At 27.2% G+C, this 90,277-nt stretch carries 89 protein-coding genes and 1 tRNA gene; 53 read left to right on the top strand and 37 right to left on the bottom strand.

What is annotated here, in order from left to right:
- Window positions 1-143: 143 nt before the first annotated feature.
- A complete protein-coding gene (locus EPJ79_RS11610; RefSeq protein ID WP_158634374.1) occupies window positions 144-284 on the top strand; it encodes a hypothetical protein in 141 nt (46 codons plus the stop codon).
- On the top strand, window positions 257-1,900 hold the full coding sequence (locus tag EPJ79_RS11375; RefSeq protein ID WP_208745276.1) for a radical SAM family protein: 1,644 nt from the start codon (window positions 257-259) through the stop codon (window positions 1,898-1,900). The genes EPJ79_RS11610 and EPJ79_RS11375 overlap by 28 nt, the downstream gene beginning before the upstream one ends.
- 6 nt (window positions 1,901-1,906) lie before the next feature.
- Here the strand turns inward: EPJ79_RS11375 and EPJ79_RS11370 are convergent, their stop codons facing one another.
- Window positions 1,907-2,449, bottom strand: a complete 543-nt coding sequence (locus EPJ79_RS11370) for a hypothetical protein (RefSeq protein WP_147739574.1) — start codon at window positions 2,447-2,449, stop codon at window positions 1,907-1,909.
- Window positions 2,450-2,662: 213 nt separating this feature from the next.
- Here EPJ79_RS11370 and EPJ79_RS11365 point away from each other — a divergent pair, with 213 nt between their 5' ends.
- Together EPJ79_RS11365 and EPJ79_RS11360 are read left to right on the top strand one after the other, a co-directional pair.
- Entirely contained in the window at window positions 2,663-2,848 is a 186-nt protein-coding gene (locus EPJ79_RS11365; RefSeq protein ID WP_147529528.1) for a hypothetical protein, read from the top strand.
- A gap of 36 nt (window positions 2,849-2,884) precedes the next feature.
- Entirely contained in the window at window positions 2,885-3,670 is a 786-nt protein-coding gene (locus tag EPJ79_RS11360) for a DUF4912 domain-containing protein (RefSeq protein ID WP_147739573.1), read from the top strand.
- A gap of 25 nt (window positions 3,671-3,695) precedes the next feature.
- Here the strand turns inward: EPJ79_RS11360 and ispH are convergent, their stop codons facing one another.
- On the bottom strand, window positions 3,696-5,435 hold the full coding sequence (gene ispH / locus EPJ79_RS11355) for a 4-hydroxy-3-methylbut-2-enyl diphosphate reductase (RefSeq protein ID WP_147739572.1): 1,740 nt from the start codon (window positions 5,433-5,435) through the stop codon (window positions 3,696-3,698).
- Window positions 5,435-5,626, bottom strand: coding sequence for a 50S ribosomal protein L28 (gene rpmB / locus EPJ79_RS11350; RefSeq protein WP_021959037.1), 192 nt, complete (start codon window positions 5,624-5,626; stop codon window positions 5,435-5,437). The genes ispH and rpmB overlap by 1 nt, the downstream gene beginning before the upstream one ends.
- A 135-nt stretch (window positions 5,627-5,761) precedes the next feature.
- Between rpmB and EPJ79_RS11345 the strand changes: the two genes are divergently transcribed.
- Entirely contained in the window at window positions 5,762-9,352 is a 3,591-nt protein-coding gene (locus EPJ79_RS11345) for a type IIG restriction enzyme/methyltransferase (protein WP_147739571.1), read from the top strand.
- A 152-nt stretch (window positions 9,353-9,504) separates the two neighbouring features.
- On the top strand, window positions 9,505-11,646 hold the full coding sequence (locus EPJ79_RS11340; protein WP_147739570.1) for a peptidase U32 family protein: 2,142 nt from the start codon (window positions 9,505-9,507) through the stop codon (window positions 11,644-11,646).
- 312 nt (window positions 11,647-11,958) lie between these two features.
- Here the strand turns inward: EPJ79_RS11340 and EPJ79_RS11335 are convergent, their stop codons facing one another.
- Window positions 11,959-14,364: a DUF5682 family protein gene (locus tag EPJ79_RS11335; protein ID WP_147739569.1), complete on the bottom strand. Its 2,406-nt coding sequence runs from the start codon at window positions 14,362-14,364 to the stop codon at window positions 11,959-11,961.
- A gap of 111 nt (window positions 14,365-14,475) precedes the next feature.
- Window positions 14,476-15,936, bottom strand: coding sequence for an N-acetylglucosamine-specific PTS transporter subunit IIBC (nagE, locus tag EPJ79_RS11330; RefSeq protein ID WP_147739568.1), 1,461 nt, complete (start codon window positions 15,934-15,936; stop codon window positions 14,476-14,478).
- 163 nt (window positions 15,937-16,099) lie between these two features.
- Between nagE and EPJ79_RS11325 the strand changes: the two genes are divergently transcribed.
- The 4 genes from EPJ79_RS11325 (at window position 16,100) to EPJ79_RS11310 (ending at window position 17,957) form a co-directional block, all read left to right on the top strand.
- Entirely contained in the window at window positions 16,100-16,510 is a 411-nt protein-coding gene (locus EPJ79_RS11325) for an acyl-CoA thioesterase (protein ID WP_147739567.1), read from the top strand.
- 9 nt (window positions 16,511-16,519) lie between these two features.
- Window positions 16,520-16,825 (top strand): hypothetical protein, encoded by a 306-nt coding sequence (locus EPJ79_RS11320; RefSeq protein ID WP_147529386.1) that lies wholly within the window; start codon window positions 16,520-16,522, stop codon window positions 16,823-16,825.
- A gap of 15 nt (window positions 16,826-16,840) precedes the next feature.
- Window positions 16,841-17,263, top strand: coding sequence for a F0F1 ATP synthase subunit delta/epsilon (locus tag EPJ79_RS11315; RefSeq protein WP_147739566.1), 423 nt, complete (start codon window positions 16,841-16,843; stop codon window positions 17,261-17,263).
- A gap of 223 nt (window positions 17,264-17,486) precedes the next feature.
- On the top strand, window positions 17,487-17,957 hold the full coding sequence (locus EPJ79_RS11310; RefSeq protein ID WP_147739565.1) for a hypothetical protein: 471 nt from the start codon (window positions 17,487-17,489) through the stop codon (window positions 17,955-17,957).
- A 194-nt stretch (window positions 17,958-18,151) separates the two neighbouring features.
- Here the strand turns inward: EPJ79_RS11310 and EPJ79_RS11305 are convergent, their stop codons facing one another.
- From EPJ79_RS11305 to EPJ79_RS11295, 3 genes are all read right to left on the bottom strand, one after another.
- Window positions 18,152-18,862: a flagellar hook assembly protein FlgD gene (locus EPJ79_RS11305; RefSeq protein WP_147739564.1), complete on the bottom strand. Its 711-nt coding sequence runs from the start codon at window positions 18,860-18,862 to the stop codon at window positions 18,152-18,154.
- A 10-nt stretch (window positions 18,863-18,872) separates the two neighbouring features.
- Entirely contained in the window at window positions 18,873-20,393 is a 1,521-nt protein-coding gene (locus tag EPJ79_RS11300) for a flagellar hook-length control protein FliK (protein ID WP_147739563.1), read from the bottom strand.
- An 87-nt stretch (window positions 20,394-20,480) separates the two neighbouring features.
- Window positions 20,481-21,089, bottom strand: coding sequence for a LemA family protein (locus EPJ79_RS11295; protein WP_147527942.1), 609 nt, complete (start codon window positions 21,087-21,089; stop codon window positions 20,481-20,483).
- Between the two features lie 193 nt (window positions 21,090-21,282).
- On the opposite strand from EPJ79_RS11295, the gene EPJ79_RS11290 reads away from it, so the two are divergent.
- From EPJ79_RS11290 to EPJ79_RS11275, 5 genes are all read left to right on the top strand, one after another.
- Window positions 21,283-21,888 (top strand): response regulator, encoded by a 606-nt coding sequence (locus tag EPJ79_RS11290; RefSeq protein WP_021958103.1) that lies wholly within the window; start codon window positions 21,283-21,285, stop codon window positions 21,886-21,888.
- A gap of 150 nt (window positions 21,889-22,038) precedes the next feature.
- Window positions 22,039-22,233, top strand: coding sequence for a hypothetical protein (locus tag EPJ79_RS11285; RefSeq protein ID WP_147739562.1), 195 nt, complete (start codon window positions 22,039-22,041; stop codon window positions 22,231-22,233).
- A complete protein-coding gene (locus EPJ79_RS11280; RefSeq protein ID WP_147739561.1) occupies window positions 22,230-22,505 on the top strand; it encodes a type II toxin-antitoxin system YafQ family toxin in 276 nt (91 codons plus the stop codon). Before EPJ79_RS11285 ends, EPJ79_RS11280 begins: the two co-directional genes overlap by 4 nt.
- Window positions 22,506-22,656: 151 nt before the next feature.
- Complete coding sequence (locus tag EPJ79_RS11605) at window positions 22,657-22,809, top strand: hypothetical protein (protein WP_158634373.1); 153 nt, start codon at window positions 22,657-22,659, stop codon at window positions 22,807-22,809.
- A 581-nt stretch (window positions 22,810-23,390) separates the two neighbouring features.
- The gene (locus EPJ79_RS11275) at window positions 23,391-24,128 is read left to right on the top strand and encodes a hypothetical protein (protein ID WP_147739560.1); all 738 of its coding nucleotides are present in this window, start codon (window positions 23,391-23,393) and stop codon (window positions 24,126-24,128) included.
- 68 nt (window positions 24,129-24,196) lie between these two features.
- Here the strand turns inward: EPJ79_RS11275 and EPJ79_RS11270 are convergent, their stop codons facing one another.
- The 7 genes from EPJ79_RS11270 to EPJ79_RS11240 form a co-directional block, all read right to left on the bottom strand.
- Window positions 24,197-25,261: a zinc ribbon domain-containing protein gene (locus EPJ79_RS11270; protein ID WP_147739559.1), complete on the bottom strand. Its 1,065-nt coding sequence runs from the start codon at window positions 25,259-25,261 to the stop codon at window positions 24,197-24,199.
- A gap of 69 nt (window positions 25,262-25,330) precedes the next feature.
- Complete coding sequence (locus EPJ79_RS11265) at window positions 25,331-25,774, bottom strand: hypothetical protein (RefSeq protein WP_147739558.1); 444 nt, start codon at window positions 25,772-25,774, stop codon at window positions 25,331-25,333.
- A gap of 370 nt (window positions 25,775-26,144) precedes the next feature.
- Window positions 26,145-28,130 carry a replication restart helicase PriA gene (priA, locus tag EPJ79_RS11260; RefSeq protein ID WP_147739557.1) on the bottom strand — a complete coding sequence of 662 codons (1,986 nt, stop codon included), beginning with the start codon at window positions 28,128-28,130 and terminating at the stop codon, window positions 26,145-26,147.
- The gene (locus EPJ79_RS11255; protein WP_021958715.1) at window positions 28,130-28,495 is read right to left on the bottom strand and encodes a TraR/DksA family transcriptional regulator; all 366 of its coding nucleotides are present in this window, start codon (window positions 28,493-28,495) and stop codon (window positions 28,130-28,132) included. The genes priA and EPJ79_RS11255 overlap by 1 nt, the downstream gene beginning before the upstream one ends.
- A 45-nt stretch (window positions 28,496-28,540) precedes the next feature.
- On the bottom strand, window positions 28,541-28,939 hold the full coding sequence (rpsI, locus tag EPJ79_RS11250; protein ID WP_147526450.1) for a 30S ribosomal protein S9: 399 nt from the start codon (window positions 28,937-28,939) through the stop codon (window positions 28,541-28,543).
- A 19-nt stretch (window positions 28,940-28,958) separates the two neighbouring features.
- A complete protein-coding gene (gene rplM, locus EPJ79_RS11245) occupies window positions 28,959-29,417 on the bottom strand; it encodes a 50S ribosomal protein L13 (RefSeq protein WP_147739556.1) in 459 nt (152 codons plus the stop codon).
- A gap of 404 nt (window positions 29,418-29,821) precedes the next feature.
- A complete protein-coding gene (locus EPJ79_RS11240) occupies window positions 29,822-30,010 on the bottom strand; it encodes a hypothetical protein (protein ID WP_021958353.1) in 189 nt (62 codons plus the stop codon).
- 129 nt (window positions 30,011-30,139) lie between these two features.
- Between EPJ79_RS11240 and EPJ79_RS11235 the strand changes: the two genes are divergently transcribed.
- From EPJ79_RS11235 to EPJ79_RS11155, 17 genes are all read left to right on the top strand, one after another.
- Entirely contained in the window at window positions 30,140-30,775 is a 636-nt protein-coding gene (locus EPJ79_RS11235) for a DUF3793 family protein (protein WP_242003910.1), read from the top strand.
- A 2-nt stretch (window positions 30,776-30,777) separates the two neighbouring features.
- On the top strand, window positions 30,778-31,206 hold the full coding sequence (locus EPJ79_RS11230; protein ID WP_021958355.1) for a flavodoxin: 429 nt from the start codon (window positions 30,778-30,780) through the stop codon (window positions 31,204-31,206).
- Window positions 31,207-31,603: 397 nt separating this feature from the next.
- Complete coding sequence (locus tag EPJ79_RS11225) at window positions 31,604-32,998, top strand: dynamin family protein (RefSeq protein WP_147739555.1); 1,395 nt, start codon at window positions 31,604-31,606, stop codon at window positions 32,996-32,998.
- A gap of 53 nt (window positions 32,999-33,051) precedes the next feature.
- Window positions 33,052-33,912: a hypothetical protein gene (locus EPJ79_RS11220; RefSeq protein ID WP_147739554.1), complete on the top strand. Its 861-nt coding sequence runs from the start codon at window positions 33,052-33,054 to the stop codon at window positions 33,910-33,912.
- An 11-nt stretch (window positions 33,913-33,923) separates the two neighbouring features.
- On the top strand, window positions 33,924-34,802 hold the full coding sequence (locus EPJ79_RS11215; protein WP_147739553.1) for a hypothetical protein: 879 nt from the start codon (window positions 33,924-33,926) through the stop codon (window positions 34,800-34,802).
- A gap of 11 nt (window positions 34,803-34,813) precedes the next feature.
- Window positions 34,814-35,743, top strand: a complete 930-nt coding sequence (locus EPJ79_RS11210) for an FmdB family zinc ribbon protein (RefSeq protein ID WP_147739552.1) — start codon at window positions 34,814-34,816, stop codon at window positions 35,741-35,743.
- Between the two features lie 43 nt (window positions 35,744-35,786).
- Window positions 35,787-36,530 (top strand): hypothetical protein, encoded by a 744-nt coding sequence (locus tag EPJ79_RS11205; RefSeq protein ID WP_147739551.1) that lies wholly within the window; start codon window positions 35,787-35,789, stop codon window positions 36,528-36,530.
- A gap of 194 nt (window positions 36,531-36,724) precedes the next feature.
- A complete protein-coding gene (locus tag EPJ79_RS11200; RefSeq protein ID WP_147739550.1) occupies window positions 36,725-37,318 on the top strand; it encodes a hypothetical protein in 594 nt (197 codons plus the stop codon).
- A 9-nt stretch (window positions 37,319-37,327) separates the two neighbouring features.
- A complete protein-coding gene (locus EPJ79_RS11195; protein ID WP_147739549.1) occupies window positions 37,328-37,528 on the top strand; it encodes an FmdB family zinc ribbon protein in 201 nt (66 codons plus the stop codon).
- 153 nt (window positions 37,529-37,681) lie between these two features.
- Window positions 37,682-38,278, top strand: a complete 597-nt coding sequence (locus EPJ79_RS11190) for a hypothetical protein (protein WP_147739548.1) — start codon at window positions 37,682-37,684, stop codon at window positions 38,276-38,278.
- 89 nt (window positions 38,279-38,367) lie between these two features.
- Window positions 38,368-39,135, top strand: a complete 768-nt coding sequence (locus tag EPJ79_RS11185; protein ID WP_147558547.1) for a hypothetical protein — start codon at window positions 38,368-38,370, stop codon at window positions 39,133-39,135.
- Between the two features lie 78 nt (window positions 39,136-39,213).
- Window positions 39,214-40,788, top strand: coding sequence for an AAA family ATPase (locus tag EPJ79_RS11180; RefSeq protein WP_147739547.1), 1,575 nt, complete (start codon window positions 39,214-39,216; stop codon window positions 40,786-40,788).
- 16 nt (window positions 40,789-40,804) lie between these two features.
- Entirely contained in the window at window positions 40,805-41,704 is a 900-nt protein-coding gene (locus EPJ79_RS11175; protein WP_147739546.1) for a hypothetical protein, read from the top strand.
- Between the two features lie 28 nt (window positions 41,705-41,732).
- Entirely contained in the window at window positions 41,733-41,933 is a 201-nt protein-coding gene (locus EPJ79_RS11170; protein WP_147545609.1) for a DUF2997 domain-containing protein, read from the top strand.
- Window positions 41,934-41,963: 30 nt separating this feature from the next.
- Window positions 41,964-42,374, top strand: coding sequence for a hypothetical protein (locus EPJ79_RS11165; RefSeq protein WP_147545612.1), 411 nt, complete (start codon window positions 41,964-41,966; stop codon window positions 42,372-42,374).
- A gap of 19 nt (window positions 42,375-42,393) precedes the next feature.
- Entirely contained in the window at window positions 42,394-42,960 is a 567-nt protein-coding gene (locus EPJ79_RS11160; protein ID WP_147739545.1) for a 4Fe-4S single cluster domain-containing protein, read from the top strand.
- A 121-nt stretch (window positions 42,961-43,081) separates the two neighbouring features.
- Window positions 43,082-43,972: an Rpn family recombination-promoting nuclease/putative transposase gene (locus tag EPJ79_RS11155; protein ID WP_147739544.1), complete on the top strand. Its 891-nt coding sequence runs from the start codon at window positions 43,082-43,084 to the stop codon at window positions 43,970-43,972.
- Window positions 43,973-43,981: 9 nt separating this feature from the next.
- Here EPJ79_RS11155 and EPJ79_RS11150 read toward each other — a convergent pair whose 3' ends face one another.
- The 4 genes from EPJ79_RS11150 to EPJ79_RS11935 form a co-directional block, all read right to left on the bottom strand.
- Window positions 43,982-44,668, bottom strand: coding sequence for a hypothetical protein (locus tag EPJ79_RS11150; RefSeq protein WP_147527624.1), 687 nt, complete (start codon window positions 44,666-44,668; stop codon window positions 43,982-43,984).
- On the bottom strand, window positions 44,661-45,920 hold the full coding sequence (gene mtaB, locus EPJ79_RS11145) for a tRNA (N(6)-L-threonylcarbamoyladenosine(37)-C(2))-methylthiotransferase MtaB (RefSeq protein WP_147739543.1): 1,260 nt from the start codon (window positions 45,918-45,920) through the stop codon (window positions 44,661-44,663). The genes EPJ79_RS11150 and mtaB overlap by 8 nt, the downstream gene beginning before the upstream one ends.
- An 84-nt stretch (window positions 45,921-46,004) precedes the next feature.
- The gene (locus EPJ79_RS11140; protein ID WP_274596004.1) at window positions 46,005-46,691 is read right to left on the bottom strand and encodes a glycosyltransferase; all 687 of its coding nucleotides are present in this window, start codon (window positions 46,689-46,691) and stop codon (window positions 46,005-46,007) included.
- On the bottom strand, window positions 46,648-46,851 hold the full coding sequence (locus EPJ79_RS11935) for a glycosyltransferase family 2 protein (RefSeq protein WP_274596003.1): 204 nt from the start codon (window positions 46,849-46,851) through the stop codon (window positions 46,648-46,650). The genes EPJ79_RS11140 and EPJ79_RS11935 overlap by 44 nt, the downstream gene beginning before the upstream one ends.
- 273 nt (window positions 46,852-47,124) lie before the next feature.
- Here EPJ79_RS11935 and ftsZ point away from each other — a divergent pair, with 273 nt between their 5' ends.
- From ftsZ to EPJ79_RS11110, 6 genes are all read left to right on the top strand, one after another.
- Entirely contained in the window at window positions 47,125-48,783 is a 1,659-nt protein-coding gene (gene ftsZ / locus EPJ79_RS11135; RefSeq protein ID WP_147739542.1) for a cell division protein FtsZ, read from the top strand.
- 34 nt (window positions 48,784-48,817) lie between these two features.
- Window positions 48,818-50,713, top strand: a complete 1,896-nt coding sequence (locus tag EPJ79_RS11130) for a tetratricopeptide repeat protein (protein ID WP_147739644.1) — start codon at window positions 48,818-48,820, stop codon at window positions 50,711-50,713.
- Window positions 50,714-50,715: 2 nt separating this feature from the next.
- Window positions 50,716-51,348: a dephospho-CoA kinase gene (gene coaE, locus EPJ79_RS11125; protein ID WP_147739541.1), complete on the top strand. Its 633-nt coding sequence runs from the start codon at window positions 50,716-50,718 to the stop codon at window positions 51,346-51,348.
- On the top strand, window positions 51,290-52,129 hold the full coding sequence (locus EPJ79_RS11120) for an SPOR domain-containing protein (RefSeq protein ID WP_147739540.1): 840 nt from the start codon (window positions 51,290-51,292) through the stop codon (window positions 52,127-52,129). The genes coaE and EPJ79_RS11120 overlap by 59 nt, the downstream gene beginning before the upstream one ends.
- 331 nt (window positions 52,130-52,460) lie before the next feature.
- Window positions 52,461-52,916 (top strand): hypothetical protein, encoded by a 456-nt coding sequence (locus tag EPJ79_RS11115; protein WP_147739539.1) that lies wholly within the window; start codon window positions 52,461-52,463, stop codon window positions 52,914-52,916.
- Between the two features lie 475 nt (window positions 52,917-53,391).
- Window positions 53,392-54,420, top strand: coding sequence for a hypothetical protein (locus EPJ79_RS11110; protein WP_147739538.1), 1,029 nt, complete (start codon window positions 53,392-53,394; stop codon window positions 54,418-54,420).
- An 87-nt stretch (window positions 54,421-54,507) separates the two neighbouring features.
- Here the strand turns inward: EPJ79_RS11110 and EPJ79_RS11105 are convergent, their stop codons facing one another.
- The 8 genes from EPJ79_RS11105 to recA form a co-directional block, all read right to left on the bottom strand.
- The gene (locus EPJ79_RS11105; protein ID WP_147739537.1) at window positions 54,508-55,410 is read right to left on the bottom strand and encodes a patatin-like phospholipase family protein; all 903 of its coding nucleotides are present in this window, start codon (window positions 55,408-55,410) and stop codon (window positions 54,508-54,510) included.
- Window positions 55,411-55,422: 12 nt separating this feature from the next.
- On the bottom strand, window positions 55,423-56,910 hold the full coding sequence (locus EPJ79_RS11100) for a hypothetical protein (protein ID WP_147739536.1): 1,488 nt from the start codon (window positions 56,908-56,910) through the stop codon (window positions 55,423-55,425).
- A gap of 98 nt (window positions 56,911-57,008) precedes the next feature.
- A complete protein-coding gene (locus EPJ79_RS11095) occupies window positions 57,009-59,210 on the bottom strand; it encodes a transcript cleavage factor (protein ID WP_147739535.1) in 2,202 nt (733 codons plus the stop codon).
- A gap of 4 nt (window positions 59,211-59,214) precedes the next feature.
- Window positions 59,215-60,198, bottom strand: a complete 984-nt coding sequence (locus tag EPJ79_RS11090) for a tetratricopeptide repeat protein (protein ID WP_147739534.1) — start codon at window positions 60,196-60,198, stop codon at window positions 59,215-59,217.
- Window positions 60,199-60,327: 129 nt separating this feature from the next.
- Entirely contained in the window at window positions 60,328-61,044 is a 717-nt protein-coding gene (locus EPJ79_RS11085; RefSeq protein ID WP_244289107.1) for an energy-coupling factor transporter transmembrane component T family protein, read from the bottom strand.
- Between the two features lie 12 nt (window positions 61,045-61,056).
- Complete coding sequence (locus EPJ79_RS11080) at window positions 61,057-61,491, bottom strand: ATP-binding cassette domain-containing protein (RefSeq protein ID WP_244289106.1); 435 nt, start codon at window positions 61,489-61,491, stop codon at window positions 61,057-61,059.
- A gap of 126 nt (window positions 61,492-61,617) precedes the next feature.
- The gene (locus EPJ79_RS11075) at window positions 61,618-62,403 is read right to left on the bottom strand and encodes a hypothetical protein (RefSeq protein WP_147739533.1); all 786 of its coding nucleotides are present in this window, start codon (window positions 62,401-62,403) and stop codon (window positions 61,618-61,620) included.
- Window positions 62,404-62,515: 112 nt separating this feature from the next.
- Window positions 62,516-63,712 carry a recombinase RecA gene (gene recA, locus EPJ79_RS11070; RefSeq protein ID WP_147739532.1) on the bottom strand — a complete coding sequence of 399 codons (1,197 nt, stop codon included), beginning with the start codon at window positions 63,710-63,712 and terminating at the stop codon, window positions 62,516-62,518.
- 700 nt (window positions 63,713-64,412) lie between these two features.
- Here recA and EPJ79_RS11065 point away from each other — a divergent pair.
- The 10 genes from EPJ79_RS11065 (at window position 64,413) to EPJ79_RS11020 (ending at window position 75,581) form a co-directional block, all read left to right on the top strand.
- Entirely contained in the window at window positions 64,413-64,640 is a 228-nt protein-coding gene (locus EPJ79_RS11065) for a hypothetical protein (protein WP_147739531.1), read from the top strand.
- A gap of 357 nt (window positions 64,641-64,997) precedes the next feature.
- On the top strand, window positions 64,998-66,020 hold the full coding sequence (locus tag EPJ79_RS11060; protein ID WP_147530059.1) for an ABC transporter ATP-binding protein: 1,023 nt from the start codon (window positions 64,998-65,000) through the stop codon (window positions 66,018-66,020).
- Complete coding sequence (locus tag EPJ79_RS11055; RefSeq protein ID WP_208745275.1) at window positions 66,017-67,600, top strand: ABC transporter permease/substrate-binding protein; 1,584 nt, start codon at window positions 66,017-66,019, stop codon at window positions 67,598-67,600. The genes EPJ79_RS11060 and EPJ79_RS11055 overlap by 4 nt, the downstream gene beginning before the upstream one ends.
- Window positions 67,601-67,907: 307 nt before the next feature.
- Complete coding sequence (locus EPJ79_RS11050; RefSeq protein ID WP_147739530.1) at window positions 67,908-68,708, top strand: hypothetical protein; 801 nt, start codon at window positions 67,908-67,910, stop codon at window positions 68,706-68,708.
- A gap of 105 nt (window positions 68,709-68,813) precedes the next feature.
- Window positions 68,814-69,917 carry a sialidase family protein gene (locus EPJ79_RS11045; protein WP_147739529.1) on the top strand — a complete coding sequence of 368 codons (1,104 nt, stop codon included), beginning with the start codon at window positions 68,814-68,816 and terminating at the stop codon, window positions 69,915-69,917.
- A gap of 14 nt (window positions 69,918-69,931) precedes the next feature.
- The gene (locus EPJ79_RS11040; protein WP_147560390.1) at window positions 69,932-70,366 is read left to right on the top strand and encodes a hypothetical protein; all 435 of its coding nucleotides are present in this window, start codon (window positions 69,932-69,934) and stop codon (window positions 70,364-70,366) included.
- A 462-nt stretch (window positions 70,367-70,828) separates the two neighbouring features.
- Window positions 70,829-71,359 (top strand): hypothetical protein, encoded by a 531-nt coding sequence (locus tag EPJ79_RS11035; RefSeq protein ID WP_147739528.1) that lies wholly within the window; start codon window positions 70,829-70,831, stop codon window positions 71,357-71,359.
- Between the two features lie 146 nt (window positions 71,360-71,505).
- On the top strand, window positions 71,506-72,321 hold the full coding sequence (locus EPJ79_RS11030; RefSeq protein WP_147739527.1) for a SanA/YdcF family protein: 816 nt from the start codon (window positions 71,506-71,508) through the stop codon (window positions 72,319-72,321).
- A 10-nt stretch (window positions 72,322-72,331) separates the two neighbouring features.
- The gene (locus EPJ79_RS11025; protein WP_147739526.1) at window positions 72,332-73,741 is read left to right on the top strand and encodes a sodium/glutamate symporter; all 1,410 of its coding nucleotides are present in this window, start codon (window positions 72,332-72,334) and stop codon (window positions 73,739-73,741) included.
- A 49-nt stretch (window positions 73,742-73,790) separates the two neighbouring features.
- On the top strand, window positions 73,791-75,581 hold the full coding sequence (locus tag EPJ79_RS11020; protein WP_147739525.1) for a phosphoenolpyruvate carboxykinase (GTP): 1,791 nt from the start codon (window positions 73,791-73,793) through the stop codon (window positions 75,579-75,581).
- Window positions 75,582-75,776: 195 nt separating this feature from the next.
- On the opposite strand, the gene EPJ79_RS11015 is transcribed toward EPJ79_RS11020, so the two are convergent.
- The 7 genes from EPJ79_RS11015 to fabG form a co-directional block, all read right to left on the bottom strand.
- A complete protein-coding gene (locus tag EPJ79_RS11015; RefSeq protein ID WP_147739524.1) occupies window positions 75,777-77,624 on the bottom strand; it encodes a TraB/GumN family protein in 1,848 nt (615 codons plus the stop codon).
- Window positions 77,625-77,648: 24 nt separating this feature from the next.
- Complete coding sequence (locus EPJ79_RS11010) at window positions 77,649-80,039, bottom strand: penicillin-binding protein 1A (protein ID WP_147739523.1); 2,391 nt, start codon at window positions 80,037-80,039, stop codon at window positions 77,649-77,651.
- A 208-nt stretch (window positions 80,040-80,247) separates the two neighbouring features.
- Window positions 80,248-81,048 (bottom strand): META domain-containing protein, encoded by an 801-nt coding sequence (locus EPJ79_RS11005; protein WP_147739522.1) that lies wholly within the window; start codon window positions 81,046-81,048, stop codon window positions 80,248-80,250.
- Window positions 81,049-81,385: 337 nt separating this feature from the next.
- Window positions 81,386-82,021, bottom strand: coding sequence for a type II toxin-antitoxin system PemK/MazF family toxin (locus EPJ79_RS11000; RefSeq protein ID WP_147739521.1), 636 nt, complete (start codon window positions 82,019-82,021; stop codon window positions 81,386-81,388).
- A gap of 489 nt (window positions 82,022-82,510) precedes the next feature.
- The gene (gene fabF / locus EPJ79_RS10995; RefSeq protein WP_147739520.1) at window positions 82,511-83,764 is read right to left on the bottom strand and encodes a beta-ketoacyl-ACP synthase II; all 1,254 of its coding nucleotides are present in this window, start codon (window positions 83,762-83,764) and stop codon (window positions 82,511-82,513) included.
- 81 nt (window positions 83,765-83,845) lie between these two features.
- A complete protein-coding gene (gene acpP / locus EPJ79_RS10990) occupies window positions 83,846-84,082 on the bottom strand; it encodes an acyl carrier protein (RefSeq protein WP_021958524.1) in 237 nt (78 codons plus the stop codon).
- 78 nt (window positions 84,083-84,160) lie between these two features.
- Entirely contained in the window at window positions 84,161-84,910 is a 750-nt protein-coding gene (fabG, locus tag EPJ79_RS10985; RefSeq protein WP_147739519.1) for a 3-oxoacyl-[acyl-carrier-protein] reductase, read from the bottom strand.
- A 406-nt stretch (window positions 84,911-85,316) separates the two neighbouring features.
- On the opposite strand from fabG, the gene EPJ79_RS10980 reads away from it, so the two are divergent.
- Window positions 85,317-85,389 (top strand) — tRNA-Thr (locus EPJ79_RS10980).
- A gap of 35 nt (window positions 85,390-85,424) precedes the next feature.
- On the top strand, window positions 85,425-86,465 hold the full coding sequence (locus EPJ79_RS10975) for an N-acetylneuraminate synthase family protein (protein WP_147739518.1): 1,041 nt from the start codon (window positions 85,425-85,427) through the stop codon (window positions 86,463-86,465).
- Window positions 86,466-86,526: 61 nt separating this feature from the next.
- On the opposite strand, the gene EPJ79_RS10970 is transcribed toward EPJ79_RS10975, so the two are convergent.
- On the bottom strand, window positions 86,527-87,234 hold the full coding sequence (locus EPJ79_RS10970; RefSeq protein WP_147739517.1) for an outer membrane beta-barrel protein: 708 nt from the start codon (window positions 87,232-87,234) through the stop codon (window positions 86,527-86,529).
- A gap of 292 nt (window positions 87,235-87,526) precedes the next feature.
- Here EPJ79_RS10970 and EPJ79_RS10965 point away from each other — a divergent pair, with 292 nt between their 5' ends.
- The 3 genes from EPJ79_RS10965 to EPJ79_RS10955 are packed head-to-tail and all read left to right on the top strand — an operon-like array spanning window position 87,527 to window position 89,440.
- The gene (locus EPJ79_RS10965) at window positions 87,527-88,000 is read left to right on the top strand and encodes a YbaK/EbsC family protein (protein ID WP_147739516.1); all 474 of its coding nucleotides are present in this window, start codon (window positions 87,527-87,529) and stop codon (window positions 87,998-88,000) included.
- Window positions 88,001-88,003: 3 nt separating this feature from the next.
- Window positions 88,004-88,333 carry a TfoX/Sxy family protein gene (locus tag EPJ79_RS10960; RefSeq protein ID WP_147739515.1) on the top strand — a complete coding sequence of 110 codons (330 nt, stop codon included), beginning with the start codon at window positions 88,004-88,006 and terminating at the stop codon, window positions 88,331-88,333.
- Window positions 88,334-88,336: 3 nt separating this feature from the next.
- On the top strand, window positions 88,337-89,440 hold the full coding sequence (locus EPJ79_RS10955) for an ankyrin repeat domain-containing protein (RefSeq protein WP_147739514.1): 1,104 nt from the start codon (window positions 88,337-88,339) through the stop codon (window positions 89,438-89,440).
- A gap of 188 nt (window positions 89,441-89,628) precedes the next feature.
- Here the strand turns inward: EPJ79_RS10955 and EPJ79_RS10950 are convergent, their stop codons facing one another.
- Both EPJ79_RS10950 and EPJ79_RS10945 read right to left on the bottom strand, forming a co-directional pair.
- Window positions 89,629-90,060: a PepSY-like domain-containing protein gene (locus EPJ79_RS10950; protein ID WP_147739513.1), complete on the bottom strand. Its 432-nt coding sequence runs from the start codon at window positions 90,058-90,060 to the stop codon at window positions 89,629-89,631.
- A 23-nt stretch (window positions 90,061-90,083) separates the two neighbouring features.
- Window positions 90,084-90,277: PepSY-like domain-containing protein (locus EPJ79_RS10945; protein ID WP_147739641.1), on the bottom strand; the 194-nt coding region annotated here is incomplete at its 5' end.

Raw genomic sequence — 90,277 nt, 5'->3', positions numbered from 1 at the left:
AAGAAAAAGACGATATAAATTCTATAAAATTAATTATAGATAAATATTTATCTAAAAATTTTAATAAAAATGAAATTATATTTGATAACAAAATGAGGGAAATTATAAAAAATTTTATTAAAGTTTAATTAAGGAAATTATAAATGAATAAAATAATACATTTTAGTATAGACGATTGCATAGAAATATTTAGAGATATAACGATTAATAATTATAATTCTTTATTTGAAAGCGATTATTTTCTTTTTTCAAAGAATTGCATGATAAATATGATGCGAAAATAAGTTTATATTCGTTTGTGGAATATAAAGAATTTAATATAAAAAACACAACCGATAAATTTAAAAAAGAATTTATAAATAATTCTAATTGGTTAAAAATCGGATTTCATGGTTTTAATGAAAACAGCAGATATAACGACAAAGAAAATATTAAAAAAGATTATAAATTATTTATTAAATATGTTAAAAGATTTGCAGGCAGCTTAAATATTATTGATAATTTTGTTAGGCTTCATTATTTTTCAGGTAATTTAGAAAATATACTTAAGATAAAAAAATTTGGAATAAAAGGACTTTTCACAGCGGATGACGATAGAGATAATTATTATCTAAAAAAGAATGAAAATATTTTTCTTAATAAACATAATATTTACAAAGATATTAAAAACGAAATATTTTTTATTAAAACTAATTTAAGAATCGAGAAAATTGAAAATATAAATGAAACCTTAAAAACAATCGATAGAGATAATAGTTTAATAATGTTTACGCATGAGCAATATTTGAATGATAAAAATATAAGAGATAAAATAATCGATATATACGAATATTCTAAAGAAACTCATAAACCCGATTTTATTAATTTTGTAGAGGATGAATTTAAAGATATAAAACTTGATAAAATAAAAAAGTTTATAGATTGTTATATACCGATTACAACATGCAATTTTAGATGTCCTTATTGTTATATAACTCAAAATAATAGATGGAATGACGCTTTGCCAGAATTTAAATATTCCGCTCAATATGTTAGAAAAGCTTTATCTAAAGAGCGTTTGGGCGGAACTTGTCTACTTAATATGTGTGGCGGTGGAGAGACTTTGCTTCCTCCGTATATTATAGAGCTTTTAAAAGAATTGCTTGAAGAAGGACATTATATATTTGTGGTGACGAACGGAACTATAAACAAAAGATTTGAAGAGATTTCTAAATTTCCAAAGAATTTGCTTTATCGCTTGGCTTTTAAATTTTCTTTTCATTATAAAGAATTAATAAGAATAAATAAAATGGAAGACTATTTTAATAATGTGAGAAAAATGAGAGATGCGGGATGTTCTATTACTGTAGAATTGACTCCTTATGACGATATTATAGAAAATATAGACGACATAAAAAATATAGTCAAAAATAATGTTGGCGATATTCCCCATGTTACTATAGCTAGAGCGGATAATAAAAAAGGAATACCTATATTAACTAAATTATCCAGAGAAGAGTATAAAAAAACTTGGGAAGTATTTAATTCAAATTTATTTAATTTTAAAATAGATATTTTTGGCAAAAAAATGACTAAATATTGTTATGCGGGAAAATGGTCTTTATATGTGAATATAGGCAGCGGCGAAACTAGACAATGTTATACTTCTAACTATTATCAAAATATATTTGAAGATATTAATAAACCTATTAATTACAAAGCTATTGGTAAAAATTGTTTAGAGCCTCATTGTTATAACGCTCACTCTTTCTTAACTCTTGGCGATATTCCATCGTTAGAAACTCCTTATTATTCGTATATGAGAAATAGAGTTTTAGAAGATGGCAGTGAATGGCTTAATCCTTATATTAAAGAGATATTTTCTCATAAGTTAAAAGAGTCTAATCATTTTTGGTCTTAAAAATTATTATTTATAAGAACTAAAATAATTAAGTATTTTCTTATATTTTGCGCTTTTGTTTCCCGATAGAATAACATACTTATTTAAATATTCGTAAACCATTTTTCCGTATTCCACTTCTTTAACGGCGTCTTTCTTTTTAACCGCTATGTCGTATCTGTTTTTATAGATTATTGCAAGCGAATAATTTGAATTAGGTTCTGCTCTTAATTCCAAAGCCTTTTTATATAATTCTATTATTTTATTTTCTTTATATTCTTTTTCAAGATACATAGCTCCATACATATAAATATCTCCAAGTCTTGAATATGAAGGATGTTTTTTTAAGGCTTTCATTCCTTTTGAATCTAAAAGATTAATATACGCTTTTAATTTTGCATAAGAGTTTGCGCTTTTATTAAAAGAGTTTAAAGTTCTTGAAAAACCTACGGCGTTATCTAATTGTTGGTCATCGCTTGGCGCTACAGGAATATTTAAACTTTCTTGAGAATATAATAAATTAAAAAATAAAATCGAATTAAAAAATAAAATAATTAAATTTTTTTTCATTTTGCCTCCGTAAATCATAAACAAAAAAATAATAAATAAAATAATTAAATTCAAATTAATTTATACAAATCAAAACCTTGTGTTTTTATTATCGTAATAAAATTTGAATAAAATTAAAGATAAAAAAATTAAAAAAATTTTAATATTAGTTATTGACAAAAATGTATTTATAATTATAATTATAGAATAAAAATTAAACATATGGAGAAGATTATGTCTACAACAACTACTAAAAAAACTACAACTAAAAAAACTGCAGCCAAGAAACCTGCCGCTAAAAAGACAACAGCTAAAAAACCTGCAGCAAAAAAAACTGCCGCTAAAAAGACAACAGCTAAAAAAACTACGGTAAAAAAGACAACGGCTAAAAAAACAACGACTAAAAAAACCACAAATTAAAAGTAAGCTATAAAAATTAAGTAATGGAGAAGATTTATGTCTACAACAGGTAAAAAAACGGCTCCGAAAAAAGAGACGGTTATTAAAAAAAGTGTCGTAAAAAAAACGGTTTCTGAAAAAGATACCGCCAAAAAAACGACAACTACCAAAATTGTAAAGGCGGTAGCGCCGAAAAAAGCGAGCGTTAAAAAAATTACTCCCGTTAAAAAAACGGCTATTAAAAAAGCCGCCATTAAAAAACCATCTTCTAAAGAGTATGAAGAGATTATAGAGATTCAACACAAATATATTCCCGATGAAGTCGATATAGTTAGAGAATTGCCGAATAGATATAATGAAACGAGATTAACTTTAATGATGCGTGATCCGGAATGGTGTTTCTTTTATTGGGATATTTCGGATTACGACATCTCTTATCATTCTTTGAATAGTCGTAGAATATCCGTTAGAATATTTCATGTATTTGGTTATGATATTACTAACGGCGAAATCCATAGAGAGTTGGATGTTAATGCTATTTATGGAGACAGATATATTAATTTGGCTATGCCCCATGCTTATTTTATAGGCGAATTAGGTTATTATGACGAAAATAACAGATTTATAGTATTAGCCAGAAGCAATATGATATACGCTCCAAGAGATTCTATAAGCAATATATACGATGAAGAGTGGATGGTAAACGAAGAGATAATAAGATTATTGAAATCTCCGAAGGCTTTAAGAGAGTCTCTATCTTCCGCTACAATATTCGAACTTATTGACTTGAAAAGACATCATTTGGCAGGTTCGTCTTCATCTCTATTTAGGAGAAAAGATTAAATTATATTATTTTAGCGGCGTTAAATTAAATTAATGCCGTTAAAAATAATATATATAATGGCGAATCGATTAAAAAAGAAAATAAATGTCTGCTTATCGTTATTGCATTTCTTCTCATTGCTATAAAAGAAACTATGCTTGAATAAACAATCGGAATAAGATATTTTATATTATTTGAAAGCGAAAATTGATGCATGATTATTCCAATAAACATAAATAATATAGGAACAATCGGCAAAATTCCCGTCAAAATGGCTAATTTTTTAGGCTCGATATACGCTGTTAAAGTCACCGCTCCCGCTATTTTATCGCTTTGAGAAAATTTTATTTCTATTAAAGCTTGTCTTATAAACATAAAAATAAAAACTATGCTTGCGGAAAATAAATAGGCAAAAAATTTTTCTTTAATTATATTTCTGTTAAGAATAAATATAGAACCGTTTAAAAGTATCGTAACGGCAACGGATATTACTATCGCTTTAAATGGAATAAGTTTTTTAAATAGTTTAAAGAATAAAGAATTATCGAATTTTGATTTATTTTTAAAACTCATATTATATCCCATTCCGAGCAAACTTGACAATATCGTAAGCATTAAAATTCCAACGCTCATTTTATAAGAAAAATAAAACATACTCGCGCAACTTATAAAAATAATAAACATAAAAAATAATTTATATTTATTGTAAAAAGCAAATCTTTTTTTATCGCTTATACGAATTGCATAATTGCTATAACCGTTGCTTAAACTCGTATATAAATAATAAGAAGCGGTTATAATTCCTATTTGATATTGAAATGTTTGAGATAAAATATCGTAAATCGCATAAGACATTAAAAACGCGCCAATCGAAAAAAATATATATCCGTAATTTAGAAAATCGAATATCTTTGAAAAAAATTTTGATACATTGCTTGCATATTTATCTTTAATAGTTTGAGCGACTTCTTCTATAAGCCAATCGGGAGTCGAAGCGCCTGCCATTATTCCAATGTTTTTATAACTTGATAAATCTAAATTATCTAAATCTTCTTTATATTCTACATAAAAAGAAGGTTTTATTTCCGAAGCGATTTTATATAAATTTTTTGTATTACTGCTTTCAGAACCGCCAATAACCAAAACTACATCGTTTCTTTTAGCGATATCCAATATTTCATTTTGTCTCTGTTCGGTAGCTTCGCAAATAGTATCTTTAATTATAATTTCGGATGTTTTATATTTTTCTTTTATTTTTGAAACGAAGTTATAAAAAATATCTTTTTGTAATGTTGTTTGTGCTACTATTAAAGTTTTTTTTTCGTTATTAGGAATATTATTTAAATCGGCGTCTTTATAAATCACAAAAACATCGTCAGCAAATCCGCATACTCCTATAATTTCAGGATGGTTAGGATTTCCAATAACGATTATTCTATAGCCTAATAAACTATATTTTTTTACCAAACCTTGAGTTTTTGCAACATATTTGCAAGTGAGATTAACTAATTTTTTTGCATGTTTTGAAAGCGCTTCTCTTCTGCTTGGCGATACTCCATGCGCTCTTATTATAACGGTTTTTCCGTCTAATATAGACATATCCTCTTTATCTTCGTAAGTATGAACTCCGTTATTTTCAAGCATATCCAAAGTTTGAGGATTATGTATTAAATGTCCATCGACAAATATTTTATCTTCGCTTTTAGCCGCTTGAGAGAAAGTATTTTCAACCGCATATTTTACGCCATCGCAAAAACCTGCAAATTTGCCTATATCGATATTCATTATTTGGCTTTTACTATTTTATTTCCCTTTATACATTTCGCGCATACTAAAGCTTTTCTTACCGTTCCATTAACTTCTATTCTTATATTTTGCAAATTGGCATTAAAAGAGCGTTTGGTTTTTATATTAGAATGGCTTACGCTATTTCCGTTTTGTTTTCCTTTTCCGCATATTTCGCATACTCTTGCCATAATTTCCTCCGTAATTTATAAAATAATTTTAATAATTTATTAAATATATATTAAAAACTTATAATAGTCAATATTAATAATATTGCATAATATAAGAATTTTTATAAAATGTATATATAAAATTTGGGAGTTAAAATGAAGTATAAAGAAATTTCGCTTAATAAATTTTTATCTAATTTTCAGATTTCAATGCCGAACGAACAAATTATTTTAAATTTTTCAAAAGAATTAAAAAAATTATTAGAAAATACAAATAAAGATAATTCGGAAGAATATCAGAAAAATGAAATCGGCAAATTTCTAAATAAAGTTTTTGAATATGATTGCAATGTTAAAAATAAAATAGATTTGGCAATTTACGAAGATAATCAAGTTAGAGTAATTTTTGAAGCTAAAAGCGTTATTAATAAATCGGAGTTTGTAAAAGAGAATTCCAACAATTTAGAATCCAAAGCTTTTTACGAATCGATTTTATATTTTTTAAGAGAGATAAAAACGGGAAATAATAATATAACTTTTATAATTTTAGCTACTGCGGAAGTTTTTTATATTATAGATTCTAAAACTTATTTGAATAATTTTTCTAAAAATAAAGATATTATTAAAGCGTTTAAGAATTGCGAAGAAAACGGAGGAACGGATAGTAGCACTACAAAATTTTACGAAGAAGTTAAAAATATTCTTCCAAAAATTGAAAATGAAATTTATTATTTATGTATTAATTTTAAAAATATTTTGAATAATGAATTTGACAAATTAGGTTTATTATATAGTTTGCTCTCTCCTCAAGTTTTATTAAAGCGGAATACATATATTGACGCAAATACTCTTAATGTTGAATTTTATAACGAACTTTTATATATTTTGGGACTTAAAGAAAACAAAGAAAACGGAAAAATTGAATATAGCGATATTAAAAATACTTTTTACGATTCTATTTCAAAAACTTTCAAACTTGATAAAGATAATAATTTTGAAGAAATTTTTTCTTTGCTAATAACTTGGAATAATAGAATTTTATTTTTAAGGCTTTTAGAATCAATGCTTTTAAGTTTTGAGCATATTGAAGCCCCGTTTTTAGATTTGGAATATTTGCCCGACTTTAATAATTTAAATATTTTATTTTTTGAAGTTTTGGCAAAGAAAGAAAACGAAAGAGAAAATATATCTAAAAAATTTGAAATAATTCCTTATCTTAATTCGAGTCTTTTTGAGAAAAAGGAATTGGAAAGAGAGGGAAAAGAAATTCAATTTTTGCAATCAAATAATTTAAAAATTTATCAACATTCGATTTTGAAAAGAGATAAAAATTTTAATAATAAATATTTGAAAAATAATAAATCGGAAGAGATTCCGCTTCTTGAATATTTATTTGCATTTTTGCATGCTTATGATTTTACAACGACTTCGCAAGATTTACAAAATAATATTAAAACAAATTACGATAAACTTATTAACTCTGCGGTTTTAGGGCTTGTTTTTGAAAAATTAAACGGTTATAAAGACGGAAGTTTTTATACTCCAAGTTTTATTACTAATTATATGTGCAATCAAAGTTTGGAGAAAATAGTTATTGAAAAATTTAATAATTCTTTAAGTTGGGAATGCAAAACTATAGACGATATTCAAATTTCGCTTGACAGATTTATTACGAATAAAGAGAGTTTTAATAAAGCGATTAAAATTTTTAATGAAATTAGAATATGCGACCCTGCGGTTGGAAGCGGACATTTTTTAGTTTCCGCATTAAACGAATTATTATTAATAAAATATAATTTAGGTTTGCTTATAGACGAAGACGGCAGAAAATTAAAAGATATTAAATTAGAACTTAAAAACGATGAAATAGTTATAAGAGATTCTGAAAATAATATTCATAATTATAAGCGTCCAAAACATGAAAATACGGATTCGCATAAAATACAGCGGACAATATTTTTCGCTAAAAAAGAAATTATAGAAAATAATTTATTCGGAGTCGATATTAATCCTAATTCTTGCGATATTACAAAACTTCGCCTTTGGATAGAATTATTAAAATATAGTTATTACAGAGATATAGAAAATAAATATTTAGAAACTTTGCCTAATATCGATATAAATATTAAATGCGGAAATTCTATAATTTCAAGATTCGATTTGAAAGATTCTTTAAAGAATATTCCAAAGATAGACAAATTAATTAAAGATTATAAATGCCTTGTTGGTAAATATAAAAATGCGGACGGCGAAAATTCAAAACATTCTAAAAGAGAGATTGAAATAAAAATTAACGAAATAAAAGAAAATTTAACTCTTAATTTGAAAGCTCCGAAAACTATAAACAGTCTTGAAAAAGAAATTCAAGCGCATATAGACAAATACGGAATGTATTTAATCGATGATAAAAATTTATTGAGCGGATTAACCTATACAAAAAATTTATTAGAAATCGAAGAATTAAACGAAAACGAAAAAGAGGAAGCTTTTGAATCTTATGGCAGAATACAGATATTAAGAAAAAAATTGGATTCGGTTTTAAGCGGTAAAGAATATAAAAACGCTTTTGAATGGCGACTTGAATTTCCTGAAGTATTAAACGAAAACGGAGATTTTATAGGATTTGATTTGGTTATAGGAAATCCGCCTTATATTGATTATAGAGAGATAGACAAAAATACGATTAATAAAACAAAAAATTATGCGGTAAATGAAAATTCTAATCGTCCCAATATTTTTTGCTATTTTATAGAAAAAGGAATTGAGGTTGCAAATAACAACGGAATATTAACATTTATTAATCCTATAGCGATGTTGCAATCCGATTTTACTTACGGAACAAGAAAATTATTATTAGAAAAAGGATGCATTAATTATATAGTCGATTGTTCTTATATTAAAGTTTTTGCTTCCGCTTCTACATATCCGACTATATACGAATTTAAAAAAAATAAAAAACAAGGTTCTATAAAAATAGTATTATGGAAAAATGATAATTTTAAACATAGTCATAATATAGAAACTTATTCTAAAAACGAACAATTATCAATTAATATATCAAAACATAAAATAAATTTTCAAAAAGTAGGCTGTAGAAAATTAGGAGAAATTGGGCTTTTAAAATGGGGAACTTCTCAAAGCGGTTATGGTAAAAAGAAAATTTTATTAAGCGATTTTAAAAAGTTAAATAAATCAAAGCGTAAAGAATATAATCCTATAATACAAACAGCCGATATAAAAAGATATTGCATTGTTTGGCAAAAAGAGTATATACTGACTGAAATTTATTCTCAAAACATACAAAAAGATTTTAAAAAGCCTAAAATAGTTATTGCAAGAATGACGAAAAATATTCAAGCAAGTTTTGATAAAAATAAATTTTATATGGGCAAATCGACTTTAATTGTAGATTTAAAAGAAAATCCATATTATATTCTTGGAATATTAAATTCAAAGTTAGCCGATTTTTGGTATAAATATTATTTTGGAGCAACTCATTTGGCATGCGGTTATGTAAGATATGATATACCGTATTTAAAACAATTGCCAATTCCTAAAATAAATTCTAAAAATAAAAAAATAGTCGATAGAATTATTAGATTAGTCCATAGGATAATAAAATCGAAAGAAAATAATTTTAATGCGAATACCTCTAAATTAGAAATTGAAATTAATAATTTGGTTTATGAATTATACGGTTTGTCAAAGGCTGAAATTAAAATTATTGAAAAGTCAAATAGAAATTGATAATAAAAAGACTATATTTTTAAATTTGATAAAGAATATATCGAATAAACAAACTGCAATTTCCTATTGTTAATGTTTTAGTATAAGTCAGGCTTTAGATTTGCTTCTTTTTTATATCTTGAACTCGTTTATTTATATGTTATCATTATTAAATGAATAAAATTAAAAAAATAGAATTGCTTTCGCCTGTGGGAAATGAAATAGGATTAAAAGCGGCGGTTAATTCTGGAGCTAATGGAGTTTATTTTGGAGCAAAAAGTTTTAACGCGAGAGAATATGCTGCAGAAAACTTTGACGACAAAGCGATAGAAAATGCAATTAAATTCGCAAAATTAAGAAATGTAAAAGTTTATATTACAGTTAATACTTTGGTTTACAATGACGAAATAGATAAAGCTATTTTGCTTATAAAAAATATTTACAATATGGGAGCGGATGCAATTATCGTTCAAGATTTGGGAATAATAGATATTGTCAGAAATAATTTAAATATTCCAATGCATGCAAGCACTCAAATGTCATGCAATAATACTTATAGCGTTAAACTGCTTGAAAAATTAGGAATCGAGAGAGTTGTTCTCGCAAGAGAAACGAGCATTGAAAATATAAAAGAAATTAGAAAAAATACAAATATAGAATTAGAAACTTTTATTCACGGTGCTTTATGCGTAAGTTTTTCGGGGCAATGCGCCTATTCGTATTTGCATGGAGGAAGAAGCGCAAACAGAGGAGCATGCGCTCAAGCTTGCAGAATGGAATATAGCGGAGGGAAAACCGATTATCCTTTAAGCGCAAAAGATTTAATGACTATAGATATTATTCCAAATTTAATTGAATCGGGAATTAATTCTTTTAAGATAGAAGGAAGAGCTAAAAGAAGCGAGTATGTTGCAATAACTACTTCGATTTATAGAAAGGCTATAGATTTTGCATTACAAAATAAAAATATTGAAACTGAAAAATATAAAGAAAGTTTAATAAAAATTTTTAATCGCGGCGGATTTAGCGAAGGTTATTATTATAATTCAAAAGATATATTTGAAAATTATAAACCTAATCATAACGGAGAGTTTATAGGAAAAATAACGGATTATAAGAAAAATAAAATTTATATTAAAGCCGATAAAGAATTAAATGTATATGACGGACTTTCTTTTGGAGAGAGCGGAAAAATTGGAATGCAAATTTCAGATTTATATAAAGAAAATATTAGAGTTAAAAACGGAAAAGGTAATTTAAGTTTTAGCGCAGTTTTGAAAAATATTAATGTCGGAGATAAAGTTTATAGAACGACAGATAAATCTCAAATGGATGAAGCGAATATTATAATTGAAAGCGATAATTTTAAACATTTGCTCAATTTAAATTGCATCATTGATTACGATAAAAAAATAAAATTTAAAATTAATTCAAATTATAATGAAAAATTAAATTTAGAATATATAAGCGATTATTTAGTCGAAGAAGCAAAAAATTCTGAAACGAAAGAAAGCGATATTATAAAAGCGTTATCAAAAACGGGCGGAACGGTTTTCAAATTTGAAAATATAAATATTATTATAAATTTTGAAAAGCCTTTTATTCCCGTAAAAGTTTTAAATGAAGCAAGAAGAAGCATAATAAACTCTCTTGAAAAAATTTTAATTCAAAATCGAAAAATAGATTATGATAAAAATATAAAAAATATATTTAAAGAAAAAATAGAATATCCAAATACAAATCTAAAAGTCGCAATAATAAGCGATATAAATCATAAAGTTAAAGATTATGACAAAATAATTTTATTTCCAAAAATATACGATACCAATATTAAAAAATTTTTTAATGAAGGTTTAATTGACGGAATAATTTTACCGCATATAACTTTTGATAAGGATATCGAATTAATAAAAAATATAGTTTTAAAAGATATGATAGTTATTTGCAATAATTTAGGACAAATTGAGGCTTTACTTGGCGAATGCATAATTTGGGCTGGAATTGGAATGAATACTATAAATAACAAGACGGTTGATTTTTTATATAAACTTGGCGTTTCGACTGTTATATCTTCGATTGAAGCTAGAAAAAAATTAAAAAATACAATATCAATAAAGCGAGGATTTATACCTGCCATGAATTTTGCTTTTTGTCCAAAAAGTATTGCAATAGGATGCGATAAATGTAAAGAAAAAAATATAATCGATTCTAAAAATAATATTGTTATATTTGATTGCGTGAAAATGCATAATAAGATAAGTTTTATTCTTGAAAATATAAATAATAAAAATGGAGAGATTGATATTTTTATTTGAATAATTATTTTAGTCGTATTTTTTATATTGATAAATTTATTTTTTCTATATATGATTTAATACTAAATTATTGTATAATAAAAAATAAAAATGGTTTAAGAAAAATGTCAGAAAATTTTGTAAATCAATATTAAACGGTAAAAAATTTAATTTGCCATATAGCCGATTAATAAAGAAAACTTAAATATAATTATTTAAAATAAAAATCATTACTCAACTTATAAATCTATTTTGTATATTTAGTTTTATGAAATTTAATCGTTGAATGTTTTCCTATAATATTTTAAAAGCATAGATTTTTTATTTATTATTTTATTTAAATATTTCGTATTTATTCATTTCTTCTTCAATTTTTTTGTCGATACTTTTCGCTTTTTTAATTTCTTCTTCCGATATATTTTTAGCGTTTAATTTTTTTGTTTTGTATAATTTTTCTATTATAGAAGATAAAGTTTCAGTTTCGCTTGGAGTGAGATTCGTAAAGGCAAATCTCAAATTAGGAAGTATTTCTATAAATTTATTTTCTTCAATATTTTTAATAACTTTGTCAATCTCTTTTATCAAATCGTTATTTATAAAAAGAATATCTCTTGCAATTAAAAATATTCCGTTTAAGAAATACGCGATTGAATTCGTATCGGAAGCTTCTAAAAAATTCGATATGCAAGAAGCAAATTCTTTTAAGTCGATTATATTAGATTTATATTTTATAGAAAGACAAACTGCATATATATGCGAACTTCCAAAAGTATTTTTTGACATAGAATTTATTTTTTCAATAAAAATTTCTTTGCATTCAAAATAATTAGGATTTTCCAATATAAATATATAAAGATTTTTAATATAAACGGAATATTTTAAAGCGCGCTCTTCGTCTAAATTCTTTAAAGTTTCCATATTTTGAGCGGCTAAAATAAATGCAAGTTTTGAAAGCGATTCTATTTTTGAAATAATATCATAATTTTTAAAAATATTTTCTCTCTCTTTATTTATATTTTCGTTTACAATTTCCATATTTATCAAATAGCTTAAATTATTTAAACATTCGCATAAACTTATAAAATCGCTATCGCTTAAAATTATATTTTCAATTTCGTTATAATTGTCGATTAAAAAATTATAAAGTCCCATAATCGTTGCTTCTATAATGAGTTTTGAAATTTCTTCTCCGTTTAGTCTCGTTTTTAATTTATCTTTTATAAAATTAAAACAAATCTCTTCTATGCTAACTCCGTAAACCGATTTATCAATTAATAAAGCTTCGACTTGACTTTTATATTTATATTGCCAAATTTCTCTTGCAAGATTTTTATCAATTTTATTAATATAGTCGGGACCTTTTATTAGTTTGCAAAAACCAATATCTAAAAATCGCATTTTATGAAAGAATTTACTTTTTTCAAAATGGTTTTTATCTTTAATAATATCTAAAATCGATTCTGTTGTTTCGGTTTTATCGCTTCTTATTCTATGAGTTTTGCAAAGATTTCTAAAATCAATTATAACGGGAGGCAAAACGCTTTTTGAAGAAACTTTTCCGTTTGCAATTCCCGAAAGAAGTTTTATCATAAGCTCTATATTTTCCGTATTTTCTAAACTTATATCGCCTTTAACGAAAGCGCTTTTAACGGCGTCAATAAGTTCGTAAACTCCAGCGTTATTTTTTCCTCGCAATTTTGCAAGATTAATCGCCATATAATAAGCGTTTATGCAATCTGTAATTGTTATATTATAATAATCTCTATTTATTCCCGCCGCTTTAATTATAAAACTTTGGACGGTTTCAATATACGCGTTATCAATAGAATCTTCGTTTAATTTTTTCCAAATATTATTATAAAACGCGGGATATTCTATTCCTGCAATATATCCTTTTCTTTGGTCCGCTTCTTCAAAAGAATAAGGAATTAAATAATTTGAAGAATTTTGAATATTATATTTTTTTAATTTGTTAAATTCTTTTTCTATATTTTCAAAATTTTTTAATTTGTCGATTATTCCGTCTACATGAAAACTTCCCGTTATAATTAAAATTTTTTTAAATTTATTAAGAGAGTCTTTTATATTTTTTGCCATAAAATATTCGCGGTTTTTAGTTTCAATATCTTCGTTTTCTATTAAACGCATATAATATCCCAAAGCATAAACGCTTTTAATAAAATCTCTGCTTTCTTTTAATATTCCTTTAATTTCAAAATCTCTCTCCCAAAGTTCTGCAAAACTTCTAACTCCCGATTTTTTAGTTAATTCTAAAGTATAATCGTTTACATTAAATTTATTATTGTCTTTATCGTATATTGAAATTAATTTTTTATTTATATTATTTTCAGAATTTTCAATAATATAACCAAAAGGCATATCTATAAAAGAACAATTTATTTTTAATTCATAGGATTTTTTTATCGCTACAAATTCGGGAGAATAATCTAAAAAAGGATAATAACATCTGCCTTTTTCTTTATTTTTATCAATATAACTTGAATAAATACAAAATGGCGGAATTGTGTCTTCTTCAATCATATATTCCATTAAAAAATTGCAATCGCTCGGTCCTTCAATAAGAATCGTTTCGGGTTTATAGTTTTCAATTATTTTTTTTAAATGAAAAGAGCATGCGGGAGAATGATGACGAATTGGAAAAAATATAATATTTTCTTTTATAATTTCATTAAAACTATTTTCAAAATTATTTTTTAAATTTTTGTTTTGATTTGGCATTTTTGCTTTATAATATAAACGAATAATTAAAACAACGGCAACTTGAATATTACGAAGTCGCCGCTGTTTATTTAATAAAAAAATATTAGTTTAGCATTTACTTAAAATTTTTTATTTTAATAATTTTTTAAACTCATCCGCCAATAATTGAACATCCGTTCCTACAATTACCTGAACCGAAGTTTTTCCTGGTTTCAATACGCCTGGAAAATTCTTTTTAATTTCAACTTCGTTAATAACGCTATTATCTTTTAATTCTAATCTTAATCTTGTAATGCAATTATCGACATTGACTATATTATCCGCGCCTCCAAGCAAAGGCAATAATAATTTAGCTTTATCTGAATAAGATGAATTTTTATTTGTAAAAGCGTTTTCGTTACCTTCGTTTTCGGCGTCTTCTCTTCCTGGAGTTTTTAAGTTAAATTTTTTAATGGCAAAATTAAAGATTAAATAATATAAAACAAAGAAAACCAAACCTTGAATTATAAGCATATACCATTTTATCGCCAAAGGATTTCTTGAAGATAAAACCAAGTCTATAAATCCTGCAGAAAATCCGAATCCTGCAATCCACTGCATAGAAGCCGATATTATTAAAGATATTGCCGTTAATAAAGCATGAATAACATAAAGAGCGGGCGCTACAAACATAAAAGAAAATTCTATCGGTTCTGTAACTCCCGTGAAGAAACTTGCAAAACCAGCGGCTATCATTATAGAAGTTATTTTTGCCCTATTTTCAGGTTTAGCGTTTTTTATGAAGGCAAGACAAGCGCCTAAAAGCCCAAACATCATCATCGGGAAAAATCCAGCTTGATACATTCCCGTAACTCCTACAGTCGCAAGTCCGTCTTCTATAGATTTTGCTCCGCCCAAGAAATTTGGAATATCGTTAATTCCCGCTACATCAAACCAGAATACAGAATTGAGAGCATGATGCAAACCGACAGGAATTAAAAGCCTATTAAAGAATCCGTATATTCCAGCTCCGATTGGTCCTAATCCGATTATTGCCTCTCCAAATTTTACCAAACCGTTATAAACTATGGGCCAAATAAACATTAAGATTAAAGAAACGAATAACATAACCGCCGAAGTAATTATTGGGACGAATCTTCTACCGCTGAAAAAAGCTAAAAATTTAGGAAGCTCTACATTCCAGAATTTATTATATAAACTTCCAGCGATTAATCCGCAGAGAATTCCTATAAACTGATTGTTGATTTTAGAAAAACCAGCGGGAACTTCGGATAATTCTTTACTTTGAATCATAGCGACTGTATTTGGCGAGAGTAAAGTTGTAACGACTAAAAAGCCGACTATTCCAGCCAAAGCCGCAGCTCCATTTTTATCGTTTGATATGCCGAATGCGACTCCTATAGCGAAAAGAATCGGCATATTGTCAATAATAGAGCCTCCAGCTTTAATTAAGAAAGCCGCAATCGGACTTCCCGCTCCCCAACCGTTTGGGTCAATCCAATAACCTATTCCCAAAAGTATAGCCGCAGCTGGCAAAACCGCAACGGGAACCATTAAAGAATTTCCTATTTTTTGTAAATATTTGAACATTGCAATCCTCCGTTCATTTAAAATTTTTTATATAATTATTATATATCTTTATTTTTTATAATCAAGTTTTTAAGAGATATTATAAACAGACTAAAAATTAAATCTTTATTTTTAATATTTTTTATTATATAATTTGCACAAAATTTTATTTGGAGAAAATTTTATGCCTCATATAAATCAAACTGAAATAAGAGTTATATACGCCGATACGGACCAAATGGGCGTGGTTTATCATTCAAATTATTTAAGATATTTTGAAATAGGAAGAACGGAATTATTAAGAGAGCTTGGAATTTCTTATAAGGATATGGAAGCATGCGGTTTATTTCTGCCCGTTAAAGAAGCTTTTATTGATTATAAAATATCTATAAAATATGACGATATTATTGTAGTTCATACGAGCATAGACAAATTAAAAAATGTTTCGTTAAGGCTTAAATACGAAATAAGAAATAAAGAAGATTCTAATTTATTATATACTACGGGTTATACTTTGCATCCTTTTATAAATAAAAACGGAGAGATAATTCGCCCCGAAAGTTATTTATACGATATAATGGCAAAAGGAAAATAGGGAATTTTTATGAAATGGTTAAATATTTTATTTACGGTTTTATCTTCGGCAAATATGATTGGCGATATAGTTAGAAATAATAAATTTGAAAATAAATCAAAAAAATTAGACAGAAAAATAGACGAATACGAAAGAGAGATAATTGAAAGAATAGATAATAAAATGAAAGCTCAATTTGAATATATTAATAATCAAATCGTTTCTTTAAAAATAGTAGTTAGAGTTTTGCTTTTATTTACATTATTATTTTTTATATTATTTTTATTGTCTTTAATAATTTTAATTTTTGTCTTAAAATATAAGAATATAATTTAATTTGAGAGTTTAGAAATGGCTTCAAATACTATAAAAACAAAAAAAGCGTTAACTTGTTCGGTTATAACAAAAGAAGGTCCCGTTATAAGGTCAATGAAAATAGAGCATATAGAAATTCCTTCTTATGCGGGTTATATTTCTATATATTCGGAGCATTGTCCTTATATAGTGAGCGTAAATTATGGAGAGCTTAAAATATACAATGAAAATGGACAACTTACTAATTTATATGTCGAAGGCGGAATAGTTGAAGTCGCTCAAAATGTTATCGGCGTTCTTACCGAAAAGGCTTTATTTCCAAATAATATTAATATTGAAGAGTTAAACGAAAAAATAGATAAAATTAATAAACAAAAAGCGATTAACGAAGAGGAAGCGAAAAGAAATAAACAAGAAATTGAAAAATATAAAAAACAAGTAGAAATTGCTTCTAAATAAAATTATTATAAAATTAAAAATTATAGATATAAAATCAGATATTTTAATATAAAGAAAGTAAAAAACTATAAATTTATTACTTGACTTTTTAAAATTATTGATTATAATAATAAATAATTAATTGGAAAGCAAATTTAAATAAAAAAATGCTTGACTTTTTTAAAAAGTTTGTTAAATTAAGGGTGTATGATAAGTAGAATTATTAATAAACAAAATATAATAGTTGCATTCTGCAACTCAACTCAACTCAACTCAACTCAACTATAATTTAAATTCATTTAAAATTTTTTCATCGTTCTTTGATGCATTAAAAAATCGATTGTCTCGCATTTCTTTAAATGCTCGCAATTACTTAAATTATGCATTCAATTTTGAAATAATAAGCCATAATAAAAATTTAAAATCAAATTATGGAGAAAAATTTGCATATACTCTTGAGATTAAAAAAGAAGGAAATTCAAAATATGCAATATTATCGTATGGTGACGAAGTTAAAGCAAAATTGACGGTAGGCGTTAATAAGAGTAAATATGCAAAAGGCTATAAATTTGTTTTAAGCCATAGTGGAAATGTGATTAGATTAAAATATAAATTTAATACTAGTGATAAAAGTAAATATGAATTAGATGATAAATATGCAATTTTTGAACAGGGCGAAGTTGTTAATAGTCTTCTGTTCAAAATAATTAATTAAACAGCGTTAAAGTTATTTAACAAACATTTTTTTATATTTTCCCCCGCCTAACGGCGGGGTATTTTTTTTAACAAGCGATAATATTTAAGTGAGTTTATTTTTATGATTTTGTTTTGTTAGTCGCGGGTTGTTTATAATTTATTTTTTTGAAAAGGATTAAAAATTCTTGTTCTTTTATAAAAAAATAATATAAATTATTTTCTAACCGTTTTATTTCCAAAATCTTTATTTAATTTTTCTTCAGGATTTTCAATGTTACCTGTAGAGCGTAAAATTGTCGAAATTCCGTCAGAGTTGGATGAGCTTTCATCGTCCGCCGAAGGTCTTGAAATAACTTGAGCTTTTTTAATTAAAGAAGATTGAAATATTTTTGTAGCTTCATCTTCCGATTGAGCGTCCATTATTCTTTGAGTTGCCGCAGATTCTGAAGCTATAAGCCCCCCGCTTGAATGAACTATCATAACATCTTCAGGTCTAACAGTTATCAAACCGTTTGAAGTTCTCACGGCTAAAGCGACTCCCGAATCGTTTTCCATAACCATTTCAACTGGTCCCAAAAATCTATTTCCCGCTTCATCCATTACTTCAACGCTTTTGCCTAACATAGAATAACCCGTTTGACTCGAATAAAAGTTTTTCATTGATTCCAAATTTTTATTAACCTGCGTCATTTGTTCTACAGAAGAAAATTGCGCAAGTTGAGCTATCATATCTCTATTATCCAAAGGCGACAATGGGTCTTGATGGCTCATTTGAACAGTTAATAATTTCAAAAAATCGTCTTTTCCCAAAGAATTTTTGCTTGGGTCTCTTTCGTAATTATTTTGCAAATTAAAAGCGCCAACTTCGTTTTTTAATATTCTTATCTCTCTATCTGTCATTTTCAAAGCTTCTGTTGATATCATAATTTTCTCCTTATATTAATAAATTTAATTTTCTTTCTGGAATAATATAATTTTGAATATCCGCTACAACTTCTTCGGCAAAATCTCCTCCGTTATTTCCAAAATCGTTATTGCCTGCAAATTCTGAAAACTCTGAGAACTCGCCGTTTGTCATATCTTGCCTTAACATTACATCGAAACCTTCTATATTAATTCCGATTTCATTTAAAGAAGTTATAACCGTATCCAAATTTTTAGTAAATATATCTTTTATTTCGGCATTGTCTACGAATATTTTTCCTACAAAATTATCGCCTTCCATACTTATTTTTAATCTAACTTTTCCCAAATATTCTGGGTTAAGCGACATTAAAACTTCGCTCTTTCCATTATTTAAGGCAACTTGAGCTTTTTCTACAAGCTTTCCCATTAAATCTTGGAATTTTATCATATTCTCGGTTAAACTATTTCCGCTTTGAGTTTTTGAAACATTATTATAATGATTAAATCCTTTCAAATTTGCGCCTTCGGGCGAATCCTTCATATTTATAATTGTAATTTCCGCTCCCTTATCTTCCGAAATCGTATTTTTCAAATTAGAATTCAAATTATCAATTTTATTTTCGTTTTTACTTAACTCTTTATTATTTTTATTTGCATTTTCTAAAATAAAATTATCTTCGGTTATTTCAAAATTATCTTGGCTTTCAATATTTTTATTTATCTCGCTTTCTTTCAAATTTTCTTTTAATTCTTTTAAACTCTTTTCTTGCAAATCTTTAATTTGTATTTCTTTGCTTTCTTTTATATTATTCGAATTTTTTTCTTTTGAATTTTCAAAAATAATATTTTTTATATTTTCTAATGATTCAAAAATAATATTTAAATCTTCTTCTTCGTTATCGTTTAGTTCTAAATTTTTTATTTCTTTTTTCAAATTATCAATTTCTTTAATAAGATTTTCTTTTTCTTCTTCAGACAAATTTAAAATTTTGGAAGATAAATTTTCCGATTTACTATCGGACTTTGCATTTTTTATAAATAAATTATTATTTTCTAAAATATTTTTTGCTTTTTCTTTTATAGATTTAATAGTTTCAAGTTTTTTATTATCGATAGTAGAATTTTTATCTAATTTATCAAAATTATTTTCTTCTTTTTTTTCAATATTATTTTCAACATTTTCAACTTTTTCATTTTCTAAACTTTTTTCCGACTTTTGACTTTCAATATTTTTTTTATCAATATTATTTTCTTTATCGTTGTTAATTTTAGAATTGTCTATTTTGTTATCGTATTCGTTATTTGATTCTGTAACTTTATCGTTTTCCATATTTTCTAAATATTTTTTGAAATCGTCTTTGCTATAATCGTTATAATCTTCTCTATCAACGCTTTTATTTGTGGAACTTTCCGAATAAATATTTTCGTTTTGAAGTTTATTTAACATTTCCGCAAAAGAACTATCGTTATAATTTTCTAATTCGTATTGATTATTAGAAGAAATATTACTATCTGAAAAAGATATTAAATTGCCAACTCCGTTTATCATAATTATAATTTCCTATTTATTAGATTTTATATATTACTATAATAATATTCGGAAGCGTATAATTTTACTTTATAAAAAAATATTGTTTTATTCAAACATACGAGCGGTTTGAGATATTATATTTGTTCCCGTTTCAAAAGTTAAAAATGGAAATTTCCCCATTATTCCCGCAATTATGCTTGAAGGTGGCATTGAAGTTAATTTATTATATTCTTTTACATGACTATTATATATTTCTATTGCCTTTGCTTCGTCTTCTATTATAGGTTTTATATAGTATAAAGCTTTTATATATCCTTCGTTTGTTCTTAAAACGGGATAATTTCTTGCCGTATAATTAATTTTATTTATATTTTCTTGTATTCTTGCTTGAATATATTGAAATTCCTGAAAAGTAATCGGTTTTTCTATTAAAGAATTGTCCGCATGAATTAAATTTATTCTTCTTATATAATTGCTTAAAGAGTTTAAAGTATATATATCTAATCTTGGAATTAATGAAATAGCGTTATAATAATTTATAGAAGCTATATTTTTATTTGAATAAACTTCAATTATTTTATTTAATGACGCTTTTGAAAGTTCTTCTTCCGATATAATAGATTTTTTTATTGAAACGGTTATAACAGTCATAAATATAGTTGCAGCTATTATATTAATAACGATAAATATAACAGCTACGGCAGAACCTTTCATTAAATCAAATCCTCTTTAATTAAATTTTATTTTTCTTAAATTGTTTATACAAAAAATATTATGTTTATATAAAATAATTCGGAATTTTTAGAAATAATAAAATAAAAATATAATTCTAAAATTATAAGTATTTAACTTTTTATTTGACAAAATTTAAATTATATAATATCTTTTTACAATTAAGGCATTGATTATGAATAATGAAGAAATTATATTTGAAGACGAAGATTTTTTATCGACAATAGAAGCTGCGAAAGTAGTCGGAGTATCTAGAACTACGATAAATTATTGGATTATAAATTATGGACTTAAAGCGGATGTAACGCCTGGAAAAAGATATAGAATAAGATATATAGATTTAAAAATTTTTTTAGCGTTAAACAAAAGAGATAAAAGAATAAAATTAAAAAGAAAATCATCAAAATATAAAATTGCAATAATCGAGCCTACGGTTATTACAAGAAAAAATTATATAGAATGGCTTAAAGGCGATTACGATATAGAATGCGTATCTAATTTAATTAAACCTTTAAGAGAATTAAAAAAAATCTCTCCCGATATAATTTTAATGGATATAAATCTTTCCGAAGACAAAGATTATTTTTATATCATAGACGAAATAAAAAAAGAAATTAAATTAAGAACCGCTCTTATAATAATCATAACTAAAAAATATAACGAAGATGATGTAGTTAGCGGTTTGGAAAAAGGCGCATGCGATTATGTAAAAAAACCTGTAGGACAAAACGAGCTTAAAGCGAGAATTAAAAATTTATTAAGATTTTTTATTGATATATAAATAATTATATATAATTGACGAGCCTACATGTATAATCGAAAAACAACTTCGTTTAGATTTTATAGTTTTTTAATTTATAAAATATATTTTAATAATTTGTTTTTTATTAAATTCATTATATAATAATATTATAAAAAATTAGGAGATATTATGATATTAGTAATTGAAAACGCTGATAAAAATTTGTGCATAGCTATAAAAAATGTAGTCAAACTCACGGACGCAAAAATAACAATTCAAAAAGAGCCGAGCGATAGACTTCTGGAAGCTATTAAAGAAGTTGAAAATGGCGAAGTTGAAAGATATAAGAATTTTAAAGAGTTTAAAAAGGCAATGCTTAAATGAAATACGAAATCGAGACTTCTAAAAAATTTAAAAAGCAATTTAAAAAATTATCCTCCAAAAATGCAAATCTTGTATTGGAAATAATAGAGAAATTATCAAACGGCGAAGTTTTGGAACAAAAATATAATGACCATAAACTTAAAGGAAATTATAAAGACTATAGAGAATGCCATATAAAACCCGATTTACTTTTGATTTATAAAAAGAAAGAGGATGTTTTAATTTTAACTTGCATCGATTTGGGTTCACATAGCGAGCTTTTTAAGAAATAGAAAGTAATAAAAGCTACATGGATTAATTTGGTAGTTTTTTAGTTTATGGAAAGTTTCTTTATTTTTTGAATAATTATTTTATTAGTTTACTCGTAATTTATTAAATTTTTGTTATAATTATGCAAATTATTATTTTAGGAATTATGATATTATGGAACAACTAGATATGTATAATAATTTAAATGAGCTTATTGATTGGCTTAAATATGATTTAGAAGAACAGAGAAAAGAAATAGCAAAAGATAGATGTATTTCTAAAGATGATGTAAAAGATGAAGAACCTAGTTTTGCATATTGGAGATAAAAATAAAGATAGTGGTACTATAGATTTGTTAAATCACAATATACGACTTATAATATATATTTTAATCTTTATATTATATTATATTATCAAGATTAGGTAATAATATAATAACAGATAATAATAAAAGTTATCAAGTTTGTAAATATAGAATTAATGCTAGGCATTGTATTTTTAATTCCGATTTTGAAACTTATCAAGTAATTTTTGAAAAAGAGATAAATTTTTTTAATTCAAAATTTAAAAATAATATAGATAATTATTTTCTATATTGCAGTTTTGAAAATAATATTGTTTTTGATAATTGTTCTTTTTATAATAATTTTCATTTTTATAGCTGTTTCTTCTGTAATGAAGTAAGATTTAATAATTCAAAATTTTATAGTAATATAGAATTTAATGGTGGAGATATTAATGATAAAATAAACCTTAATAATTCTTTCATACAAAATAATTTAGTTATAAGTTGTAATACAGTTAATAATATTAATTTAGATAATATATCATTTGAAAATTCAAAATCTTTATTATCAATAAAAAATATAACTAATGCTATAGAGAGTATTAGTTTAAAAGATATATACATGAACGGTAGAATAAATTTTTATAATATTAAAATTAAAAATATTAATTTACAAGGAACAAATATAATTGGAGATTTTTCAGATATAAAGTGTGAGTATGATAATCTCTCAAATTGGCAAACAGCAAGAATATTAAAACATGAAGAATATAAAAAATCTAATACTATAAAAGCATTAGAATATCATGCTGAAGAAACAAAACTATACAAAGAAAAATTACTAAATAAACTAAATAAAACCATTAAAGACTTTGGAGATATACTTTCAATTAGTTTAAGCTCCATATACAGCGATAATGGATTGAATTGGATTAAATCCATTCTAGTAACTTTTATGTTAACTTTAGGAATATTTTCAATATACTATTCAATACTAAAAAACACATGCCATTTTGTTATAATGGTATTAGTATTTTTAATTTTTATTAGGAATATAAAAAAATGGATTTCTATATACATACATATAATAATATTTATTTTTAGTTTAATATTTATTGACATTATTATCTATTATGCATATAGTAGTATATTAAATAAAAACATACAAAATATTAATTTTATATATGAATATTATGAATATTTAAATCCTACAAATTATAAGGAACTTGAATATTTAAAAAAAGTAAATTTTATAAAACAAATATTAGCTGGTTTATTCTATTTTTTAGGTAAAATAGCTTTCTGGTATGGCTCGGTTCAAACTGTTCAATCGTTTAGAAAATTTAGCAAAAAAGAATAAAATAAGAGGCAGTTATCAAACCGCCCCTATAAAATATTTTGTTAATCTTTTCAAATTATATTTTTATATTATTTATTTGCAATATATAAACTGTATAAATCTATTTCTATACCTTGCGTTGACCTAGGTTGCCCGTTTACTTCTAGAGCATTTACCCCAAAAGAATTTTCGTTTTTGTCAATTTTAAATTGTATTACTACTTTATTACCTTCTATTAATCCTGAAACATTTACAAAATTTATTCCATCTTCGGTTTGTCCTTGTTTCCATTTTGGATTATGCATAGCGCCGTTTATTAATTCTTCTATCGTTATATTAGGATAAACTCGAAACGCTCCATTTTTAACTAAATCAATATATTTACCAGAACCTCTAAAAGTAAATAAAGATATTATTAAAAATATAGTCCAGCATGCAAATGACATTATAGTTAATTTTTTATATTTATCTTTATCGGGGCATAGAGATTTAAATTTTGCTAATTTTTCTTCTTCAGATTTTTCATTTTCAACTTTTTTCATTCTTCTTTTAAACAAAATCATATTAATCTTGTTTTCTATTTCCCAACCAAATATAGGAATAAATATACATAACATCATACCAAGAAAATCCCAGCCAGAAGACATATCCCTAAATTTAATTACTTTCATTAAACCAAATAAAGATAATGAATGTATGATTGTAATAATTATAGCCGATTTATAAGCTCCAAGTTGAAATAAATAAAGATATGGACAAAATAAATGTAGTATAGAACCATATGGATTAGGATTAGATATGCCCTTAATTAAGAAACTTAAAAAACTGCGGCGATTATTTAATCTTTTATCATTTTTTTCTAATTCTTTTAGTTCATAATTGGTTGGCGGTTCTTTCAAATGAAAAAAAGCCGCTAAATATTTATTATGATTATCCAATAATTTTTTTCGTTCTTCAGGTTCTAATTCTACTTCTGTAAACTTTTTAAATTTTTCAAAAAAACTTTTCTTATTACTTTCCGTATTTTCTACATTAGGTGTATTATTTTGAAAAGTTTCGTTATTTTGGGTTGAATTAGTAATAATTCTCTCCCCACAGTTATTGCAAAATTTTGCATCCTCATTTAATTGCGTTCCGCATTTTGAACAAAACATATTTTTTCTCCTTTAGTTTATAGAATGCAAAACGCTAATATATTTTGCATTCTATATAATTATTATTTATTATCTCTTTATAAGAACGATTGTATAATCGCCCTCTTCTCCAGCGCTAACTTGTAAGCATCTAATTTCGCTTTCAAATTCTAAAACGAAATAATTGCTTTCACTATCAATATAGCTATAGGTGGTATCGCCGTATTCTTCTATATCTTTAATTACCTCTCCGTTAGAAGTAATAGTTATAGAACCGTCCAAATTTATTATAAGAGAAGCTTTTGTATTTTCGTTAATAGTATATCTATCGACTACATCTCCTCCCATCATAATTTCGCTTGCTAACCATTCTCCCGCATATCGTCCTATACCTTTATTTTCAGCTTTGCTTTTATTAAAGATAGGTATCTTATCTTTAATACGCTTTGATATGTCTTTATTACAACCTATAGCAAATAAGACAACCAAAAATAAAGTTAGTAATGTTAAAAATTTTTTTGTTTGTTTCCCCATAAGAAACTCCTTTAATTTAATTTTTTTATAAAAACATTTAAATAAATAAATGCTTTTTCCAAACTGAAATTTAATAAATTCAAAAAAGAATTTGAATAAGTTTTTAATATATAAACAGAATAATATTTTATAATTAATAAGTAAACATAAACTTGAAAAAAGTTTAAAGTGATACTGAGCTGAGCTGAGCTGAGCTGAGATGAGCTGAGCTGCTGCAGAATTTATATTTAGTAATGTTTCATTTTTCTTTAACATAGCTAAATTATATAACATATTAAAATTTTTGTCAACACTTTAGAATTAAAAATTTATTAAGATTTTTATCAATATATAAATACAATTAAAAAATATAATTAAAAATAAAATATAATCATAACATATTTAAAGGGTCTATATCTATTTCAATATAATTTCCTTTTTGAGCGATAAAATTTTTTGATAATCTTTCAAAGAATTCTTTTAAGAGAGAATGAGAAGCGGTTTTTATTAAAATATTCCATCTATAATATTTATTTAATTTACTCATTATACAAGGAACGGCTCCCAATATTTCAAGTTTGTCTTTATATCTATATGTTAATGTTCTTACTAAATCGGCTACACTATTCGCGTCGCTTTCAACTTTTTTTTCGTTTTCTCCTCTTATAACCAATCGAACCAATCTCGAAAACGGCGGATAATTGAGAGGCGATTTTCTTTTTATTATTTCGCTATTATAGAAAGAAATATAATCATGATTTTTCGCGCATTCTATACTATAATGATTCGGCGAGTAAGTTTGTATATAAACTATTCCTTTTTTATCTCCTCTTCCGCTTCTGCCCGCAACTTGAGTTATTAAATTAAATGTTCTCTCTGCGCTTCTAAAATCGGGTATATGAAGCGACATATCTGCAAAAAGCGCTCCGACTAAAGTAACATTTGGAAAATCGAGTCCTTTCGCTATCATTTGAGTTCCGACTAATATATCTATCTCTCTGTCAGAAAATCTTTTAAATATTTTTTCGTAATTTTTTGTGCCGCCTACGGATTCCTGGTCGACTCTCTCTATTCTTGCATTTGGAAAAAGAATATTTAAATGCTCTTCTACTTTTTCCGTTCCGCTTCCTATTCTTTCAAAATGTCCTATTTTACATTCTCCGCAAAGCTCTTCTAAAAATTGAGTATATCCGCAATAATGACACATAACGGTATTTTTCTTTTTATGATAAGTGAGAGAAACCGAACAGTTTGGACATTCCAAAACTTTTCCGCAATGAGAACAACTTACAACGGGAGCGTATCCTTTTCTATTTAAAAATAATATTATCTGTTCTTTTAATTCTAATTTTTTATTAATCTCTTCCACTAATTTTTGAGTTATCATTGGAAAAACTTCCGATTTTTTTTCTTTTTTCAAATCGAGTATTTTTACTTCGGGCATATTTACCGAAGAAGCTCTTTTAGTTAAAGTTAAAAGTTCTATTTTTCCGTTTTGAGAATGATAAAAACTTTCGATGGAAGGAGTTGCGCTACCCAAAAGCAAAGTTGCATTTTCTTTTTCTTTTCTATAAAAAGCGATTTGTCTTGCATGATATCTTGGCGTTTCGTTAGCTTTATAACTCGTTTCATGCTCTTCGTCTATAACTATAATTCCCAAATTATTTGCGGGAGAAAATATCGCGCTTCTAGCTCCTACTACTATTTTTATTTCATTTTTTTTTATCATTTGCCAATATCTATATTTTGAAGTCGGAGATAATTTGCTGTGTAAAACGGCTATTTTTCCTTCAAATCTTTCAGCGAATCTTTTTATAGTTTGCGGAGTTAAAGAAATTTCGGGCAGTATTACTATAGCTTGTTTTCCAATATCGACTACTTTTTTAATTGCCTGCAAATAAATTTCGGTTTTTCCGCTTCCCGTCACTCCATGCAATAAAAATGTTTTTGGTTTTTTTGATTCTACGCTTTCTATTATTTTTTTTAAAACTTTTTCTTGCTCTTCGTTTAATTTTAAATAAGGCGTTTGTTTTGCGGGTATAGGAGATGCTTTTTTTTTTATTTTTGCAGGATTTCCAGCGGGTAAAGACGCGAATAAAGATTCCCCAAAAGAAGAATGATAATATTTACTCATCCATTTTGCAAGCTCAAATTCTCTATTTGAACATATAGGCTCAATATCTATTCTCGCTTTTATAGGATAGATTTTGAAATCGCCTTCCGACTCTTCGGTTTCTTCAATTACAATTCCTTTAATATTTTTATTTTTTACTGGAGCTATTATTCTGCAACCGACTAAACTATCTTTTATTTCGTCAGGTTTTTTATATATAAGTATATTGTCTATAGGAAGGTTAAAAACAACTTTAACGAACATTACATTTTTTCACGGCGTCTCTTATCTTCGTATTTAGCCATACAATTTACGCATCTTAAAGTATAAGGTATAGCGGTTAATCTATCTTCGCTAATTTCGTCTTTGCAATCGATACATTTTCCATAAGAACCGTCTTCAATTCTTTTAAGAGCGTTATTTAAAGCTTCCAATTTATCTTTATCTTTTTGAGAAGAGTTAACCAAACTTTGCTTTTCGTAAGTTTGAAAAGCTATATCCGCCATATCGCCATGAGTTTCTTGTTTTAGCGCTTCGTAAGTTTCGTTTCCGCTCAATAATTCGTCTAATGTATTTCTTTTTTCTTCAAGTAATAAATCTTTAAATTTCTTCAATTTTTTAGAATTCATATATCAAGCCCTTAATTATAACTTATAAAATATTTTAACAAAAAATTATCTTTTTGAGAATTGGAAAAGTTTTCTCGCTCCAGACCTTCCGTATTTCTTTCTCTCAACTTCTCTAGAATCTCTCGTAATAAAACCGTTTCTTTTTAAAGCGATTCTAAAATCTTGATTTTCCGCAACCAAAGCTTTTGCGATTCCATGTCTAATAGCATCGGCTTGAGCGCTTATTCCTCCGCCTCTAACATTTGCAAACACATCGTATTTGCCAAAATTTCCCGTTATTTTTAAGGCATCTTCAACGACTTTAATTAAAGCGGCTCTATTGCAAAAATATTCCGTATAATTTTTACCGTTTATTAAAATTTTTCCGCTTCCTAAAGCGATGCGAGTTCTTGCATTAGCGGTTTTTCTTTTTCCCGTAAAAATAGTTAATTGTTTTCCAGCCATTATTTATTCTCCTATTTATTTACTTTATATTTATTATTTCAGGTTTATTAGCTTCATGCGGATGTTTATCTCCTGCATAAACTTTTAATTTTTTTAAGTGCAATCTTCCCAAAGGATTATGCGAAAGCATGCCTTTTACCGCTATTCTAACCATTCTTTCGGGTTTTTTTTCAAGCAATTCGCCATAACTAACGGATTTTATTCCGCCAGGATAACCCGTATGTCTATAATGAATTTTTCCTTTCTTTTTATTTCCCGTAAGAATTATATCTTTAGCGTTTATTATAATAACATAATCTCCATTATCTAAATTATAAGCGTAATCGGGTTTATGTTTTCCTTTAAGCAAATAAGCCGCTCTGCTTGCAACTCTTCCTAAAGATTTACCTTTAGCGTCTATTATGAGCCAATTTTGTTTAATATCCTTTTGCGAAAGGACATAAGTATTATTTTTCGTTTTTAAAATTTTCTTATCCATAAAATATCCTTAATTCAAATATATTCTATATTAAATAAAATTACATATTCTTACATATATAACAATGTAAAGAGTAAATTATTTTAACATGTTTAAATTATAAAGTCAAGTTTTTATTTTAAAAAAATTAAAAAAATATTTAACGAAATAATTAAGGCTTTTGTAAATAAACATTTTGAAATAGCATAATTTTTATTTGATAGCGGAGATAATATTAAACAATAAAAGACATTTTTTTAAAGTTAATAAAATAAATTAAACTAGGCATATTATTATTTGTCTAGTTTATTTTTATACGAAGGCAAATATTATTGATTAAAATTTTTTAATATATTAAATTTTTTAAAAGCTTTATCTATATAAAATATTTTTTCTTTCAAACAAAATATTAATAATAATTTTAATCAAGCGTAAACATTTAATTTACCGCCAATATTATAATTTACGGCAACGGAAGAACCCTGAGCCGAAACTATACCCGCAATTTTTCCTGCAGATTGTGAAGAATTATAAACATTAAGCCCCGCGCTATATACATGTCTGCTTAAAGGAAACATTGTTTGCGAATGAATAGAATTAATTGAAATTTCCATAATTTAAGCCTCCAAAATTTACAAATATACTTATATTATCGAATATTTTTTATAAAAAAATTAATTATTTGAAGAATAAAATCTTTATTATAATTTTACAAAATAAAAGTTAGACTGTTTTAACAATATATGTTAGAATTAACTAACAAAAAAGAGGTTAATATGTTTGACGAATTGCTTATAAATCATTCCGCGCCGACTTTGGCGGGAATAAAAATAGCCAATATCTTTACATATAATTATAATTCTAAAAAAGAATTATGCGAGAGAATAGTTTTTTATAATAAACTTTTACATAAAAAAGGAATTAATCTCTCAATTTTGAAAGATTATAATTCTAAAGTTATAGTTTATGTTTATAATAAAGAAAAATTGAAAAACTATATCGAAAGCGAAGAGGTTTCAAAGTTTTTATGCGACTGCGGATACAATTCGCGTAATATGTATAAGAATATTCAAATTTTAAGCGAGAAAATGAAAAATTATAAAAATTTTCCGCATGAAATAGGAATATTTTTGGGCTATCCTTTAATCGATATTTGCGGTTTCATAAATAATTTTGGCAAAAACTGTTTATATTCTGGTTATTGGAAAGTTTATCATAATAAAAATGACGCTATAAAAACTTTCGACAGTTACAATCGATGCAGATTTTTCTACACAAATACTTTTTTGGAAGGAAAAAATATTTTGGAGATAATAGAAAGCTATAGCGATTATTCAAATAATATTAATCAAAAAAAAAATAAATATCTTGGAGGATAAAAATGAGCGATAAAATAGCGATAATTTATTGGAGCGGCACGGGAAATACGGAAAGTATGGCAAAAAGCGTGCAAAAAGGCATAGAAAATGCGGGAGCAAGCGTAGAATTATTTTCAGTTTCAAGTTTTTCGGGAAATGTGGACGATTATTCAAAACTTGCTTTAGGATGTCCGTCTATGGGTTCGGAGAATTTGGAAGAATCGGAATTTCAACCTTTTTACGATTCTATTAAAAGTAAACTTTCGGGTAAAAAGATAGTTTTATTTGGTTCTTACGATTGGGGAGACGGAGAATGGATGAGAATTTGGCAAGAAGATGTTTCTTCTGCGGGCGGTTCTTTGGTTAAGGATGGTTTAACAGTTAATCTTACTCCAGACGATGAAGGGCTTAATAAATGCGTTGAATTAGGCGAAGCTCTTGCAAAAGCTTAATAATTAATCATATTGGCGTATCTCTAAATTTTAGGGATACGCTTTTTTATTTGAAATAATAATTAAAAAACAAAATTTTTATTTTAAGACGATTGACATAATCTATAATCTATGTTAAACTATTCGATAATAAATTGCCAAAAATAATAGGCGATGAGATTTTTTTATGATACTTAAAAACACTATAACTTTGTTAAGCAAAGCAAAGCAAAGCAAAGCAAACCTTTAAACTTTTTCCAAATTTATGTTTACTTAATCATAACAAATATTATATTTCATTTTATAAAAAATTATCTGCTAATAAAAATAAAGAGTCTTTGCCTTATAAATATATTTCAAATACGGATATTAATTTATCTTTAAATAATTCAATAAAAATTTTAAAAAGGAGCTTAAAATGAGCGCATTAGAAAAATTACAAAACGAAGTCGAAAGACAAAAAAGAAAAATCGAAGAAATAGAGAAATCTATTGAAACGGTAGAAAAAGAATTTAATGTTAAATTCGATAACGAGAGAAAAGATATAAAAAAACAAAAAGCTTTTATAGACGAACCCGATTTACAAATTGCAATAGTCGGCACGATTAAAGCAGGAAAATCCACTTTTATTAACGCATTGTTTGAGGAAAATATAGCCTCAACGGATGTGACTCCCGAAACCGCATCGCTTACAAAATTTAGATATTCTACAAAAAATAAACTTGAAGTTAAATTTTATAATAAAACGGAATGGGACGAATTATGGGAAAGCGTTAAAAAATCTGAAGAAAAAACAAAAACAAAAATTTTTAGAGACGAATTTGAAAGTTCGGGAGCGGAAAATATTAAAAATGATTATATAGGAGCTTCCGATAAAATTGAAGAAGTTTCAAATATTGAAGAACTAAAAAATAAAGTAAAAGAATACACTTCAAAAAATAGTAAAATTCATTATTTCGTTAAAGAGCTTAAAGTTTATTTGAATAACGATAATATGCATAAAAATGTAACGATAGTCGATACCCCGGGATTAGACGATGTTGTTGATTATCGCTCAAAAATAACGAGAGATTATATTAAAAGAGCGAATGCCATTATAGTTTGCGTAGATTCTTCAAGTTTAAGAAACGATGAATATATAACCATAACAAAAGTTTTTGAAAATATCGGAGACGATTTTTACAAAGTTATGATATTAGGAACGCAAATAGACAATAAAAATAATCCTAAAGAAGCTTGGGAAAAACAAATTGAAGAATGGAAAAAATATTTAAGAGATAATTATAAAAATGAAGATTTACTTAAAAATAATATAATCGGCGTTTCTTCTTATGTATATTCTAAAGTTATAGAACTTGAAAACGGTAAAGAATGCGATGAAGACGGAAAGATTGCAATATATAAATTGGCAAAAAGTTATGGCATAGGATTAAAAGATTGGCAAGATAGCAACCTTATAATTAAAAACTCTGAAAATATTAAAGATTTAACAAATATCAAAAAAGTTAATTCTATAATGCATAGAGATATAATTTCAAAAGGAGAGGAAGAGGTTAAAAAAGATTTGGAAAGAAGATATTTAAATATGATAACGAATATAAGTAATAAAGCAAAAACTATAAAAGATTCAAATTCTCAAAGCCGAGCCTCTTTAGATATGGATAGAAAACAGCAGGAAGAGTTTAAACTTATGAAAAATAAGGAAATAGAGGAAATCGAAAAGGCTATGAACGGTTTGAACGAAGCTTTTGAAAATATAAAAACAGAATGGCTTAATCAAAATAAAAAATTGAAAGAAGCTATAAAAAAATAAAAAGTAAAAAAATTAAAGATTAAAAAAAATTTAAAACTATAAGGAGAAAAATTATGGGACTTTTTAGTTGGATAGCAGAAAAAATAAGTGATGCAGCTGAATGGGTTGTTGAAAAAGCTACAAATGTCATTGATTTTGTAGAAGATAAGATTGAGGATGTAGTAGATTTTTTCAATGGTGGGAGAACTTCGCTCGGGCAAACTTCAACAGCAAGCGCAAAAAAAGTATCTAAAGCTGGAGCTTACGACCCCGAAACCGCTACTATTGAAGAGACGAAAGCGATTACTAAAATATTAAACGATATAAAAGAAGAGTATAAAACTAAACTCAAACAATATGAAGAAAAATCTATAGAGTTATCGAAAGAGATTAAAAATAAAATAGTCGATATGATAGAAACGGAACTTAATCAGAAGAGCAATTATGACCCTTCGATAAATCCGTTTATTCAAAGCGAAGAGCTTGAAAAAGAAATTAATAAAAAATTTGAAGGTTTGGGAATAAATGTCGGGGAAATTGAAACTAAATTTAGCGATACGATAACAAATTTTAAAAGAACCTTTTCAAGCGAAATATTAGACCATATAGCTATTGGCGATACAAAATGCGCCGAAATATTGAAACTTGAAAATAAAAAAGAGCGAAAAGACAAAATAAAAAATTATTTAGACGAATTAGTCGATAACGCTTTAAATAATTTCTGCGACAGTATTGACGAGATTTCTACAAATTCTTTAAATGCTATTAAAATAAACATTAACCGAATAAAGAAAAATAATGAAGAAAGCATTGAAAATATTAAAAAAGAAATTGAGGAAAACATGAAATTAAGCGAAAGCGAAATTGAAGCAAAAAGAAAAGAATACGATAGAAAAGAAGAGATTATTAATAATTTCTTGGAAACTATCAAATAAAGGAGTAAATTATGTTTGGTTTTTTAATAGGTTTGGGAGCCGCGGCGATAGGAGCTTTAACTTCCGCGGTTTCAACCGTAGGAGCTGCAGTTGGAAGCGCGGCTACGGCAATAGGGACAGCGGCGACTACGGCGATAAGTTCGGCGGGACAGTTTTTATCAACGATTGCGACTAAAATTCCGCCGATTTTAGAACCGCCAGCGGATAGCGTTAAAAAAATTTTGGGCTTTATGGAAAAAATTTCTAAAAATATTGGCGAGCAATCCAACGATGAAATTAGAAATATGGAAGCATACAATCCCGAAAACGCTACAATATCTCAATTACAGAATTTAAATTCTATTCTTAATAATATGAGAAAAGAATTGAAAGAAGATATAAAAGAAGTGGAAGAGACTTTTAGCGCGACTTTGGAAGATTCTTTTAATAAAATCGAAAGTTTTATTAAAGAAAATATTTGTTCGCAAGGCGTTAATATAGACATATTGGCTTTAAGGCATAACTTTGATAAATTGCTAAATGATTTTAAAAATTCTTTTTCAGACAATATAAACGGAAGAATAGCGTTATCCGATTATAAATGTTTTACAATATTGGAAATTCAAAATTCCGAAGAGCGTTCAAATCAAATGAAAAATTATTTGGACGAAATTATTAAAGAAGCTTTAAATAAATACTTTGAGGATTTGGATTTTATTACAAATAATACAATAGAATTCATACATAGAAGTATTGACAGAATAAAAAGAGAGCAATTAATTCGAGTCGATATTATTAAAAAAGAAATTGAAGCAAATATGCAATTAAGCGAAAGCGAAATTGAGGAAAAAAGAAAAGAATACGACAGAAAAGAAAAAATTATTGACTCTCTTTTGGAAACTATAAAATGAGGAGATAAAAAATGATTGATTTTGTTAAATTTGTTGGATACTATTATAAATGTAAATCATGCGGAGAAATATTTGTATCAGAAAGAAAAGGTAAGTTTGCAAAGTTAATTGAAGTATTTGAAAAGACAAGTAAACCTCCTATTTGTAAAGACCCTCCAGACCAAACAGATTGGCATGAAAACATAGGTATAATTTTTGAAAAAGAAGAGCCGTTAAAATGTCCAAAATGTGGAAGCGATAAAGTAAGAGAGATGCCTTTTTATGCGGCAGAAAAAGTAGCGGAAGTTATTAAAGATATTTTCAAAAAGAATGAAAAAACCGATAATGAAATTAGAGAAACGAAACATTATGATAGCGAAGATAATTCAATATCTCAATTGCAAAATTTAAATTCTATTCTAAACGATATTAAAGAATCAAAAAAACCAAGACTTAAAGAACTTGAAAATTTATTTATATCAAAGTTAGAAGAAGTTTTTAATTCTATTGAAAGTTTTATTAAAGAAAATAATCAATTAGAAGAATTTAATTCATATTCTTTAAAAGCAAATTGCGATAAATTGATAAAAGATTTTAAAAATTCTTTTTATGACGATATAAATAATAAAATATCTTTATCAGATTATAAATGTCTTTCGATTTTGGAAATAAAAGCGTCCGAAAAAAGATTAGTTGAAATGAATTCTTATATTGACGAAATAATTAAAAATTCTTTTGATAAATATTTTGACGATTTAGATTTTATTACAAACAATACGATAGAATTTATACAAAGAAACATTAATAGAGTAATGAAAAATAATGAAGATAGCATAAAAAATATTAAAAAAGAGATTGAAGAGAACGCTAATTTAAACGAAAGCGAAATTGAGGAAAAAAGAAAAGAATACGACAAAAAAGAAGAGATTATTAATAATCTTTTGGAAACTATAAAGAATTAAATTAAAACTATGCCATAGGCACGACTATGACGAAGAGGTAAGAATGGATATAATAATTCATTTATCAGAAAAAATAGATAAAAAAATATTAAGCGACACTTTAATAAAATTAGGATTAACTTCGCTTGAATTAACTAATTCTAAATGGACGGATAAATTATTTTACTTAAAACAATTTAAACCAATTTTTAATGAAGATGGACGCATATCTTATAGCAACTTAAATATTTATGAAAAGTCTATTATTATAGCGTCTGAAAATTTATTATTTATATCATATAATATGATTTGGGATTATTTCGATTTTATTGACGGTTATCATATCGTAAATTTGCTTTTAGATTATAAAGTAATAGATAGAGACGAAGTATATACGAAATCGGGAGATATTAGAAGTAGAAATAAAATACATGATATAGATATAAGCGATATTATAAAGAAAATAGAATATCAAGGCGAGGAATGGGACGATAATTCTAGAGAATTAGCTTTAATTAAACATTTTATAAAATTCGTTATGGATAAATATAAAAAGGAACTTTCTTTATCTCAAAAGTTGCAAGATAATTCAATGGAACAATTGAAAAATTTAAATTCGGTTCTTAACGATTTTGAAGGAAAATATAAAAAACAAATTAAAGAACTTGAAAATAAAATTTATATTATCAAAAAAGAGATTGAAGAAAACGCTAAATTAAACGAAAGAGAGATTGAAGCGAAAAGAAAAGAATACGACAAAAAAGAAGAAGTTATAAACTCTCTTTTGGATATTCTTAAAATAAAATAAGGAGTTAAAAATATGATTACAGCGGGAATAATAGGAACGGGACTAGTATTAGGTTTTTTAGCAAATCCTATTTTTACAATAATATCAATAGTAATTGCTATAATTAGATTAATCAAAATAGCTTTAGATTAATTAAAAATATTTTTATTGTAATTTACAAAATATTATTTTTTATTGGGAGATTAAATTTATAAATGGAAAATCTTTTAAAAAAAGTTGAAGAACTTCTAAAAAATATGAATGATTTTCAAAAAAAGCTTTCTTATATCGACTCCGTGCGAGACGATGCGGATAAAATTCACAAAATGCAAGAAGCGATTGATAAGTCGGATAATTTTTGGAAAGTTTTTAACGAATTCAATGAAAATTTTAATAATTATAAAGAATTATATTCTGAAACTAATAAAAGAATTGAGAATATAAATAAAATATTAAACGAAGAAACGAAAAAAATAAATAATTTTATCCGCGCCGAAATAAATAATATTAATAACGAAACTAAAAATATTAAAAACGAAATAAATTTAAATAACGGCAATATCAATAAAGAATTTGAAAATTTAAACTTAAAAATTGAAAAACTTTATAACGATATTAACGAAGAAAAAAATAAATTAAATAATAATATAATAAAGCTTTCTAAAAAAATTAAAAATATTGATTTTGAATTTACGGCGAAAATAAATAAACTTGAAAATGCAAATAAAAAATTATTTTTTCTCTGCATATCTTTGCCTATTGCGAGCTTTTTATTAATAATATTATTAAATTATTTAAAAATTATATAAGGAGTATTTATGTTGCCAAATAAACCGCCATATTTTTATAAATGTAATTCTTGCGGAAAAACTTTTAACTCTTCTATAAAAGTAAATCTGTTATTGGAATTCTTTAATATAAAAAAATTGGGAAATATTCGACTTAAATGTCCAAGTTGCGGAAGCCGAGATATTAAATCTTCCGCTATAAATAAAATAATAAATAAAAATAATTTGTAAGAAAAAAGGAGAGAAAATGATTAATTTAATATTTATTAATATATCCGCTATTCCGCCATAAATTTTAAAATTAATAGTAATTAAAATTAAATAAATATATTAAAAAACAAAAAATTTAAAATTAAAAAATTAAAAATAAAAGGAGATAAAATTATGTTTGGAAGTTTTTTAAATGAAATAGCGTCTAAATTACCAGAAATAAATAGGAAAGATAAAGAAATTTATTTAAAAGATAAAATAGACGAAAAAGTTTTTGGAGATATTTTAATAAAAGTAGGATTAATTTCTATTGAAATTAAAAATTCGGAAAAATCTGAAATATATTATAAATTTTCATTGTATGCTAGTAATCCTAATAAACCTGGAATGAAAGATTTTGTTCTTGGAAGCCATGTAAAATTAGACGCTGAAAAGTCAAGTATCTGTATTTATGGTTATAACGAAAATATTATTTCAGGCATGAAAAAAATACTTTTTAAAGAAAAAATACTTGACGAAGTATATGACAAATCTGAAGAGTATAAAAATAATCTCGAAAAATATGCGGCAAATACGGACGATATTATCGAAAAAATCGAAGAAAAAGAAAAAACCGAACCGTATAATTTATTTATTATCAAACATTTTATAAAATATGTTATTGATAAATACAAAGAAGAAAATATTTCGTCTGAAGATAATTCTGCAAATGAAAATAACGAAGATAATAAAAATATAACTACTAATCCGTTTATTACGAATGGAGAATAAAATTAAAAAATAAAACCGCTTGATTAATCAATTTTCGATTTTGAAAGCGGTTTTATAATTAAAATTAATTAATAAAACGAGGTTAAAAAATGCAAGAAGAATATAATTCTGAAGAAAACGAAATTGAAAAATTGGAATTATTAAACGAAGATAATAAATTAAACAAAAATATCGCAAAAGATATGAATAAAAAATTTTCGGCTATAAATAAATTTTCCGAGTTTGCCGACATTATTCCCGAATTTCTTACGGAAGGATTTAATAAACAGATAAAAATTATTAACGAACTTACTTCAATACTAAATAAAGAAGATATTGAACCCGAAGAAGTAGAGGAAATTTTAAAAAAGCAAGATAAAGCGATTAAAGAATTTACTTCAAAAATGAATGAAGAAAATTTTATGCCGAGTTATGAAGTAGCGATTATTAGGCTTGAAACTGAAATTAAATGTTTTTCTTTAGATTATAATATTGAAACGGAATTTTTAGATATTCCAAGCGGAGTAGATTTTTCAAATCTTGATATTCCTGAAGAGATTAAACCTTATATTGAAAAAGGAGAATATCAATCGGTTTACGCTTTTAATATTCCTACAGATTTGAAGCCATATTTTGAAGAATATATAAAAATTGCCGAAGTTTCGGGCTATTTCAAATTAAAAGAAAACGGTTATACGGTAAAATTAACATATTCTTACGAAGATGAGCCGAGCAAAATTTATATTGCCGATATTATAGAGCCTGAATCGAGAGAGATTACAAATAAGTTTAGTAAAGAGATTCAAGAAAAATTAAAAGATAATCCTTATATTGATTATGATTTTATAGTTAATCAAAATGAAGATTTGGAAGAATAAAATTAAAATTATAAAAAATTAAAAATTAAAAATTAAAAATTAAAAATAAAATTTTAAATTAAAAAAAAGGAGAAAAAAATGATTAATTTAAACAACTTAATAAAATCTGGAATAAATATTATACAGATTGTAAGCTATGAAAACGAAAGAATAGAAGGCGATGTTCATAAAAGCGCTTCGGAGTTAAACAGGAATTGGTTTAAGTGGAATATTTCCTCTGGACTTAAAAAGTTTAACGGTAAAAATTTCGACATTATCGACAATACGGAAGATAACCGAGCCATTTTAGATTGGTATGAAAGCAATGAAGCAAAAGATTCTATTTTAATTTTGGAAGAATTTAATTTGCAATTAAGAGATAGTCCTTTTTTAATAAGCAAAATAAAAGATATTGCATTAAACGATTCTTTTAAAAAAGATAGAACTTTAATAATGCTTCAAACTAAAAAAGAAATTCCTTCAGAGCTTGAGAAAGAAGTTTATATAGAAGAGCTTGATTTACCGAGCAGAAAAGATTTAACTATTATATTTAATAAAGTATGCAAAAATTACGGCGTTAAGTCGGAAGGAAATATTGAAAAAATAATTGAATCGGCTTTGGGCTTAACAATAATGGAAGCGGAAAGGGCGTTTTCAAAAGCGATAGTTCAAACGGGACAATTAACCGAAAAAGAAATTCAAATAATAATACAAGATAAAGAAAATATAATAAAAAATAGCGGGCATTTAGAATATTATCATCATAATGAAACTTTAGACGATGTCGGCGGATTAGATATTTTGAAAGATTGGCTTAAAAGAAGAGGACGAGCGTTTGAAGAGAAAGCTAAAGAATACGGACTTGAAACTCCAAGAGGAATACTTTTACTTGGAATACCTGGAACGGGCAAAAGTTTATGCGCGAAAGCGGTTGGTTCGGCTTGGCAATTTCCTATAATAAAATTAGATATGGGTAAAATTTTCGGCGGAATTGTCGGAGAATCTGAAAGCAATATAAGAAAAGCTTTAAAAATAGCGGAAGCGGTTTCGCCTTCTGTTCTTTGGATTGACGAAATTGAAAAAGGACTTTCGGGGATGGCGTCTTCTGGCTCTACTGACGGCGGAACTACTTCAAGAGTATTAGGGACTTTTTTAACTTGGATGCAAGAGAAGAAAAAACCCGTATTTGTTGTCGCTACGGCAAATAATATATCGGGACTTCCTCCCGAGCTTTTGAGAAAGGGAAGAGTTGATGAAATATTTTTTGTCGATTTGCCATTAAAAGAAGAAAGAGAAGAGATAATAAAAATACATTTGAAAAGAGTAAAAAGAGATTATAATAATTTCGATATTTCAAAAATAGCTGACGCCTGCGAAGATTTTTCGGGAGCTGAAATTGAAGAGGCTATAAAAGAAGCTTTATTTAAGGCTTTTGACGAAAATAAAGAAATTAAAACGGAGCATATAATAGAGGCAATGAAAAAAACTTATCCTATTTCAAAAACTATGAAAGAGAATATAAGCGATATGAGAAGATGGGCAAAAGCTCGCACCGTTTTGGCTTCTTCAAAATCGTGGAAAGAGGATGAAAAATCAAAAGATAAACCAATTCCTCAATTAAAACAAGAAGTTAATAATCCGTTTATTACGGATAACGATAAAAAAGAAAATTAAATTAAGGAGATAAAAAATGAATTCAATATTTTTTAATAAAATCGAGGACGCTAAATGTATAAAAATATATTTGCATGAAAAAATAGACGAAAAAGTTATTAACGATACTTTAATCAAATTAGGATTAATTTCGCTTGAATTTGCTAATTCTAAAGGTTCTGAAAAATATTATTATTTTAAATTAGCGTATGAATTTGAACGAGGAAAAAAAATTACGAATAGCTCTATAAAATTAGATGCTGAAAATTCTTGCATATATATTGACGACACTCCTACTTATAGTGTTGATATTTTTGGAGAAATAGAGAAATTACTTTTATATAATAAAATAATAGATAGAGATGAAATATATACAAAATCTGGAAGTAGAATGAATAATCATGAGATACATGAGATTGATGTAAACGATATTATAAAAGAAATAGAATTTGGCAGCAGAGTGGAAAGTGCGTATAGAGGCAATGATGGATATACTACTTATAATGCAAAAGAAATTCTAACTAAACATTTTATAAAATTCATTATTGATAAATATAAAGAAGAACTTTCTTTAAGCAAAAATAATTCTAAAAATAAAATGAAAAAAGAAAAAGTTAAAGAATTAAATATTGAAAAATTAAATCCAATTATAAGAAAGTGCGAAGACAAAATAATCGAAATAAAAGATATTATTAAAGATTTTGATTATTCGGATAAAAAAACTTATGAAGAATTAACTTCAAAAGTAGAAAACGATTTAAAAGAATTAGAAAATATAAAAAATGTAAATAAGATTAATGAAATAATAGACGAAATTAATAAAATTTATAGAAACGCTTATAATAAAAAAAATAATGTTTCTTCGCTTTCGTATATTATGGAAACTGACGAAAATATTGATTTGATAAAGAAAATTGATATTGAAAATTTAGAATAATTTATTTTTAAGATAAAAAGGAGAGAAAATGAAAGAGCAAAGAATAAATATTACAATTAACGAAGACGGAAGTTTAGATTTGAAAACTGACGGAATCAAAGGCGAGGCTTGTTTGTCGGAAGTCGAGGAGATTTTAGACGAGCTTGCCGATATAAAAGAAGTTAAGAAAACTGACGAGTATTATCAAAAAGTTAATGTTAGTCAAAAAAATATTAATATTCAAAAATAGCCATAGGCACGCCTGTGGCGAGGAGAAAAAATGAGTTGTTTAGTAAAAACCACAACGCCTTTTATAAGCCAAGAAATACTTTTAGAGGCTTTGGAAAAATGCGGATATAATTACGAAATTAAAAACGATAAAATTTATATTCCATCATTGCATAAATATAGAAACACATATTTTAAATTTGTAAACGGAAAATATATTTTAAACCATGACAGTTGGAATAACGATATTTCTTCTTTTCTTATAAAAGTTGAAAAATCTTATAATAATGTTTATGAGATAAAACTTAAAGAAGAAGCGGAAAGACTCGAAAGAGAGAGACTTGCATATATAGAATCTCAAAAAAAAGCGATAATGGAAAAAGCTAAAGCTAAAGGTTATAGAGTTATGGAAACGAAAAAAGATAATAAAATTCAACTTACTTTAGTTAGAGAAGTTAGATAAAAAATTAAGATAAAAATAAATGCGTTTAGCTCATATTAATAATAATTCGAGTATTTACGGTTTCGGAAATTCATTTGCAATTTGGATGCAAGGTTGCAGTTTGAAATGTAAAGGCTGCTGGAATAAATCGATGCATGATTTTGAAGGCGGCTTTTATATAAAAACTGAAGATTTAATAATTCAAATAAAAGAGTCGATTGAAAAGAATAATATAAAATGCGTTACGATACTTGGAGGCGAACCTTTAGAACAACTTGACGAATTATTGGAATTAATGAAACTTATAAAAAAACTTGATATTGGAATAATACTTTACACAGGATACGAAAAAGAGGAAATTATATCGAGCGGAAAAACTGAAATTTTTGATTACGCGGATTTGCTAATCTCTGGGCGATATATCGAAGAGAGACGAAATATAAATAATCATTTGTTCGGTTCTGATAATCAAGTTATGGATTTTCTAACCGATAGATATAAAAACGAAGAGATAATTAACGGAACTTATGTGGAAATCGATATTGACGAAAACGGAAAAATCGATATGTATGGCTATCCCGATGATTTTTTTGATATTATAAAGTAGTTTATATAATTAAAATTTAATAGAATTATAGAATAAATAAATATATTTTAAGAAAGTATTTATTTTATATATTTTTAATTAATACTTTTGACAAATAAAAATATTCTGTTATAATATTCTTATGAAAAATAAACCATTTAATTCGCTTAACGATTATTTTGTTCGTTATTTCTTTACTGACAAAGGCGGAGAGAAAGTTTTACTCGATTTTATAAACGCTGTTATGATTAGCGCAAATATGAAGACATTTAAATCGGTTGAAATTCTTAATCCGTTTAATTTGAAAAAACATTATAACGATAAAGAAACTATTGTCGATGTGAAATGCATTACGAAAAATGGGACAGTTGTAATTATCGAAGTTCAATTATCGGGCAATTCAAGATTTCCCGAAAGAATACTTTATTATTGGGCTTCTAATTATAGCAAACTTTTAAAGAAAGGTGAGAGATACGAAGATTTGACGCCTGTAATTAGTATTAATTTACTCAATTTTAATTTAGACAAGGTTAATAAAAATGTGCATAGCTGTTATATGATTTACGATACAAAAAGCGAGAGATTATTAACCGACCATTTGCAAATACATATAATAGAATTAAAGAAATTTAATTTTAAAAATAATAGTTTGTCAAAAGATTTAAATTATTGGTTAGGATTTTTTACCACAAAAGATATGGAGGCTTATATGTCAGATATAGTAAAAGAAAAACCTATAATGGAAGAGGCGCATAAAAGATATAATAATTTTATTAGAAGTCGATTAATGATGAGCGAATATGAGAAAAAAGAAATTTATCAATACGGAAATCAAATAATGCTTGAGGAAGAAAGACGAGAAGGGATAAAAGAAGGAATGGAAAAAGGAAAACTTGAAGGAATAAAAGAAAATAGTTACGCTATAGCTAAAAGTTTAAAAGCTTCTGGACTTGATAATAAGTTTATATCAGAACATACAGGATTAAGTATAAAAGAAATACGAAAACTGCTCCCAGACGGGGAAAAACTTTAATTTATATAATTAAAATTCTGGCGGAAATTTTTTCACTCTATTTATAAATAAAAACTCTATCAAACTTCTTGTGCGAGTTAATAAAAAGTAAGACCATAATTCTATTGAGCTTTGTCCCGCCGTGCGATTTTTTATTTCGGCTTCGGGAATTTTTATAATTTTTGTAATATTTGAGTTTAAATTAATTCTAATTTCCGCTTGATAATGTCCGTCAATTAAATAAAATTTTGGAAGCATATCATGAACTATACAATTTCTAATATTTTGAAGAGTTTTTGCTAAATTGTATTCGTTATTAGGAAGCATTTTATAATAACCGACAATTGAAATTAAAGTTCCGATATTGCATTGAGCCAAATCTTCAATATTCGTAATTTTATCGTAATAAGGTTTTCCGTTTTTTAATTTCTTTATCGATATAAAACCGTCTTCATTTATTTTCTCTTCCAAAAGAATCATAAGAGATTGCTCAAACATACTGCCCGCAAGAGTGCAACTCGCTTCAAAATAACCAAGATAATAATTTTGATGAACTTGATAAAGAAGTTTTATCATATGTTCCATTCTATCGCTATTTATAAGTCCGACATGCATTCTTTTATATTGCAAAGCCTTTCTTCTAATTTCCGCTTTTTCCAAAAATTCATCGTTATATCTTTCTTTTAAAGTAAGTTTAGGTTTTTTTATATTATCCATTTTTAGCCTCGCCAATTATTATATTGTCTTCATATTTAATCGCTTTAACTTTAATAATATCTTTTTTTTCAATAATTTTTTCGCTTTTGAATTTTACTTTCAAATATTCTCCGCTCGTTCCTATATAATAATTATTTTCTAATTTTTTTTCCGCAATTACTTTTAATTCTCTATTTATAGCGTTTTTGTAAAAATCGTCCTTCATTTTATTATTTAATTCGTTTAATAATTTCGCTCTTTTTAATTTTGTTCTGTAGCCAACTTGATTTGACATTTTTGACGAAGGAGTATTTTCTCTATTAGAATATCGAAATATATGCATCTTTATAAATTTTGATTTTTCGCATAAATTATAAGTGTCTTTAAAATCGTTACTGTCTTCATTTGGAAAACCAACCATAATATCGGCGCTTATTCCAATATTTGAATTTGTTTTATATAATCTTTCTATTATATTCAAATAATTTCCTCTCGTATATCTTCTATTCATTAATTTCAAAATTTTATCGCTGCCCGATTGCAACGGAATATGCGCATGCGGACATAGAACTTCGGAATTTTTAAATAAACTTATAAGCTCGTCATTAAAGTAAATCGGCTCTATAGAAGAGAGTCTTATTCTTATTCCAAATTTTGAAGATATTTCAAGCATATTTTTAACTATTTGAATAAATTTTATTTCGTTATTATAATTATAAGAACCTAAATTTAATCCCGTTAAAACTATTTCTTTATAACCGTATTCGTAAGCGATTTTTATTGCATCGTAAATTTTTTTAGGCTCAACGCTTTTATGTTTTCCTCTAACTCTAGCCACTATGCAATAAGAACAAAAAACCTCGCAACCGTCTTGAATTTTTAAATACGCTCTGCTCTGCTCCTGCGGAAAGAATATCGGATTTTTAAATTCGCTCTCGTAATTTTTAGTCAAAGTATTAAATATTATTTGAGAAGCTTCTTCTTTTTTATCGTTTGGTATTATAGTTATATTTTCTTTATCAAATAAATTTTCTTTTTTTGAAACATAGCAACCTATTAAGAAAATTTTTTTTTGAGATATATTTTCAAGTTTGTCTAAATAATTTATAAGTTTTTTATCGCTATCGTTTGTAACTGTGCAAGTATTTATAGCTATAGCGTCCGCATTTTTTAATTCGGTAATATTCGCTCCCATATTTTTTAATTCAAATGAAATTTTTTCGCTTTCATATTGATTGAGCCTGCATCCAAAAGTATGTATATGTATATTCATTTTTTATTTTTCTTTTAATTTTAAAATTTATTTTTTATAATTAAAATATTATAAATCATTTTTAAGAATTATTATATATTAAAATTAACGCAAATTTTTTGTATAATCGTTATCGTTATTTTTTCGTATTTTATTTTTATAAAATTTCTTTATCGGCTTAAAAAATATATCGGTAATCCATCCGTTATCTGTTGGGAATACTCTCCTTCTTGAAATAAAAAGAATGCATTTGCCAACCCATAAAACTTTATCGCTTTCATTACAAACATCGTTAGAATATTGAGCGTCATCTCCGTCTCCTATTTTAATTTTCCAACCTCCAGACTTTCTCGCTATTTCTGTTTTTGTAGCTATTCCCGTAGTATGCGCTCGGTTAGGAACTCTCCAAACGCTTATCAATCTTTTTTGTTTTTTCATCATATTAAACCATCTTAAAATCCAAGGAACGAATTGAACGGGAAATCTTTTCATCATAAATCTTGGACAATGTTTTATAAAATAAACATAGCTTTTAGAATATTTTTCGGGAAGAATATCGTAAAAAGCTTCAAGAACGGCGTAAGTTTTGCATAAAGTCGTATCGGCTTTATTATTTATAATCGGTTTAACCATATTTTCTATAAAATTTTCTGATATTGCAGTATCGGCATCAAAAAATATTATAACTTTTCCTGTAGCTTCTTTAAGTCCCGTATTTCTCATATATTGAACATCTGATTTTTTATCGTTATGTAAGAGTCGAATTACCCCCCCCCCGTATGAATTTTTCATATTGTTTTATAATATTCAAAGTTTCGTCTGTAGAAGAATCGTCTATAATAATTATTTCCATTTTCAAATCGGTTTTTTGATTATTAATTGAACCAAGTAGAATTGGTAAATATTTTTCTTCGTTGTAAGTCGTTATAACTAAACTAACATCGTAATTCATAAAAAATTTTCTCCGTTTAATTTTTTATAGATTGATTAATATAAATTTCGTATGCTTGAAATTACTATTTTATTTACCGTCATTACAGAGTAAACCCTGAAGTAATCGATAATATTTTTTATATAATATCATATTTTTTTATTTTTAGCACTTGATTAATTTTATAATTATGTTAATATAATTATGTTTATTAAAATTGATAATATACGATAATAATTATAAGTATTTTAATTTTTTATTTTTTCAATAATTAAAAATAAAAAGGGGTAAGCAATGGATTCTAAATATAGAATAGAATTAGCTGATAATTCAAAAATGAACTCAAATATAAATTCTTTTAATGTTTCTTTAGGCACTGTTATAAAAGTTATAGGAGTTGGAAACGGAGGATGCAATGCCGTTAATAGAATGATAGAAGAAAAACTTAACGGCGTAGATTTTGTGGCTATGAATACCGACAAACAGGCGCTTTCAAGGTCCAATGCAGAAACCAAAATAGTTTTAGGAGAAAGAGTGACGCAAGGATTGGGAGCGGGAACGGACCCAGAAAAAGGAGCTGAAGCCGCTAAAGAGGATGTTGCAAAAATTGAAGAGATAATTAACGGAGCGAATTTAGTTTTTATTGCAAGCAGTTTTGGAGGAGGCACGGGAACGGGAGCGAGTCCTGTAGTCGCGGAAATTGCAAAAAAATGCGGAGCTTTAACGATAGGCGTTGTCACTAAACCTTTTAAATACGAAGGAAAATTAAAAATGAATAGAGCCGAAGCGGGAATAGAAAAAATGTTTTCCGTTGTAGATTCTCTTATAATAATACCAAATGAAAATCTTTACGATATGGTTGACGCTGAAAATTACGGATACACGGAAGCGTTTTCAATTATAGACGATATATTAAGACAAGGCGTGCAAGGAATTTCCGATATAATTACTCAAACAGGTTTTGGAGTAAATGTAGATTTTGCCGATGTTCGCACTATGATAGCTTTATCTAACGGAAGAGCGCATTTAGGAATAGGAATAGGAAAAGGCGAAAATAGAATAGAAAAAGCAATATCAAACGCTTTTGAAAATCCTTTATTGGATGTTTCAAGTATAAAAAATTCGAGAGGCGTTTTGGCAAATATAGTAGCTCCAAAAGATTTTGGACTTAAAGAATACGGAGAAGCCGCTGAAAAAATAAATAGCTACGCTCATGAAGAAGCAAATATAAAAATAGGAACTTGTATAGACGAAAGTTTAAATGACGAGATAAGAGTGACGATTGTGGCTACGGGATTTGAAGATAATTCTAACGAAAATAAAAATACGGAAAATAAAGATTTAGAATCCGATAAAAACGATATTAAAGATAATAATATAAAAAATGATTTAAATACAAATAACATTATAGAAAATAACGAAAATAATAATTCAAACGAAACTATAATCGATAATTCTAAAGAAATTGATTTAAAAGATAAAGAAGAAAATATTAATAAAGTTTCTTTTGAAAGCGTAAATTTTGCAAATAAATTTAAAAATCAATCTCTTAATAATTATAATATTAATAATGCGGAAAATAATAATGAAGAAGAAGATTTTGATAAAGAAGAAGAATCGATTGAAAAATCGGAATATACGCCGTTTAATAAAAATATAGTTAATAATCAAATAAGCAAAAGCGCTAATTCTATAATCGACAGAAACGAAGAATTTTATTCTAGAACTATAGCTACCGAAGTTGCCGAAGCCGATATTGATATTAAAGAGAATGAAGTTAAAAAAGAAAAACCTATATTCGATATTATGTCGGATGAAGGAATGAAAATCCATAACGATTTGGGAGCTAAAAGTTATATATTCGGAGCGGATACAAATTCGTCTGCAGATTATGACGAAGATACTCCCGCATATTTGAGAAGACAGATAGTAGCAAGAAATATAAGAAAATAAGGATTTAATTTTGAGATTAATATTAGTTTTTTTAATTTCTATTTGCATAAGTTTTGCATCTCTTGGACAAACTTCTAATAATAATTTTCAAAACGCTTTGAATTTTTATAATAACAGAAATTACGAAAATTCTATAGCGATTTTGGAAGCTATGAATATTAAGCCAAGCGATATAGAAGCTTATATTCTTTTAATAGATAATTATATTAAATTAAAAAATTATTCTATGGCGGAAACTCTGATTAAAGACGCTGAAAATTATCATTCAAAAGATTTTAGAATTCTTGAAAGAAAACTTAATGTTGAGCTTTTAAATAATAGAAACTCCGAAGCAAGAAACACGATTAAATTGATAAAAGCGTTAGACAGTAAAAATTATTTTGCAAATTACGGCGAAGGAGTATTAAACGAAAGAATTGGCTATTATAAAACCGCAATGACTTTATACGAAAGAGCTATTATTATAGATAAAAGCAGAGCGGAAGCGCCCGTTTCATTGGCATATTTGCAACTTGCAAACGGAAATAGCAATTACGCTTTTAATTTGTTAAATAATAATATAAATAATAATCCAAGAATGGCGGAATCCTACTATCATTTGGCTAATTATTATTATTTGAATAAAAATTATAATAACGCTTTAAGCGAGATTAGTAACGCATTTTATTATTATACAAATTATAACGAAGCTAAAATACTTCAAGCGAGCATATTTTTATCTATGAAGAGATATAACGAATCTATAGGAATTTTGGAATATATTCCCGATTCTGAATTTAAAAATAATAGCAAATATTATTATATTGGCAATGTTTATGAAGAAGCTAAAAATTATCCAAACGCTAAAAATTCTTATATAAATTATTTAAGAGTTAAACCCGAAGACGAACTTGGAAGGCTTGCTTATGAAAGAGTTTTACTTAATACGAATCCTAAACCCGATTATGAAAGAAATAGAGCGGCTTTATATTATGGAAATATGGCATCTTATTATACAAGACTTGCCGATAATGTGAGAGCGCAGGCATATTTAAAACATATGTTAAAATTAAATCCTGCAAATACTTACGCGAGATTGATGCTTTCAGATGTTTATAGAAGAATGGGATTAGAAGAGAGAGCTTTAGAAGAATTGGAAATTGCTAAAAATGTTAATCCAAATGATAAATCAATCGTTTATAAATATGATAGCTATAAAAGAAAATTAGATAAAAATATTCCGTCAAAAAGTTGGGGAATAGAAAATCAATATAATTTGGAAAAATCGGGCTATACTATCGCTATAACCGACACAATAAACGCTCAAAAAGATAGTCCAATGTTTTTTAATACGGCATTATATCAAACTTTATCTTATGTTTTGCCTCAATATGGAAAATTTAAAGTTTTGGATATTCATACAAATTATTATTCTGAAAGAGATTTATATTTAGAATTAAACTCAAGAAAAGTAGATTATTATTTAAGAGGCTCTACTTTTGAAAATAATATAGATAATTTTACCGTTATGCTCGATTTAGTCGATGTAAAAAACGAAAGAGTTGTTACTAACTTTACTATTACAACTAAAGGCAAAGATAGAATAATGAACGCTGCTGTTATGACGGGAAAAGTTATAGATAATGCTATTCCTTTTTACTGCAAAGTTATTAAGATTCATAACGATAATATTTATATAAATGCGGGGAAATTGCAAGGCTTAACAAATAATATGAATTTGATTATTTATAATACTTCTTCGGCTTCTGTAGATTTGTCAAATAGAAATGCCGATATGTCAATAGGAATGGTAAAAATTATAACCGCGGATGAAAATGTTTCTTTAACAAAACTTATTGACGGAAGAGTTTTAAGCAAAGTTAATATTAATCAAATAGTTATTCCTTATATTACAAATACCGCAGCTAATTCTATTCAGGCTCAAAATTAATTATGAAAAATGTTATAGGAATATTCGGACTTATTTGTTCGGGCAAAAGTTCTTTTTCAAAATTGCTTGCAAAAGAATTGAACGCTTTATACATTGACGCCGATATTATAGGACATGAAGCCTTAAACGATAAAATCAAAAAAGAAGAATTAATAAAAGAGTTTTCAAGCGATATACTTGACAATAACGGAAATATAGACAGAAAAAAACTAGGTAAAATAGTTTTTGGAAATTCAAAGAAATTAAGAAAATTAGAAAGTATAAATTATCCTTATATAGAAGATAAAGTTTATAAATTAATAAATTCAACGGATAAGGATGTCATTATTGAAGCGGCGTTAATTATGAGAAGCGAAATATATAAAATGTGCGATAGTTTAATATATGTTAATTCAAAAACTTCGGATATTATAAAGAGAATGCAAAAGAGTAGAAATATATCCGAAAAAGAGGCAAGAAAAATTCTAAAAATGCAAATCGATGTAAAAAATAAGAAGTTCAATGCCGATATTATAATAAACAATATGAGAGATTATAATCATTTAATTATAGTCTCAAAAAAATTAGGAAGGCATTATGGAACTAAATCAAAATCAAAACAACACGATAGAAGAAGAAAAAGAATATTCTACTAATTCTATTTACGGAAAGAAAAAAACTTTATATATAGTTAATTTTACTCCTTTAAGATTATCTATATTTTCGGCTTGCAGTATTTTGCTAATATTATTTATTTTTATTTTGGGTTTTCATTTAGGTTCTTCAAAACCTAATAATTCAAATAGTGTGGCAAATAATGACAATGTTATTGATAATTCTTCACAAATACTTATGCGAACTGAAGAATTGGCAGGCAATAGAAATTTTGAAAATTCAAATAACGATATTTTAACTTTGTCGGAAAATACTCAAAACGATAGTTATAACGATTATAATAATTCTAGCATAATAAGAGAAAGTTTGTCTTCGGAAGATAGATATAACGAATATACTCAAAGTTTGGCTTCAGAGTTGGACGCTATAATAAAAGAAAAAGATAATTTATCTCCAAATGCTACTTATAATCCTCCTCAACAATTTGCAAGTATAAAGCCTACTACACAAGCTCCCGTTAGTTCAAGTTCTACAATTACGAAAAAACCTTATACTCCGACTTCTTCTGCGGATTCGGTTTATTTTATACAAGTCGCCGTAGGTTATGATAGAGATAATACTTATTCTGCAAGAGATAATTTGAAATCGAAATTCCCTAAAGCGTTTATAAAAGAAGAGGCTTCTTCGGATGGAAAAACTATGTATAAATTAAAAGTTGGAAGATACGATACGAGAGAAGATGCCCAAAAAGCGCTTGCGGAAATTAAGAAAATTCCTGCTTATAAGGATAGTTATATTTATTCAGACAAAAAAGTAAGTTGATTAAAAATTAATTAATAATATTATCGTATAAAAATAAAATGGCTTTGAGAATTAAATTGACTTAAAGCTATTTTTTATGAATAATGTTAAAATTTATTAAATAGAATATTGTTTGTTTTTTATTGTTTTGTCAATTAAAAAAGATTAATTTTTTAAATGTATATTGCTTAGTTTTCGGTTAATAATGATAATATTTTATCTCTTGCAATGACAATAAAAAAAATTAATTCTAAAATAAAAAAATTTGTTGACTATTTAAAAATAATTCTTATCTTAAGTATAGAAAATAAATAAAAAAATGTTTGGATAAAATCCAACAAGGAGACTTATTATGACTAACAAAAAAACTTTTAAATTCCAAATTTCAACTTTAGTTATTATCGCTTTAATAGCAATGTTATCTGTAGCTTGTAAAAATAAAGTGACGGCTGCCACTAATCTATCCACAGAAGCAGGAACGGAAGAAATTATAAACGGCGCTGAAAAAGAAGAAATTGTAGGCGGAGATATCGTTTATAATAATAAAGATTTTAAGGCAACGATTAAAAATTCTCAAATAGCAATCGAATCTAAAGACGCTTTCGGAGGACAAGGTCCTTTAGTAATTAAAGCTGAAGGTAAAAGCGAAATAAAAGCTAAAAATAGTAGCAAAGGATTTAATTTATTAATAGATGGAAAACCATTCCTTGCCACTGACGCGACGCCTAATTATGACGCTAATGGTAATTTATCTGCTATAGTATTTAGCGGATATGGACAAACGAAAGCGGTTAATTTTGCTAAATAATAATAAATAATAATTAAAAGTTGAATACTAATCATTATTGGGAGATTTTCTTTCAATAATGATTTTTTATTTTAAATAAGTTTATTTTTGTAATATAATTAAATTATAGTTTTCAATTAAGAATAAATAAAATATAGTCGGTTATAAGAGAAGACGAAATTTGTATAAATAATATGTCCGATTAATTCAATATTTATAAAATATAAAAAAGATTGCGTAAAGATAAAAAAAGATATTAATAAAAAAAATTTAATTGATTTAATATATTATGAGAAATTCTATTTTATAATTTAACTTCATTAAAAAGTGGATTGCTTCACTTCGTTCGCAATGACAAATTGGTAAAATTGCAATGACGAAGTAAAAAAAGTTTTGACTTTTTAAAAATATTTCTTATCTTATAAATATAAGGTTAATAAAGTCTTATAAAATAATATTTAAAGTCGAGGATGAAAACCTTGATGAGGAGATTCTTATGTTTAAGTCAAAATTATTGTGGAGAATGGCTGTTATAATTTTAGTAGTTGCATTCTCTGCGGCAACGATTGTCTCTTGTGGTGGCGATACCCCAACTCAATCGACTTCTTTATCTACTTCTAGTGGTGGCGGAACTACTGGCGGTGGAACAGGCTCTGGTGGCGGAACTACTGGCGGCGGAACAGGTTCAATCACTCTTCCAGAAGAAGCTGGCTCAAAATATACGGTTGATGTTCCTTTTGCAAGTTCTCAAAAAGTTGAAGTAGACTACAGAGATAGCGCAAAACTAAATCAATTATGGCTTGACCAAATTAACAGAAAAGCCGCTAATGACGGTAAAGTTTTCGCAATTAGAAATGGTAGAAATTATCATGCACCTAGTGAATTCCAAAAAAGCAAGCCAGCAACTGGTGAAAAATCAAATCTACAAGATTACTACTATTTTGATTCTAAAGGCGATATTTACTATAAACCAGATAACAGATTAATCAAACAATTTGCAGGAGCGGTTATAGTAGATTATGTAAATTGCACCGCAAAAAGATATGGATGGCAAGATAGCGTAACGCATGAATACGCTCATACGGGACAATGGACAGTTGGAGCAATTTATAAAATGGCTATAGGCGGAGATGAAGCCGAAAGAATATATGGAAAGGGCGGAAGCGCTAAAAACGCGGTTCATACATTTATAGAAGCTAATTTGACTTTATCTCACTTCTGGAATGGCATTTATAGTGAACATATATACTTTCAGAGATATTTCGAAAAAGGTTATTTAGAAGTTTTGGTTATGAATCCACAGGCTAATGAAGGTTTAAATGGTAGCGCAGGCGTTGATTCTTACTATTGGTGGTGGGTTGAAAGAGACCAAGATAACAGATTGCAAAAAATGCAAGATGCTAGTTTATATATAGGTAAAAAACCTCAAGAATTAGTTAAAACATTTACAAGATATGTAAAATTCACAGATTCTTGGAATACGCCTTGGTGGAATTACATGTTTATACCAGGACATGCTAATTGATTTGAGAATATAATTTTAAGGGGTTTATCCGAAAGGGTAAGCCCCTGCGCTTTTTTAAACTTTTTTAATTTTAAATAAACAAAAAATTTATTCAAAATTTTCTTTATTTATATTTAAATCTTCTATAGCTTTATGCAATTCATTTTTAAGCGCTTTTTTATTTATATCATTTTTAATTTCGTCTCTATACATTTTTTTATTTAAAAATAAAGATTTGGCTTGCATTTTTCCCATTTTAAAAATAGGTTTTAATATTTTAATCGTATCTTTATAGCCTTCTTCAAGTCTAATTTTAGCTCCTTTAAGCGAAAAATCCATAGCACCCGTTCTAAAATCTCCCAAATTTTTACTCGGTATAATTTCGTAAACTTTGCATTTATCGTTTTTTTCTATAACGGTTTCTTTATACATGCTTATCGCTATTATTTGAGTGCATCCTTCATCATATAAAGGTTTTAACGGCAAATTGTCTCCGTTTAAAATTTCAACTCCGCCATCGACATAATTTATTCCTTCTATTTTTTGTCTTCCAAATATAATTGGAATCGCGCTGCTCGCCATCATTATCTCTTTTATTTCAGAATGGCTTTTTCCGTTTAACTTAAAATAAACTACATCGATAGTTTTTAAATTAACCGCTGCCGCATAAATCGGAAATTTACAATTTGATATTATATCCAAATCCAAATATTTATCCATTATTTCAAGAAGCCCTTCTCTAGTAAAAATTCCATTTGAAGATATAGAATTATTTTTCATGCTCATTTTTTTCTTTGAGAGAATATTATTTTCAATTTCATTTTTCCAAATATATTCCGCTATATCGTAATCGTTTTGAGCGATTAAGCAAGCGTTAAGAATTCCAACCGAAGTTCCCGATAATGCGTTTATTCTTTTATCTATTTCGTATTCTCTTAATGCTTTCCAAACTCCAATTTGATAGCTTCCAAGTCCGCCTCCTCCAGCAAGCGATAAGCCGAATTTTGACATAAAATCTCCAAATCAAATTTTATTTAAATATAAAGCCCAAAAATCGTTTATAAACTCCAAATATTCTTTTTTATCTTTATTAGTTTCTTTAATAATTTTTTTATCGATTTTTTCTTTATATTTTTTTATTTTATTACACTGTTCTTTTAATTTATTTTTTAATCTGTTTATATCTTTATTATTTGAATGAATATCAAAATATTTATTTAAATATTTAAAAGCGTTATCGTAATCTTCTCTTATCAAATATATTTTTGCAATATCTTTATAATAAGTCGCTTTATTATTATTTTTCATTTCGCTTATAAGAAGTTTATAAATGCTTTCCGTTTTTATATTATGCGCTTCAATATTCTTTTTTTCTTTTGTTAAAATATTATTCGATTCAATAATAGCTTTTATATATTGTTTTGAAGAATAATATTTATGCATAAGTTTTTCTCTTTCTTCTAAACTTATATTTTCAATAGAATTATTATTTTCATTTGAAAGCATTTTTAATTCGTTTATTATCATTATTATTAATTCGTAATTATTAATTTCAAAATTATAATCGAAGTTTGAAATATTTATTCCGTATTCGTTTATTAAATTTATTTTTATATCGTCTATATTATGATTAATATTTTTAAGCGAAGATAATATATAATTTTCTTCATTATTTAATTTTTTTATTTTATTTGCTCCGCTCAATATTGGAATAATATATTCTGAAATATTATAATTATAATTTTCATTAAAAAATAATTTATCTATAAACTCGTGCTTTTCTATTAGTTTTGAATATATATCTATAATTCTAACGCTTTTATTTATATCGATATTGAAATCTAAAAGTATAGATTTTATAATATAAATATTTTCTTTTAATAAATCGGACAAATTTGAGTTGTAAGTTTCTAAAAATAAATCCGCGCTTAAACATATTATTTTTTCTATTTCGTCCATATCCGAATATTTTATATTATTAAATTCAAGCAATTTTGCTTTCGCTTTAAACTCTAGTAAATTAACTTTCTTTTCTATAGAATCGATTCTTTTAGATTCTTCGTTAATTTTATTTAAAATATAATTAAAAGATTCTCTTATATTTTTGCATATAGTTATAATCTCTTCTTCCAAATCTTTTTCGATATTATTAAGTTTATTATTTAAATAAATCAAGCCTTCGTAAGTTATTTTATTCTGCCCCGCCAAATATTCTATCATTCTAACGGACGCATTTTTTACAATCGCATAATTATAATCAATCTCGCCTCTTATTTTTTTATTTTGTCCCGTTATCGAATATAGAAGATTTTTAAAAAAACCTTGTTCGGCTATAAAGTCGGTTCTCGATTTTCCCGCGTTTAAAGATGTTATGGCTTCTATTATAAGCTCGGTTAATTTTGAAGAATTATTTTCATACTCTTTTATATTATTTATTATAAATTTTCGTATTATATTTTTATCTTCGGTTTTTATTTCATTTTCGTATGGAATAGTTAAATTAAAATTCATTATTTCTCCGAATATAAACTGAAAGATATTATACTATTTATTCTATTTTACTACAATTAGTATTATCGTTATAATAAAATTCGCTTTTACAAAATTAATTATATCTTCCAATTAGGAAACCTTTTAATAACGGCGGATATAATATCGGTTTTATAATGTTGTTCCAAATTAACAAGTTTTTGAAACTCGCTAAATATAATTTTTACATCCTCTTCCGATTCGGTTTCTATAAATTTCAAAAGATAATTTTTATCAAATACAAGCTCGTAAACAGTTTTCAAAAGTTTTCTGCCTTGAACTGCAGTTTCTTTATTGTCTAGCATTTTTGACAAATATGATATTACGCTTAATAAACCTATCATTAAAGCGTTTTTATTTATATTAATTTCATTTTTATCGGAATATTCGCCGTCAAGAATCTTTTGAGCAAAATAAACGAAAGATTCGGGATATTCTCTATAATGCAAAAATATATCGTCTATAGTTTTTGATAATATATCGGTTTTATTATCTTCAAATAATTTATTTACGATTAAATAATGATTTTTCACTTGCGGAGAATATAATATTTTTAATATAATATCGTAATATTCGTCTTTTTTTCCTTCCTCAATCGCATCAAGAAATTTATTTCTATAAATTGAAGAAGGCAAAATTTCGTATATATGCGTATAATCGCTAATATTTTTAATCATATCGGAAAGCGAAGGAATATCTTTTTCATTATTGCCCGATATTTTTAAGTATATAGCGCTTACTATTTTTGCGTCATTTTCCGCATTTTTATTTTTTGCCATATTAACAAAATAATCATGCATTTCTTTCGCTTCTTCGGAGTTTAAATTTGGAGTATATACCAAATATTCCATGTATATTTGATATCTTTCAAAGAAGTTTTCCGTCTTATTAAATTTAGCCAAACTCTCGGCATCGTAAGTTTCCGCTTGTTCATTATACAAGAAAGTATTTTTATCGAATTTTACGGTAGTAGAAGCGCGAACGGATTTTTTTGCCGATTCAAGCCATTTAGAATATGAAGCTTCTTTTATAACAGTATTAGGAGTAGAAGTTAATTCTTGTTTCAAATCTTTTGCGCTTATAGTTTTTCTATATTTTAAAATTATAGTTAAAAATTCTGTAGGATTTTCTTCTGCAATCTTTTTTAATTCGTTAAGTTTATACGCCTTATAAACATTTATATCGTCTTCAGGCAAAGTAGTAAGAGATTGAATAGCCATATCAAAAGTCATTTTTCTTTCTTCTTCCTGCGAAACGAATTTTATTTTAAGTTCGTCTATAGTTATAGCTTTAATTTTTCCAACGCCAAAATTTCTATGAATAACATATTTGCCAACATCGTATTGAATATATTTTTCAAAAATTTCAATGCAAGATTTTGGAGGTTTATTTACATTGGTTATAGCGGAAATTTCCTCTATTTTTTCAAAAAACGAATGATTAGGATGTAAAGCTTTATAAACATCGACTAATCTATGTCTGAAAAATTTTGCTTTTTTATTATTTTGAGCGACTATTGACTGCTCATAATTAAGAAGATTTTTAATAGTTTTCAAAGCTTCGTCATATCTTGCATTTTCAAAATAATAGAAAAATATTATCTTCCAAACATCAATCATAATATTAGCGTCAACAAGTTCATACAAAGAAGATTCGTATTTTAGCAAATAATTATAATTGTCAGGTTCGTATTCCAAAACTTTTTTAATATTGCTTTCGGCGTTATTTCTCTTTCTTATAAGATTTCTTTCAAAAGCTATTTTATAATAATGAACTGCGCTATTTATATCTCCCGCGGTTTCTTTAATATGCGCTATTTTTTCTGGAAGTTCTGGATTTGAAGTGTCGAATTTTATTAATCTTTCCCAAACTTCAACGGCATCCGTTTCTCTATTTGAAATTTGATAATAATTTGCCAAATATCTTAAAGCGTAATCGCTCTCGTAATATTCGTCCACAATTTTTTGTGCTATATATTCTACAATATTCCATTTTTTTGCATTCTTAAAAATACCTAAAAGTTTATCCAAATGCATATCCGAATAATTTTCAATTTTCAAATTTAAAAATCCGATTGAATATAAAGCGGATATATGCTGCTGATTTTTTTCAAGCTGCGTTTTTGCCGTATCTATAGCGGAGTTAATTTCGTTTTTATCGTTAATATCGTTTATTATTCCGCTTAAATCCGTAAAGTATTTAATCGTATAATTTAATAAAGGTTTTCTTGTAAAAGTTTCTTCTGTAAAAGTGTTTTCTAATTTTTCTAAAGCTTCTGACATAGTTTTACCTCTTTTCTAATTTATTTATATAATATCTTAATAAATCTTCGTCTATAGCCGCCATTTTTCTTGCTAAAATTTCTATCTCTTCCCTATCCGAACTATTATGCCTCATTATAAGGCAGGCTGTAAGGAAAGCGTATGAAGATAAAAGTTTTGGAGCGGTTTTATCTCTCAATTTAAATTTTCTATAATCCGCTTCAAGTCTTGAAATATTTTTTCTTAATTCAATTTCCTCTTCTCTGCTTAATTCCTTTTTTATATCTAATATATTCATAAGTTCGCCATAAGCGCTCATCCAACTTATAATTTCTTCTTGACTTCCGTTATGAATTCCTCTTTTTATTATTATATCTCTAATTTCTCTAACGGCTTCTATTGTAATTTTTTCAAATTCTATATTTTGAGGTCCATAAAACAAAGCCTCTCTAATATACATTTTAGCTTTTTTTTCATCTCCCAATTTATGATTAATTTCAGCGATAAAGCCTAAAGTATTTGAATTATAAGGTTCTATAGTATTCAAATATTCATAAGCCTTTAAGCCTTTGGAATAATCCTCCAATTCTATAAACGCATTTGCAAGTAAATGCAACTCATCCTTTCCGTTAATATCTTCGGGACTTTTATTCATTATTAATTCTATTATTCTATTATATACAAAATAATGAATAGCCTTTATCGATATTAAATCGCCTTTATAATCTTTATCTCTTATAAAAATACAAAATTTCTTATAAGAAGAATCTAAAAATTTACAATATTCTGCCCAATCTTCTTTAAGTTTTTTATTTAAAATATCAAGCCTATTTATCCAAAATTTTACGCATGAGATATTCTCATACAAATCGGCATACTCAAAATCCATAGCCATTATTCTGTCAAAGTCTTCCATAGACTCTTTAAATAAGCCTTTTTTCAACTTACCTTCTATCATAAAGAAAATATCTTTAACAGATTCTTTTCTTGAAAAGAATTCCTCATTCATACGGTTTAAATAAACTGCTCCTCAAAATAAAAATCGTAAAGATACGCGGGCAATGATTATAGTATAATGCAATATTACTAAATTGTCAAGTCAAATTATTTCAAATTTACATATTATTTATTTATAATATTAAAATTTAAATCTTATCAAAATTATAAATATTAAGAATATAATATTAAAAATAATATATAATAAATCTTTTATAGTTATATAAGATTCGTATAATCTCGTTTTTTTATAAGGCGCTCCATATCCTCTAATTTCCATAGCGATTGCCGTTTTTACGGAAGACTGAATAGAAGACACAACTATAGGTATAAATAGATTTGTTATATTATATATTTTTTCTTTAACGGACATTAAATTATAATCTAAACCTCTAGCTTTTTGAGCTTTTTGTATTCTTAAAGCCTCGTCTTTTATTAACGGAATAAATTTTAATGATAAAGCTATTATTACGCTTATATTTTCTATAGGTATTTTAAAATATTTAAACGGATAAAATATTTTTTCTACTGCAAAACCTATATCCATAATATCCATAGACGAAAGCATTGCGGAGGCTAAAATAATAATTCCAAAAAATCTAAAAATTGAATTAGTTATATAATTAATATCTTTATTTATAAAAAAATAATTTATTAAAATAATTGAAAGCAATAACCATATAGAAGCAAAAAATATTTTTATTAAATTTTTAACTTTTACGCCGACTAAAATTATATGAATTAAAATAGCTATAAAACAAAATAAAGTTTGAATAATATTATTCATTATAATCAAAGATATTGTTAAAAATAAAGTCGATAAAAAAATAGTTCTTGGGTCAAATTTTTTATTAATCATAATCTATACTCTTTAATTATTATAAAATAATTTTTTTATTAATTCGCTATTAGTTTTTATATTATCTATATTCTTTACGCCAAATTTTTTTAACTCTTCAATGTATTTATAAATTTCGGGTTCTTTAAGTCCGTAATTATTTAGCGTTTCTTTAGAAAATAGCAAATCTCTTGGATTTCCGTTTATAAATTTTTTATTTTTATTCAATATTAAAACCGTATCTCCATATTCTATTATATCTTCCAATATATGCGAGGATTGTATTATAGTTAGTTTAAAATTTTTATTAAGACTTTTTAACGAAGACATAAATATTTTTTTACTTTCAAAATCAAGCCCAGCCGTAGGTTCGTCTAAAAATAATATTTTAGGAGACGATATAAAAACTGATGCTAACGCTATCATTCTTTTTTGTCCGCCGCTAATTTCAAACGGAGACGCGTTCAATAGTTTTTTGTCAATTCCTCATTTTTCAAGTATTTCGTTTAATTTAATTTTTATCTCTTCGTTATTAACTTTGTTTCTTTTTAAGTTAAAAGTTATCTCTTCTTCAACCGTATTATTAAAAAAAATTTATTTAGGGCGTCCAAAACCGAAACCAAAAAACAACTCAAAAACTAATGAAGAAAATTTATATTTATCGTATCCATATATATTAGTGTCAGATTTCAATTTATCCATATCGAATTCCATACCAAAATTATAAAGTAAATTTGCTCCAATCTTAAAAGCCCAAAGCTCCGACATATAGAAATTTTTCTCAAAATTTAATTTTATATATGGCATTATGGGAACTTTATACATATAGGATACTTTCTTAAAATCGAATTCATTTATACCTACATATTTTCCCAATCCTGTCGTTATTTCTTCTCCCCATATATTATTTTTTCCTTTGTGTTTTACTGCGCTATATAGCGGTAGAAAAACACCAGCGCCTATCCCGAAAGATATACCGTTATTAAAATTGAGTTTAGGCAATATCCCCAATATTAAATTATGGTAATGAAAAATATCTTTATATTCAGCCAAATGTTCATATTTAGCTATATCTTCATCTTTATATTGTGTCCTATATCTCATATAATAATTGTATCCCGTTTCAAATAGAATACTTACGCTATTTAAAGCTCCCATATTCTTAATATCAAAATTAGCACCTATATCTAAAAAGGCGTTTGCATAAAGTCCGCTGTCTAGTCTACTTCCATTTTCGCTTGGAATAGTATCAAGTCCTTCAGTATAGCTAAACTCCATAGAACCGCCTACTCCTCCGCCAAAAGAAATTTCAAGGTTAACAGAGAAAGCTACGCAGGGAAATATAAATATTATTAAAAATATGTTTTTTAGTATTTTCATTTTATACTCCTTTCATATCATAAAACTATAAATTACTTTCACAAAAATACCTCGTTAATTTCTATTTAAATTATTTAAATAACGAAGTAATCCAAATTAATTTTTAATTAAATTATTCTACTGTTTTAATCAATAAATCGCTTGTATCATCTTTATTTGAAATAGGATTTTTATTTAAATCGCTGTCTTCTTTTTTATCGCCTTTAACGGTTTTATCGTCTTTGTTTTTTTGACTTTCCAAATATTCGTTAAGCTCTTCTTTTACTTTATCGATTCCGCCCATATTTAAATTTTCTCTTATTTGTATTTCAAGTTCTAATCTCATTTTAGTGTCGGATGCAAGTATTTCTCTAACCTTTTCTTTTCCTTGCGCTATTTGTTCTCCATTATAATAAAACCAAGCGCCGCTTCTTGTTATAATTTTCGCTTCCATTGCCAAATCGATTAATAAACCTTCGGTAGAAATTCCATGCCCAAATATAATTTCCAAATTGACAACCTTAAAAGGAGCGGACAATTTATTTTTTACAACTTTAATTTTTACTTTATGCCCAATCGTTTCGTCTCCTTTCTTTATCCATTCCGTCCTTCTAATGTCGAGTCTAACGGAAGAATAAAATTTTAAAGCCTTTCCGCCCGTAGTAGTTTCTGTTGGTCCAGCGCCATATCCCGTAGTCGCTATATTCTGCCTTAATTGATTAATAAATATTACCGCGGTATTTGTATTGCTTATTATTGCCGTTAATTTTCTTAAAGCGTGACTCATTAAACGAGCTTGTAAAGCAATATGAGCATCTCCAATATCTCCTGCAAGTTCCGCTCTTGAAACTAAAGCCGCAACCGAATCGACAACGACTATATCAAAAGCTGTAGAAGAAACAACTTTTTCAAGTATTTCTAAAGCCTCTTCTCCAGAGTTTGGCTGCGAAATATATAAATTATCAATATCGACTCCCAAAGCGCTTGCATAAGTCGGGTCTAAAGCATGTTCTGCGTCTATAAATGCCGCATATCCTCCAGCCTTTTGAGCTTCCGCTATTATATGAAGAGTAAGCGTAGTTTTTCCCGAAGCTTCATGTCCGTATATTTCCGTTATTCTTCCTCTCGGTATTCCGCCAACTCCAAGCGCATGGTCTAAAGTTAAAGCTCCCGTTGATATAACATCTACATTAACGGTTTTATTGCTGCCAAGTCGCATAAAAGAACCTGGTCCATATTTCTTATTTATTTGGTCGGTAATCGCATCTATAGCTTCATTTTTACCGTCTTTTTTTATTTCAGTATTTTCTTTCTTTTTAGCTGTAGCCATTTATTTTCTCCAAAATTAAAATTAATATTTTATATTGTATAAAGATACAATATTTTTGTCAAGTAATATAAATAAAAAAATTTTATAATTATTATAAAATCAATACAAACATATTTTATATTATTTTTACGATTAAATAAAGAGATTGATTTATATATAAAATATTTCAGGTTCGGCTCTTCTTTCAAATTCTTCTTTGAAGTTCATTTTAAGGAAAAATAATTTTAAATATATTAACTCATAAAATTTTTATTAAAAATTTATTTATAATTTTATTACATCACAAAACAATGTCTAGCTTTCGTGACTTTATAATTTTTAGTTTAAAATATTAATTAAGAGAAATAAAATCATAGTTTTTTAATTTATATTTTGAATTTGATTTAAATAAAATCTATCAATAATTTTTCTAGAAATTTATTATTTAAAGATTTATAAAAATATAAAAATACTGGGAGTTTTCTATAAAAAAATTATTATTTTATTAATTATTTTATCAGTTTTAATTATTCAATGTTCAAATGAAACTTCGGGCGAAAGTGAAAAGTCTCAAGTTGAAACATAATTTATTGAAGATGACACGGATAGTTTTGTTTATGAGGAAGCAGAAACAAACATTATAAAAACTAATGAAACGAAAGCTAAAATTATTCCTAAAGAAAATAAAAAGTACGAAATAAAAACTAAAACTAAAACTAAAATGAATGAAACCAAAACTAACGAAATTAAAACGACTAACGAAAACGAAGAAAATAAATCTAATGAAACTGTAAGCGAAAATAAAATTAACGAAATTGAAAAAATTGTTTATATAGCGAAAACTGGTAAAAAATATAATCTTGAAAATTGCAGAACTTTGCTAGGTGAGAAGGAAGTTATAAATTTGAACGAGTCCATAAAAAATGAATATGAGGTTTCTAAGATTTGAAAGCCATATTTTATTTAATATAATATAAATTACTTTGAGTTTCTTTATACTGAGGGAACTAGTATCGGAGGATATTCAAATTATCAAAATCATACATATAAAAAAGAACCTCATACGAAAACAATTACATTTAGTAGCTCATCAAATGCCACTATTACTTGATAAGTATGACTTATAGATATAATTTTGAAAAATATAAATAATAAAATCTGATTAATTATAAAAATCATTGCTTAATTGCGGTGTCTTTTTATTCTTTAATTAAAAATCTTTTTATAATATAAACCATATTTTTAGGGTTGAAATTATTACTAATTATAGTATAATAAAAATAAAAGTTCTTTTTAGGGGTAAACTATGATAAAAGTAGAAAATATCACTAAAAGATTCAAAAATCGAACGGTTTTAAAATCAATTTCATTCCAAATTGAAAAAGGCGAATTTGTATCTATAATCGGACCTAGCGGTTGCGGTAAAACCACGCTTTTAAAAATGATTAACAGACTAATAAAGCCAACTTCAGGCAAAATCTATATAAACGGAGAGAATATATACGATAAAGACCCGATAACTTTAAGAAGAAATATGGGATATGTTATACAGCAAAACGGATTATTTCCGCATATGACTATTAAAGATAATATTGAAATTATACCGAAACTTGAAAAAAAGAAATCGGAAGAAATATATAAAAGAACAATAGAGCTTATGAATATGGTTGATTTGAATCCCGATGAATATTTGAATAGATATCCTTCAGAGTTAAGCGGAGGCGAACAGCAGAGAATCGGAGTTGCAAGAGCTTTTGCAAACGATACCGATATAGTTTTAATGGACGAGCCTTTTAGCGCATTAGACCCAATTACGAGAGCCGATTTACAAAACGAACTTTTAAATCTGCAATCGAAATTAAATAAAACTATAGTATTTGTAACGCATGATATGGACGAAGCTTTAAAACTTTCAAATAAAATATGTTTAATGAAAGACGGCGAGATAATTCAATTTGACGAACCCGAAAAAATATTAAAAGAGCCTGAAAACGAATATGTAGAATCTTTTGTAGGAAAAAATAGAATTTGGGATAATCCCGAATATATAAGAGCGCAAGATATAATGACAAATATTAATAATAATTTTGGCATAACGGGATTTTTTACTTTAATTGCAAACAAAGGAAAATATAAAAAAATTCCTAAAATTAAATATGATGAAAATATAACTTCGATACTTAAAATATTGGACGAAAATAAAGCGGAAAGTTTGCATGTTATAAACGAAAATAAAAAAATTATCGGAATAATAACTCAAAATGAACTTGTGGCAATATTAAATCAAAAATTTATTAAAGAGGATGCAATTAAGGAGATAAACTGTTGAATATAATATCGGAATTCTTAATATATGTTATAGAACAGAGAAATGAAATATTTACTCTTTTATTTCAGCATATAAGATTAACCGTATTTTCAGTAATATTTTCAATAATGCTTGGCGTTCCTTTGGGAATATTAATAAAATATGTCAAAAAACTCAATAAACCTATTTTAGGATTTGCAAATATAGTTCAAGCTATACCGAGCATGGCGCTTTTAGGAATATCGATTCCAATATTAGGAATAGGCTCGGCTCCAGCAATATTTATGGTTATATTATATTCTTTACTTCCAATAATAAAAAATACATATACGGGACTTTCAAATATAAGTCCTCAAATATTAGAAGCTGCAAAAGGAATAGGATTAACAAAAACTCAAAGATTATTTAAAATACAAATTCCTTTATCTCTTCCCGTTATAATGGCGGGAATAAGAGTTTCGGCTGTAACTTCGGTTGGTTTAATGACTATAGCCGCTTATGTCGGAGCTGGAGGATTAGGTTATTTGGTATTTGCTGGAATAAGAACTATTAATAATTATCAAATATTGGCTGGCGCAATTCCCGCTTGTCTGCTCGCTTTACTTGTAGATTATGTTTTTTCTATAATAGAAAGATTGGTAACGCCGATTAGCTTGCAAGCAAATGAAACAATAAAAAGAAAAGAATTAGAAGATAAAAGAAAAAAAGATAAAATTATTATATATATCGTTATAATTATCACTCTAATTTTAAGCGCCACTCAAATAATAAAATTAAACATAAATAAGAGAGATACTATAACGGTTTCTTCTTTAATGTTTACAGAACAGTTGATATTAGGAAATATGGTTTCAGATTTAATTGAAGCGAATACGGATTTAATAGTCGATAGAAAATTAGCGCTTGGCGGAACTCAAATAGTTTTTCAGGCTTTAGATAAAGGCGATGTTGATTTATATGTAGATTATACGGGAACAATGTTTGCAAGTTTGCTTAATTATAATCCGACTAACGATTCCGATTTTGTATATAATATAGTTAAAAAAGATATGAAGAGCAAATATAATATTGAAACTTTAGAGCCTTTTAATTTTAATAATACTTATGTTCTTGCCATAAGAAAAGAAACTAAAGAAAGATATAATATTAAAACTATTAGCGATATGAGATTTGCATCTAAAAATTTAAAATTCTGCGGAACTATAGAGTTTATGAATAGAACCGATGGAATAATAGGACTTACAAATTTTTATTTATTAGATTTTAAAGATTATGTCGCTATAGACGATGCTCCAAGATATATTGCTTTAGATTCTAAAGAAGTCGATGTTATAACCGCATTTTCTACGGACGGATTATTAAAAAAATTCTCTCTTATAACTTTGGAAGACAATAAAAATTTCTTTCCGCCTTATTATGCCGTTCCTTTTATAAGAGCCGACACTTTAAATAAATATCCTGAAATTGCGGAGATTCTTAAAAAATTGGGCGATTTGCTTGACGAAGAGACAATGATAGAATTAAATTATCAAGTTGATGAAATGCAGAAAGACCCTAAAGAAGTTGCGCGGGAATTTCTTATAAAAAATAATTTGATATAGTTTTTTTATTTTCATAATATATAAAAAATATATAAACGCTTGACAAAAATATTAAAATAATTTAAAATTATCTCAATTATGGTTAATATATTATTATTTAAACAGTCGCCAGTCGCCAGTCGCCAGTCGCCAGTCGCCAGTCGCCAGTCGCCAGTCGCCAAATTATTTTAAATTTTGCGATTTATTTTTATTGCAAAAAATTATTAAAGTCATATTCAAATTATCTTTTGACTTTGGAAAGTTTTTTTATGGATAAAATCATTTATTCAAATGTTTTTATAGATTTTAATTTTAAAGGAGGTCGTAAATGACTAAAAATTCATTAAACGCTTTAAAAAAGCAAATTTTTAAGAGGTTAAAATTATTTATAATCTCTATAACTTTGATATTTGTTTGCGCCAATAATATTTTCGCTCAAAATATCGAAGAGAAAAAAGAAGAAAAAAAGGAAAATAAAGCTTGGGATTCTGTGAAAGGACGAAGTTTATTCGGCATTAATTTTGCACCAACTTTATATGCGGGAATTTTCAATTTGATGGTAGATAAAGTTAAATTGAGCGTGGAAACTTTTGGAACGACTGCTAATTTAAAAAATTACGCTTTCGGTTTGGGTTTCAGTTATGATTTTGCTCCGCTTAATTTTATGTCGGTAGGATTAGATATAGGTTTTTCTATAGGCGAGATAAAATCGGGCGAAGATAGATTAAGTTTTTACACTATTCCTTGGTCTTTAAATGTAAAATTTTTCGTTTTCAAAAAAGCTCCTTTTGGTTTCTTTTTATCTCCTCGAATTGGCGGAACTGCCGTATCTATGAAAAGTTATGGTCCAAATATAGCGGCAAATGGATTCAACGGTTTTTATTCTCAAGGAGGATTTTATTTATCTTTTGAATTAGGATGGAGAATACAATTATTTCCAAAAAGAGGTGCCGATTGGCCAGTTCAAGTCGGTATAGATATTTCTTTATTTGATATAGGTTATTATGTGGCGCCTTGGACTTCGGCTATGACTTCAACTCAAGAATTTGCAAGTTTAAAACAATTTGAAAAATTTCTTAATATGAGATTGTTATTATTGCCGAGACTTGGAATAACTTTAAGATTTTAAAAATATAAAATTAAAAATTAAGCCTATTCGTATTTTATAACGCGTATAGGCTTTTTTATTCCGAAAATTATTTATATCTTAAATTATTATTTAAAATAAATTAAAATGAAAAATAATATTATAAAAATTTTAGACGAAAAAATATTATACGAAGATAAAAAATTTTATCCAGCTTTTCCAAGTATAGTTTGTCTTGAAAAAAATAAATATTTAATTAGTTTTAGATTAGCTCCAAAAACAGAAAAAAATTATTCTCATTTGCATTCTTTAAGCAAAGCGATTGTGTCGGCAGTTTATAAAAATAAAATTACAAAAATGTTTGAATTAGGCAAAGACGATTGCGCTGCAAAACAGGACCCGCAATTATTTAGAGTAGATAATAAAACAATATTGGCTTATTATTTTAGATATTCTTTTCATCCTATAAACGAAAAAAAATTATTTAAAAATTATACTTTTATAGAATATAATAATTCTATAGCCTTGCTTGACGGAATCGGTTTATGCATAAGCGAAGATAACGGAAAAACTTTTTCAAAACCAAATATAATAAAATTAAATAACGAAATGAAAAATTTTGCCATAAGAGGAAATATGATAAAAATCGGAAATGAAATTTTAGCTCCGATTTACGCTTATAAAAAAACTTCAAATAAAAGCAAAAATGATAAATATCAATGTTATATAATAAGCTCAAAAGATTTTATTAATTGGAAAATTAAAACTTTATTATGCGAAAGCGAAATTAAAAATAATAAAAGAATAGAATATTTTGAACCTTCTTTACTTGCATATAAAAATAATATAATTGCATTTATAAGAACTCATTATAATAACGAATACGGTTATACTTCAATATCGTATTCAAAATACAAAGGAAAAACTTTTTCAAAACCCGAAGCTATAAATATAAAAGGTTATCCTTTAAATCCGTTAATTTTAAATAATAAAAAAATTCTTTTAACTTACGGTTATAGATTAAAACCTTACGGAATAAGAGCGAAGATTTTAGACAAAATTGAAAATAAAAATATAATTGAAAATATTAATAATTCCAAAGAGTTGATAATAGAAGATAAAATAAAAAATGCAGATTGCGGTTATCCTTCTTGCATTAATGACGGTAATAATATAATATGCGTATATTACGGTTGCAAAGAAAAAAGCAATACAAGAAAAATATATTTGAAAAGATTTATTTTAAATTAAAAAAGGACTTATTTATGAAAGATAAAGATATAATGGATATTGAAGTTTATCAAATAAAAAGTAATAAATGGCAAATTATAAAAGAAGAGAAAAATATTATATTAAAACTTTTAGCTTATAAATTATCTTCTTGGGCTGACGACACTTATTTAAAAGTTATTATAAATAAAGAAACAAAATTAAAAAATATAATCATAGAATGGAATTGCGCCGATTTAGTATTTGAAACTCATAAAACTTTTTTTAAATTTGATAATGAGCTTCCCGATAATTTAGATTGTAAGGCAAGCGAAGATAAAAAAAGTTCAATAATTATAGACGCCGATTATGTTTATTATAATTTATTGGATTATAATTTATTAATAGTCCGCTCCTCTCTTGAAAAAAGCAAAACAACAAGAATATTTGATATTAGCAAATTTAGAGAAGTTGTTAAAAATATTAATTAATATAGACAATAGAAATATTTTAATTATGCATTTTGATTTAGATAAAATCATTATTTAAGTAAAAAAATTTCAATTACAAAAAAACCGTCATTACAAAGCTATTACTACTACAAAGTCGGACGGAAGCCAAGCAATACACATTTAATAAAATTAATTTTTAAAATTTAGTTTCGTTAATAAATAAATTTTATTAAAAGTGAATTATTTTCCAACGACAAACTTTAGTCTCACTCACTCGCTATGGTAAAAATTATAAATTAAAGAATAGTAATAATTTGCTATTTCATTGTAAAAAATATAAGGTTTTTGGGTTAAAATATGATTTTTTTATAAAAATCATTAAAAATAATATGTAAAGATTAAAAAAAATTTAAAAAAATTAAAAAAAATACTTGACTTTTTTAAAATAATTCTTATCTTATAAATAGACTAAAAAATAATATCTTATTTAAGGAGTAACTTATGATTACAATCAAAAAAGTTTTAAGTTTAATAGCAATCGCTATTATGATAGCTATCGTTTCGGTAGCTTGCAAAAAGAAGCCTACTGATGCGGGCAATATTTCGGCTTCTATAGAGTCGAGCCAAGAAACGCCTGCGCCAACGACTAAGCCTGAAGAAAATAAGAGCGGTTCTAAATCCGACATCGTTGGAACTTGGAACGGTAAATATGTTCAATTTTGGATTGACGATGCAGGAAATCTAAACTTCGATAATGTTGATACAGAAGGTTTATGGGGCAATAACGCTGGTTATGCGGGATACACAGGAAAAATTGCAGATACTTTTCAATATCCTTATAGCATAACATTATCTTTCACGCCGCCTGCAAAGTGGAATGTGGAGGGAGAAAAAACTAGAACAGGAAAATTCGTATTCACTAGTCCTACAAGCGGTTATTTCACGGGCGGTATAGTTCAAAAAGTTGTATATGGTCCTTACGGTTGGACGACAATAACTCCTGCTGAAGGTAGCGTTACAAAACAAAAATAAATATTTTTAATTTTAAGAATAATCACAAAGGCGTCATATTTAATATGGCGCTTTTTTATTTGTCACTCTGAATACTTAAGATAAAGACTATAATAAATAATCAAATGAAATTGACAAGTATAAATTATTTCTATATACTGTAATATATGTTTAAATTAAAAAAAATATTTTATACAAAAATAAACAGAATAAGAGATAATTATATCGAGGCAAAAAATATTATTAGAGATAAAAATATTTTTTCTAAAATTATAAATTATATTTTCTTTATCCTAAAATGCATTTGGGAGTTTAAATCCGAAATATTAATTGTAATCGCCGTTTGTATATTGATAATGTATTTATTTATTTCAATCTATTCAAAAAAATATATTTATAATTCTATTGAAAAAATTCCATATAACGATGTCGCTTTGGTTTTGGGAACGAGCAAATATTTATATGACGGAAGAGTTAATATGTATTTTAAATTTAGAATGGATGCTGCATACGAATTATATAAAAACGGAAAAATAAAATTTATTCTTGTAAGCGGAGATAATAGGCATATATCATATAATGAGCCTAGACAAATGCGTTTAGATTTAATAAGACGAGGAGTCGATAAAAAACATATATTTTTAGATTTTGCGGGATTTAGAACGAGAGATTCTATTATAAGAGCGAATAAAGTTTTTAGCCTCACTAATTTTACTATAGTCTCTCAACCTTTCCATAATGAGAGAGCGATTTTGATAGCGAGACAAAAAAATATAAAAGCAATCGGATATAATGCGCGCAATGTTAGAAAATTATACAGAATAAGACAGTTTCCGAGAGAAATTGGAGCGAGAGTTTTAATGATATTCGATATTATTTTTAATAAACCGCCGAAATTCTACGGAGATAATATTATTATAGAAGAGCAAAAAGAATTAGCAAATAAAAATAGCAATAAAATAGACAAAAATAAATTTAGATAAGGAGAATTAAATGACATCTCAATTACTTACTCAACTGCTTCAGGCTTTATCTCTGCTTTCCGTTTTATTATTAGTAGGAACTTTTTTAAGAGCGAAAATTAAATTATTTCAAAGTTTATATTTGCCCGCTTCCGTTATAGGAGGTTTCATCGGAATTATAATCTCGCCCGAAATTTTGGGAAGATTTTCAAATTATTCAATTTCTGAAGAATGGATTAAAACTTATTCTTTACTTCCAGGAATATTATCCGTTCCGATATTTGCCGCAATTCCTTTGGGTATGTTTCTAAACGAAAATAAAAATATTAAATCTATGTATCCTTCAAAAGTTTTAATTTGTTTCGGTTTATTTCAATGCGCCTCTATGTCTCAATCGGCAATAGGATACGCTACGAATATGTTTTTCAGTAAAATAAATCCTCAATTAAATATGTATAGAACTTTCGGCTATGAATTGTCTGCAGGATTTGCAGGAGGACATGGACTTGCCGCCGCAACGGGAAAATTGCTTGAAGGTTTCGGCATTCCTCAATGGGAAATCGCTCAAGGAGTCGCTTTAACTACGGCGACTATTGGATTAATCGGCGGAATAGTTTTCGGAATAATATTTATAAATTTAGCCGTTAGAAAAAATAAAACTAAAATTATAAAACGAATTAATAATAACGCTGATAAAAGTATGGAAGTCGGATATAATAAAGATATAAATAAACAAAATAGTTTGGGAAGAGAAACTTTTTTAAGCTCTTCGATAGAAACTATAACATTTCATTTGGCTATCATATTTACGGTATGCGGAATAGCTTATATAGTTTTAAATTTTGTTAAAAAAATGAATATTGCGGGGTTGAATGTTCTTCCCGTGTGGACATATTCAATGATAATAATGTTCGCTTTGAATTTTATAATAAAAAAATTAAATTTAGTTTGGATGGTTGATGTGAAAGTTAAAGCTAAAATTATGGGAACTTTAAGCGATTTTGCAATTGTATCCGCTATGACAAGTTTGCCGATAAAGGCGATAATAAATTATATAGCTCCAATAACCTTTATGTGCATATTAGGTTTTATAATAACTTATTTGCTCGTTTTTCCTCTCAATAGTTTTTTCTTTAAAGAAGATTATTCTTTTGAAAGAGCGATTATATCTTGGGGAACTTTAACGGGAGTATTAATAACGGGAATGACATTATTAAAAATATGCGACCCAGAATATAAATCTCCAGCTTTAAGCGAATTTTCTTTAGGATTTTCTTTAATGTCTGTTACAGGGCTTTTGATTGTTCCAATATTAAATACTGTTTTAGCCGTAGGTTCGACTTTTGACAATTTTATTACGGCGATTATATCGGCGATATTGTATTTTGCCTTTGCGTTTATGGTATCTTTTATAAATAAAAAATCATTTACTAAAAATTAATTTTGTAGTATAATTTATTAAAAAATTATTAAAAAAGGAAAAATAAATTATGAAACTTGAAGATTTAAAACATGAAAAACTTAAATCATGGATTAAAGAAGTAGCCGATATGTGTCAACCAAAAGATATATATGTTTGTGACGGCAGCAGCGAAGAATACGATAAATGTATGCAAGAGCTTATAGATTTGGGACTCTCTCATCCTCTTAAAAAAAGAAAACATAGCCATTCTTTCAGAAGCGACCCTTCCGATGTGGCGAGAGTTGAAGACAGAACTTTTATAAGTTATCCAAACGAAATAGACGCTGGACCTACTAATCATTGGATGAATCCAGACGAATTAAAGAAAACTATGAAAGAATTATATAAAGGTTCAATGAAAAATAGGACAATGTATGTAATTCCATTTTCTATGGGCCCTGTAGGCTCTCCTATTGCAAAAATCGGCGTGGAATTAACGGATAGCGCTTATGTTGTTTGCAATATGCATATAATGACGAGAGTTGGAACTAAAGTTTTGGAAGTTTTAGGTTCAAACGGCGAATTTGTTCCTTGTTTGCATTCCGTTGGCGCTCCTTTAGCTGACGGAGAAAAAGACAAAAAATGGCCTTGCGCTCCTATAGAAAAAAAATATATTTCGCATTTCCCTGATGAAAATTTAATTTGGTCTTACGGTTCGGGATACGGAGGAAACGCTTTGCTTGGAAAAAAATGTTTGGCTTTGAGAATTGCAAGCGCTATGGCAAGAAGAGAAGGATGGATGGCGGAACATATGCTTATATTGAGATTAACGAATCCAGAAGGAAAGAGATTTCATATAGCGGCGGCTTTTCCGAGCGCATGCGGTAAAACAAATCTTGCAATGCTTCAGCCTACGATTAAAGGTTGGAAATGCGAAACGATTGGAGACGATATAGCTTGGATGAAAATTGGAGCGGACGGAAGACTTTACGCGATAAATCCAGAAGCGGGATTTTTTGGCGTAGCTCCAGGAACTTCTTACGATTCTAATCCTATGGCTATGGATTCAATAAAAGAGAATACGATATTTACAAATTGCGTTGAAACGGACGATGGCGATGTATGGTGGGAAGGAATGAGCGAGCCTCCAGCGCATGGCAAAGATTGGAAAGGAAACGATTGGACGCCAGCAAGTTCAGATAAAGGCGCTCATCCAAACGCAAGATTTACAGCACCAGCAAAACAATGCCCTATAATTTGCGCGGATTGGGAAGACCCTAAAGGCGTTCCTATAGATATATTTATTTTCGGCGGAAGAAGAGCTTCCGTTATGCCTTTAGTTCATGAATCTTATAATTGGGACCATGGCGTATTTATGGGTTCTACAGCGGCAAGCGAAACTACTGCGGCTAATATAGGTTCAGTCGGAGCTTTAAGATTCGACCCTTTCGCTATGCTTCCTTTTGCAGGTTATAATATGGGAGATTATATGAATCATTGGCTTGAAATGGGAGACAAATTAGGAGATAAAGCGCCAAAAATTTTCTATGTAAATTGGTTTAGAAAAGACGCGGACGGGAAATGGCTTTGGCCAGGATTTGGAGATAATTCGAGAGTTTTAAAATGGATGTGCGAGAGAGTCGAAGGAAAAATTGACGCTAAAGACACGCCTATTGGAAGAATGCCTAAAGACGGAGATTTAGATTTAACGGGGTTGAAAATTGACGAAGCGGATTTTAAAGAGCTTATGAGAGTCGATATTGAAGCTTGGAAAAATCAAACTAAAGAGATAGAAAATCATTATTCTAAATTTGGTGATAGGCTTCCTCAAAGACTTAAAAAACAACTTGAAGATTTGAGAGATAGATTGAATAAATAAAATTAGATAAAGTAAAAGTTTATTTATAAAATAAAGCTGACGATTTTAATTAATTGTCGGCTTTTTATTTAATTTAGAAAATAGTAAAAATTTCTGTTCTTTTTTATCCTACCAAAAAACAAGAATAATAATAGTTATTTAATATTTCACAATAATTTATATAAAATCAAATTTATTTATTGCAATTTTTTATTTTCAAATAATATAATCTTTCGCTATGCTTCTTAATCTTCTATTTCCCAAAACATGAAAATGTCTCAATTTTCTTAAAGTTTCGCTAGAGAAGTTGGCAAGCGGAATATGAACTATTTCAATCGCGTAATTTTTTGCAATTTCTTTTAGAATATTTGAAGGAGGTTTTGGAGCTACATATCCTAAATATTTATCAACGGAATAAATTATCGCCGCGTATAATAATAAATCGGCGTAATTTTTTATAATTCCTTCTTCTTTTAATTTATTATAATCTCTCCAAATATCGTAAGGAGCTTGAGGAGGCATCAAAGAAGCGTATCCTCCAAAATAACATTTTGAAATTCCAGGTCCAACGAGAGCGTTTCCTGGTTCTGTCGCGTATAATATTAAATCGCTGTCATCATGAGCTTCGCTATACCAAACTATATTCCAATTATAATCTTCATCATTCTCATCGTCAAATATAATTACAATATGTCCAATATTTCCTTTTAATTTTGGAATCTCTTTAACATAAATTTCATTTTTATAATAATTCCTTATCGTTTCTCTCATGTCAATTCCGTCTTTAATGCTGACTCTAAAAGGCTCAATTTTCGCTTTATCTTCCGTAAGCATATTTTTAATTTTATCTCTCAAAATATTCATATTCCTTTCCATTAAAACATCTTCGGGAATATGAGAAAGTAAATTCGTTCTATTATTCCAAGCCTCTTCCCATTCGCCGTCATATTTTTCTTTAGGGCGTTTATCAATTTTTATTTTCTTAAAAGAAGTTCGCCAAACATTATCGTATTTATGAAGCTTAATTTTTTTATCTTTTAAAAGTCCTTCAATTCCGTTTGTTGCGGGGTCTCTATTTAATTTTATAGTCGGATAATCTTCCTCTTCTCTATAATACGGATAATATTCCATTCCTTGCATTACCTCCAAACCGTAATCGTTATTTACCATACATTTTGAAGCGGTAAGCATATCTATATAATCGGGCATAATATAGTTTTCAAGCAAGCATAAACTTCTTAAATATTTCATCATATTTTTTTGTTGTAAAAGTGAAATCGGAAGTTTGTATCTTAATTTTGCCTCTTTAAAAATTGTTTCTATTATATTAATTTTATCGAAGTTATCTAATTTGCCTTCTCTAAATAATTCATACATATAAGTCGTAAAAGGAAATTCGCCAATCGCTTTATTTATAGAATCTTTATGAACATTATATATATTTATATTTTCTTCATTATTTTTATATTCGTTATTTATTTTAGAAAAATCATTTTTTTTCAAAATACTCGCTATATTTTCCCAATGCGACATTCCGACTACAAATAATATTTTTTGATAATTTTTTGAAAGCTCGTTTAATTTATAAGCCATAAAAATTTCTCTCTCTTTATCCGTTTCGGTTTTAAAAAAAGAATATTTTGATTTAACTTCTTTGTAAAATTTTTCAAGTCCTATTTTATTTAATAAATAATCGTCAGGCATCAAATAATGAGAATTTGAATTAATAGAAGTAATATCTTTATCAACGGTAAAAAAAGGAATCTCTTCGTCAATTGCAAGTCTAACGGCTTCAATTATAGAATCGCAAGGGTCGATAGGAATATAAACGGCTTCGTTGTCAATTTCTCTTATTATCAAACTTATAAACGGAAGTCTGCTAACGGCTTCTCTTAAAGATTTATTAAAACTTTCAGGATGCTCTATAGCTATCGCATCGGGTTTGAATTCTTTAACGGCTTCTCTAACGGCTAAAGAAAAATAAACTCTCGAATGAATAGACGGAATTGCAAGAATATTTTTATATCTCAAAATATTTGAATCTATATTTATTATTTTATTCATTGTATTTACGCTCTTTATAAAAAATCAATAATCTAAAAAAGAATCTATTATACTGTCAAGTTCGCTTGAATCTTGCAAATAATTCGCGCATACATTACAAATTTCATTTGGTATTTTATCTCTAATAAAAAGTTCAGATTTTATTGAATAACAAGAAGCGCTTGGCAATTTTCCGCTTATCGCGCATATATTGATATTTACTATATTATTAGGCTTTTTATACCAAGTCGGCTTTATTGTTTTTAACGCTTCTACCATATATTTTCCCCAAATTGGCGCAGCGATTCTTCCACCAACTTGATTATTTCCGAGAGAATATTTGAAAGAATCGAAACCAATCCATATTCCCGTAGCGAGTTCGGGAGTATAACCTACAAACCAAGCGTCCTTCCAATCGTTTGAAGTTCCCGTTTTTCCCGCTCCCATTCTTGTAAATTTTGCCTCATACATCGCACTTGTAGCCGTTCCGCCTCTTAAAACTCCCGATAAAATATCGCTTATTAAATATGCAACTTCCTGGCTCATAACTTGCTTTGCGCCGCCTCTCTCTTCAATTTCTTTTTTTAAATCTTCTTCAAAATTGTCTATCATTACATCATGTCTATCGGTTACATATCTTATTAAAATTGGCTCTACTTCTTTACCTTCGTTCGCTATCGTGGCAAATCCCGTAGTTAATTCGAGCGGAGTAAATAATCCCGTTCCGAGCGATAAAGTCAAATCGGCGTTAAACATTCTTTTTGATTTTTTTTCGTCATTATCCGCTTTAAATATCGGCTCCATATATTTTATTGCGTTTGTCACTCCGACATAATTCAAAACATTTATAGTCGCTATATTTAAAGAAACAGCTAAAGCGTATCTTAAACTTACATCTCCTTTAAAATTTGCGGAATAATTTTTTGGAATCCATGAATTTCCATCCTCAAAAACGAAACCTATTGGAGCATCGCTCACTATTGTTGAAGGACTATAATTTGTAATATCCATAGACGCCGCATATACGAAAGGTTTAAACGCGCTTCCTGCTTGCCTTCTTGCTTGAGTCACTCTATTTAATTGATTTCTTGGAGTAAAACCCGAACCGCCAACCATAGAAACTATATAACCGTTTTTAGGATTTATAGAAACCAAAGCGCCCTCTATTTGTCTTGAAAGTTCCGCTTCGTCAGCTTTCATAACTTCCATTATTACATCGTTTACATTTTCCATGCCGAACATATCGGAAAGCAAAGCTAAAGGACTAGAAACATTTTTATTCAAAGCGTCTCTAACTGCAATATTAAATTTATTATAAGCCAAATCTTCAGGCAAAGCGACTATTAAAGAAAGCATTTCTAATTTATTTAAAAGAGTTCTATCGTAAACCGAACTTATATCTAAAGAACCGCCTTCGTATTTTATATTATAATTTCTTAAAGCTTCGGTTAATAATTTTTGAGCGGCTTCTTGTTTTTCAATATCTATAGTCGTGTATATTTTTAATCCTTCTTCTTTTAAAGTTTTTTCGTCATATCTTTCGACTAATATTCTTCTAACATATTCCGTAACATAAGGCGCTCTGTCCATAGACGCGCTATAGGCGGTAGTTCCTCTTCTTCCAATTTTTCCCGTATATGATTCCCAAAATTCTTTATATGCAATATCGCCTTCCACTTGAGTTATAAATTTCATGTCGTTCATTCTTTTAAGCACGACTTTATGCCTTTGCATCGATATATTCGGATTATTAATCGGAGAGTAAGTATTTGGAGAAGGAGGCAAAGTTGCAAGCATAGCGCATTCAGCCAAATTCAAATCTTGAACATCTTTATTAAAATAAAATCTACTCGCAGCCTGCACTCCGTAAACAGAATGCCCAAAAAATATTTGATTAAAATAAAGAGTAACAATTTCTTCTTTTGTTAATCTCTTTTCTATTTGAAAAGTAACCCAAATCTCTCTTAATTTTCTCGTTATCGTTCTTTCTCTAGATTTTAAAACTATTCCTCTTGCGACTTGTTGAGTCAATGTGCTTGCTCCGCGCGGTCTTCTTCCAAGCAGCATATTTCCTATAGTTCCTCTAAATATTCCTATAATATCAATCCCCGCATGTTTCATAAAATTATTATCTTCCATAGAAATTATGGCTTCTATTAAATGAGGAGGCAAATCTTTATAATTTACTAAAGCCCTCTGTTCTGTAAAAAATTCCGAAATAACTTCGCCTTTTATATCATAAATTTTTGTCGGAATTGTCGGTTGATATAATTCTATAGCCTCTATATCGGGTTGAGCGACAATATCCGCTATAAGAAACGAAAATATTATAGTATTTAATAAAAAAATTATCGCTATCGCTATTATATAAAACTTTTTAAACTGCTTTATATTTAAATTATTATATTTTTGCCATATATTTTTAAGAAATTTCAATTTTTATTTCCTAATTAATTATTTAGTTTTTTAACTATTATAAAATAATTTTTCAATTAATCAATATATAAAAAATCCCCTACAAAACTATCGAGCGATAATTTTATAGGGTTTTAAAAGTAATGGGTTTGTATATATATCTTTTTTAAGAGAGCATCAATGATGCTTACTAATATATAAAACAATTTATAAACGAAATAGTAAAAAATTATTCCGTTAAATCAAATAATAATATTTGATTATCTGCGGTTTTTATACATAAATTATAATTATCAAACGATATATATTTAGCCGAATTTAAAAGTTTCATATATTCGTCCTCCGCTTTCATATCTTCTTCGGGTCCCGCCATTAAAGTTGACATTCCATGTTGCCCTATAGTTATTTCGTTATTTTTTAATTCAAACGGTATATTATAAATATTAACTCCCGAATTTCCAACAAAAGAACCGCTTTCTATTGAAATTGTTATTTCCGTTCCTTCGAGCATATTCGATAATATGAATTTTTTTCCGTTTAATTCGTTCGTATCAATAATATTTTCTCTAAATTTTAATTCCGTAAAATCGGAAGTTATTATTATTAAATCATTATCTTTCAAAAACATATATTTAGTATTTTCTAAATATTTGACATAATTATTTTCGGCGTCCATTATGTCTTTTGGTCCCGACATTTTAGTTCTTGTAATGCCTGAAAATTTTACTTCGTCTCCATTTTTGCTATAAGAAGTGCTATAAGTATTTACTCCCGCGAAACCAAATACTTGATTATTCGCGTCATAGAAAGAAATATTAATATTGTAATCGGCAAACATATTGTAAAGAGTAAAAGATTTTCCGATTAATTCGCTTTCGTTTAATTCGGATATAGTTAAACCTTCCTCTTCCAAATTTAATTTTTCGCTTGATTTTGAATTTTCATTTGAGCATGAAATTATTAGCAGAAATGAAATGCATATAATTTTTTTAATTATTTTTTTTGTTATACAGTTTTTTTGTTTTACCATTTTAAAATCCTTTTTTATTTTATTTATTAATTTTTATATATATAGTATAAATGAAAAATAAAATTTGTCAAAGGTAGATTTTTATTTTTTATTATATTTAAAGAAAGCAAAAATTCTTGTTCTTTTTTTCTTGTCAATAAATAAAGAAATAAAAAAACATTAACAGTCGTAACTTGTGGTTTATCAGTTTATATGATATATTTTTTATTTAAGTTTTTTTACTTTATACATCAGGCATTTTACTCTATCGCTTAAAATAAGATTTAGCCTAATATTAAATATTTAGATTCTTTTAAATTTTGTTACTTAAATTATCCTTATCCATAATTAATGGGTTTTAACTAAATTTATTTTTAATTGCTCGTTGTAAAAGATTTTGTATTTTTTGTATTTCTGGATTTGTTTGTCCTATTTTATTCTCTATATTTATATTTCTTGCTTGCCAATCAATAGAATGTAAATAAGCAAAATTTAATTCTTTTATATTATAAGGAACTATAAAACACATTTTTGCATAAACATTAAAATGTTTTGAGGATACGACAAGCCATTTATTAATACTTGAAAATTGAGGAATATTATGAGTAAAACTAATAATATCACAAAAATTAAGACAACTTGGCTCATCCTTATTTGGATTTTCATTAGATTTAATGATTTGACTAACAAAACTTTCAATTACCGCTTGATAATCTGCATCGGGCAATAATGTTTTTGACAAATTTGTAAAATCATTTTTGTATATGAATTGAAGTTGGTCTATCATAAATTCCGATATAATATAGCTAATCTTATCTACACTTGCAGTTGGATTTTTATGCGATGGGTATGGTTTAGTTTTTTTATTTTTTGTTGTTAATGGAAAACCTAAAACATAATCATCACTATCATACACAACTAAATATGGTCTTTTTTCCATCTGCTCATGTCCGATAGAATATTTATTTTGCATTTCTTGTATATATTTTGACATTTTATTTTACTTTATAAGCTGTATAGCTTTTTGTATACATAAATTCTAAAATTAAATTATAATATAAATTACCTATGCTAAAATTGTCAATTTAACTTTTTAACTCATTACATGATAAAGATATCTATAAAAAAATCAAGTAAAAAATTTATAATTTGTTTAAAATATTTTGTCGACTTATGATTTATAAACTTTAATTTAATGTCATTGCTAGCCAATGCTGTAAGGTACATAGTGTGAGGTGTGGCAATCTATATTGAAAAAGTAAGAGTAGATTTTGGCGTCTGCCAGCCTTTGGCATGTAAAAAAGAAACAAAAAAAATAACAACATTAAGGTATAGATTTTTAGCAAGACAAAAAATATTGGCGAAGTCCAATATTCATAGTAAAGGTAATAAAATTCCCATTGCTTAATAAAAATAAATTCAAATAAAAAAGCCGTATAGCAATACGACTTTTATAAATTTTATCTTTTCTTATTTTAAGATTTTATATTTTTTTAAATACGATTGAAGCGTTATGTCCTCCAAAACCAAAAGAATTACTTATAGCGTATTCTATTTTATAATCTTGCGCCGTATTTGGCACGACATCCAAATCGCACTCTGAATCTTGCTCATCGATATTTATTGTAGGATGAACTTTAGAATCTATAATACTCATAATAGTCGCTATAGCTTCTATTCCTCCCGCAGCTCCAAGCGCATGTCCTGTCATAGATTTTGTAGAATTTATTTTTATTTTTTTAGCTACATCTTCGCCTAAAGATTTTTTAATAGCTTTAACTTCCGCTATATCTCCTGTAGGCGTTGAAGTTCCATGCGTATTTATATAATTGATTTTGTCGGGCGATATTTTAGCGCTCTCTATAGCCAAAGACATAGCTCTCGCTCCCATAGCCCCGTCTTCTAAAGGCGCCGTAATATGATGAGCGTCAGCAGTAAAACCGTATCCGCAAATCTCGGCAAGAATTTCAGCGTTTCTTTTTTTAGCATGTTCGTATTCTTCCAAAATTAATATTCCAGCTCCTTCGGAAATAACAAAACCGTCCCTTCCTTTATCGAAAGGTCTCGAAGCTTTTTCAGGCTCGTCATTTCTTGTAGATAAAGCTCTCGCGTTATTAAATCCAGCTATAGTGAGAGGATTAATTGTAGACTCGCTTCCGCCTACAACCATAATATCCGCTTCATTATCTTTAATATGTTTATAACCTAAACCTATTGAATGATTTGCAGAAGCGCAAGCCGTCACAACGCTATAATTTGGTCCGTTCATTCCGTATTCCATAGCGATAAGTCCAGGAGTCATATTAATTATTTGCATAGGTACAAAAAAAGGCGAAACTCTGCTAGGTCCGTCCGATAATATTACGCTATGATTTTGCAATAAAGTAGTAACTCCTCCAATACCGCTTCCTAAAATTGCTCCCGCTCTAAAAGGGTCAAAATTACCTCTAGGCTCTATTCCAGCCTGCTTAAAAGCATGATAGCTTGCATATATTCCAAAATTGATAAAAGGGTCTAATCTTCTTAACATTTTTTTATCGGAATAATAATCGCCTTCAAGCGGCAAAGCCTCCGCTCCTATTTTTGTTATAAGCCCTTCTTTGTCGGGGTCGAAATATTTATTAAGTTTTTTAGCTCCCGAAACTCCGTTAAGAAGATTATTCCAAAATGTTTTAACATCGTTTCCTAAAGCGTTTACAACTCCAAGCCCCGTTACTACAACTCTGCGTTCACTCATATAAATAGCTCCTGATAATTTAAATAATAAAAATTCCCGTAAAACAAAAATAAATTATCCTACGGGAAATTTCTAAATATATTACTTTTTATGGTCTTCGATATATTTAGCGGCATCGGCTACATTTTTAATCTTCTCTTGGTCTTCTTGAGGAATTTTAATATCGTATCGTTTTTCCAACTCCATGATTAATTCCACCAAATCCAAAGAATCTGCATTCAAATCGTCTACAAAAGAAGCCGTATCCGTAATTTTGCTTTTGTCGGCGATGTTTAATTGACTCGCCACAACATCCTTAATTTCATCGATTAATGCCATTTTTATTCTCCTTAAAAATTAAAATATTTATTATAAAGCGCCTTTAGGCAACCTTATTTGCTTTTATTAAAATTATAATCACATAGACATTCCGCCGTCTACCGCTATAACCTCTCCCGTTATATAAGCGCTCAAATCTGACGAAAGAAAAGCTACCAAATTAGCGACATCTTCCGCATTTCCCAATCTCTTTAACGGCGTGATATTCATTATATTTTTAACCGTATCTTCGGGCAAAACTCCCGTCATATCGGTTTGAATAAATCCAGGCGCTATAGCATTAACGCATATTTTACGCGATGCAAATTCTTTAGCCATAGATTTTGTTATTCCAATTATTCCCGCTTTTGCAGCGGCGTAATTTGTTTGTCCCGCATTTCCCATTTTTCCTATAACGCTCGATATATTTATTATCTTTCCGCTTCTTGCCTTTAGCATATATTTTGCCGCCTCTCTTGAAGTATAAAAAGCTCCCGAAAGATTAGTTTCGATTACTTCGTTCCAAGCGTTATCATCCATTTGAATAACAAGCATATCTCTCGCTATTCCCGCGTTATTTACTAATATATCTATAGATTTAAATTTCTCTACAGTTTTATCGACTATTTCTTTACATGATTCGCTTAATTTAACATTATGCTTTAAAGCCATAGTTTCAATATTATATTGTTTTTTTAACTCATCCGCAACGGTTGAAGCTTTTTCAATATTCGTAGCGGTTATAACTATATTAGCGCCTTCTTTTGCCAAAGTTTCCGCTATTTTTTTTCCTATTCCTCTACTCGCTCCCGTTATTAAAGCGGTTTTTCCTTTAAGATTTAAATCCATGCTTTTAGTTTTACCTTAAAAAATTTTTTATTTAATAAATAATTGCTATATTAAAACAAAATATAAAAAATTTGTCAAGAGTGTTTTATAACTTTAAAATTTCCGACTTTTTAGGTTAAAAGTTCAAATATTGCTAAAATATTACAAACTAAAAAATAAGCCCCTTTTTTAAAAAAGGAGCTTAAACAGTTTAATTAAATGAAGGTTATAAAATATAATCTGATTAGAATTAATATATTCAAAAACAGATTGTTAGTATATTCTAACATACAATAATATTTTTGTCAATAGTTTAATTTTAATTTTTTATAATTTTTTTTAAAATTAAATAATTATAATTAATGCAATTAAAAGCTTGCAATTTTATTTTTATATTATATAATATTGCTTAATTAATAAATAAATCGCTGGCGTAGCTCAATTGGTAGAGCAGCTGATTTGTAATCAGCCGGTTGCGGGTTCGAGTCCCATCGCCAGCTCATAATTTTTTACTTTTTAAATTTAGGTTGTCTATATGAGTTCTATAAAATTAAAAAATCTTATAAATAAAAAGAAATTCTTTGTAATAGCAGAAGCGGGATGCAATCATGAAGGCGATTTTGAAGTAGCGTTAAAAATGGTTAGAGAAGCCGCTAAATCGGGAGCGGATGCTATTAAATTTCAAAGTTTTACTCTTAATAATTTATTTGCCGTAAAGGAGTATATCAAAGAATTAAAACTTCCCGAAAACGCTCTTGATGGAATAAACGATATAGTATTTAAAAAAGAATGGTATAAACCTTTAATAGAAGAAGCGAAAAAAAACAATATAATTTTTATAAGCACGCCTTTTTCAATAGAATCTGTTTTAGAAATGGAAGAAAATAATATTGAAATTTATAAAATAGCGTCTTGCGATATTGATAATATTCCATTATTAAATGCAATAGCTAAAACAAAAAAACCAGTTATAATGTCTACGGGGCTCGCTTTAAATAAAGATATAAATAACGCTTTAAAAATATTGAAAAATAATGAAGTCGCTCTTTTGCATTGTTCGGTTGAATATCCTACTCCGATTAAAAATGCAAGATTAAATAGAATATCTATTATGAATAAATTATTTAAAAAAAATATAATAGGCTATTCGGACCATACTATAGGAATTGAAGCGCCAATAATAGCGTTTACTTTAGGGGCAAAAATAATAGAAAAACATTTTACAATAACTCCCGAAAAAAAATCAGGAGACCATATAATAAGTTTGGATGCAAAATCAATGAGCGATTTAATCAATTCTCTTAATAATACTGTCGCTTTGCTTGGAGGAGAAAAGGCTTTATCGAAAGAAAGAATATTAAGCAAGCAAGAAAAAAAAGAACTTATATATGCAAAAAGAGGTTTATATTTAAATCATAGCATGCTTAAAAATGAAATTTTAAAAGAAAAAGATTTAATAGCTTTGAGACCTTGCATTGGAATACCTGCTAAAGATTATAATAAAGTTGTAGGAAAAAAATTAAAAATAGATAAAAAATCTTTTACCGCTTTAAGTTTTGAAGAATTGACAAAATAAAAAACGGACGAAGATAATTCTCCGCCCGCTTTATAAAATTTTAAAAGTCTTGCGAATTTAATTAAGCTTTTCTTCCAAATCTAAGTCCTAATTCTAAACCTATATCAAAACTTCCGTAAAATTCTTTTTTGTCGCCTATTGGTATAAGTCGAGCTTTCATAATATCGTATTCCAAATATAAGCCGATATTAAAAGCAAAACTTTCGGTTAAAAATATTGAATAACCTAAAGTTCCTTTAACATAGCCTATAATCATTGGATTAATTAAATTTTTTATATCGCTTCTGCTCAATTTTATAGATTCTTTTTCGCTATCAATTTGAACTGTTTCTTTTCCGCCTCCAAGAGGAATTTTAATTCCACCGCCAATTCCGATTGCAAATTTTCCAAAATTGAATTTAGGCAATAAACCGATTTGCAAACTGTCGAATCTGTATGAGAAAGAAGCTCTTCCTCCGCCAGCAAGCCCTAAAGAACTTGCATCTACGGAATTGGCAAAAGTATCGCGAGAATATCCTATTTCAGCCAACATGCTTATTCCAAAGCCGTTTGAAAATCGATGAAGTCGTCCGAATTGAGCGGAAACTCCAGCGTCAAGTCCTAATTCGCCTTTTGCTCCAGCGTTATCTTTAAGAAGCTTTGGCGGAACTCCAATACTTAATCCCGCTTTCCCGTTGAGTATAAGCTCAAAACTGCTCTCTGCAAATGCCGATACAACAAATACCATAGACATTGCAACTACTAAAAATAGTTTTTTAAAAGTTTTCATTAATTAAAAACCTCCTTGATAAATTAAATTTTTTATAATTAATGCGAGAATCCACTCGTCATTTTATTTACAATCATTAATATAGTAAATTATTAATATACTTATTTTAAAAATATGTCAAGAGTTTAATTTTAAAATATTCATAAAAATATGATAAAAATTTATTATGTTCTTTTTTGCTAACAAAAAATAACCAACATTAAATATGTTAATTGATAATTAATTTCTTTTATGATATTATTAAACAAATTTTAATTTAAAATATTTATCTAATAAAAATCGGAGAATAAAAATGTCATTAACAAGAGCGAAAGAATATTTAAAAAAATTTGAGCTTGACGATAAAGTTATGGAATTTCCCGTTTCATCGGCAACGGTTGAAGAAGCTGCAAAAGCGTTAAACTCTGAAGAAAAAGAAATTGCAAAAACTCTCTCTTTTCTTATAGACGATAAACCAATATTAATAGTAGTTGCGGGAGATTGCAAAATAGACAATAGCAAATATAAAGCGGAATTTTCTACAAAAGCGAAAATGATTCCTTTTGAGAAAGTGGAAGAATTAATCGGGCATGCGGTTGGCGGAGTTTGTCCTTTCGGAGTAAACGATAATGTCGATATTTATTTAGACGAATCTTTAAAAAGACTTAAAATTGTTTATCCAGCTTGCGGAAGTTCAAATAGCGCAATAAAATTAGCGGTGGACGAGCTTGAAAAAATAGTTAATAATAAAAAATGGATTAATGTTTGTAAATATACGGAAAATTAATTTATGCCGACTTCAAAAGAATACAGAGATTTAATTTTAGATAAATTGGATTTGCTTGAAAATATAAGTTATAAATCAATGATGGGAGAATATTTGCTTTATTATAATCAAATTTTATTTGGCGGAATTTACGATAATAGACTTCTTATAAAAATTGCGGAAACTAATAAAGATTATAATTTAGAAGAAGCTATTCCTTATAAAAATGCAAAACCAATGTATTTTATAAAAGATATTGAAAATAAAAAATTTTTAAAAGAGATTATAATTGATACTTGTAAAAGTCTTAAAAGTAATAATAAAAAGAAAAAGAAGAAAAAATATTTGGAGTAGAAAATGAAAGTAAAAATATTAATTATAAGTTTATTAATTTTATTGTTAATTGCCTGTTCGGAAAAATCGAATATGAAAGGAAATTCTCAAAACTCTACAAACGATATTCAAAATAATATTGAAGCGGAAGAAGAAAATACTACAATGTTTTTCTATATAAGCAAAGACGATTATATAAATGTAAGAGAAAGTCCAAAAGGAAAAATACTTTTTAAAATAAACGGACATGGAGGAGAAATTTATTATTGGCAATTTTTAGGGAAGGAAGAAAATTGGTATAAATTAAAATATTACGATTATGATAATAAAGATTATAAATATAACGACAAAGAAGTTTATATATACGATAGCGAAATAACGACAAATAAAACCTTTAATTATAATAATTTAAATTCGGAAGAAGAAAGATTTATAAAAGCCGTTGAAAATAACGATATTCAAACCGTTGAAGAATTATTAAAAAACAAAAAAATTGAGATTAATAAATCTATATATAATCATAATCAAAAAGAAACCGAATACTATTTTTATTCGTCGGAAAGCAAAGAATATGTCGCATTAGCTATTGCCGTGAATAACGGAAACTATAAAATGGTTCAAATTCTTGTAGAAAATAAAGCAAATATTAATATAGTATGCAAGGAGGAAGAAGGAGACGATTTATTTTATTATACCGAATATACTCCTTTTGCGAGAGCCGTTCGATTAGGACATTACGACATTGCAAAATATCTTGCAGAAAATGGAGCGGATGTAAATTCAACGGAAAATACGGATAGCGATGGAGATGGAGGAACTTATATTTATCAACCTTTAATAATGGTTTTGGAAAATGGAGATTATGAGTTTGCCAAATTCCTTTTAAGCAAAGGAGCGAATGTAGACTGTATAATGGTAGAAGATTATGATGGAGCGGCGGATGAATACTATACGGCTTTAATAAGAGCGGCAAAAATAGGAAATTACGATATGGCTAAATTTTTAATAGATAACGGAGCGAATATAAACGCATCAAGAAAAATTGACGGAGCGGATACAGGGGAAACGGCTTTAGATTTGGCGGAAACAGAAAAGATAAAAGAATTATTAAGAAAAGCTATTAAATAAATAGATTGTTTATTTAATAAGATAATGCAAAACCAATGTATTTTATAAAAGATATTGAAGATAAAAAATTTTTAAAAGAGATTATAATTGATACTTGTAAAAGTTTAACTAATAAAAATACAAATAAAAAAGGGAAGCCTTTATAAGACATCCCTTTTAAATTTTTTTATAAAACTATTTTTTATAGCTTAATCGTCAAATTTTTGTCCAACAAGCTGTCCGCTTGCGGTTATATATAGTTCCATAAAATTATTAAGTTTAATTTTATAGTTTCCCCATTCTTTTTCAACCTTTATAATCGCAGCTTGCGGATAGGTTTGTTTTACCGTGTTAGCGACTGAGGCTGGCAAAACGCTAAAAGGAATTGTAACCCATTCTCCGTCAATATCTTTCCAATCGCCATTCATATAGAAATCTATATCAACGCCGTTTGAAAGTTTAACTTCAAATTTTCCGCCGTCTCTTTCAACTTTCCAAATTTGAACTCCTGGAAAAGTTGAGTTTATAAAAGCTCTCGATTTTTGAGGCAATGCCGTAACTGGAACTATCCAATCGGCAAAAACCATACTCGAACTTAAACCTAATATTAAACTTATGATTAATAATTTTTTTATTTTCATTATAAAACCTCCTTAATAAAAAATTAATCGTCCCATTTTTGATATAATAGATTACCGTTAATATCAATATAAAGTTCCATGAAATTGCTCATTTTTACTTCATAGACATTATAGTGTTCCATTTCAACCATCCATATTTCAGCTTGCGGATAGGTTCTTTTAGCCGTAGCTATTACCGCGGCTGGCACTTGGTCTAAAGGTATATACCAATCGGCAA

It is taken from the genome of Brachyspira aalborgi (assembly GCF_008016455.1).
Taxonomy (GTDB): Bacteria; Spirochaetota; Brachyspiria; order Brachyspirales; family Brachyspiraceae; genus Brachyspira; species Brachyspira aalborgi.
Note: the sequence above shows the minus strand (reverse complement) of the source record. Positions and strands in the feature narration are given on the sequence as shown.

Excerpts from the sequence above, each read along its gene's own strand:
- EPJ79_RS11300 (WP_147739563.1), bottom strand. The coding sequence starts at position 20,393 with ATGATAAACGGAGTTGGCAATTTAATATCTTTTTCAGATAGTAATATT.
- EPJ79_RS11140 (WP_274596004.1), bottom strand. The coding sequence starts at position 46,691 with ATGAAAAATTCATACGGGGGGGGGGTAATTCGACTCTTACATAACGAT.
- EPJ79_RS11225 (WP_147739555.1), top strand. The coding sequence starts at position 31,604 with ATGAGCGCATTAGAAAAATTACAAAACGAAGTCGAAAGACAAAAAAGA.
- EPJ79_RS11205 (WP_147739551.1), top strand. The coding sequence starts at position 35,787 with ATGGATATAATAATTCATTTATCAGAAAAAATAGATAAAAAAATATTA.
- EPJ79_RS11185 (WP_147558547.1), top strand. The coding sequence starts at position 38,368 with ATGCAAGAAGAATATAATTCTGAAGAAAACGAAATTGAAAAATTGGAA.
- EPJ79_RS11280 (WP_147739561.1), top strand. The coding sequence starts at position 22,230 with ATGAAATACGAAATCGAGACTTCTAAAAAATTTAAAAAGCAATTTAAA.
- EPJ79_RS10965 (WP_147739516.1), top strand. The coding sequence starts at position 87,527 with ATGTCATTAACAAGAGCGAAAGAATATTTAAAAAAATTTGAGCTTGAC.
- EPJ79_RS11150 (WP_147527624.1), bottom strand. The coding sequence starts at position 44,668 with ATGGATAATATAAAAAAACCTAAACTTACTTTAAAAGAAAGATATAAC.
- EPJ79_RS11345 (WP_147739571.1), top strand. The coding sequence starts at position 5,762 with ATGAAGTATAAAGAAATTTCGCTTAATAAATTTTTATCTAATTTTCAG.
- EPJ79_RS11000 (WP_147739521.1), bottom strand. The coding sequence starts at position 82,021 with ATGTCAAAATATATACAAGAAATGCAAAATAAATATTCTATCGGACAT.
- EPJ79_RS11075 (WP_147739533.1), bottom strand. The coding sequence starts at position 62,403 with ATGAAAATACTAAAAAACATATTTTTAATAATATTTATATTTCCCTGC.
- EPJ79_RS11050 (WP_147739530.1), top strand. The coding sequence starts at position 67,908 with ATGACTAAAAATTCATTAAACGCTTTAAAAAAGCAAATTTTTAAGAGG.
- EPJ79_RS11175 (WP_147739546.1), top strand. The coding sequence starts at position 40,805 with ATGAATTCAATATTTTTTAATAAAATCGAGGACGCTAAATGTATAAAA.
- EPJ79_RS11335 (WP_147739569.1), bottom strand. The coding sequence starts at position 14,364 with ATGCCAAATCAAAACAAAAATTTAAAAAATAATTTTGAAAATAGTTTT.
- EPJ79_RS11255 (WP_021958715.1), bottom strand. The coding sequence starts at position 28,495 with ATGAATTCTAAAAAATTGAAGAAATTTAAAGATTTATTACTTGAAGAA.
- EPJ79_RS11235 (WP_242003910.1), top strand. The coding sequence starts at position 30,140 with ATGTTAGAATTAACTAACAAAAAAGAGGTTAATATGTTTGACGAATTG.
- rplM (WP_147739556.1), bottom strand. The coding sequence starts at position 29,417 with ATGGATAAGAAAATTTTAAAAACGAAAAATAATACTTATGTCCTTTCG.
- EPJ79_RS11025 (WP_147739526.1), top strand. The coding sequence starts at position 72,332 with ATGACATCTCAATTACTTACTCAACTGCTTCAGGCTTTATCTCTGCTT.
- EPJ79_RS11210 (WP_147739552.1), top strand. The coding sequence starts at position 34,814 with ATGATTGATTTTGTTAAATTTGTTGGATACTATTATAAATGTAAATCA.
- EPJ79_RS11370 (WP_147739574.1), bottom strand. The coding sequence starts at position 2,449 with ATGAAAAAAAATTTAATTATTTTATTTTTTAATTCGATTTTATTTTTT.
- EPJ79_RS10960 (WP_147739515.1), top strand. The coding sequence starts at position 88,004 with ATGCCGACTTCAAAAGAATACAGAGATTTAATTTTAGATAAATTGGAT.
- EPJ79_RS11340 (WP_147739570.1), top strand. The coding sequence starts at position 9,505 with ATGAATAAAATTAAAAAAATAGAATTGCTTTCGCCTGTGGGAAATGAA.
- EPJ79_RS11085 (WP_244289107.1), bottom strand. The coding sequence starts at position 61,044 with ATGATTAATAAAAAATTTGACCCAAGAACTATTTTTTTATCGACTTTA.
- EPJ79_RS11100 (WP_147739536.1), bottom strand. The coding sequence starts at position 56,910 with ATGAATTTTAATTTAACTATTCCATACGAAAATGAAATAAAAACCGAA.
- EPJ79_RS11060 (WP_147530059.1), top strand. The coding sequence starts at position 64,998 with ATGATAAAAGTAGAAAATATCACTAAAAGATTCAAAAATCGAACGGTT.
- EPJ79_RS11270 (WP_147739559.1), bottom strand. The coding sequence starts at position 25,261 with ATGTTTTGTTCAAAATGCGGAACGCAATTAAATGAGGATGCAAAATTT.
- EPJ79_RS10970 (WP_147739517.1), bottom strand. The coding sequence starts at position 87,234 with ATGAAAACTTTTAAAAAACTATTTTTAGTAGTTGCAATGTCTATGGTA.
- EPJ79_RS11065 (WP_147739531.1), top strand. The coding sequence starts at position 64,413 with ATGAATGAAACCAAAACTAACGAAATTAAAACGACTAACGAAAACGAA.
- EPJ79_RS11040 (WP_147560390.1), top strand. The coding sequence starts at position 69,932 with ATGAAAGATAAAGATATAATGGATATTGAAGTTTATCAAATAAAAAGT.
- acpP (WP_021958524.1), bottom strand. The coding sequence starts at position 84,082 with ATGGCATTAATCGATGAAATTAAGGATGTTGTGGCGAGTCAATTAAAC.
- EPJ79_RS11265 (WP_147739558.1), bottom strand. The coding sequence starts at position 25,774 with ATGGGGAAACAAACAAAAAAATTTTTAACATTACTAACTTTATTTTTG.
- EPJ79_RS11170 (WP_147545609.1), top strand. The coding sequence starts at position 41,733 with ATGAAAGAGCAAAGAATAAATATTACAATTAACGAAGACGGAAGTTTA.
- EPJ79_RS11285 (WP_147739562.1), top strand. The coding sequence starts at position 22,039 with ATGATATTAGTAATTGAAAACGCTGATAAAAATTTGTGCATAGCTATA.
- EPJ79_RS11110 (WP_147739538.1), top strand. The coding sequence starts at position 53,392 with ATGTTTAAGTCAAAATTATTGTGGAGAATGGCTGTTATAATTTTAGTA.
- EPJ79_RS11200 (WP_147739550.1), top strand. The coding sequence starts at position 36,725 with ATGGAAAATCTTTTAAAAAAAGTTGAAGAACTTCTAAAAAATATGAAT.
- EPJ79_RS11325 (WP_147739567.1), top strand. The coding sequence starts at position 16,100 with ATGCCTCATATAAATCAAACTGAAATAAGAGTTATATACGCCGATACG.
- EPJ79_RS11365 (WP_147529528.1), top strand. The coding sequence starts at position 2,663 with ATGTCTACAACAACTACTAAAAAAACTACAACTAAAAAAACTGCAGCC.
- EPJ79_RS11290 (WP_021958103.1), top strand. The coding sequence starts at position 21,283 with ATGAATAATGAAGAAATTATATTTGAAGACGAAGATTTTTTATCGACA.
- EPJ79_RS11275 (WP_147739560.1), top strand. The coding sequence starts at position 23,391 with ATGAACGGTAGAATAAATTTTTATAATATTAAAATTAAAAATATTAAT.
- EPJ79_RS10955 (WP_147739514.1), top strand. The coding sequence starts at position 88,337 with ATGAAAGTAAAAATATTAATTATAAGTTTATTAATTTTATTGTTAATT.
- mtaB (WP_147739543.1), bottom strand. The coding sequence starts at position 45,920 with ATGAATATACATATACATACTTTTGGATGCAGGCTCAATCAATATGAA.
- EPJ79_RS11180 (WP_147739547.1), top strand. The coding sequence starts at position 39,214 with ATGATTAATTTAAACAACTTAATAAAATCTGGAATAAATATTATACAG.
- EPJ79_RS11160 (WP_147739545.1), top strand. The coding sequence starts at position 42,394 with ATGCGTTTAGCTCATATTAATAATAATTCGAGTATTTACGGTTTCGGA.
- EPJ79_RS11020 (WP_147739525.1), top strand. The coding sequence starts at position 73,791 with ATGAAACTTGAAGATTTAAAACATGAAAAACTTAAATCATGGATTAAA.
- EPJ79_RS11315 (WP_147739566.1), top strand. The coding sequence starts at position 16,841 with ATGGCTTCAAATACTATAAAAACAAAAAAAGCGTTAACTTGTTCGGTT.
- EPJ79_RS11005 (WP_147739522.1), bottom strand. The coding sequence starts at position 81,048 with ATGGTAAAACAAAAAAACTGTATAACAAAAAAAATAATTAAAAAAATT.
- EPJ79_RS11190 (WP_147739548.1), top strand. The coding sequence starts at position 37,682 with ATGTTTGGAAGTTTTTTAAATGAAATAGCGTCTAAATTACCAGAAATA.
- fabG (WP_147739519.1), bottom strand. The coding sequence starts at position 84,910 with ATGGATTTAAATCTTAAAGGAAAAACCGCTTTAATAACGGGAGCGAGT.
- EPJ79_RS11605 (WP_158634373.1), top strand. The coding sequence starts at position 22,657 with ATGGAACAACTAGATATGTATAATAATTTAAATGAGCTTATTGATTGG.
- EPJ79_RS11105 (WP_147739537.1), bottom strand. The coding sequence starts at position 55,410 with ATGTCAAAATTCGGCTTATCGCTTGCTGGAGGAGGCGGACTTGGAAGC.
- EPJ79_RS11610 (WP_158634374.1), top strand. The coding sequence starts at position 144 with ATGAATAAAATAATACATTTTAGTATAGACGATTGCATAGAAATATTT.
- recA (WP_147739532.1), bottom strand. The coding sequence starts at position 63,712 with ATGGCTACAGCTAAAAAGAAAGAAAATACTGAAATAAAAAAAGACGGT.
- ftsZ (WP_147739542.1), top strand. The coding sequence starts at position 47,125 with ATGGATTCTAAATATAGAATAGAATTAGCTGATAATTCAAAAATGAAC.
- EPJ79_RS11115 (WP_147739539.1), top strand. The coding sequence starts at position 52,461 with ATGACTAACAAAAAAACTTTTAAATTCCAAATTTCAACTTTAGTTATT.
- EPJ79_RS11165 (WP_147545612.1), top strand. The coding sequence starts at position 41,964 with ATGAGTTGTTTAGTAAAAACCACAACGCCTTTTATAAGCCAAGAAATA.
- EPJ79_RS11120 (WP_147739540.1), top strand. The coding sequence starts at position 51,290 with ATGGAACTAAATCAAAATCAAAACAACACGATAGAAGAAGAAAAAGAA.
- nagE (WP_147739568.1), bottom strand. The coding sequence starts at position 15,936 with ATGTTCAAATATTTACAAAAAATAGGAAATTCTTTAATGGTTCCCGTT.
- EPJ79_RS11305 (WP_147739564.1), bottom strand. The coding sequence starts at position 18,862 with ATGATATCAACAGAAGCTTTGAAAATGACAGATAGAGAGATAAGAATA.
- EPJ79_RS11045 (WP_147739529.1), top strand. The coding sequence starts at position 68,814 with ATGAAAAATAATATTATAAAAATTTTAGACGAAAAAATATTATACGAA.
- coaE (WP_147739541.1), top strand. The coding sequence starts at position 50,716 with ATGAAAAATGTTATAGGAATATTCGGACTTATTTGTTCGGGCAAAAGT.
- EPJ79_RS11935 (WP_274596003.1), bottom strand. The coding sequence starts at position 46,851 with ATGAATTACGATGTTAGTTTAGTTATAACGACTTACAACGAAGAAAAA.
- priA (WP_147739557.1), bottom strand. The coding sequence starts at position 28,130 with ATGTTCGTTAAAGTTGTTTTTAACCTTCCTATAGACAATATACTTATA.
- EPJ79_RS11295 (WP_147527942.1), bottom strand. The coding sequence starts at position 21,089 with ATGAAAGGTTCTGCCGTAGCTGTTATATTTATCGTTATTAATATAATA.
- EPJ79_RS11320 (WP_147529386.1), top strand. The coding sequence starts at position 16,520 with ATGAAATGGTTAAATATTTTATTTACGGTTTTATCTTCGGCAAATATG.
- EPJ79_RS11090 (WP_147739534.1), bottom strand. The coding sequence starts at position 60,198 with ATGAATGAGGAATTCTTTTCAAGAAAAGAATCTGTTAAAGATATTTTC.
- EPJ79_RS11360 (WP_147739573.1), top strand. The coding sequence starts at position 2,885 with ATGTCTACAACAGGTAAAAAAACGGCTCCGAAAAAAGAGACGGTTATT.
- ispH (WP_147739572.1), bottom strand. The coding sequence starts at position 5,435 with ATGAATATCGATATAGGCAAATTTGCAGGTTTTTGCGATGGCGTAAAA.
- EPJ79_RS11035 (WP_147739528.1), top strand. The coding sequence starts at position 70,829 with ATGATTACAATCAAAAAAGTTTTAAGTTTAATAGCAATCGCTATTATG.
- EPJ79_RS11095 (WP_147739535.1), bottom strand. The coding sequence starts at position 59,210 with ATGTCAGAAGCTTTAGAAAAATTAGAAAACACTTTTACAGAAGAAACT.
- EPJ79_RS11195 (WP_147739549.1), top strand. The coding sequence starts at position 37,328 with ATGTTGCCAAATAAACCGCCATATTTTTATAAATGTAATTCTTGCGGA.
- EPJ79_RS11015 (WP_147739524.1), bottom strand. The coding sequence starts at position 77,624 with ATGAATAAAATAATAAATATAGATTCAAATATTTTGAGATATAAAAAT.
- EPJ79_RS11230 (WP_021958355.1), top strand. The coding sequence starts at position 30,778 with ATGAGCGATAAAATAGCGATAATTTATTGGAGCGGCACGGGAAATACG.
- rpmB (WP_021959037.1), bottom strand. The coding sequence starts at position 5,626 with ATGGCAAGAGTATGCGAAATATGCGGAAAAGGAAAACAAAACGGAAAT.
- EPJ79_RS11155 (WP_147739544.1), top strand. The coding sequence starts at position 43,082 with ATGAAAAATAAACCATTTAATTCGCTTAACGATTATTTTGTTCGTTAT.
- EPJ79_RS11030 (WP_147739527.1), top strand. The coding sequence starts at position 71,506 with ATGTTTAAATTAAAAAAAATATTTTATACAAAAATAAACAGAATAAGA.
- fabF (WP_147739520.1), bottom strand. The coding sequence starts at position 83,764 with ATGAGTGAACGCAGAGTTGTAGTAACGGGGCTTGGAGTTGTAAACGCT.
- EPJ79_RS10950 (WP_147739513.1), bottom strand. The coding sequence starts at position 90,060 with ATGAAAATAAAAAAATTATTAATCATAAGTTTAATATTAGGTTTAAGT.
- rpsI (WP_147526450.1), bottom strand. The coding sequence starts at position 28,939 with ATGGCTGGAAAACAATTAACTATTTTTACGGGAAAAAGAAAAACCGCT.
- EPJ79_RS10975 (WP_147739518.1), top strand. The coding sequence starts at position 85,425 with ATGAGTTCTATAAAATTAAAAAATCTTATAAATAAAAAGAAATTCTTT.
- EPJ79_RS11220 (WP_147739554.1), top strand. The coding sequence starts at position 33,052 with ATGGGACTTTTTAGTTGGATAGCAGAAAAAATAAGTGATGCAGCTGAA.
- EPJ79_RS11215 (WP_147739553.1), top strand. The coding sequence starts at position 33,924 with ATGTTTGGTTTTTTAATAGGTTTGGGAGCCGCGGCGATAGGAGCTTTA.
- EPJ79_RS11240 (WP_021958353.1), bottom strand. The coding sequence starts at position 30,010 with ATGGAAATTTCAATTAATTCTATTCATTCGCAAACAATGTTTCCTTTA.